Here is a 111,433-nt window from a genome sequence, read left to right as displayed (position 1 = left end):
CCCTCACGCCAGCATCACAGCCGCAACCCCGCCGCCTTCCTTGTTCACGGCACGGCAGACGGCCATTCAGAACCATGTAAGCGACAAGGCCGATCATCAGCCCCCAGAACGCACCGCCGATGCCGAGCAGTTTGATGTTGGCAGCGGACGCCAGGAAGGTGATGAGTGCAGCTTCACGCGATGTCGGATCGGCCATCGCTCCGGCGAGACTGCTGCCAATGGTGCCGAGCAGCGCCAGACCGGCAAGCGTCGTGATGAAGGTTGCCGGGAAGGCCATGAAGACGGCGGCGAGCGTGACGCCGAACACCCCGACCAGCACATAGAAGCAGCCCGCCGCGATGCCGGCGATCCAGCGCTTGCGCGGGTCTTCATGGGCTTCCCTGCCAGTGGCGATTGCCGCCGTGATGGCCGCGATGTTGAAGGCATGGGAGCCGAACGGGGTCATGATGAGAGAACCGAGGCCCGTCACGGTGACGATGGGATTAGCACTCGTCTTGAAACCATCATTCCGCAGCACCAGCATTCCCGGCATGTATTGGCCGGTCAGCGTGATGAGAAATAGGGGCAGCGCGACGGATAGAAGTGCATTCAGCGAAAACTCCGGCATGGTGAAGACGGGCGCGGCAAACTCCGGTTTCAACCCCGACAGATCGACCCGGCCCTGTGTCAGCAGGAAGACCAGTCCGAGGGCGAGGATGCCGACCACGGCATAGCGGGCGGAGAAGCGCTTCAACACGACATAGGCGACGATCAGGAGGCCGACCAGCGGCGGATCGACGCTTGCGCCACCGAATGCGCCCATGCCGAATTGCAACAGAATGCCCGCAAGCAGACCAGAGGCGATGCCCGGCGGAATCAGCCAGATCACCTTCTCGAAATAGCCCGACAGTCCAAGCGCGACGAAGGCCACCGCCGAGATCATGTAAGCGCCGACCGCCTCTGAATAGGGCGTCGTTGCCAATGCCGTGACGAGGAACGCCGCCGCTGGCGTGGACCAGGCGGTGATGATTGGTTCGCGAAACCTCCAGCTCAGGAACAGTCCGGTCAACCCGACGCCAATCGAAACCGACCACACCCAGGAGGCCGTCAATTCCGGGCTAAGCCCCGCGACCTTTGCGGCCTGAAAGACCAGAATGAAGGTGCCGCCATAATTGACGATAACGGAGATCAATCCCGCCACGATGGGATAGGTCAGATCGTTGAGACGAATGGGTGATGAGCTGGAAGGCATGGTCGTGACGAAACTCCTGAAGGCTTTGGGATCGCGGAGGCGACGAATTGCCTTGACAAGTAGCCGATCAATGGCCTGATTTGCCCATCCATTTTCCCAGAGAGATTCGGACCATTTGTTCAAGCACTCCCAACTCGAATCCGTGAAGGCATGGCTTGCCCATCCCGCCCATGCGGCGATGCCGCTTCATGCGCGGATTCAGCGGGCGATCCGGCAACTGATCGTCGATGGCGCACTGGGGCCGGGCAAGCCGCTGCCGGCGTCGCGTGCGCTCGCAAAATCGTTGGGGGTGTCACGCGACACGATTGAAACGGCTTACGCGCAGCTTCATGCTGAGGGGTTCATCGACCGCCGTGTCGGCAGCGGCAGTTTCGTAGCCGAGATCACAGAGTTCACGCCCGGCCGCCGTCTTTCCCAGCGTGACGCGCTCGCGCGCAACCAGGCCCCGAACCTCAGCAAGCGCGGCAACGGCATGTTCCGCAGCGGCGGGGTGCGCGAGATGTTGATCCCGCGCCCCTTTGCGCATGGCGTGCCGGAAACCCGGACATTTCCGCTTCCGCTCTGGGAGAGGCTGGAACGGCAGGTGCGCAAGGAGGTCGGCGCGCAGGCCCTCCATCACGGCGATCCGCAGGGAACCGAGCCGCTGCGCCGCACCATCGCCGACTATGTGAACCTTGAGCGCGGTGCGCGCGCCACCGCCGACCGCGTATTGGTGCTGACCAGTTCGCAACAGGCCATGTCGCTCTGCGCCAATATGCTGCTCGATCCCGGTGATCGGAGCTTCATCGAAGACCCGGCCTATTACGGCGCGCGCAAAGCCTTCGATGCGGCAGGATTGGAGTGTGTTCCGATCCACGTTGACCGGCAGGGCATCGTGGTCGAGCAGATCAGGGCCGAACCACGAAAGGCAAAGGCCGTCTTCCTCACGCCTTCGCATCAGTTCCCAACCGGCGCGACGCTGGCGCTTGATCGTCGGCTCGCCCTGATCGAATGGGCCGCCCGGCACCAGGCATGGATTATCGAAGACGATTACGACAGCGAGTTTCATTATGCGGGCAAGCCGACGGCTTGCGTGCAGGGTCTCGATCCGCATGATCGCACCATCTATATCGGCACCTTCACCAAGTCGCTCTTTCCAGGCTTGCGGATCGGCTATGTCGTGCTGCCGCCGCAACTGGTGAAGCCGATGACGGTGGCGCGCACGCTTCTGGACGGTCACACGGCTCCCATGGCGCAACTGACGTTGGCCCGCTTTATGGAAGGCGGGCATTTCGGCGCATATGTCCGCACCATGCGCGGCATCTATGCCGAGCGGCTCGACGTGCTCGTTGGACTGGTCAACAAACACCTGTCGGATTTTGTCGAACCGCGCGTTCCCATCGGCGGGCTACAAATGCCCTGCTTGCTGACAGGCGATCTATCCGAGCGCGCAGCCATCGACGCGGCGCGACGTGTCGGGATCGAACTTCTCGGGCTGTCGGCGCTGCACGCATCCGGCGAAGCCAGGGCCGGTTTCCTGATGGGCTTTGCCGCCTATACGCCGGCCGAGATCGAGGTTGCGGTCAAGAAGCTGGCAAACGCGCTCCGGGTGATATCGAAATCATAGATCGGCCGTTTCCGTCTCAAATCGAATGGTCTGATCAACTCGCGGCAAGCGGAGGGGAACAGCAGACCACGCCCATGATAGGTGCTGGTGAAACACCGCCGCGCGAGGCAGCCCGGCGGCGAACCAGTCATCAGCACCTTGAAGGAGATCAGCAATGCAAACATCGGCCGCGCCGCACGCAGTCCAGAATGTCAAAAAAGCAGGTGTGAGCGCAGCCGGGTTGTCTGTCGCCGATAATGCCGTTGCCACCGCAATCGCCAGCGAAACGATCCGGCAGCGCGAATCCATCGAACTGATCGCCTCGGAGAATTTCGTGAGCCAGGCCGTGCTCGATGCGCAAGGATCGGTGCTCACCAACAAATATGCCGAAGGCTATCCGCATCGCCGCTATTATGGCGGCTGCGCGAATGTCGATGTCGTCGAGGATCTGGCGATTGAGCGGCTGAACAGGCTGTTCGGCAGCACCTACGCCAATGTGCAGCCGCATTCGGGCAGCCAGGCCAACCAGTCGGTTTTCCTCGCGCTGCTCAACCCTGGCGATACGATCCTCGGACTCGACCTCAAGGCGGGCGGGCATCTCACTCATGGAGCTGCGGTCAACATGTCGGGCCGTTGGTTCAACGTCGTCAGCTATGGCGTGGACCCGGAAACCCATCTCATCGACATGGATCAGGTGGCCGCGCTTGCCCGTCAGCACCGGCCCAGGCTGATGATTGCCGGCGGTTCGGCCTATCCGCGCGTCATGGACTTCGCGCACTTCCGACAGATCGCCGATGACGTTGGCGCGACCCTGCTGGTCGATATGGCGCACTTCGCCGGCCTCGTGGCCGGTGGCGTCTATCCGTCGCCCGTTCCCTTCGCCGATGTCATCACCTCGACCACGCACAAGACCTTGCGAGGACCACGCGGTGGGGTCGTCCTGACCAATGACGCGGAGATCGCGAAGAAGATCAATTCGGCAGTCTTTCCCGGTCTGCAAGGTGGTCCGCTCATGCACGTCATCGCCGCGAAGGCCGTGGCATTCGGCGAGGCGCTGGAACCATCGTTCCAAACTTATGCGCGGGCGGTGGTCGAGAATTGTCAGGCGTTGGCGCAGGCTCTTGCCGATGGCGGCTTGAAGATCACCCCCGGCGGCACGGATTGCCATCTGGCCGTGGTCGATCTGCGTCCCATCGGCGTAACCGGCAATATCGCCGAAAAGGCGCTGGAATCAGTCGGCATCACGCTGAACAAGAATGCTATACCGAGCGACCCGGAAAAGCCGATGGTCACATCCGGCATCCGTGTCGGCAGCGCCGCCGGGACATCGCGCGGCTTTGGTGTCGATGAATATCGCCAGATTGCCGCGTTCATGCTCGACACTCTCGAAGCTGTCCGTAGCGGAACGCTCGATGCGCGCCGGCCGGACATCAAGGGCCGGATACGCCAGCTCGTCGCGCGTTTCCCGTTGCCCTATTGATTCGGGGCGAGATCGGCATGAACACACGATCTAAGATCGAGCTTTCGCCAGAGGACATCGCTCGCTTCGGCAACGATCCCACGACGACATTCGCGGCGAACCTGAAAGCCGTGCAGGCGCGTATCGCAACTGCCTGCCATCGTAGCGGACGGCCCCCTGACGACGTGCGCCTTCTTCCTGTTACCAAGACAGTCCCGGCTCACATCTTGCGGCTCGCCCATGCTACCGGAATTTCGGACTTTGGGGAAAACAAGCTCCAGGAGGCTCGTGACAAGCAGGCAACCTTGAGCGATTTGCCAATCCGCTGGAGCATCATAGGCCATCTCCAGACCAACAAGGTGAAATATCTAGTCCGGCTGGCGACAGAGTTTCACGCGCTGGACAGCTTCCGCCTGGCAGAGGAACTGAACCGCCGGCTCGATGCCCTAGATCGCGATCTCGACGTGTTCGTGCAGGTGAACACCTCCGGCGAGGAAAGCAAATATGGCCTGCATCCCGCCGATCTCATGCCGTTCGTCGCGCGCTTATCCGAATACCCCCGGCTCAAGCCGCGTGGTCTGATGACGCTGGCGATCTTTAGCGCCGATCATGAGCGGGTGCGCACCTGCTTTCGCCTGCTCCGCGGTTTGCGGGATCGCGCCGTGACAGCCCATGCCAGCCTGACACAGCTTTCCATGGGCATGTCGGGGGATTTCGAGATGGCCATTGAAGAAGGCGCGGATGTCGTTCGGGTCGGCCAAGCGATATTCGGTCCACGTCCAACCACCAATGCCTTCTATTGGCCCGGCATAATTCCGTCCTCCACCAATCAGGATGTCGAAGACTCGTCATGACGGCGTGCGAGGATTCGAACCGTAGAACCCGTGCCTTTAACCGGACACCGTATCCAGCCAGATTGTCATGGGACCGTCATTTACGAGCTCAACACGCATATCCGCCCCGAAGATGCCATTCGCAACCGTAACGCCAAGCGCTGCGACATTGGCAGAGAAGACCTCATAAAGGCGTTTCCCCTCGTCCGGCGGCGCGGCTGTAGAAAAGCCGGGCCTGTTGCCTTTTGTCTCGGCGGCCAGCGTGAACTGGCTGACGACGAGGACGGAACCTCCGACATCGACAAGCGAACGGTTCATGCGATCGGCATCGTCCCTGAAGATGCGCAGGTTAACGATTTTGCGCGCCAGCCATTCGCTTTCTCTTTCAGTGTCGCCCTTCATCGCGCAGACGAAGACCAGCAGTCCGTTGCCAATCTTACCGGCGGCCACACCGTCAACGGTGACGCTGGCGGAGGAAACGCGCTGGACAAGTGCTCTCATGGACTCAACTCTTCCTCTGTTTACTCGCCTTATCGGCACCAATCGGTCGCGGGCAAGCTTCACCATGCTGCGGATGTGTCGCAAAGTTCTCAACGGATAAGAGCCGTATCTCGCGTCCTTGTTTTTCTAAACGCTCTCGCGGCCGGCGTTACCGTTACGCTCCCACGTCATCTCCATGAGGCGCCGTAGAAAGGCCTTCCGGTCTTCAGGGGCGAACTGCGGCAGTCCGATTGCTTCGTTGAAATAAAGCCCGTCCACGGCAAGACGGATCACCTCGGCATAAAAATAATCGAGCCCGTCTTTCTTCAAGCGGCTCGACCACTTTGTGTTTTCCACGGCGTAATCAGCGAGAAGATCGCGATCGGTCGCAATGCCGGCAATCATCGCTGCCGCGATGTCGTCGGCCCCTTCGGCGGGAAAGCTCGTGGTGATATAGGCGCGCAGATAAGAGCCTGGGCTGGGGTCAACCTCCACCATCGCCATCGTCTTTTCCTCGAAGGAATCAAGCCCCGCCGTAATCATGGCGCGGATCAGCGCATCCTTGGAGGCGAAATAGTGCAGTAGGCCGCCCTTGCTGATTCCGGCTTCCGTGGCGACATCAGCCAGTGTCATGCGAGCGACGCCGCGCTCCATGACGATGCGAGTCGCTGCGTTAACGATCGCGGTCCTGATCTCATCGCCGCTCTTGCGGGTTTTCCGCACCGGTTTTCCGTCCTTCATCGCCTGCTCGACCCCCCTCATCCGCAACCTCACGACGAGACATAGCAAAAAGTCCACATAGAAAAACCCTCTTCCGAAAAAATTTCGACCGGCTGGACGGTTTTTTATAGACCGTCCAGCCGGTCTGAAATAAGGTGCCTTCAGGAGTGAGGCATTGAAGGAGGAAATTACGTGCTCAGCGCTCGATCCATCTGCCTGGCGGCAGCCGCGGGTTTTGCATCCCTTACCGTGAGCTTGGCGACGGCCGCGCCGCTCGGCGATGCACAGGCGCCGATCCGCATCGCGCTCAACGAGTGGACCGGCCAGAACATCACGGCCCATGTCGCCGGCCAGCTCCTGGAGAAACTCGGCTACAAGGTGCAATACGTCACCGCCGGCAGCTTTCCGCAATGGATCGGCATGCAGGACGGCTCCATCGACATGACGCCGGAGCTGTGGACCAACAATCTCGGCGAGATTTATCCGAAGATGCTGGAGGCCAAACAGGTCGAACCCGTCGGCGATCTCGGCCTCAATGCCCGCGACGGCTGGGCCTATACCGACGCGACGCTTGCGATCTGCCCCAGCCTGCCGGACTGGAAGGCGCTGCTGGAACCTTCCTGCGCAGCGGCGCTGGCCACGGCCGAAACCCTGCCGAACGGCCGCCTCGTCGATTATCCCGCCGATTGGGGGACGGCTTCTGCAAATGAAATCGAGGACTTCAACCTGCCGCTGACCGCCGTTCCTGCCGGATCCGAAGGCGCGCTGGTGGCAGAACTGCAGGCCGCCGCCGCGGCCGACAAACCGTTGCTCATGCGCTTCTGGGCACCGCATTGGCTGCTCGCCAAGGTCAAGCTGAACTGGCTCGACATGCCGCCCTGCGATCCAAAGGATGGCGGTCGCTGCATCCTGCCTTCGCCGGTCATCAAGGTGGTGCGCGCCGGCTTCGGTGAAAAATGGCCGGCGGCCTATGCCTTCATGAAGCAATACCAGCTTGGCGCCGAGGACCAGCAGAAAATGATGCTGGAGATCGACCAGAACAAGAAGGAGATCGGCGCGGTCGTCAGCGCCTGGGTCGACGCCAACACCACCCGCTGGTCGCCCTGGATCGACGCGGCGCAGAAGTAGCCATCTCCGGAATATGGTCATGATCTCCTCGCCTCTCTCCCCAAGCGGCAGACCGGTAAAACTCGCCTGTCGAAACCTCTGGAAAATCTATGGTCTCCCGCCACAGGAAGCGGCCGACGTCGCCCGAACGGGCGACCCGGCCGCCCTGCAGCGCGAGCGGGATGGCCGCAAGCCGCTCGCCGCCGTTGCAGGTGCGAGCTTCGATATCCACGAGGCCGAAATCTTCGTATTGATGGGCCTGTCCGGTTCGGGCAAGTCGACGCTTTTGCGCTGCCTCACCCGGCTGATCGAACCTTCCGGCGGCAGCGTTACCCTGGACGGGGAAAACCTGCTTGCGGTCGGCCGCGGCAGGATGACTGAATTGCGCCGCAAGGCGATGGGCATGGTCTTCCAGAATTTCGGCCTGCTGCCGCATCTGAATGTTCTCGACAACGTCGCTTTTCCGTTGCGGGTGCAGGGTATCGACCGGACTGCCCGCGAGGCGCGGGCTCGCGAAATGACCGAACTCGTCGGTCTCGAGGGACGCGAAGCCCAGTTCCCGTCCCAGCTTTCCGGCGGCCAGCAGCAGCGTGTCGGCATTGCCCGCTCGCTTGCCGCCGAACCCGAAATCTGGTTTCTCGACGAGCCTTTCTCTGCCCTAGACCCGCTGATCCGCCGGCAGATGCAGGACGAGTTCATCCGCCTGCAGAAGATCCTGCGCAAGACCATCGTGTTCGTCACCCACGACGTACAGGAGGCTTTCCGGCTGGCGGACCGCATTGCCATCATGCGCGATGGCGCGATCGTCCAGATCGGCACGCCCGCCGAAATCGCGCTCGCCCCGGCAAACGGCTATATCGCCGAATTCCTGCGCGACGTACCGCTGCTCCGGGTGATCCGCGCTGTCGATGTGATGCGGCCGGTAACCGGCGACGGACAGGCAATGCCCCGTTTCACGACCGAGGATGTGCTGGAAGACATCCTGCCCACGCTTCTGGGCGGCGCGGCTGCGGTTAGCATCTGCGATGCGGACGGAAACCGCGTCGGCGAGATATCGGCAGCGGAAATGAGCGGCTTTTTCGGTAGCGACCGGGCGATACCCGCATGAAACCTGGAAATGCACTTTCCTCCGCATCCGCCCTCCTGAAGATGGCGGCCATGCCTGCACTGATGCTGGCTAGTCTTGCCGCTGCCAAGGCTGTGCCGCCTATCGCCGCCTTCCCCGCCAACTGGACGATACCCGTGCCGGCTGGCATTAACGCCGTTCTCGGCTGGCTCGTTCCCGCCATCCAGCCGGTCACGAGCCTTATCGGCAAGCTTGCGGGCGCGCTTCTTTCCACGCTGATCGGTATCCTGCAATTCCTGCCCTGGCCGGTCGTTGCTCTGGCGGTGGCGCTGATCGGCTTCAAGGCAGGCGGCATCCGCCTCGCGGCCCTCGTCCTTGCCGCGGTCGTCTATATCGTGCTGGCCGGCTTCTGGATGCAGAGCATGGCAACACTGTCGCTCGTGATACTCGCCGTGCCGCTGTCGGTTTCGCTCGGTTTCCTACTCGGGCTCGGCGCCTTCTTCCTGCCGCGGCTGCGCCAGGGGCTGGAGCTGGCCTTCGATTTCATGCAGACCTTCCCGGCCTTCGCCTATCTTCTGCCGCTGCTCCTGCTGTTCGGCTTCGGCCCGATCGCCGGGCTCGTCACCACCGCCATCTACGCGATACCGCCCATGGCGCGCTGTACTCTCAGCGGTCTCGTCGAAGTTCCGCGCGAGCGCCTCGAAGTCGCGGAAATGAGCGGCTGCTCCACCTGGCAACGGCTTGTCTGGGTGGAACTTCCCTCCGCTCGCCCCATGCTGGCGCTCGGTCTCAACCAGACGACGATGGCCGCGCTCAGCATGGTCATCACCGCCTCGATCATCGGCGGCTTCGACGATATCGGCTGGGTTGTGCTCAGCGGCTTGCGACAGGCCGATCTCGGCAAGAGCCTGCTGGCCGGTCTCGTCATCGTCCTGATCTCGGTGATCGTCGACCGCATCACCGCCGGCCTTTTCCGGTCTCCTGCAACGTCCGGCACCCGGATAGGCGGGCTCAGCTGGCCTGCCGTCCTCGCGGTCGCCGGTGCGGCGCTCGTGCTCGGCGCCGCCGCACGGCTGGCCGCGCCTCATCTGCTCCAAGGTTGGAACGAGACGCGCGGCATCGTCGATTTCGGCCTGATCAACGAGGTGCTTCTCGGCTTCGTAGCACGTTACAGCGACGTTCTGGACGCGATCAAGAACGCGGTTCTCTTCTATCTCGTTCTGCCGCTGCGCGTTGGCCTGGCCGGAGCCGTGCTGCCCATCACCTGGGGCTTTTCCATGACGCCGGCCGTCGCGGCCGCATATGCCGCGCTGGCGCTTCTCTTCGCGCTCCGGCAGATGACGAAGGGCCGGCCCTCGGCAGCTGCGGCAATCCTCTGCCTCGCCGCGCTTCTCTATACCGGGCTCGTCGCCTTTCCCTGGCCGGCTGCAGTTGCGCTGGCCGTCTGGGCGGCGTGGCGGGCTGCAGGACTGCGGCTGGCACTCTTCACCGGCCTCAGCCTCGCCTTCGTGCTGGCAACGGGTCTCTGGGTGCCCTTCGTAAAGTCGCTCTATCTGGTCGTCGTCGCCGTGGCGCTCTGTGCGCTTGCCGGCGGGCTTCTCGGAGTTTTGGCCGCACGCAGCGATCGCTTCTCGGCTCTGCTACGCCCCGTCAACGACGCCCTACAGACCATGCCGCAATTCGTCTTCCTCATTCCGGCCCTGATGTTCTTCAAGGTCGGCGAATTTGCCGGGCTGATCGCGATCGCACTTTACGCTGTCGTGCCGGCCATTCGCTATACCGAGACGGGTTTGCGCAATGTTTCGCCGACACTTCTCGAAACGGCGCGGCAACTCGGCTGCACGCCGCTCCAGAGCACATTTCTCGTACAATTGCCAACGGCTCGACCGGCTCTGCTGCTCGGCCTCAACCAAGTGATCATGGCCGCCATCACCATGCTGCCGATCGCCGCCACCGTCGGCACCGCCGAGCTTGGCCAGCAGATCTATGTCGCGCTCGGCAAGGCCGATGCGGGCCTCGGCGTCACTGCCGGCCTCGTCTTCTGCCTGCTTGCCATAAATCTCGATCGCATCCTGCGCGGCGTCGCCGGACGCCTGCGTAGCGCCCAATAACCAAAGGAAAATCCCATGTCCCTCTCCGAAGGTCATCGTCTGGCGATGCTTGAGCCTCATTCCGGCAAACGTCGCATCGTCATCGATACGGACACGTTCAACGAGATCGACGACCAGTTCGCCATTGTCCATGCACTGCTGTCGCCAGAGCGCGTCACGGTCGAGGCGATCTATGCCGCGCCCTTCGTCAATGAAACAACATGCGATCCGGCAGAAGGCATGGAACTCAGCTATCAGGAAATCCTCGCATTGCTCGAACGGCTTTCCATTCCCCATGAAGGCCTCGTGCATCGCGGCGTCACCCGCTATGTCGGCCGCGAGAAACGACCTGTCGCCGCCCCCGCCGTCGACGACCTGATCGCCCGCGCACGGCGCGCATCACCCGAGGACCCGCTGCATGTCGTCGCCATCGCCGCGATCAGCAACGTCGCCTCCGCCCTGCTCACCGCTCCCGACATCATCGACCGGATCGTCGTCATCTGGCTCGGCGGCCATGCCATCGACTGGCAGCATCAGGCCGAATTCAATCTCGAACAGGATATCGGCGGCGTGCAGGTGCTGTTCGATTCCGGTGTACCGCTGGTCCTTGTTCCTTGCGAGGGCGTGACATCGATTCTGCACAGCACCGTGCCGGAGATCGAGCGCTATGTCGAACCGCATGGCGAGATCGGTCGCTTTCTCGCCATGCGCTTCAAGGGCTACTGCGATGATCACACCGGTTGGGCCAAAGAGATCTGGGACATGGGCGCAACCGCCTGGGTGCTCGACCCTGTCTGGGCGCCAAGCGTTCTCATACCCACCCCTATCCTGACCGACGACCTGCATTACGCTGTCGATCGGTCGCGCCATCAGATACGCTATGTGTACGCGGTGAACCGAAACCCGATCCTGCGAGATTTCATTGGAAAACTCGCAACATATGGACATCGATGAATCCGTACGCGGTCGCGTCGAACCTCGTTTCGGTCGCCATCCATTGCGGCGCTGTCGGCCAGCGCCGTGGTGTCGCGGTTCTGACGATGTTAGACACGTGGATCGTCGCGTTTGCAGCGGCGGCGGTCGCTTCAACACGCGACGGTCTCGGTTCCGGCGTCATGCAGGCGGAGATCGTGAGGCTTCGGCACGAAACCCTGCCGGTCCGACTCTTCTGAGCGGGCCTTCATTCCAAGGGAGTTTCCATGACATCGAAGAACGGTCGCCTGCGCGTCGGCATCGGCGACCCAGTCGGCTCCGGCAAGACAGCAGTCTCCGAAAAGCTTATGTAGTTAACAGCCTTCACTCTGTTTCAGATAAACCATAGAACGGTCCCTCCAGTGATTGCGCTCGCAGCAGCGTGGCGAGGATATTGCTCTTGAGCAACAGATTGCTACCCGCTGTCCGTACACCTTCACTCGCCAATCTGTCCAACGCCAAGAGAACGCCTTGCGCGGCGGTGTGTAGCGCTTCCATTTGGGCCTTGTCGCAACGCAATTCCTCCAGATGGCCTGCGGTCACGCCGCCAAGTCCGGCTGGTGTCCGGGCTCCGGCGTCGGTGTATCCTTCGGGCAGATCGCCCCTGAGATTGCGGACAACGCGCCGCTCGATCGCATCGAGGATCTGATTGACCGCCTGCATCGCCCCCACCACGCGGGTCGGGTGATCCGTATCCGCGGCGGCATGGGGCAACAGCGACAGCCGTGCGCCGTGCTCCGACAAGAGGGACAGATAGGGAGCCATTGGGCCGGACAGCGCGCCGCTCGACGCGTCGCAAAAGAGATCGGCATCGATCGCGGCGTGCGAGACGCGCCCCGAGGAAAGGGCGGCGGCCAGAGCCGGGATATCGACCAACTCGCCGCGATCGTAATTGATGAGCACAGCCCCCTCGGCGAGCGCCGATAGCACCTTCGCACCGATCAGCCCGGCATTGGCATGGCCTTTCGGCCCGAGCGATCCGAGGCCGACATGGACGGAAAGGACGTCTGCATCCGCCGCGACTTCAAGGGGGCTGGCTGCATAGACAAAGCCCTCGCTCTCGATCCACACCCTATGGCGCGGGCGGGCGAAGATGCGCACAGTCATTCCGAAAGCCCGGGCGAGCTTTGCCACTTCCCGGCCGATATTGCCGTAGCCGATCACCGCGAATGTCCTGCCCTCCAGCTTGGCGGTCGGAAAGCGGACCAGATCGGTCCCGGTGTCAAAACGGCCGGCAGCCACCAGCGCGTTCATCTCGTCAACCGGCAGGTCGGGGCGCACCCTGAGGAGCGCCTTCATCACCATCTGTGCGGTGGCGCGCGCATTGATGCCGGGCGTGTTCATCAGCGGCGCAATGCCGCCCTGGCCATCACCGCCACCCCAACTGGCGGAACCCATATTGCCGGTTCCCGTGCCGATCCGGACGCCGCCGAGATCGAAGCGCATGCCTTTCGGCAGGAACGTCGCCGCGGCGATGACGGCATCGTAGAGACCGTCTCCCGCTTCGGCCAGAAGTTCGGCCTCGGTGGAGAGCATGGGCTGGTAATAGAAGTGCGCCCGTCCGGGCTCGGGGGTCGGCATGGCACGCGCCGAGCCCTCATGGAAAACGCCGCCCCGGGCCTCCACATGCGCCTTGACGGCGGAATGATCCGGAAGCCCGTCCGGACCGATGGCAAGGCCCACCAGATCGACGATCAATATCCTGGGCGTGGTCCTGTCGGTCATTTTTCCTCCTGCCGGAAAGCGGCGGGATACCCCACCGCCTCATCGGGATATTTCAGAACAGTTCGGATACGAACTTGGTGCGCTGGAAGGCTTCCAGCCCCTCGATACCGCTCTCGGAACCGAAGCCGGATTCGTTGACGCCGCCGAACGGTGTCTCGGGGGTCGAAATCATCGTGTGGTTCACGCCGACGAGACCGGCTTCCAGCGCCATTTCCGCATCGCGCGCGGTCGCCCCGTCCTTCGTGAAGACAAAGGAGGCAAGGCCGTAGGGCAGAGCGTTCGCCCGGGCGATGACCTCATCGAAGGTCGAGAACGGCACGATGGAGGCGACGGGGCCGAAGGGTTCCTCGGACATGATCCGGGCGCTTTCCGGCACGTTGGAAAGCACGGTCGGCGCATAGAAATTGCCCGGCCGGTCCAGACGCTGGCCTCCGGCGAGGAGTTCTGCCCCCTTGCCGACGGCATCGTCGACCAGCGACTGGATGGCGTCGCAGCGGCGCGGGGCGATCATCGGTCCCATCTGTGTTTCGGGATCGAGCCCGTTGCCGAGCTTCAGCGCGGCGGCCTTCGCGGCCATGCCGGCGGCAAAGGCACCGGCGATGCTCTCATGCACGAAGAAGCGGGTGGGCGAGGTGCAGACCTGCCCGGCATTGCGGAACTTGGCGGCGGCAAGCGTCGCCACCGCGTGGTCCACGTCGGCATCCGCAAAGACCAGCACCGGGGCGTGGCCACCGAGTTCCATAGTCGTGCGCTTCAGCGTGTCCGCGGCGCGCTTCTGCAGGAGCTTGCCCACGGCAGTGGAGCCGGTAAGGGACACCTTCCTAGGGATCGGCGAGGCGAGAAGATGAAGCGAGACCTCGTCCGGCACCCCGAAGACGAGGTTCAGCACGCCTTTCGGCAGGCCGGCATCCTGGAAGCAGCGGGCGAAGGCCACGGCCGTGCCGGGGGTTTCCTCGGCGGTCTTGAGGATGATCGAGCAGCCGGCCGCAAGCGCGCCGGATATCTTGCGGATCACGTTGGAGGCCGGGAAGTTCCAGGCCGCGAAAGCCGCAACCACGCCCACCGGCTCCTTGTAAACCATCTGGCGCTGGCCCGGAACGCGGCCTGGCACGATGCGCCCATAGGCGCGCTTGCCTTCCTCGGCATACCAGCGCGTTGCTTCCGCCGAGAAGGCGACCTCGCCTCTGGCCTCGGCGAGCGGCTTGCCGTTCTCCATGGTCAGGACACGGGCGATGGTCTCCAGCCGCTCGTCGATCAGGTCGGCGGCCTTCATCATGATCTTGTAGCGATTGACCGCCGGCAGCGCCTTCCAGGGGCCGAATGCGCGATCGGCAGCGGCGAGCGCTGCGTCGAGGTCGGCGGCCGAGGCATGCGGCACCGTGGCGATCTCCTCGCCGGTCGCGGGATTTACGAGCGGCTGGCCCTTGCCCTCGCTGCCCTTGCGGAAAACGCCGTCGATCAGCAGGTCGATTGTTTCTTCATACATCGGTTTCTCCTTGTCCGGCGCATGGCCGTGTTGCCGCGCGGGCCCGATCAGAACCGGGACGAGCGGAAATGCGATATGTCGATGGAGGTCGGCCGACCGGCGGCAAGCTCCGCCACCAGGCGGCCCGTCACCGATCCGCCCATCAGGCCCTGATGGCCGTGGCCGAAAGCGAGGATGACGTTGTCGTGGCGCGGGGCAACCTCGATGACCGGGATACTGTCCGGCGTGCCGGGACGGTTGCCCATCCAGCGCTCCATGCCGCCGAGGTCGGCTCCGTGGAACATGTGGCGTGCCTGGCTGAGCAGGATATCCGCCCGCCGCCAGTTCGGCGCAGCCTCCGGCCGGGCGAATTCCACCGTGCCGGAAAGGCGCAGTCCCCCCTCCATCGGCGCGGCGACGAACTTGCGCTCGGCGGCGTTGACGTTGACCTTCAGGCCCGTGTCCGCATTGGGCAGCATGATGTGATAGCCGCGCTCGCTGATCAGCGGAACGCGCACGCCGACCTGCCGGGCGAAGGGCGCGGAAAACGCACCGGCGGCGATCACCACCTTGTCGGCCGAGATCACGCCGGCCTCGGTCGAGACGCCCACCACACGCCCCTGCTCCAGCACGAGCGCTCTTACACTCCGGCGGGTGAAGACGGCGCCCTTGTCCGACGCAAGCCGCGCGATGGCGGAAACGAGCCGGCCCGGATTGGGGCACTGGCCCTGCTCCGGCAGGAAGACCCCGGCGCAATAGGCCGGCGAGATGGCCGGCTCCAGCTCCCGCATCTGGCGGGCATCGAGGATTTCGACCTTGACGCCGCGCTCGCGCCGCATGGCGATGGACAAGGCACTGCCTTCCGGGCCTTTCGGATTCTCGTAGGCGAAAAGCTGGCCGCGATGCACGATCAGGTCCTCGCAGCCCGCCTCCTTCACCAGCGGCTCATAGCAGGTGAGCGTGAGCCGGTTCAGCGCGATCATCCCGTCCGATATGCGTTTTACGCGCGAAAGGCGGGAATTGGCGAGGAAACGGAGGAGCCACGGCAAAGCGTGGGGAAGATCGAGGAGGCGCAGCCCGATCGGCCCCTCCGGATCGAGCAGCATGCCGGGCACCTGGGCGGCGATGCCGGGCATGGCATTGGGAATGCAGGAGCCCGGTGAAAGCCCTCCCGCATTGCCATAGGAGCATTGCCCCGGACTGCCGGGATCGAGCGGATCGACGACCTCGACCGCGAAGCCTTCGTCGACAAGCGCGTTGGCCGCGCAGACACCGATGATGCCCGCACCGATGACGATCACTTTTTCGCTGCGACGCGGCTGTGTCATCTTCCCGCTCCGATCCTATCCGCCTCAGGGCGCGTCCGGCGCCGGCTTGCCGGCACGGAACGACGGCAGCGCGCGCGAATAGGCGATCTGCAGCATGCGGAAGTCCGAGAGATAGGCGATGAACTTGTAGCCGAGGTCGCGCATCTTCTGCCCGTACTCGACCGAGCCGACATGGATGCCCGGAACGACGCCGGCCTTGATGCAACGGTCGGCGATCAGCGCGATCGCTTCGTTCACGTCGCCCCACTTCGGATCGAAGCCGGGCGTGTATCCCATGGACACGGCAAGATCCGACGGGCCGACGAAGATCGCATCGAGGCCCGACGTGGCAAGGATCTCGTCCAGATTGGCGACGCCGTCCTTATGCTCGATCATCGCCATGGTGATGACCGTCTTGTTGGCATTGGCGAAATAGTCCGCACCGCCGTAGAGGCCCGCGCGGATCGGGCCGACGGAACGGCCGCCCTCGGGATAGTAGCGGCAGGCCTCGACGAAGGCGCGGCATTCCGCGGCAGTGTTGACCATCGGCACGATCACGCCGAAGGCACCGGCATCCAGCACGCGGCCGATGATCGCCGGATCGTTCCACGGCACGCGCACGAAGGGCGTCTTGTCGGTGGTGGAAATCGCCTGCAGCATCGACAGCATGTCGGAATAGTCCGCGCAACCATGCTGCATATCGACCGTGACCGCATCGAAATCCTGCTGTGCCATCATCTCGGCGGAAAGGCCGGAGGGGATCGCCAGCCAGCCGGTGACGGCGCATTCGCCTTTGGACCAAAGGGTCTTGACCTTGTTCTCTCGCATTTCGGGCTCCTCTTGGTATCTGGTTCAGGAATTCAGGATCAGATCGGCGGCCTTCTCGGCCATCGCGATCGTGGTGATATTGGTGTTGGCCGCGATGACGGAGGGCATGGCGGACGCGTCGACCACGCGCAGGCCTTCGACACCGCGCACCCGGCACTCGTTATCGAGCACGGCCATCGGATCGTCGTCGCCGCCCATCCGGCAACTGCAGGAGACATGCCAGCCCGACCAGACCGCCTTCTTCGCCCAGTCGACGATCAGGTCGCGGTTCTGCATCATCTCGTGCATCCGCTCCGTGGTGCCGAACTTCTGGCGCAGGAGCGTCTCGCGGAAGAAGGGCGCATAATCGAAAAGCAGCGCCGCCGCCCCTGTCTTGACGTAGTTCGACAGCTTGCGGACGGAAAGCAAGCGTGCTTCCTCGGTATAGCCGGCGAGGAACCACGTATTCACATGCGCCTGCACGCGCGGGTCCTCCATGATGCGGTATATCCGCTCGAAACCGTCGACGAGACGCATCAGGTCGCGCTCGTCGCCACCGAGGTTGAGGTTGACCACCGGCTCGTCGCGCCAGTCGGCCGTCTTCAGGGTAACGCTTCCGCGGGAATAGGACTTGTTCACGCAGACGTTCAGCGCGCCCATCGCCTTGCCGAGCGGATGCCAGCCGGCGCGGTTGACCGGCATCAGCAGCATGTCGGACGGCGAACAGCCGTCGTAGCCGGAGGAATAGCGCACGCCGAGGAAGATATGGCGGCGCTGGCCGGGCTTGAGCCGGGCGGAACGCTTGAAATGCGCGCCCACGGAAAGATGCGGGTGATCCATTAGATTGGCGCCGACACCGGGCAGGTCCGCCACGACCGGAATGCCGAGCGCGCGAAGGTCCGCGGCCGGGCCGATGCCGGCGCGCAGTAGGATCGGCGGCGTATGCAGCGCGCCGGAGGACAGGATGACCTCACGCGCCTGCCAGAGTTCCGGCGGCCGGTCTGCCGTGCGGGCATTGACGCCGGTAACGCGCCTGCCCTCGATCTCCAGCCCCTCGACCTGCGTATTGGCGAAGATATGCAGGTTCTTGCGGGCCCGCACCTCGCGGGTGAGGTAGCCGATGGCGGTCGAGACCCGCCGGTCGTTCTCGTTGGCCAGGGGAAGCGGGAAGGAGCCGTCGTCGAAGGAGGCGTTGTAGTCCTTTCTGTAAGGAGCGTCCTGCTCGGTGACGGCGAGCACCGACTTGGTAAAGCCCGCCCAGTCCTCGGGGAAGACGCGGCGGATCGGCATCGGGCCTTCCCTGCCGTGCAGCGGGCCGTCAAAGTCGAGATCGCGCTCCAGCTTGCGGAAATAGGGCAGCATCCCCTCCCAGTTCCAGCCGGCGGCGCCCATCGCCTCCCATTCGTCGTAGTCGGCGGGAAGCCCGCGCACGGCGAACTGGCCGTTGATCGACGATCCGCCGCCCATCACCCGCGCCTGCTCCAGGCGGGTCGGGGGGATGACCTCGGAATTGGAACGGGGGTTTCGGGCAAAGACCCTGAGCTTCGTCCAGTGGAACGCCGGGTCGAAATAGGAAAGGCCCGGATAGCTGTCGGAAATCACATCCGGCACGTTGTCAGGCGGGGTGTCGGGACCTGCTTCCAGCAGCGCCACCTGTTTGGCGGGGTTCTCGGACAGGCGGCCCGCAAGCGTCGCGCCGGCCGAGCCGCCCCCCACGATGACGTAATCGTAGATCATTTGCGAAGTCCTCAGAGATAGTTGATCCACACGGCCTTCTGCCGGGTGAATTCCTCGATGCCGGCGCGGCCCATGTCCTTGCCGAAGCCCGAGCCCTTCCAGCCGCCGGCGGCATAGGTGAATTCGGGATCGCGCCCGTGCTGGTTGACCCAGACCATGCCGGCCTCGACGGAGTCGGCGACCTTCATGGCAAGCTTCAGGTCCTGCGTGTGGACGGAGGCGGCAAGGCCGTAGATCGGGTGCTGCGCCTCGGCGATGGCCTCCTCGATCTCGTCATAGGTCGTCACCGACATAACCGGGCCGAAATACTCCTCTGTGAAACCGATATTGGCGCGCGAGACATTGGCCAGCACCGTCGGGGCATAGAAGTTGCCCTGGTTGGGACCTTCGAGCCGCGCCGCGCCGGTCAGCACCTCGGCGCCCTGCTTCACGGTCTCCTGCACGAGTTGGTCGATCCGCTCGAACTGCCGGGCGGAGATCACAGGGGCGAAGGTGGTGGCCTCGTCCCATGTGGGGCCGGCCTTGATCTGCTTCGTCCTTTCGAGGACGCGGTCGACCAGTTCGTCCGCGACCAACCGGTCGACGATCAGCCGCGAGGCGAGCGTGCAGACCTGGCCGGCATTGACCATGAAGGCGTTCGCGACGCGCGTTGCCACCGCATCCATGTCACCCGGATTGCGGGTGACGATCTGCGGGCTCTTGCCGCCGAGCTCCAAAACGACGGGCTTGATGCCGGATTGCGCCGCAAGCGTCATGACCGCCGTACCGGTTTTCGTGGAGCCCGTGAAGGAAACGATGCCGATGTCCGGATGAGCGACGATGGCCGCACCCGTCGTATGCCCCCAGCCGTTCAGCACGTTGAGAAGACCGCCCGGCAGTCCGGCTTCCGCAGCGCATTCGGCGAGCGCCAGCAGGCTGTGCGGCGTCAGTTCCGACGTCTTCATCACGACCGCGTTGCCGGCCGCGAGCGCCGGCGCGAATTTCCAAGCGGCGGTGATCATCGGGAAGTTCCACGGCACGATCGCGCCGCAGATGCCGTAGGGTTCCCGGCGCGTATAGCTGAGCGTCTCCGCCTTGGTGGCGGTGACGATGCCTTCCAGCTTGTCGCAGTATTCGGCGAAGTAACGGACGACGCCGGCGGTGCGGATGGCATCGCCGGTGACCGTGCCCGCCACAAGCCGGCTCGAGCCCATGGCTTCCAGGCGGCCGAGATACTCGGCCTTTTCCTCGATCTTCCCGGCGAAGCGGAACAGGACCTTCGCCCTGTCGCGTGGGTTCATTCGCGCCCAGCCGGAGGCGGCGAGCGCGGACTTGGCAGCGGCAACGGCCATCTCGACCGCATCCTTGCCGCCATCAGTGACGGGACGCATCGGCTGCTCATCCGAGGGGCGCAGCACGGCGATCTTCTCACCGGGCAACTCGACGAAGCGTCCGCCGATATGGTGGCCAGAGGGAATGGTGACTGTGTCGGGATTGAAGCTGAGGGACATGCTTTTCTACCTTCATATCTTGCCCGCGACGGGACGCAGGAAACCGTCCGGCCCCAGCGGGCCGGCGCTCTGGATGCGGGTTCGGCAATGCGCCGTTCGTTCCGGATCAGCCGCCTTCGAGGAAGGGGCGCAGTAGGTCGGCGGTCTCGTGGAAACGGCCGACGAAGCTCTTCAGCCGGGGATGGGTCGGTCGCAGCAGAACATCCTTCGGCGGCCCGTCCTCTGCGATGGTGCCAAGGTCGAGGAAGATCACCCGGTCGGCGATCTCGAAGGCGAAGCCGAGTTCGTGGGTCACAATGACCATGGTCATGCCGGTGCGGGCAAGATCGACCATGGCCTTCATCACCTCGCCGACCAGTTCGGGATCGAGCGCGGAGGTCGGCTCGTCGAACAACATGACCTGCGGCTGCATGGCGCAGGCGCGCGCAATGGCGACACGCTGCTGCTGACCGCCAGAAAGCTGGCGCGGATGCTTGCCGACATGCTCCTGAAGGCCCATCTGCGCGAGCAGGTCGAGCGCCTCCTTGCGGGTCACCTCGACATTCGCGCCCTTCACCGTGACCGGCCCTTCCATGACGTTCTCAAGAGCCGTCATGTGCGGGAAGAGGTTGAACTGCTGGAACACCATGCCGGTCTGCGAGCGGATACGGTTCACGATCTTGGACGGCACGCCATTGCCGTCGCGGCCGGCCGGGTCTGCATTGTAGATCGCCTCGCCGCCGATCGTGATGCGGCCTGCGGACGGCATGTTGAGGAGGTTGATGCAGCGCAGCAGCGAGGTCTTGCCCGAGCCGGAAGCGCCGATCAGCACCACGACCTCGCCCTTCTCGACCGAAAGGTCGACGCCCTTCAGTACTTCGCGTTGGCCGAATTTCAGCCGCAGGCCCTCGATTTTCAGAAGCGGATCGGACTTGCTCATTTGACGCGCTCCGAGATGGTTTCCAGCTTGCGCGACAGGAATGTCAGCGGCACCAGCAGGACGAGGAACATGACGCCGACCATGGTGTAGACTTCCATCGGCCGGTAGGTGAAGGAGCTGACATAGCTTGCCTGGTAGAGCAGGTCGGGCACGGTGATCATCGACATGAGGGTTGTATTCTTGATCTGGATGATGGACTGGCCGGCGAGCGGCGGGATCATGCGGCGGAAGGCCTGCGGCAGGATCACGCGGCGCATGCGCTGGCCGTAGGTCATGCCGAGCGCGGTGGAGGCGTCGGTCTGGCCCTTGTCGATCGACTGGACGCCGGCCCGCAGGATCTCGGCATAGAAGGCGCCGGCATAGAGGCTGAGGCCCGCAAAGCCGGCCCAGAACTTGGTCACGGCAAGGCCCGCGAAAATGGGGAAGGCGTAATAGATCCACAGCAGGATCACCAGAAGCGGGATATTGCGGAAGATCTCGACATAGACGCGCCCGAGCACGGAAAGGGCGCGTGAACCGGTGAGCTGGATCAATCCGACGACCAATCCGATCACGAGACCTGCGGCGATGGAGATCGCCGAATAGAACAGCGTGACCAGCAGCCCGTTCCAGAACAACGGCCAGTTCTGCTGAATGACGGAAATATCGAACAAATGCGTGACTCCAGGCTGGTTCGACCGGCACCGCACGGGCGCGGGGTGTGAGGACCTGCCGAACAAGGCGTCGGCAGATCCCTTGGCGGATCAGAAGCTGAAGTTGCTGGGCAGGATCGACAGATCGATGCCCCGGTCTTCCCACGACTTGGCAAGACGCCCCTGCGCAAGACCCAGCGAACGCTGCTGCTGGATCCAGTTGGTCAGGAAGTTGATGAAGCCCGCATTGCCCGGCTTGCGGGCGACGGCCAGCGTTGCCGGATTGCGCAGCATGGGCTCGGGCACCGAAACCTCGCCGTTGACCTGCTTGGATATCTGGAGAACATCGAAGATCGACTGGATCATCGCGTCCGCGCGGCCGGCCTGCAGTTCCATGATGGCGAGGTTGCGATCTTCCACAACGGTAATCTTCGCCTTGGGTAGCAGCGCCTCGGCGACGATCTGCATCGTCGAGCCCTTCTGGACGACGACGGTCTTTTCAGGCGTATTCAGCTCCGCCCAGGTGGCGACCGGCTTGCCCTTCGGCGAGAAGACGCCCCATGCATCCGTGAAGATCGGCTCCCAGAGATAGTCGACCACGAGGCCGCGCTTGGGGTTCGGATTCACGCCGATGGCGACATCGATCTTGTTGGCCTGGAAGTCGGCGGCAAGGTTGCCCCAGGTGGTTTCGACCGGCGTGACCTTGACGCCGAGTTCGTTCGCGACGTCCGTCAGGAAGTCGACGTAGAAGCCGCTCCAGGTGCCGGTGGACGGGTCCTTGATGTAGCCGGGCTCCTCGCCCACCATGACCGGGATCTTCAGTTCGCCGCTGGCGCGGATCTCGTCGATCACCGCCGAGGGGTTTTCCTGGGCGGTCGCCGGGCTCCACGCGGCAACAGCTACCGCCGCCCCCAGGGCGCAGGCCCGGAGGATGTTTCCGAAAAATGACATTTCAACTCTCCCTGATTTCTTTCAACGATTGAGCGCGGAGCGTTTCACCGGCTCAGGAACCCCCCGGAAAGCGGATCACCCTTTTCGAGGTATAGTGTGCCCTGGGAGGCGACATGAGCCTCTCCCCGGACGATGACGGCATAACCCGTCGTACCGCAGGTCTCGCTCTTTTCGGCAAGTTCCGCGGCAAAGGGCACGCCGAAAATATTCTCGGCGCGATAGGTATCGGTCTCCGACAATTCGCCGCGGATCAGCAGCTGCGCCATCCGCGCGCAGGTGCCGGTGCCGCAGGGCGAACGGTCGTACTTGTTGGGCGCGAGCACCAGGAACTGGCGCGAATCCCCCTTGCCGAGATCACTATGGAACAGGACCGAAGGGGCAGGAAGGCCGCGCATCTCGGGCCGTCCGTCCGTGGCCTTCGCGATGGCTTCCTTGATCCTCCAGCCGAGCGCAAGGCCGGCCGAAGCATTTTCGGGGGTGAGCGCCAGCCCCAGCGGGTCGGCCGCCACCATCGCATACCACATGCCGGAATAGAGGATGTCGGTGCGGATCGTACCGAGCCCCGGAACCTCCACTTCCAGTCCTTCGATGCCCATATAGGCAGGCACGTTCTTCAGAGAGACCGCGCCGAGACGCCCCTCCCCGTCCCATTCCAGCCGGACATCGACCACACCGGCCGGCGTTTCCAGCGAAAACCGGTCGCCGGTGGCCGGAGAAATCGCGCCCGTAAAGGCCAACGTCTTGGCAAAGCCGATGGTGCCGTGGCCGCACATGCCGAGATAGACGTAGGACGAGATGAAGATCGCACCGAAATCCGCCACTTCGGAGGAAACCGGAATGAGCCCCACCATGGCGGCATGGCCGCGGGGCTCATGCAGGAGCGCGGGACGGAGATGATCGAAGCGGCGCTCGAAGTCCTCGCGCTTCTCCAGCACGCTGCGCCCTCGAAGCGGCGGAATCCCTCCCAAAACGGCACGGGTCGGATGCCCGGCCGTATGGGTGTCGATATAGGGAAAAGCCGCCTCGACGCCGATCATTTGCGACCTTCTCCGAACTCCGCACGGATCGCGTCTCGCGTCTCGCGCCAGATCTTCTCGATCAGATCGTGCTCCAGTGCGTAGGAACGCTCGGCATCGCCGTCCACGATCGCCTGGAAAACCCGCGCCGTGTCGTCGAAGGAGAGATCCACCACATTCCGGTCGCGCTGGTAGAGGTGATAGCGATAGCGCAATGCCTGCTTTTCCAGCCCCTTGAGCAGCCGGCGTAGCGTGGTGTTGTCAGCGATCTCGTAGATCAGCTCGGAACCGCGCACGTCATGCGTGAAGAAGAGCCGGGCATCGCCGGCCTCCCGCGCCTGTTTCATCCCGTCGAGCACCTGCCAGAGCTGTGCCTTAAGGGCGGCATTAGCAGAGCGAGCCGCCTGCTCGGCCGCAATGGCTTCCAGGGCGATGCGGCAGCGGTAGATCTCATCGAAATCCCGCAACGACATGGGCGTGACCCAGATACCCTTGCGCGCCTCGCGCAGCACGAGACCGTCACGCTCCAGCGAACGCAACGCATCCCGCACCGGAGAGCGACTGACACCATAGCGCTCCGCCACATCTTCCTCGGTTAGCCGCTCGCTCGGCGCGAGTTCTAGGAAGACAATCGCATTCTCAAGCACGGCAACGAGGTTGTCCGCGATTCCAGCCGAAAGCTTGTATGAGTGGCTCATATCCATGCACTCACCATACTGTACTCTGTATACAATGCAAGCTCCTTTTTCGTTTCGCCCTTCTTGGGGCTATCGGGTCCCAGCATTCAATGGCCGCAAAGGATTGCGGCATAATCGAACAGTGAACGCCAATAGGATGAAAACTTCTTATGCAGCGGACTAGCGATTCGAATCGAGCACCGGCTCAGCGCAATGATCGCCCGCTACTGTTGGCATGAGCCATCTCTCGAGAGATGCGAGAATTAATCACAAATCCTCGCTCTGGCAGCCATTGCAGTGATAGCGCTCATTTAAACGCATCATGGTGATGCAGCAAAAGCCGAAGACAGTTTGAAAGAGTTGTTCAGAGATGACTATGCTCACGGAACTCCTGATCAGCGGCGGGACGTACAACTACGTTTGGCCCTATGCCAACGGAAGGGAGATGGAGCAGGTGGTGGAGCCGCTCGTCACGGCCGTGCTGGACGCAGTCCTGAAGGACGACGTACTCTATGAGTACCTCGCGTTGGTCGATGCGATCCGGCTCGGGAACCAGCGGGAAGTTGGTCTCGCGGCCAACCACCTCAAGTCAAGGATCGTGAGCAAATGACGCGATCCGCGCTCAACTGCTGGAAATGATGAAAGCCGTTGCCTCGGCCCTTGGCGAAGACCTCCGCTCGCGCTTGGTCTTCCTTGGCGGAGGCACGCCCGTGCTATTCATCACTGATCCGGTCACGCTCGAGGATGTGCGTGCCACAGACGACATCGACCTGATCGTTGACCTGGCGGGCCTTCTCGCCTGGGCACAGATCCAGGAGGACTTCGACACCGGGGCTTCATGGAGGCCGCTGACGAAGCGGTGAACCGCCTTCGTCGCCTGCTGGAATTCGCCAGCTACCAATGGGCGGCGCGTGCGCGAATGGTGCCAGGAGCACCTGCGCATTATCACCGCGCTCCAGGAGGGCGACCGCTCGCAGCCGATCTGATGAAAGGCCATCTCAAAAGGGCGAAGGCCAGCGCCGAGCAGACGAAGCGCGAAGGATAGGGGAACGCCAGCCGACACCCTATCCAAGCCGCACCCCGTTTGCATCGAAGACATGTCGCGCCTCCTTTCGGAAGGAGACGTGGACTGTCGATCCGATATCGGCATTCGTTCGCTCACGCATGCTGGCGAGGATGCGTTCCCCGGCGATCTCCAGCGACAATACCGTTTCCGACCCCGTCGGCTCGACGAGAAGGACACGGGCCGGAATGCCGGCAGGGTCGATCTCCACATGCTCCGGGCGTATGCCGAAGACGATATCGCCCGAGGCTCCCAATGCGCCTGTCGCCGTCGCGAGGACGGTCCCGTCCCCGGCGACGAGCAATCCCTGCGACACCCTGCAAGGTATGAAATTCATGGCGGGCGAGCCGATGAAGCCGGCGACGAAGCGGTTGACGGGACGGTCGTAGAGGTCGAGCGGACGGCCGACCTGCTCGATCCTGCCATTGCGCAGCACGACGATCTTGTCGGCCATGGTCATGGCCTCCACCTGGTCATGCGTGACATAGATGGACGTCGTCCCGAGCCTCTGGTGCAGGTCCTTGATTTCCTGGCGCATCTGCACGCGCAGCTTGGCATCGAGGTTAGACAGCGGCTCGTCGAACAGGAAGACGGCCGGCTTGCGGACGATCGCGCGACCCATGGCCACGCGCTGGCGCTGGCCGCCGGAAAGCGCGCGCGGATAGCGCGCAAGAAGCGGCTCCAGGTTGAGAATGGCGGCGGCGGAGCGGACCGCCCTGTCGATCTCGTCCTTCGGCAATCCGCGCAGCTTCAGCGAGAAACCCATATTCTCCGCGACCGTCATATGCGGATAGAGCGCGTAGCTCTGGAAGACCATGGCAATGTCGCGGTCGCGCGGTGCGACATCGTTGACGACATTGCCGCCGATCGAGACCGAACCGCCCGTCACCGATTCCAGCCCCGCGATCATCCGAAGCAGCGTCGACTTCCCGCATCCGGACGGGCCGACAAGGGTCACGAATTCACCGTCGGCGATATCGATCGAGACACCGTGGATGGTTTCGAGGTCGCCGAACCGCTTGCGGACGTCGGAGAGGGTTACGCTGGCCATCAGGTTCCACTTTCTTTCTTGAGCGGCACGGCGTTCCCGCCCTCCGCCATATAGGCGACGATCTCTTCGACGATGCCGTCGAGCGCGCCCGTCATGTCGACCCTGATGTGCGGGAGATCCAGCGGCTCGAATTCGCCATGGATGCGCGCGGCCTTTTCCGGGGTGCGCTGCGCCCTGAGGTTCGAGGCATCGGAAAGGCCGTTCTTCAGCCGTTCGCTGATGACATCGAGCGGCGCGTCGCAATGCACCACATGGACGCGCGCATGGTGCCGCTCCGCCAGCGCGACGATGCTGCGAACCTCGTGCGCGCGTGAAAACGGCTTGCCGTCGATGATCAGGCGGGCCCCGTCGTGACGGTGCAGGATATATTGCAGGACGGAAAGCAGCGCATCCGTCCCGACCTGGTTCTGATCGGGGGAATAGTCGAGATAGACATCCGGGAAGATCGCATCCCGGATCCTGTCGCGACTGAGAATCTCCGCACCGATGCGCCGGGCCAGCGCATCGGCGAGCGTCGTCTTTCCGACGCCGGGCAGGCCCACGAGCAGGATGACTTGGGACGCAGGCGCTGCCGGCATGGCTCTTTACTCCGCGCGTCCGTTGGCGCCGAACATCCGCAGGCGGCGGTCGACGGCGATCTCGGCGAGCCTGCGCGACTCCGCCATCGGCTCGCGCGTATCGACCACCGGGTCGGCGACGCTGTAGGCCTTGATCAGCGCTTCGCGGAAGCCGCCCTTGACGGCGGCGTCGATGTTGATCTTGGCGATGCCCGCCTTGACCACGGCGGAAACCGTCTCGGCGGGAACGCTCGTTCCCCCATGCAGCACCAGCGGCATCTTCAGCGCGGCGGAAAGCTGCTCGACCAGCGGCACGTCGATCGGCGCGCCGTCGCCGAGAACGCCGGGCGTATTGCCGATGGAGACGGCGAGATAATCGACGCCGGTGTCGCGCACGAAGGCCACCGCCTCCTCGACCGTCGTCTTGCGCTCGATGACCTCGTCGCCCTCTTCCGCCAGCGTTTCGCCGATCTGCGCCTCGACGCCGACGCCGTGGCGGCGCGCCAGCGCAACGACCTTGCGCACGAGTTCGACATTCTCGTCGTAGGATGCGCTCGACGCGTCGATCATGACGGAATCGAAACCCGCCTCGATGCACATCCGCACCGTCTCGTAGTCGGCGCCATGGTCGAGATGGAGGATGAGCGGGACGGACGTGCGGCCGCGCGCGGCTTTGGCCATGCCCATGAAATAATCGAGGCCGACATGCTTGAGGCCGCCCATCGTGGTGCTGAGCATCAGCGGCGCCCTCGCCTTCTCGGCAGCGCTGGAGATCGCCTGAACGGCCTCCAGGTGATGCGCGTTGAACATGCCCACGGCCCAACCCTCGCGATAGGCCTTGTTGATCCAGTAGGTTGCGCTTTCTCTGATCATGATTGCTCCATCGATAGTAAAAGGGCGCCGCACAGGTTCGGGTCCGCCGCATAACTGCGGACCAGGCGCGGCTGGCTTGCTGCGGGATAGGTGAAGGCCGGAATGAGCGCGGCGAGCCGGTCGAGATCGAACCACGCCTGGTTGAGGGCGCCGCCGGAAAGGATGACGCATTCGGGCTCGACAAGCGTGACGGCATTGCCGATGGACAGCGCCAGGCGCTGAAGAGGCACGTCGCTCGCCGACTTGTCCGCCTGCGCGAGGCCGGAGGCCTCGGTACAAAGGCATCCCTGATGGCCGCAATAGCAGCGCGCGCCGGAGGGATCTACGATCGTATGGCCGAAGGCGTTCGCGCCGCGTCGCGCACCGCGCCACACGCGGCCATCGAGGATCAGCGCATGCCCGATGCCCGTGCCGATGCCGAGATAGAGCGCGGAGGTCGCGCCTGCCGCGGCACCGAGCCGCGTTTCATAGGCAGCGCCGCAGAAGACGTCGGTCTCCACGAGAACGGGACAGGAAAAGGCATCCGCCAGGATCCGGCGCAGCGGCACGTCCTTCCAGCCGAGGTTTTCCGAGGCGAGGAGATAACCCTCGTCATCGACCACCGCGGCGACCGAAACGCCGATCGACTGCGGCCGGCCGGTGCCCCATTCGCGGATGAGGTCGGACAGCAGGGCGACGAAGTCGGCCGGCGTCATTCCGGCCACGCGGCGCGAGCGGTGCTGGTGGCGCCATTCGCAGCCGGACTGCGCGGCCGCCACACGCACATGGGTGCCGCCGAGATCGACCGCATATCTCATTTGACACCCGATGCGACGGCGCCTTCGACGAAATATCGCTGGAGGCAGAGGAAGAAGATCGCGGTGGGCAAGGCGCCGAACACGGAAACCGCCATGACCTCGCCGTACTGCGTGTTGAAGCCGGCCTGGAACGCGGCCATGCCGAGCGGAAGCGTGCGCAGCGTATCGTCGGAGGCGACGATCAGCGGCCAGAGATAGCTGTTCCAGGTCAGGTTGAACGTCAGGATCGCGACCACGCCGGCCGTCGGCAGCACCATCGGCAGGATGATCGAGAAAAGGATGCGCGGCTCGCTCGCGCCGTCGATCCGCGCCGCCTCGATATAGGCGTCGGGGATCGACACCATCGCCTGGCGGAAGATGAAGATGCCGACCACGTTGAAGGCCGTGGGGAGGATCAGGCCGGCATAGGTATTGGTCCAGCCGAAGGCGTGCACTTCGAGGAATAGCGGAATGACGATGGCTTCGAGCGGGATCATCACGGAAACGAGCACGATCATCCAGAAGAGGGGCGCGAGGCCATGGCGGAACTTGGCGAAGCTGTAGCCCGCAAGCGCGCTCAGCAGCACCGTCAGGATCACGGAAATGCCCGAGGCGAGAAGCGAGTTGAGGAGATAGACGAAGAACGGGCGCTGCGAGAAGGCCGAGACATAGTTCCTGAACCCGGCCGATCCGATCGAGAAGAGCGCGGTGCTGAAGATTTCCCGGCTTTCCTTGAGCGAGGAGGACACCATCCACACGACGGGATAGAGCGTGAGCACGGCTCCGAGCAGGAGAATGGCGATGGCGCTGTAGCGCTGGAAGGCGGAGCTAGGCATTGCGGTCCCTCAGAAGCCAGATCTGCACGAGGCTGACGAGGAGGATGCCGCCGAAAAGCACGACCGAATAGGCGCTGGCGCGACCCATATCGAGATAGCTGAACGACGTCTTGTAGATCAAAAGGGTCATGATCTGCGTGGAATTGGCCGGCCCGCCGTCGGTGACGATCTGCTGGAAGGCGAAGGTCTTCAGTCCGTTGACCGTGGACAGCACAACCGCCAGCGCGATGGTCGGCTTCATCGCCGGAAGCGTGATGTAGCGCAGGACCTGGAAGCCGCGCGCACCGTCTATCGACGCCGCCTCGTAATAGTCGCGCGGGATCGCCAGGAAGCCGGCAAGGAAGATGATCATGTAGTAGCTCGCCGCGTGCCACCAGCTCATGATGACGAGAGCGATCGGCGCGTAATTGCTATTGTTGAGCCAGGGGATCGGGCTGCCGCCGAGGCTGGTGACCGCGTCGTTCATCGGTCCGTTGAAGTTGAAGATCAGCTTCCAGACGAGCGCGACCGAGACGATCGGCATGACCGAGGGGATGAAGAGAAGCGTGCGCCACAGCCTGCGGGACGTCCGCACCTGCGTCAGCGCCCAGGCCATCACGAACGACAACCCCAGAACCGGCACGACCGTATAGGCGACATAGGCGATGGTGATCCAGAGCGAGCTCATGAAGGCCCGGTCATGCGGCAGCGCGGCAAAGTGCTTGAAGCCGACATAGACCGGGTCCGACAGGAGATCGTAGTCATGAAGACTGATGTAGAAGGAAAAGAGGATCGGATAGAGCTGGAACAGCAGGATGTAGCCGAGGGCGGGCAGCGCGAAGACGATGCCCCAGACGGTCACGTTGCTCTGCCGGAAACGGCTCTGTCCGATCTTCATTGCTGCGGGCCTTACTTCTGCCGGACGCTGTCGATGTCCTGGGCGGCGTGGTCGAGCGCATCCTTCACCGGGACGCCCTGGGCGAACTGCTCGATGGCGGCCTTGATCGCGTTGCCTTCCTGCGTCCAGGTCTCGGAGCGCCAGACGAAGGAACCGTGCTTCTGGCCTTCGGCGAAGATCGCCGCGCCGCGGGTGTTCTTCGCCGTCTCGCTCTCGGCCCAGCCCTTGCGGCCCGTGACATAGCCCGTGGCGGCAAGGTAGCCCGCGCTGTCGGAGGTCAGGAAGTTGAGGAACTCGAAGGCTTCCTTCTTGTGCTTCGAGCCTTCCGTGACGGCCAGCGCATAGGAGTTCAGGAGCGTCTTCGGATTGGCGGCGTCGAGCTGCGGAAGCGGGGCGACGACATATTGCTCCTTGACCTCGTCGGAGAACAGCGGCGGCGCCCAGATGCCGGCGATCGCTATGGACTGGCGGCCTTCGCTGAAGTCCTGCAGCGCGTTGACCGGATTGACGGTCGCCATGGTCGGCCCGCCGATCTTCTTGTCGATCAGCGCCTGCCACGTTTCGGTGAAGGCCTTGACGCAGGCATCCGAATTGATCGTCGCCTTGCCGTTCGCATCGACGACATCGCAACCATATTGCTGGAGGATCGGCCAGTATTGCTGGGCATACCAGTAGGGATCGAGGTTCCAGACCCAGTTGAAGCCGAGGCGCGAGCCGTCTTCCTTCGTCAGCTTTGCCGAGACGTCGAGCAGGTCGTTCCAGCTTTTCGGCCAGTTCGCCTCGTCTTCCGCATCGAGGCCGATCTCCTTGAAATGCGCCTTGTTGATGAAGAGCGCCAGCGTGTTGAACTCTTCCGGAACGCCGTAGACCTTGCCGTTGATCGTCAGGCCGGAGAGGGCCTGGGGCTGATACAGCGACTCGAGCTCGGCGGCGTCCTTCACGCCGAACGCGGCATTGTCGACTTCGGCCAGAATGCCGCGGCCGGCATATTGCGGGAAGAGGTAGTCGAGAACGTTGACGATGTCCGGCGCGTTGCCGGCGGCGATCGCGGCGAGCAGCTTGACCTCATAGTCGCCATGCGGGTCGTCATGCAGCTTGATCGTGATGTCGGGATGCTGCGCGGTGAATTCGGCGGCCTTCTTCTCGATGAATTCGCGTGCCGGCGGGTAGGTGTGGTGCCAGAAGGTCAGCTCGACGGCGGCGGCCATGGACGATGCCGACAGGACGGTCGCAGCAGACAATGCGGCAATATATGCGGATTTCCTGATGAAATTCATGATTTCCTCCATTGCTGACGGCCTCACTCCCGAGCCGTCCTCCGTCTTTTGCCTACATGACAGTTTATGTTTCGCAAAATGTTTTTTTATGCAATTTATGAAGCATAATGCGTCAAAAACGAGGGTAAAATGACCTCCACAGGGGATTCTCTGCTCCACCGCGTCTCGCGCATGGAGTTTTCGGCCGCTGAAAAGCGCGTCATCGAGCTCTTGCTGAGCATTGCCGAATATGACGTGGCGGGCCTGCCCTCCTCGGCCATCGCCGAACGAACGGGGACGAGTCGCTCGACGGTCGACCGGCTCTGCAAGCGCCTGGGATATAACGGCCTCAAGGAGTTGCGCCGGGCGCTGCTTCAGGAAAGCCGCAGCATGCAGGGGCCGGTCTCGACGCATGTGGTGTCGGACGCCATCGCCCATTCCGACAGTTTTGCGGAAATCGCCTACAAGGTATTTCACAGCGCGTCGGTCCGGGCCCTGCGCTTTGCCGATCTCCTGTCCCATTCCACGGAGCTCGACCGGCTCGTCAATGCCATCCGCGACGCGCGCAGCGTGCAGGTCTTCGGCGTCGGCGCCTCGGCGGTCGTGGCGCTGGACCTGCATCAGCGCCTGATGCGTCTCGGCATACGCATCGCATTCTCCGAGGACCATCACAACCAGATCGCCGGCGCATCCCTGATGGAGCCGGGCGATCTGGCGATTGCCATTTCCTATTCCGGCCGGACGCGGCCGACGCTGCACGCTGCCCAGATCGCCAGGACGCGCGGCGCCACCCTCGCCGCCGTCCTCGGCGTCTCCACCTCCCCCCTGGAAGCCATTGCCGACATCCCGATAATCACCCCGCCGGGGATCAACCTGTTCGGCGCGGACGCCGTGATGACACGCGCGCTGGAGATCATGTTCAACGAGGTGCTGTTCCACTGCCTGGCGTTCGGCAACGAGAAGATGATGCAGAATGTGTCAAGAATCGAGGACGACCTGCGGGATGAGCGACGATAATTCTTATTGCTCCATGCACGCAACCAGGCACGAAGCGTTGATTCACGCTCTTGAATAGATTCGAACTGAAGATCGTGCGCCCAAACATCTAAAAGTGACCTGCGTCTTGCGAGGCGAGCAATCACAATCGCCCCCTCCCAACCGGAAGAATGCGGTCGAGAGGGATGCCATAGGTAGGGCTTCAGCTTCCCAAGTCGATCCGCACGAGTTCCCCACTCGTCATCGACCTGCGTGCGGCATCTGCCAGCAACACCGCGTTCCGTCCACTCCGAAAATCAGATTCAATCTTCCGGCCATTCGAAACCGCATCCACGAAATAGTTCAGTTCAGTAGCATAAGTCGGGAGGTAGCGTTCCATGAAGCTTGGGAGCAGGGTGTCGCGTGCCCCCGTATTGGCTGCTCCGAAGCGCTCAACACCTGTCTTCAGAAGGTTGCTTGAAGTGACCATTCCTTTGGAGCCAAACACTTCGACACGCTGATCATAACCGTAGACAGCCCGGCGACTACAATCGATGCGGCATATGGCGCCATTCTCAAAGCGTATCATGACGTGAGCCGTGTCGGTGTCGCCGAGTTCGCCGATGGCCGGATCGACCATGTTGCTGCCCATCGCGCAGAGCTCCAGACGCCCTATTGCACCTGTCAGCCACAAAGCCATATCGAAGTCGTGGATCATCTGGTCATGGAACTGGCCCCCGGACACAGCGATGTACGAGGCTGGCGGCGGTGACGGATCGCGGCTGATGATCGTGACGACTTCGACGGAACCAACCTCTCCGTCCAGTACGGCCTGCTTGACTGCCATGTGGGTCGCATCGAACCGTCTCTGGAAGCCGATCATAATCGGCACGTCGCAGTCCTTGATCCGATCCGCGCAATAGTCCACGCGCGCCAAGTCGAGGTCAATCGGTTTCTCGCAGAGGATCGCCTTGCCAGCCCTGGCCGATTCGACGATGAGATCGACATGCGTGTTCGTCGCGGACGCGATGATGACCGCGTCGACCGATGGATCATCGAGGGCAATACGGGGTTCGGCGATGGCCTTAGCCCCGTACCGTCCCGCAAGTTGTCGGGCGCGCTCCAGATCGACGTCACAGACATATTCCAGCACGGCCGTGTCGTGCGCCGCCAAATTCGCTATGTGCTGCGCGCCCATGCGACCAGCACCGAAAACACAAAACCTCATAGGACTTTCCTCGTAGATCTATATTGCAGCAAGACGTTGCGGGGGACCTGGCACTTTGACCTGGACCGAGAACAACCCGCCAGCAAAGGGAGCCGCGCGAAGCTCCTCGGCGGTGTGCATCACGCGAAGCGTCGTCGCAAAAAGGGTCTTCCGATCCCTCCCCCCGAACGTCACGCATGTCGGCCCCTTTGTCGGAAGCTGAACCCTTTCCTGCACGACACCTTCCTGACTGATGCGAACAAGGCATCCGCCCCAGACGCGGGCATTCCAGTAAGCGCCCTCAGAGTCGACCACCGCACCATCAGGTCGACCATCGGCAATGTCGAGTCCCGCCAGCGGACTGATTTCGCTGAGGTCTCCCCAGCCGGAAGTACCGATCTGGAACCGCCGGATCGTCCCTTCCGCGGTATCGGCGAAATACATGAGGTCGCCTGACGGCGAGAACGCGATTCCGTTGCTGATCGTGACATCGGACAGTAACTTACTGACCTTGCCTTCTTGAGAGCAGCGATAGAGAGCCGCGACGGGCTTGCGGTCTCGCTCGTCGAACGTCCCGAACACTACGCCGCCGAACGGATCAACGGCGGCATCGTTGACGCGGGTCTGGGGTAGATCCTCTTCGATGACGGAGATCGTCTCGAAGGACTTGAAACCGGCATCGCTGATGGCCACCCGCGTTGCCAGCCCAACCACGAAACCCGGCTGCTTGCGCGGCAGGATGAAACCGGCACGCTCCGGAAGCGGGAAAACGGTTACAGTCCCATCCCCGCTTAGCCGATAGATTCTGCTTTCAGCAATATCGGTCCAATAGACGCACCCGTCGCGATGATCCCAGACGCAGCCTTCGCCAAGGGTATTCTTGCAATCGACAATGCAGGATGCCTCCATCGTCATCCCCTTACCGAGGAGGACATCCCGATCGAAGCGAGATAGTCAAAGCTTTCCCGCGCATTGCTCAACGGCGATGCATCCCCCGTCGGATCGACGTCCTGCTCGACGACCGCCATTCCGCGATAATCGATCGCTGTCAGAGCATCACGAACGGCGACAAAATCGACGACCCCCTTGCCCAGTGGGCAGAAGATGCCGCGGGCAATCGCGTCGAAGAAACCAGTTCCATCGGCGATGCAGGCCGCGTGGACCTGCTTGTCGATGTTCTTGAGGTGCATGTGACCGATACGGCTGCCATATCGGCGGATGAGGCCAATCAGGTCGATACCGGCATAGGCGGAGTGACCAGTATCGACGCAAAGGCCGACAAGATCGTCGGGAAGATCGCTCATCGCACGATCGAGCTCGTCCTCATACTCGACATAGCAACCTGCATGAGCATGCAGATAGGACTTCACGCCGTAGTCGTTCCCGGCGATCTTCGCGAGCTCGACAATGCGGCCCATCATCGCCTTCCATTCATCTGCAGAAAGGCGGGGAGCATCGCCCGATCTGCCGGCATATTTTCCACGCTCGTCCGAAACGCGATCGATGATCACGAGACGGGGAGCACCGAGATCCTTCAGGATGGCGCAGGTTCGGCGCGTCTTATCGACGACACGTTCAAAGGCGCGGGGATCTGTCAGCGGATCAAAAAGGCCGCCTGCGGAAAGCACGAGATTGCGCTTTGCAAGCTCGTCCTTGAGCTGGGACGGATCGGTCGGGAAATAGCCGACCGGCCCGAGGTCGATCGCGGAAAACCCTGCCGCGGCCGCTTCGTCGAGAACCTTCGTCCAGGCGGGGTTTTCGGGGCGGTCGGCGAAATCGACGCCCCAGGAGCAGGGAGCGTTTGCAAGCCGATAGGCAACGGGCATCAGGCGATCTCCTCGGTCTTGACCCACCGGCCTTCATCGGCCGAAACCAGCACCGCCTCGACAACGCGATCGACGATGTAGCCGAATTCGAAATCCGCGACCCATCTCTTGCCCGCCGCGACGGATTCGATGAGCCGGCGAGCCTCGATGATCTTCAGGTCGTTATAGCCAAGCGGATTGCCCTGAAGGCCGAAAAAGGCGGCATAGTCGGGATGCTGCGGCGCGACCAGCACGCGCTTGTATCCGCGCTCCGCGGGATCGTCGGTCACGCGATAGAGGTTGAGTTCGTTCATCCGCTCCTGGTCGAAGAAGAGGGCGCCCTTGGTGCCCTGGATCTCGTAGGAGAGGTAGAGCTTGCGGCCGGTCCCGATACGGCTTGCCTCGAGATAGCCGGAGGCGCCGTTCTTGAAACGGCAGATGAAGTGCGCGAGGTCGTCATTCTCGACGGCGCGCTCGACACTCTTCGCATCACGCCGTTTGGCGTGCAGCACCTGACGCGCGCCGCTGACCTCGGTGACCTCCCCGACGAGATAGTGCGCGAGGCTGAGGACGTGGCTTGCCATGTCGCCCAGCGCCCCGGCCTTGCCCGCCGCTTTCGCATCGGTCCGCCAGGTGAACGGGAAGCTTTCATCGACCATATAGTCGTTGTCGAACGTGCCGCGGAAATGGAATATCTCACCGAGCTCACCATTCTCGATCAACTGGCGAGCATAGGCTTGGATGGGACTGCACAGGTAGTTGAAGCCAACGACGGTCACGACGCCGGCCTTTTGGGCGGCCTCATGCATCCGGCAGGCTTCGGCTGCCGTATTCGCCATCGGCTTTTCGCAATAGACATGCTTGCCGGCGGCGATGGCAGCAAGAGCGATCTCAGGATGAACATCGTTGGGCGTCGTGATGTCGATGACGTCGATGTCGGGATCATTCACGATGCTACGCCAGTCCCCTGTATGGCGCTCAACTCCGAAGCGCCCAGCGAATTCCTTCGCCGCCGCTTCGTTGACGTCGGCGACCGCGGCGATCTTCAGGATAGCCGGGTCGGTTCCAAATATCCGCGTGGCATTTTCGAACGCGGCGGCATGGGCGCGGCCCATCCAGCCCGCGCCGATAAGACCTACTTTAATGACGGTCACTTCTTGTCTCCGTATGACGTATCAGATTGTTCCACCAAGCTCGTCGGAAAGGGTCTGCAATTCCTTCCCGCCGGCCATCAGGTTTTGCAGCTCGTCGATCGCGATTTCGTCCTTCTTGAAGATGCCGAGCGTTTTGCCGCGATTGAGGACCGTGAAGCGGTTCCCGACCGCATAGGCATGACGAACGTTGTGCGTGATGAAGATCACGCCGAGGCCCTTGGATCGGACGGCATCGATATATTTAAGGACCATGGAGGTCTGGGCGACGCCAAGCGCCGAGGTCGGCTCATCGAGGATGAGCACCTTCGCGCCGAAATAGACCGCCCGGGCGATCGCGACGCACTGGCGCTCCCCGCCGGACAAGGTGCCGACGGCCTGATTGGGATCACGCACATCAATGCCGATCTTCATCATTTCGTCATGGGTGACCTTCTCGGCGAACCTTGCGTCGAACCAGGAGAACGACCCTATGCGCTTCATGGGCTCCCGGCCCATGAAGAAATTCCGGCTGACCGACATCAGCGGGATCATGGCGAGATCCTGATAGACCGTCGCGATGCCGGCATCCAGCGCGTCTCGCGGGCTGCCGAATTCCACAGGCTTGCCGTCGACAAGAAATTCGCCCGACGTCGGCTTGTGCACGCCGGACAGGGTCTTGATCAGGGTCGACTTGCCCGCACCATTATCGCCCAGCAAGCAGAGGACCTCTCCCGGGTGCACGCTGAGCGAAACGCCGTTCAGTGCGATCACCGGCCCGAAATGCTTCACGAGATTCTTGATCTCGATGAACGGGGTCGTGTTGTCAGAGTTTTGACTGTTCAGCATGGACGTTCTCCTCAACGCTCGCCGGTTACGCGCTTGCGGATGATGTTGTTGAAGAGGACGGCAAGGAGAAGCATGCCGCCGAGGAACACCTGATACCAGTCTTGGTCGATCTGCGTGTAGGTGAGACCGATGAGGACCATGCCGAAGATGATCGAACCGAAGAATGCGCCGATTGCCGAACCGTAGCCGCCGGTGAGGAGGCAGCCGCCGATAACCGCGGCGATGATGGCCTCGAATTCCTTCTGGAAGCCGCGTCGGGCATCCGTCGATCCGGCGTCGAGCACGGTCAGGATGGCGACCAGGGCCGCGGCACAGGCGGTCAGAATGAACAGGATCGTCTTCACGCGGGCAACCGGCACGCCGGAATTGCGAGCGGCATTGGCATCACCACCCGCAGCGAAAATCCAGTTGCCGAAGCCTGTGCGCACGAGCAGGTATGTCGCTCCAAGCGCAATGGCCAGGAACCACAGGAGTTCCACCGGTACGCCGGGGACAGCGGGGCTACCGTTGGGGAACTTCGTGATGAGATCGTTGTCGGCCAGATACTGGAAAAAGCCCTTGAACGCATCGCCCGAGAAGAAGGGAACGAGCGGGCTATCCGCGGCGGCTTCCTTGATTCCTCGCATCTGCGTCGCGCCGCCCGTCACCCATTTTAGGCCGACGAGGGAGAGACCGCGAAGGATGAACAGGAACGCTAGCGTCACGATGAACGACGGCAGGCCGGTCCGCATCACGATCTGAGCGTTGGTTATACCAAGCAACGCGGCAACAGCCAGCGTCAGCAGAATCGCAACGCTGAGCGGCAAGCCCCAGGCCACGACGGCCGCGCCGAAAACCATGCCGCTGAAGGCGATCATCGAGCCGATCGACAAGTCGAACTCGCCGCCGATCATCAACAGGGCAGCCGCCACTGCGAGAATACCGAGCTGGGCGGCCGGCGCCATGAAGTTCATCACGCCAGCCAGCGTGAACATCTGCGGGCTTGCGGTCGTGAGGAAGAACACAAGCACGAAGGCCAGGCCGGCCAAGGCACCAAGTTCCGGCTTCCGGATCAGGGATGCCATCAGCGAAACGCGGATCAATCGCTCGTCTTTAGCCCCGCCTTCGGGCGCCTTGGATACGTCTACCATGTCACTATCTCCCGATCGGGCATGGATAGCTGCACGCTATCCATGCCTCGATTTCTGCTATCGGATGGCCTTCTCGGAAAGCTCCAGGACCTGCGGCGCTTCCTTCGCGGTGATGAACTTCGGTCCGCTCTCGATCAAGTCGTTGGTCGGCATCAGACCGTTGCGGATGTAGTTCGTCAGCAGGACGGTGCTGAGATAGCCGTGGAAATAGGGCTGATGCTCCACGGCGAACTCCGCCTTGCCGTCGATGATGGCCTGGAGGAAGCCCGGCGACAGATCGAAGGAGACTACCTTCACGTCGGTCCGTCCGAGGTCCTGAACAGCGGCGACCGCAGGCTCACCGGCCTGGCCGGCGCTGAGGCCGACGACGGTATCGATCTCCGCGTCGCTCGACAGCGCCGCGGTCACCTTGGACTTCACTTCCTGGAAGTCGTTGGACGTCGGCAGGATCGTGACCGCGCCGCCGAAGCCGTCGGTCACGCCGCGGCAACGGTCATCAAGAGCGGTGTTGCCGACCTCGTGATTGATGCAGATCGCCTTCTTGGCGCCGAGTTCCTTCAGCCGCTCGCCCACGCGCTTGCCGGCCGGATATTCGTCCTGACCGATATGGATGAGCGTGCCGAATTCCTTGGCAACCGTCGCACCGGAATTGACGGAGATGACCGGGATGCCCGAGGCGACCGCGCTCTTGATCGCGTCCTTGAGGGCATCCGCATCCGGGATCGTGACGATGATGCCGTCCGGCTTCTGGTTGACGGCGGAGGTGATGAGTTCGGACATGCGGACCATATCGAACGTCTCCGGCGCGATATAGTCGAACTTCACGCCCATCTGCTTGGCCGCCGTATCGCCGCCGTTCTTCACGATGTTCCAGTAGGGATCGTTGGCGAGCCCGTGGCTGATCATGATGAGGCGCTCTTCCGCAAAGCCGCTCGTGACGGCGCCGACGAGTGTTGCGCCCGCGAGAACTGCAATTTTCAGGAAATTCTTCATTCCATTCTCCTCCTCTAAAGATGACGCTCCCGCATCATCGGTTGCTCCGCACCTATTTGCGGTCACTCACACGGGCTCCGGTCGCTTCCGCAATCAGAGCCGATTTCAGAAGATTTGCGTCGCTGTTCGGCACGACGAAATCGAAGCCCTCGCCGCTGCGCCGCGCCGCGACCGCGCTCGACGGGCAGAAGATGCCGGCATGCTTTCCGTGCGCCCTGGCAGCGGACAGGCAGCGAAGGATCGCTTCGCGCACGGCCTCATCGGTCGGGTCGCCAAGCGTACCCTTCCCCATCGCCAGGCCGAGATCGTTCGGACCGACGAAGATTCCATCAAGCCCGTCGATCGCGAGGATCTCGTCGAGCGCCTCCAGCCCCTCGCGCGTCTCGATCATGCCCAGGCGGACGATCGAGGCATCGGCATGGGCGAAATAGTCGGCGCCGCCGTAGAGTAGGCCGCGCGCGGGGCCGAAGCTGCGGTTCCCAAGCGGCGGATATCGCGTTGCGGCAACGAAGGCTTCGGCTTCCCGGGCGTTGTTGATCATTGGGCAGATGATCCCGAAAGCGCCTGCATCCAGTGCTTTCATGATGGCTGCCGGATCGCACGACGGAACACGGACGATCGGCGTCGCGGGCGTTGCCGAAATCGCCTGCAGCATTGCGATCATCGTCTGTACGTCGGTCATCCCGTGTTGCAGATCGACCAGCACGCAGTCATAGCCCGACCAGCCGGCAATCTCCGCCGTGTAGGCGTTTCCGATCGACAGCCATGCAGATACGACAGCCTCGCCTTTTGCCCAGACATCGCGGATATTGTTATTGCGCATCGGCGGCCACCTTCAGGACTGCGCGATTGACGACCAGCGCCGGATCGAGGTTGCCATCGAGACCGGCCAGCGCGTTGCGCGCGGTCATGACGCCCATGGCGACAAGGGATTCCTCCGTGAGCGCCGCCGAATGCGGGCTCAGGACAACACGTCCCTCCGAAATCAGCGGATCGCCGGACGGAAGAGGCTCGACGGCGAAGGTATCGAGTCCTGCGGAGCGGACGTGACCGCTCTTCAGCGCGTCCACGAGTGCCGCTTCGTCGACGATGCCGCCCCGGGCCGTGTTGATGACAATGGCGCCTCGCTTGAGCGTTCTCAGCGCCTCCGCGTCGATGAGGTTTCGCGTGGCCTCCGAGAGCGGAATGTGGAGGCTGACGACATCCGCCGCGGCAAGCCCCTCCTCGAGCGTATCGACGAAGGATGCGCCGGCAAACGCCGTGCGCGACGCGAAGGGGTCGCGGACCAGGATGTCCATTCCGAAGCTCGCTGCCCGTTTCGCGACCTCGCGTCCGATCCGGCCGAAACCGACCAGAAGAAGCGTGCGGCCGCGAAGCTCGACACCGAGCAGCCGGGAACGAGCTGCGAAGTCGCCATTACGAACCGCGGCATCCAACTGAACCCCTGCCCTCGCGGCTGCCAGCATGAGGAACATGGTCTGCTCGGCAACGGAGATCGCGTTCACATCGCCGACGACCGTCACCGGAATGCCACGCGACGTGCAGTAATCGATGGGGATGTTGTCGTAGCCGACGCCGTGCCGGGACACGACCTTGACCTTCGATGCCGCGGCAAGGACCTCCTCCGGTAGCGGTGCATCGCGCACCGTGATCGCATCGGCGTCGACAACATGCCTCAGCAAGTTGTCTTTCGAGAAATCCGTCACGACTTCATACGACACGTCACTGCGCTGGTCGAAAAGGGCGAGCGCTTCGGCTCGAAGCGGCTGTATCACGACGATTTTCTTCAATGTTCCCTCCCTCACCAGCGCTTTCCAACGACTGGCACTGCGACACCCAATGGCATCAGCTTCTCGCGAATCCGGGCGGCCCGATCTTTCAGACGGCCCGTTAGAGTCATGTGTGGTCGATGACGCTCGAAGGGCGCATAGCCGATCGCCCGGTGAGCCTCTTCCAGGTTCCAGCGCATGCCATCATTGCGGGAGACCACATTGATCGCGTGGAAGCCGGTAAAATCGACGGTCGCGGATTTGACGACGGCCTGAGCCCAATCATCGTTGCCGAGCCACATCTGCTGGCCCCAGAGCCCGAAGGCCATGTGCGGACCGGGTTTGTTTTCTCCGGGCTGGCAGTAGCCGATCCGCAGCGACAGAAACGCCATGCCTGTTTCCTCGCTGACCATCCGGCCATAGCGCTCGATGAAGAGCTTTGACGCGCCGTAGGGATTGACCGGCCGAGGCTGCAAGCCAGCCGTCAATTCTTCACTGCGGAAGCGATACCCGCTGAGAACCCAATTCGAGCTGGCAAAGACAAACCGTTTCACGCCTCCGCTGCGCGCCGCCCGGATGACATTCAGCGCGAGATCGACATTGAGCTGCATGACGCTATCCCAATCGCCGGCCGCACGCGGATCGGCCGCGAGGTGAAGCACGGTGTCGATCCCACCGAAATGCGTCGCCCAGCTATTGTCAAAGACCTCAAGGTTCGCGGTAATGACTCCCGGATCGTTCCCGCCGTTGCGCCCGATACGAGTGAGTTCGATGCCCTCGGTCGCGTTGAGCGCGACGGTCGCCTTGTGCCCAAGATTTCCCGTCGAGCCCGTCAACAGGATGCGCCGTGTCGCGGGACCCGGCATGTTCAGACCCCTTTGCGCTGATGCTTGCGCTGTCCTTCTTGAGCGTCGCGGGCCGCGGCAATCGAGGCACGATCCGTCACTTCGGGCATCCCGACATCCCACCACGAACCGCCATCCATCCATTCATAGGGATGCGTGCGAAGGGCGATGACATAGGTTCGGTCGCTCGCCCGGGCGCGGGTAAGCGCGGCCTCGAGCTCGGCTATCGACGTGACATTCTCGGATTCCGCCCCCATCGACCGCGCATGCATCGCGAAATCGATCCGCGGCACGTCTCCGACATGCTTCGACGAGGCGAGCAGATTGTTGAACTCGGCGCCGCCCTTGCCGGTCTGCAACCGGTTGATGACCGCAAAGCCGCCATTGTCGCAGACGATGCAGATGATCTTGTTGTCGGTCAGGACCGACGAGTAAATGTCGGAGTTGAGCATCATGTAGGAGCCGTCGCCCAGCATCGCGATGATCTCACGCGTGGGATTAGCGATCTTCTGGCCGTAGGCCCCGGCGATTTCGTAGCCCATGCACGAGAAGCCGTATTCGGATTCGAATGTCCCAATGCCGATCGACTTCCATGTGCAATAGAGTTCGCCCGGCAAGCCGCCGGCGGCGGACACGATCACGTCATCCGCCTTGGCGCTGCGCTGGACCGCACCGATCACCTGCGGATAGTTCGGGAGTTCCTGGTTCGTCGGGCCGCTTCGGCTTTCGATGACCGCATCCCAAGCCGCCTTTTCCTTCACGGTTTCTTCGCCCCAAGCCGCCGGAGCACGCCAATCGCCGAGCTTGCCAGCGATTGCAGCCAGCGACAGCTTTGCATCCCCGACGACCGGCTGCGCCATGTGCTTGTTCGCGTCGAAGCGGTTTGCGTTGAGCGAAAGGAATTTGACATCCGGATCGCGGAAGACGCTCCACGAGCCCGTGATCATGTCGGCCATGCGAGTGCCGATCGCGATCACCAGGTCGGCCTTCTCGCCGATATTGTTGCCGGCATTGCCGCCCATGACGCCGATCGAAGCGAGATTGAGACGATGCTCATGGAGCAGTGCCGACCGCCCCATGATGGTTTCCGCGACCGGAATGCCGAAGCGATCGCTGAAATCGGCAAGCTCGGATGTCGCGCCGGAATAGTGCACACCACCACCCGCGATGATCAACGGACGCCTCGCGGCGCGGATCAGTTCCACAGCCGCCTCGATCTGGTAGTCGGCCGCCGGATAGCGCGGAATGCGATGAACACGCTCGGCAAAGAAGGATTCTGGATAGTCGAAGGCTTCGCCCTGCACATCCTGGGCAAGCGAGATCGTCGCCGGACCGCAGGCAGCGGGGTCGAGCATCAAGGCGACGGCCTGCGGCAAGGAGGTAAGAATCTGCTCGGGCCGGGTGATGCGATCGAAATAGGACGAGACGGCTTTGAAGGCATCGTTCGTCGTCAGCGACATATCGTGGAAGTGTTCCACCTGCTGCAGGACCGGATCGGGCAGCCGCGAAGCGAAGTTGTCACCGCACAGGAACAGGACCGGAAGACGGTCGGACATCGCAACGCCGGCGGCCGTGACCATGTTGGAGGAGCCCGGCCCGACCGAGGCGGAGCAGACATGGATCTGCTTGCGCCGACGAGCGCGGGCATAGGCGACCGCTGCCAGAGCCATCGACTGCTCATTCTGGCCGCGATAGGTCGGCAACACGTCCTGAACCTGCTCGAGCGCGGAGCCGAGGCAGGTCACGTTGCCATGGCCGAAAATCGCGTGGACGCCCGTGAACAGCGGGAGGATTTCGCCTTCGTCCTCGATCTTCTGTGCGACCAAAAACCGGACGATTGCCTGAGCAAGCGTTAGCCGAACCGAACCCATCTATTCCTCCTTCGGGCATTCAGACCATTCGGCGTACGATCGGCGCGGGCTTCTCAGCCTGCTGCGCATTTTGGCCACCTGAACAGTTTCCTCACATTTGCCCACCCCGTCATTTCTTCCTCAGAGGTGAGCATCAGGGGTATTTCACATTCAAAACCCATTGTCAACATATCGCGCACTTGCGCGATAATCGCACATTGACAGGTTTTCAATGCCGTGAGATGACTAGTCGCCATGGACACAGACATTCAGAAACGCGACTTCGCCCAGACCCTCGCCCGGGGTCTTTCCTGTCTTGAAAAGCTGGCGGAGGCCGATGCTCCCGCGACCTGCACGGAGGTCGCCCGGGCCATGGATGTGAGCCGCGCGGCGGCACGACGGATTCTCCTGACGTTGGAAAGCCTCGGCTACGTCAAGGAGGAGCGCGGCCTTTATGCGTCGACGCCGAAAGTGCTGTCACTCGGTCGCGGGGTCCTGCGACGTACCAATATCTGGAGCGCTGCTTCGACCGTCGTCATTGCACTGGCTGACCAGCTCAACGAGCCCTGCTCGATCTCCGTCCTCGAAGGCCTCGACATTCTGTTCGTCAGTCGCGATGCGACGCGGCGCATCTATACGTCACGGCTTGGGGTCGGCGACCGCCTTCCGGCGCATTGCTCGGCGAGCGGCAAAATGCTGCTGGCCTCTCTGCCGGTGAGCGAACTGGACAACCGGCTGGCCACTGTTGTCCTGCGGAAGCAGGGACCAGCCTCGATAACCGAGGTCGAGATCCTGAAAGCGCACTTGAGTGAGGCGCGACGGTCCGATTTCGCCACCGCCATCGACGAAATGGAAAATGGTACGATCTCGATCGCGGTCCCCCTGCGAGAACGGGCGGGCCGCGTCGTAGCCGCCATGAGCGTTGCCTCGCACCGCGACCGCATGTCGCCGGAAGAGCTGGAAACCAAAATCCTTCCTTCCTTGCGCGACTGCGCGCGGAAGGTCGAAGGCATCCTGCGGGACTATCAGGAGCGGAATTGGGCAATCCTTTAGCCCAGGTCCCGTGACGTTCACACGACCGGCGAAGACTGCATCAGCCGGCCGTCCAGCCGCCATCGACCATCAAGGCGGTTCCGGTGATCATCGCCGAGGCGTCCGAGGCGAGAAAGGTTACCGGTCCCATGATGTCCTCCAGCTCGCCGATACGGCCAAGCTTGATCTTCTCCTCGATCCATCGGACCCGCTCGGGATTGGAAAATGTCTGCTCGGCCAACGGCGTCTTGATGAATGTCGGGCAGATGGTATTCACCCGGATGCCGCAACAGCCCCACTCTATCGCCATGGACTTCGTAAAGCCCTCGATAGCGTGTTTCGTGGCGCTGTAAACGGCCCGGTCGATGCCGCCGACATGGGCCATCTGGGAAGAAATGTTGATCAACGATCCCGGTCGCTCCGCCTCGATCAAACGTCTGGCAATGGCGCGCGTCAGAAAATAGGCCCCCCGAAGATTGATCGACGCGACGGCGTCGAAATCGGCGGGGGTCGTCTCCAGTGCCGGCCCATGCCGTGCAAGACCGGCGCTGTTGACGAGAATGTCGAAGACAGGAAGCGACACTAGCGTCGCCTCCATCGCTTCGACGTCACCGACATCGAGCGCGACCGCCATCCCCTCAAGGCCCAGGTCATTCATCGACGCAACCGTGAGTTCGAGCTTGTCTATCGCACGTGCTGCCAGCGTCACCCGTGCACCGACCTCCGCGAGTGCTACGGCGGCGGCCTGGCCGATGCCGGAAGATGCTCCGACAACAAGCGCGTTACGGCCATCCAGTCTGAAGGACGGCGTGCGGGGCAATTTCAGGGTCATCACATCACCTGGTTTCCCGGAGCCGACGGCTATTCGGCCGCCGCCCCATAGGCCACATTCCTTCCACCGTAGCGCCGGACACGAACATTGGCCTGCTCGGCATGCCCGACGAAACCTTCCAGGATGCAGAGACGTGAGCAATATTCCCCGATCCGGGCGGCCGCCTCATCGGTTAGGACCTTCTGGTAGGAATGCGTCTTGAGATACTTGCCGACCCATAATCCACCCGTATAACGGCCCGCCTTCTTGGTGGGGAGCGTATGGTTGGTGCCGATGACCTTGTCGCCATTCGCCACATTGGTCTTGGGACCGAGGAACAGCGCGCCGTAGGAATGCATATTGGCAAGGAACCAGTCGTCCCGGTCGGTCATGACCTGCACATGCTCGGACGCGATATCGTTGGCGACATCGAGCATCTCCTCGTAACTGTCGCAGACGATAATCTCGCCATAGTCGCTCCAGCTACGCGATGCCGTGTCGGCTGTCGGCAGGATTGCGAGAAGCCGGTCGATTTCGGAAAGCGTCGCATCCGCGAGCTTGCGCGAGTTCGTGACGAGAACGGCGGGGGAATTGTAGCCGTGCTCTGCCTGGCCGAGAAGGTCGGTCGCGCAAAGCTCCGCATCGACGGTTTCGTCGGCGATCACCATCGTCTCCGTCGGTCCGGCGAAGAGATCGATCCCCACCCGGCCGTAGAGCTGCCTCTTGGCTTCGGCGACGAACGCATTGCCAGGCCCCACGAGCATATGAACGGGCTTGATCGTTTCCGTGCCCAACGCCAAGGCGCCGATCGCCTGGACGCCGCCGAGAACATAGATTTCATGAGCGCCGCCGAGATGCATCGCGGCGATGACCGCAGGATTGGGTTCGCCCTTGAAGGCGGGCGTCGCCGCCGCAATGCGGGGCACACCCGCGACCGACGCCGTGGCGACCGACATATGGGCGGACGCCACCATGGGGAATTTCCCTCCCGGAATGTAGCAGCCGACGGACTGGACCGGGATATTGCGGTGGCCAAGGATAACGCCGGGCAACGTCTCGACCTCGATGTCGAGCATCGAGTCCCGTTGAGCCTGCGCGAAGTTGCGCACCTGCGCCTGCGCGAACTTGATATCCTCCATATCGCGCGCCGACACCTTGTTCATCAGCGCTTCGATTTCGCTAGCCGAGAGCCGGAAGGACGGGGGAGCGTAATTGTCGAATTTCACTGACAACTCGCGCACGGCGGCATCGCCGCGCGTTTCAATATCTCTCAGGATGTCGGCGACAATAGTCCTGACCTTCGTATCGTCCTCCGAACGTTCGGATTCGGATTTGCCACTCTTGAGGTAGGTAATAGCCATCGGTGATCTCCCTTTCGCGGCGGAGGATATGATGCTAATTCCCGGGCGCAAGTTTTCATCGATAGTGTGAAAAAGTTTCAATCATTCGCCATGAAGCCGACAGCAAAACAGGTTGCCCATGCCGCAGGCGTTTCCGTCGCCGCGGTTTCGCGCGCATTCACGCCGGGCGCGTCGATCCAGGCGGAAAAGCGCACGCGAATATTCGCGTGCGCAGAAGAAATCGGTTATATCAGCCCGGCACGGCGGACGGCCAAGGTCATCGCATCTCGAACGATCACTCTTGTGGCCGGTGATCTCCTAAACCCTTTTTATCCTACGGTACTGGACGCATTGGCGCAGCGACTGCAGGAAAGCGAACGGCAGTTGCTGGTGTACACCCTTCCCGCTCATACCGATGTCGACGCCGCGACTGAGCAGATCCTGGCCTCAAGGCCGTCCGGGATCATCATAACGTCCGCGCAACTTACGTCGAAGATGGCGCGCGCGTGCCGGCAGCATCAGATCAAGGTCATCCTCCTCAATCGGGTGCAACGCGATATTCGCACCAACGCGGTCGCCTGCGACAACTACCAGGGTGGGCGGGACGTTGGCAGGTTCCTGATGGTACAAGGACATCGAAAGATCGCTTTCCTCGGCGGTATCGCCAACACGTCGACCCATGCCGAGCGGGCGCGCGGCTTCCGCGACGTTCTAAGTGAAGCCGGTATCGGCATACATGCTCAAGCCTCGGGGGAATACGAGTATCGTCGTGCCTATCTCGCCGGACAGGCTCTTTTAGCGGCTACCAAGCCTCCGGAAGCGGTCTTTTGCTGCAACGACATCATGGCACTCGCCGTTATCGACGCTGCGCGCGAACGCGGAATTCGTGTTCCGGAAGATCTTGCAGTCGTCGGCTTCGACGATATTCCCATGGCATCGTGGAACGCTTACAGGCTCACCACAATTCGGCAACCCGTGGAACGTATGGTTCAAGAAGCGTTGAGCTTGATCGATGACCCAAGCATCAAGCCCACCGACGATGGCATAACGCGAATGCTCTCGGGCGAACTCATTCGACGTGGAAGCGCTTGATATCGACGATCGTTCACAAAGGCTTTTGAGCGGAAGTGAACCGCAGACCTGCTTCTTGAAGGTGGTTTTCGACTTTTCTGATTCAGAAAGGTGTGAGAGTTCCTTATCAGGAAGCCGCCTGCGCCCCTGTAATCTCGACCAGCGAACCGCACATGAAGGCCGCCTCGTCGGAGGCGAGGAAGGCGACCAGCGCGGCGACCTCCTCCGGCCTGCCGATGCGGCCGAAGGGCACCAGCCTGTTGAGGTCGGCGATGGTACGCCCCGAGCGCTTCACCCCGGCTTCCAGCATCGGCGTGTGGATCTCGCCGGGGCAGACGGCGTTGACGCGGATCTTGTCCGGCGCGTAGTCGCGGGCAAGGTTCTGCGTGAAGCTCGCCACCGCCGCCTTGGTGACATTGCAGGCGATGTGGTTCGGTGCCGGGTGAAGGCCCCATTGCGAGGCGGTGTTGACGATGGCCCCGCCGCCGGCCGCGATCATGGGCGGCAGCGCCGCCTGGCAGAGATGGAACATCGCATCGACATTGACAGCGAAGCTCAACCGCCAGTCATCCGGCATCAACGAGAGCAGGTTGCCGCGCCGGTTGATCCCAGCATTGTTGCAGAGCACGTCAATGCTTCCCTCCGTGGCGACGACATCGTCGATGATCGCCCGGCAGCCTTCGGCAGTGGATATATCACTGGCGAAGGCACGCGCTCTGCCGCCCGCGGCCGTTATCTGCGCGGCCGTAGCCTCGGCCCCTTCGCCGTTCATGTCCGTGACGACAACACGCGCGCCTTCGGCTGCAAAGCGGGCGCTGATCGCTCCTCCAATGCCACCGGCAGCCCCGGTGACGATGACAACCTTATCCTTGAAACGCATGGGATTACCTCATGTAGCTACCGCCGTTCACATCCAGCACCGCGCCGTTCAGCGACGCTTGCGAGGGACGGAAGGCAAAGGCGGTGATCTCGCCGATTTCCTGCGGGTCGGCCATCCGGGCGATGGGGATGCCAGCCAGAGCCGCCGCCTCGCCATGCTCGCCAATATAGGCCTCGGCCATTTCAGTGCGCACCCAGCCGGGCGCGAGCGCGACGGCGGTCACACCCTCGTGCCCATGGCTTCGCGCGATGGATTTGGTGAGGTTGATCAGGGCGGCTTTCGAGGCACCATAGGCCATGGCACTGGAGGTGTAACCGCGCTGACCGGCGCGGCTTGCCATATTGACCATCCGCCCTCCGCCATGGGCGCGAAAATGCTGGATGGCAAGCTTCGACAGGTCGACGGCCGACAGGAAGTTGACCCGCATCTCCCGCGCCCAGACCTGCTGCCATTCTTCCATCGGCGCATCGACCGAGACCTCAGAGCGGATGCCGGCATTGTTGACGAGGCCCGTCAGCCGGCCGGCGGCGGCAAGCGCACCGTCCCACAGGGTTTGCGGCCCGGCCGGGTCCGAAAGATCGGACGGTACGCACCAGCCCCGCCCATCGAGCGTTTTCACAAGCGCCTCGGCGGCATCGCGATTGCGGCCGTAGTGGACGACGACATTGGCGCCATCCGCCACCAACGCCCGGCAGATCGCTTGCCCGATGGCACCTGTAGCGCCCGTCACAAGAATAGATTGTCCCGACAGTTTCATAATTCCCCCACCTGCGGCCCCCAGGTGTCCGACATGGCGAAGCCCTGCGTGAACGGATCAAGCGGATCGAGCCGCAATTGCTGGCGGCCAAAGACATAGCCCCGGCCGGTGATGCGTGGCAGCACGGCGGGACGGCCTCCAACCGTCGTCTCGCCGAGGATTTCCGCCGTGAATTCTCCGCCGATGATGCTTCGGGAGACGCGGAGATCACCGGTCCTCGCCTGCCCTCGCGCATGGAGGATAGCGAGATTGGCCGAGGAGCCCGTGCCGCAGGGCGAGCGATCCACCCGCCCCGGCTTCAGCGTGGTGCAGGTAACGACCGAGCCATCGGGCTGGTAGTCGCGGAACATCACATAGGCAATCTCGTCGAGGCCAGGGATTTCCGGGTGTTCCACCGCGACCTGCCCCGCCAGCAAAGCCTTGATCTCGGTTCCGGCCTCGGCGAGTGCGCGGGCGTGCTCCGGCACGATGCGCAGCCCCACGCGGTCCACGTCGATCTGGGCGTAGAAGACGCCGCCGAAGGCGATGTCGCCGGTAATCTTGCCCCATTTCGGTGTGTCGATCATGACGTCGAGCGCATGGACGAAGGCCGGAACGTTGTCGAGGCTGACCGAGAGGCAGCGTCCGCCCTCACAGCGTGCGCGGGCGACGATCAGCCCGGCCGCCGTATCCAGCCGCACCACCGTTTCCGGCTCGACCTTGGCAACACGGCCGCTTTCCAGAAGCGTCGTCACGACACAGATGCAGTTAGAGCCCGACATCGGATGGGCGCGGTCCGGCTGGAGTACGACGAAGGCCGCATCGGCATCCGGCCGCGTCGGCGGCAGGAGGAGGTTCGTCGTGTGGACGACCTGCGCACGCGGCTCGCGCGTCAGGAACAGGCGGAGCGACGGGTCCACGTCGTTCAGATGGTTCATCTTGTCGAGGATGGTCGCGCCCGGGATTTCAGGCGCGCCACCGATGAGGACATTGCCGCTCTCGCCCTGGCAATGGACGAGGAGGATATCGAGCGCCTTGTCGAAGATCATTTCAGATACCACCCCCACGGCTCCTCGCTGACGAGGCGGGTGATCTGTTTGGTCTCCAGGTAATTGTCGAGGCCCCATCGGCCGAGTTCGCGGCCGATGCCGGACTGCTTGTAGCCGCCCCACGGCGCCTCGGTGAAGGTCGGTTGCGAGCAGTTGATCCAGACGATGCCGGCGCGGAAGGCGGCGGCGACGCGTTCGCAGCGTTCGTCGTCCGCCGACATGACGGCGGCGGCGAGACCGAAGCGGCTGTCGTTGGCGAGACGGATCGCTTCTTCCTCCGTTTCGAAGGGGCGGATGCAGACGACCGGGCCGAAGATTTCCTCCACCCAGGCGTCACTGTCTAGCGCCATGTCGGTGAGGATGGTGGGGGCGACCCAGAAGCCCCTGTCGAAACCGTCGTGTCGGCCGCCGCAGGCAATGGTTGCGCCCTGCTCGACCGCCCGATCGATATGGCGAAGCACATCCTCGTACTGACCCTTGTTGACGAGCGGACCAAGCAAAGTACCCGCGTCGAGTCCATTGCCGACCCTGATCTTCTTCGCTTCTTCGACCAACCGTTCAAGCAATCGCGGATAGAGCGGAGCCTCGACCAGAACCCGCGAGGTGGCCGAGCAAACCTGGCCCTGGTTCCAGAAGGTGCCGAACATGATCCATTCGACCGCCTTTTCGATATCGCTGTCGGCGAAGACGACGAAGGGCGACTTGCCGCCGAGTTCCAAACTGATGCGCTTGATGTCCTTCGCGCCCGTGGCCATGATGCGCGAACCGACCGGGCCGGAGCCGGTGAAGGCGACCTTGTCGACCTGCGGATGTTCGACCAGTGCCTGACCAACAACGGAACCCTTGCCGGAAAGGATATTCAGCACGCCCCTCGGAAGGCCGGCAGCCTCAGCGATCACGCCGAGTTCCAATGCGGTCAGCGAGGTGGTTTCCGCCGGCTTGAGGATCATCGTGCAACCGGCGGCAAGCGCCGGAGCGATCTTCCACGAGGCCATGAGCAGCGGATAGTTCCAGGGCACGATGGCGACGGTCACGCCGAGCGGCTCGCGCACGGCCTTCGAGACGAAGCGCGCATCCGCCAGTTTCACCTCCTCCACCTCGCCGTCCAGCTCCTCGGCGAGGTCAGCATAGAAATCGAAGCAGCCGGCAGCATCCGAAAGGTCCCATTCGGATTCGGGCAGCGGCTTGCCATTGTCGCGGGTTTCCATGCGCGCGAGGTCCGGCAGTCGGTCGCGGATACCCTCAGCCATGGCGCGGAGATATTTTGCCCGCTCCTTACCGGTAAGGCGCGGCCATGGGCCGTAATCGAAGGCCTCGCGGGCGGCCCTCACAGCCAGTTCCGCCTCCACGAGACCGGCGGCGGCGATGTGGTGGAAGACCTCCTCGGTTGCCGGATCGATCACGGGAAGCATGGTTCCGTCGGATGGAGCGACCCACTGGCCATCGATGAAGAGCTTGTTCTGCATGGTATCCTCGCTGTGCTTCAGAAGCGGTCTATACGATAAGGGCGCATGTCGATGGGCGGCACCACGCCGGTCATCAGGTCTCCCATCAGGCGTGCAGTCGTCGCGGCATAGGTGACGCCGAGATGGCCATGGCCGGTGGCGTAGAAGACGCCCGGTACCCTCGCTGAGGCCGACATGACCGGCACCGTATCCGGCAAGGCCGGGCGGTGGCCCATCCACTCGGAGAAATCCTCGCAGCGCAGGTTGGGCAGCGCCGTCTGCGTCCGCCGCACGGTAATCTTCGAACGGCGATAATCCGGCGCGGCGTCAAGGCCCGCCATCTCCACAGTTCCGCCGACGCGGATGCCGCCGGCCGTCGGCGTGACCATGAAAGCCCGCGCCGGCCAGATGATCGAATGACGCATGGAAATGCCCGGGGACATGATCTGCGTATGATAGCCGCGCTCGGTCTCGAGCGGCATCGGTTCTCCCAGCATTTTCGACAGCAAGCAGCTATAAGCGCCGGCGCAGATCACCACCTCCTCGGCTGCGACGCGGTCGCCTTCCGCAAGCCGGACGGCGGTGATGCGGCCGGACCGGTCGAAGCCCGCGACCGTCCCGCGCCGGATTTCACCGCCGAGCGCGGTGAAGCGTTGCGCAAGGCTGCTCACTAGCCGGAACGGGTCACGCAGGCTCCGGTTCTGCGGAAACAGCACGGCAATGCCGATGCTTTCAGACAGTTCCGGCTCCAGCTCTTGCGCCTGCACGCCCGTCAGTCGTTGATACGGAAAGCCGAAGCGCTCGAGGATTTCGATATGCTCGCGGTCGGCGCGGAACTCCGCCTCGTTGCTGTAGAGCGAAAGGCAGCCCTCCTCCGTCAGCTCGCCTTCCAGACCCGTTTCCCGCAACAACGGCAGCAGGTCGTCATAGACGCGCTTGCAGAGAGCGGCACCCTGCGCCTCGAGTTGGCGCAGCTTTCCGGGCCGCGACGCCGCGACAAAGCGGGCGAACCACGGCAGGAGTTTCGGCATATAGGTCGGCCGCACGCACACCGGTCCCTCAGGATCCAGCATCCAGCCGGGAATCTGTTTCCAGATCGACGGCCGTGAGGCGGGCATGAACTCGGTCACGGCAATAGAGGCCATGTTGCCATAGGATGCACCGCGCCCGACCTCGCCCTTGTCGAGGAGGATGACCTGCCGGCCGCGCTTCTGCAGTTCGTATGCGATGGCCGTGCCGATGATGCCCGCGCCGACAACGACGGTGGTCATGCTCGTCTCTCCCATTAGGTGTCAGGAAACAGCCGGGCGACCATTGCGCCCGGCCCCTGTCAGCTTACCAGTTGAGGATCGGCTGCATGGCGGCGCGGAATTCGGCCTTTTCCTCGTCCGTCAAGGGACCGAGCGGCGCGCGGCATTCGCCCATCGGCAGGCCCTGCAATTCGCAGCCATATTTGATCTTCTGGACGAATTTTCCGGATTCGAGGATATTCATCGCCCGGTAGAGGATCTTCATCATCTCGCGGGCCTTGCCAAGATCGCCGGACTTGTAGGCGCGGTCGAGATCGCAGCATGCCTTGGCCATGCAGTTCGACGGGCCACAGATCCAGCTTTCCGCGCCCCAGAACATGAAATCGAGCGCAATGTCGTCCGAACCCGAAACCAGTTGGATCCGGCCCTCGTAACGGCTGGCGATGTCGATCGCGCGCTGCAGCACGCCCGAGCTTTCCTTGATGCCGATGACACGCGGATTGTCGGCGAAGTGATCCATCAGTTCGAAGCTGATGTCCGACCCATCCTTGGCGGGATAGCTGTACAGCACGAGATCGACGTCGACCGCGGCGAGCACGGTTTCGTAGTGCTTGATGAGTTCGGCCTGAGTGGGGCGGGTGTAAAAGGGCGGTGCGAGCAGCACCGTGTCGTAGCCGATTTCCTTTGCCATCGCGGTCTGTTCGATGACCTCCCGCGTAGCGGGTGCGTTCGTGCCGGCGATCAGGGTTTCACCCGGCCTGGCGAAATCCTTGACGAACTTGAGCACGTCGCGGCGCTCCTCGGTCGACTGGCTGAAATATTCGCCCGTCGAGCCGTTCGGCACCCAGCCGGTCACCCCGGCTTCACGCAGATGAGCGAGCAGCTTTTCGAAAGCCTTGAAATCGACCCGGCCTTGCGTGTCGAAGGGGGTGACGAGGGCGGGCATGACGCCTGACAGTTTCATGGGAGTCTCCATTTCGAGGGTTCGGATGCCGGCGCTTCAGGCAGCCAGCCGCTTGAGGATGCGTTGTTCGACGACCGTGACGGCGCGCGTCAGCGGGAAGGCGATGACGAAGTAGATGAGAGCGACGACGGTCAGCACCTCGATGGGGCGGGCCGTGTTGTTGGAAATGTTCTGGCCGACGAACATCAGGTCCGCCATGCCGACCGCAGAGACCAGCGCGCTCTCCTTGAACAGGCTAACGCAGTTGGACAGAAGCGTCGGGGCGGCGCGCAGCACGGCTTGCGGCAGAACGACACTCGTCGTGCGCGTCCAGGCAGAAAGCCCCAAAGCCACGCAGGCATCCATCTGCTCGCGGCCGACCGATTTCAGTGACGCGCGGAATGTCTCGCTGCTGATCGCCCCCATATAGAGCGTCAGCGCGATCACGCCCGAGGCCATGTTGGAAAGCTCGGCGCCGAGCACCAGCGGCAGGCAGAAGAAGATCCAGAAGAGCTGCACGAGTACGGGCGTGCCGCGGAAGAACTCCACATAGACGCTCGCCAGGCTCCTGAGCACCTTGCTTTTCGAGGTGCGGGCAAGCGCCAACAGGAAACCGAGGACACAGCCGAACACAATGCAGATCAGGGTCAGCTTCAACGTCATCCAGAGGCCGAGCAGAAGCGCGTCCTGATATTTGAGCACGATGGCGAAGTTCAGGTTCATAGCCTTCTCCTCAGCTTGCCAGCGCTTCGCGGCGACGTTCGAGATAGCCGACGATCTGGGAGACCGGGAACGACACGGCGAAGTAGACGAGCGCCACGATGGTGAAGGTCTCGATGGGACGATAGGTCTGTGTAGCGAGGGTTTTGCCCTGGTACATGAGATCCTGCACGGCGACGATGGCGACCAGCGCGCTCTGCTGGAAGGTGCCGATGCCGTTGGTCAGCAGAACGGGAATGGAATTGCGCACGGCGGCCGGCAGCACGATGTAGAGAATGCGCTGGAGCGGCGTCAGGCCGAGTGCCACGCCCGCATCGAGCTGCTCGCGCGGCACCGCCTGGATCGAGGCGCGATAGGCCTCGGCGTTGAAGGCCGCGAGATTGAGGCCAAGCGCCAGGATACCCATCGTAACCGAGCCGAGAAACACATTGAACAGCATGGGCACGCAATAGAAGAACCAGACGATCTGGATGATTGCCGGCGTGCAGCGGAAGAATTCGACGAACAGCATGACCGGCAACCGCACCACCGACCAGCGGCTCATGACCAGCAGCGCCAGTGCGAAACCGAGCGTCAGGCCGATGGCATTGGCCGCGATGGTCAGCTGGATCGTGACGAGGAGACCGTCCCAGAGAGGTCCCAGATTGCGGAAAACGGATGCGAAGTCGAAACTGTAGTTCATGGCCCGCCCCTCAATGCCTGATATGGAACACCCGCTCGATGAATTCGCGCGTGCGTTCCTCCTTCGGCGTGCCGAGCACCTGTTCGGGCGGGCCGTCCTCGACGACGACGCCGCCGGCGCAGAAGATCACGCGGGAGGCGATATTTCTGGCGAACCACATGTCATGGGTCACGATGACCATCGGCATCTGCTGCTGGGCGAGCTGCATGATCACCTGCTCGACTTCGGCTACCAGTTCCGGATCGAGCGCCGAGGTGACCTCGTCGAAAAGCATCAGCTTGGGATCGAGCATGAGAGCACGAGCGATGGCGACGCGCTGCTTCTGCCCGCCGGAGAGCTGGGCCGGATAGGAATTCGCCTTCTGCGCCAGACCGAAACGCGTGAGAAGCGCCATGGCCCTCGCCTCGGCTTCCGCCTTCTTCTCGCTCCTCACCTTCATCGGCGCAAGGATCAGGTTTCCGATCACGGTCAGATGCGGGAACAGCGTATAATGCTGGAAGACCATGCCGATCGAGCGCCTGACCTTCGTGTCGATCACTGTCCTGCCATTGCCATTGGCGGAAATATAGGGCTTGCCACCGAAGGCGACGGAGCCGCCGTCGATCTGCTCCAGTCCCATCAGCACGCGCAGGAGCGTGGACTTGCCGCCGCCGGAAGGGCCGATGACGACGACGCGGTCACCCGCCTTCATCTCGATATCGAGGCCCTGCAGCACCTTAACGACACCGCCATAGCTCTTGTGCAGTCCTTCGATCTTAACCAGTGGCGCGGTGCTGTCCGACATCGTCAAAACTCTCCTCCTTGGAACAGGCAGGCGGGGCCGCGGCAAGGCGGCCCCGGATGGTTCACTGGCCGGCCGTGAGAACCTCGTCAACCGCCTTGTGGATGAGCTCCTCGACATGGCCGGTCGCGACCCGCTCCTCAAGGAAGATATTGACCACCTCGACATCGGCGGCGGAAAGCTGGTGCGGCAGGCCGAAGGAAACGCCCTGCTTGGCAAGGGCCGGCTTTGGGTTCAGCGCCACGGCCCAATCGGGGTTCGACTGGGTGAAGAGCTGGTTCGTGTCGGAAGCATCGACCAAGATATCCGCCCGGCGCGAGACGACGGCAAGGCGCGTCTCGTCATTGGTCGGAAGACGCAGGATCGTTGCGGTTTTGACGGCCGCCGAGATCGCCTTGTCCTGCGCCGTGCCCGACATGACGGCAAGCGTGACGTCAGCTTTGTCGATATCGGCCACCGATGTGGCGCCGGCCGGGATCTTCGGGTTGTCCTTGTTATAGGCGAGCGAGATTTGGTACTCCATCGCCGGGATGGAGAACTGCACCGCCATGGCGCGGGCCGGCGTGCGGTTCAGCGCCAGCGAGACGTCCCATTTGCCGGCCTGAAGGCCCGCCACGATGTTGTCCCAAGTCGTATCGACGAATTCGGGCTTCACCTGAAGCGCCTCGGCGAACTCCCGGCAAAGATCGGCGTAGAAGCCAGAATATTCGCCGCTCGCCGGATCGCGCATCACATAGGGCGGGGCGACGGCTGCGCCGCAACGCAGCGTGCCGCTCTTCTGAACACCCTGCCAGTAGCCTTCGGCCGCCTGGGCCATGGCAGGGGTCGAAAGCCCTGCCACCAGGGCGAGCGCGGCCGTCGCCCGCAGAGCGGACGTCATCACATTCGAAAGCATGTGCATTCCCCATTTTGAGCGCGTTCAACGCGCGGTTCCACCCGTCGGCTTCGGCCGTTCTTGTCGTCTTTTTCTGTCGGCTCCGTGTCGACTGGAGAAATTATGTCGTCTCAGTGTCGACAAAGTCAAGCGGAAATTTTACGATTGCTGTGCGCCTGATTTTCTGGCCCAATGGCCGCGACATGCGGAAAGGGACGTAAGTGTCTGAGGAAATTGAATCGAAACGCGTGCGCGGCATGGGCTCGAAAAGCGTGTACGACACGCTGCGCAACGAAATTCTGGCACTGACCCTGCCGCCTGGGCAGCTCCTCGACGAGACGACGCTGGCCGAACGCTTCGCCATGTCGCGCTCGCCGATCCGTGAGGCCCTGATCCGGCTGGCAGGTGAAGAGCTGGTGGTGACGCTGTCCAACCGCAGCACCATCGTTGCTCCCATCGAGGTGGCGAGCTTTCCGAAATATGTCGAGGCGCTCGACGTCGCCCAGCGCATGAACACGCGCCTCGCCGCGACACTGCGGACGGAAGCAGACCTGAAGATCATCGCCAAGCGCCAGAAGGAGTTTGAAGCGGCGGTGAAAACTGGCGTGCATCTGAAGATGTCGGAGGCCAACAAGCAGTTCCACATGGCCATCGCCTATGCCGGCAAGAACACTTATCTAGCCTCGTTCTATGAGCGGCTGCTCAACCAGGGCCAGCGCATGCTGCACCTGCATTTCGAATATCTGGAGCGCGGCGGTGACGGCTATCTGCTCACCGACGAACACGAACTGATGCTGGAAGCAATCAGGGCCAAGAACGTCGACCTGGCCGACGAACTGGCCCATGCCCATACGCGGCAGTTCCAGGACAATTTCATCGCCTTCCTGCGCGAGAACTATACGACCCACGTTTCCTTCGGTCCCCTTGCCGCCGCGGAATAGGCACGACTGCGTCCGAGAGGTCATGAACATACGTGACTGATAAGCTCTTGAAAGGAACCGAACCGACGGTTCGCGGTCTGAAGCTTAACGTCAATGCAAACTCCTACTCTTATTGAGACCGTCGACGCCGAGCGAGCGGGTTGGTGCAAGTGCGGCCGAGCCTCTCCTGCCTGGCCCGCCCAGCAGGGCTCACAGCGCTGCGCAGGACGACAGCCGGGAGTACGAGGCGCGGTTGAGAGCTTGTGTCAGCAGTTCGCCCGATCTGCGAGCGGCATCTTTCTCCGATTCTTATCTCCTCTTCCCCTCCGCTCCTCATTGAATTCCGCGAATCCTGACGCTATATTGCGTCATAATGGTTGGCAGGTCGAACGGAGGTTTTGAGATGGGTCTCGCCCAATATGCCGATGGCGGACTTTTCTCGCCACGCAAGATCGCCAGTGCCCTGCGCACCACGAGCGAAGAGATCGCTCGGACCGCAGGGCTCGGGAAGGACGCGATCCAGCGGCAGGACCGCATTCGCTCGGACAAGACGCAGCGGCGCCTTCGGGAGATGACCGAGATCGTCAACAAGGTCGAGCCTCGGTTTGGCTCCGCCCTGATGGCCTATGCCTGGTATCGCTCCGAACCGTTGCCCGGCTTCTCAGGCTTCACGGCGATGCAGCTCGTACGCGATGGCCGAGCTGACGAGGTTCTCGACTATATCGACGCCGTCGATGCCGGCGTTCACGCCTGACCGCGCCGATGAAGTTTCGAGGAACACTCTACCGGGCGCTCAACCCGATCTATGCACGCGAGCCGATGTCGGGACGCGGCGCCGAACTCTATGGAGGTCGGTTCAACCGAAAGGGGACGCCGGCACTCTATACGTCGTTGTCAATCGTCACGGCTTTGCGCGAAGCCAATCAGGCCGGCTCCCTGCAACCGACGACGCTCGTCTCCTATGATGCGGTCTTCGAACGCATATTCGATACGCGCGACGATATCGCTCTGCGCGCTGAAGGCATGGACAATGCGGATTTGGCGGATCCCACTTGGCGCGATCAGATGAAAACTACCGGAGAGGCGAAGACGCAAGCCTTCGCAGGTCGGCTTGCCGCTGCCGGCTATCATGGATTGATCGTGAGGAGCTTTGCACCCGGCGCGGCCCGAGACGATGCCAATCTAGTCCTTTGGACGTGGAGCGATGCCGCGCCTTGCCGGCTGACGCTAATCGACGACGAAGGTCGCCTGTCGCGATAGGATCGGTGTCGACCGACCACTACACATCGACATGAAGCTGGCCAGTTGGAGACCGCCGCTCATTAGATTTTTCACCCATATCGTCATTCAAGAAATCTCGTTTCTTAAGCTCTTGAATGGATACGAACGGTCATTCCTGTCGTTCAGTGGTTTGATTCACCCCGAATATCCCTTTGGACCAGTTGCTTGCCATCGGGATTGGCCGATCGCTCGAGGGCCTGAGCAACAGCCGCCTCAACTCTACGGGCGCGACCCAAACAATCAAGACGTTGACTTACGCAATATTCGGTACCTCTACGAAGAGGTCACCGATTTTCACGCTACACTGTAGATAAATTGGATGCCCTGCAACGACGTTGCAGGGCATGTCACACCTGCTTGGGAGATTGATGTGACTCTTGCGATCAAGCTTTGAGGAATCAAACTTCGACTAGAAAACGGTCGATTCCTGCGAGAGCACAGGCGTGATCCTGCGCTGGTGTACCGGAACTGACGCCAATGCCGCCCACAACCTCGCCCTCGACAATCACCGGAATGCCACCAGCAACTACCGTCAATCGACCGCCAATTGTCGAGTTGATACCATAGGCAGGCTGTCCCGGTTGACTGGCTGTACCATAGCTTTCCGTTGATCTCTTCGCCCCGGCAGCGGTGTAGGCTTTGTCTTGGGCGATGATTGTACTTGTTATCTTGCCACCGTCCATTCGCTCGAATGCTATCAGTTGCCCGGACTCGTCGGTGATCGCAATACACATGGGAACGCCGATTTCTTCAGCCTTTGCACGAGCACCGCCGATCAGGATGTGAGCGTCGGCGAGACTTAATCTGTTTATTGTCAGCATCTGAATTCCTCACGAATTGCGACCAGCAAGAGCTTTTGCGGCTCGGTATGCGAAAACGATACCTGGTCCGATCGTGATCCCGGCACCTGGATAAAGGCCACGCATGAGCGAAGTTGCGTCATTGCCGCAAGCGTACAGTCCTTGAATCTGCTTTCCGTCTTGATCGAGCACGTGCCCCCACGTGTCAGTTGATAGTCCCGTCGCGGTCCCCAGGGTAGCCGGCACGATCGGCAGAGCGATGAACGGACCGGCAGTGATCGATCCGAGGTTTGGGTTCACCGTTCCAACTGAAGGGTCGCCCAGCATGCGGTTGAAAGCAGACTCTCCGCGCTGGAAGTAAGGATCCTTGCCAGACCGCGCATGCGTATTGTGCTCTTCGACGGTCTTCTCAAGATCCTTGGCATCGATCCCTATCTTCCTAGCAAGGTCGGCGATTGTCGCACCCACCTTGATGTAGTCGACCCGCTCATATGCCCTTGTTCCCATGGTCCACGGCCACGGCAACATGTGTCCCATTCCGCGCTTTTTAAGAAACTCGGAGTCGCAGATGAAAAAAAAGCGCTTGTCCTTCGGGTATCCGTTCTTGAACATCGCAAGGCAGATATCGTGATAAGAATTGGACTCGTTAACGAAGCGCCGCGCATCGGGCCCGACGGCGATCACTCCCGGGCGGCCGCGATCCAGCCACCCATACGGTACTGTCTGCTGGCCACCTTTCTTGTCACGCAGGAGTGAAACCGGGGTCCAGAACCCTGCACTCGCCACATCATTGTCTATGGCGCCACCTGCTTGCTGGGCGAGCTTGATGCCATCCCCCGTAGAGTCCGGGTGAGCAAGCGTATCATCATGCTGGTGCGGTCCACTTAGTGATGCCCGGAGGCCTGCGTCGCGGGGAAAGCCCCCTGTCGCGAGAACCACGCCTCTATCAGCCCTGACACGCAAATCTCGACCGTTGCGGCGGATAATTGCGCCCACCACCTTTTGATCCTCGATAACAAGGCGGACAAGCGGGGCTTCGGTCCAGATCGCGACCTGACGCTTCCTAAGGCTGGCTATGAAACGCGCAATCAGGGCGTTTCCGCCACTGAACTCGGTTCCGCGACGATACGACATTCTGTCGCGAGCGTAACGTCCCACGCGCTTCAGGACATGCCGCATCGAATCGACCGACTTCAATGGATTCAAGAACTTCGTCACTTCGCCGGAGGAGATCATCATACCCCCCAAGACAACACGAATGGGATCACCGACGAGATCGAAATCCTTCCCGAGAAGACGGCCGTCGTATGGTGCAGGGCTAAGGGCTCGACCGGACTCCACACCGCCGATCTGGCTGGAATGATAGTCCGGTGCAGAGGCCAGCGTGAACTTGACGTCAGTCCCGTCAGCTATCTGGCTCAAGGCCGCCGGTCCGTCAGTCAGGTACGCCTCAACAAAATCCTCCCGGTAGTAGTTACCCAGTTCGTTCCTAAGATAGGTCCTCGCATTCTCGATGCTGTCGGCAACTTTTGCTGCGATGGCCTGCGGAGAGCAAGGCACCCAGATCATTCCGTTAGAGAGGGCCGTCGTTCCGCCCAGCTTGGGAGACTTCTCGCATATGAGGACTTTAAGTCCGGATTGCGAGGCGAACAGAGCAGCAGATAGGCCTGCTGCTCCGCTGCCAACGGCGACGACATCATAGATTTCGTCCCATTGGCTGGAATCGGCAGGCCTGGTGCCGATAGAAGCGGATGCTAGGGTCATATCAGTCTCGCTGAATAGATAATGGATCGAGGATCAGGAACGGGGGACCGGGACGGCTTTGAACGCCTTGGCAACTGCCTGCACTGCCCGCTCGATCGGTATCCTTTCGATCGAGGAAGCTCCTACGAAGCCAACACACTTCGTCTGCCGATACACTTCTACCGTGTCTTCGGGTTCCGCGACAGCGCCGCCATGGGCAAGAAGAATGATGTCGGATCGTACGGCTCTGGCGGCATCGTTGATCTTGTTGATCTTCACGACTGCTTCCTGGACCGCCTGGCCTTCCTCGTGACCGACCAAGCCCCCGCGGGTTGCCCCTACGTGAGGAACAATGCAGTCCGCTCCCGCTTCTGCCATCGCGGCCGCATCTTCAGCCGAGGCTACGTAGGCCATCGAGAAAATATTCTTCTGTCGCGCCAACCTGATCATCTCGACCTCCCGGTCGAAACCCAGACCAACGCGGCCTCTTCGATCGCGCCATTTATCACCCATCGTCGAGATGGTGGGGTAGTTGATCACACCGGAGTATCCAGCGGCCCAGAACCTGTCGAGCAGGCGATCAAGGTCAAGTCTGACAGGATCCCATGCCTCGACGCCGCCGATCACTGGGACGGTCGAGACGACGTTCCGGATCTCGTCCGCCATTTCGATGGTCCGTGCGTTCGAATCTCCAATCCGGCTCGTTGGCAGGCCCATAAGACGCGAAAGGCCGGTGCTGTAGACGACCAGCATGTCCGCTCCACCCAGCACCGCGCACTTGGCGACCAGGCCGCAACTACTTCCTGCGGCCAGAATGGCATTTCCGCTTGCGGTCTGCTCAGCCACAGCCGAAAGGATTTCCGAACGTTCAAACATTTTCATCGGCTACAACCTCGCTTTTGATTTTCTCAAGGATCCACGCGACGGCAGCATCGGCGAATTCAGGATCGTTGATGTGGAATGGGATTTTGATGCACTTGGCCGTCTCTGGAAGAGTGTCCTCGACACCCGAAAGCCAGGCCTCGTTTGCAGCAGGATCGTGAAACACCCCGTTCTCGCGATCGTAGTCGGAGACACCTTTCTCGGGCCACATCACGCACACTGGCCCTGAGGCACTCCGGAGCTTCAATCCTGTGCGCCGCCCAATCTCGCGCGTTTCCTCAGGGGTCGTGCGCATCAGGGTCGTGTAGGGGGTGTGGGAATAGAATGACCGATGCGCATACCGCTCCGGAACACTCGTCGGCACCCCGAAGTTGACCATGTCTACGGCGCCTGGAGCAATGAGCTGAGGAATTCCCATCAAGCCCGCCGCAGTCAGTCTTCTATCGCCTGCACTGGCTGTTCCGCCGAGCAGTTCGTCCGCCAGTTCTGTGGTCGTCAGATCGAGCACGGCGTCGAATTCTCCGTCTTCGATAAGAACCTCCATCTTGCGGCCCCCTGATCCATTCGCTGGAAACACGACGGCTTCGATATTGCGATCTGCGAGCAAGCGAACGCATCGGTCCACGGCTGGAGTGGTTACGCCGAAGGCGGAAATTGCGACTATCGAGCGCCGCGCGTCCTTTTGCGGCGCGTACCGCAGCGATGCGATAGCGTGAGCAGCATTTGTGAGTATCCGTGAAGTGAAGCCGTTCACGCCGAACAGATCCACCAAGGTCGGGTAAAGGAGAATGTCGCTTGTTTTGGCGAGTTCCGCGAGAAGCGCTGGCCTCGCACTCGATACAAGCAGCTTGGGGAAGCCGTAAGGCAGATCTGCAACCACCTCGCCGAAGAGGCCGCTCCCTTTACCGCCGGCAATACCGATCACAGCAGTTATGCTGCCATCAGCCTGCATCTCCCCTATCGATACGCGTGCGCGCTGCGCAATCGACTTGAGCAGGCTTGCCGGATCGTTCGATCGGTCAGGAAATGAGGAGGAAGTACCGACATCGATCCGGACAACATCCCTTCCGCATTGCCGGATGATATTGGAAACGAAATCGACTTCTGCGCTTTTCGTATCCATGGTCGCTACGATGGCGATCGCGTCCGCCTTCGACACAGATACGCTCATAAGGCCAGCGCCCGTGCGCCAATCAAAGATCGCGCTGTCCGATTTGGTGAGATTGACATGTGACCCTCCCTTGAGTCTGCTCGATTCCTGGGCAATTTTGAGTACGAATAGTCCCTCGCTGCTATTGGCAGAACCAAGCGCGACATGAGAGATGGGTAAAATTGGGTATGTGGGCGATTGTCGATAACACAGAGCTTTCCATAGGGGCCGCGCACGACTGCCCTGCGAGCCAAGGCGTTATCTTCGCCCCGGGGATTCGAGTCCTCCCAGAAGGCTCACCGCTAGTGTTGGCAACGCTACCTGTGCTCGACTGGAACGCAGAGCTGATGAATGCACTGAGGACCACAGTTAGCCCAGCAAGGCCCAACTGCTATGCCGCTGTGATGATGATCGATCCATTTCCGCTGTGGGAGGACCTCGGTGATCTGCTGATAGATCAGGGCTTTGCCGGGGTTGTGAACTTCCCTCCCGCCTCTCTTGTCGAGGTTAAGCAAGGACAGTCGTCACCCCAGGAGGGCAACACGATCGAGATCGACAGGATGAAGTGGTTTCATGAGATCGGTTTAGGGCTCGTGTACGCAGCATCGCGGACGGAGGAGATCAGCACCATCGAGTTGCGTCTATCAGGACTCCTGGATGCAATAGTCAGCGTGCCAGTCTCGTCGCTGCATCTGCCCATCAGTGAAAGCCTGCTCTTAGAATGTGACCCCGAGATCAATGCCGATCGTCGAGGAGCACCGCCGATCCTTTCGCTCAGATAGCCATCGAAGCCATTAGTCGAGAATGCGAAGCTTTCTGATTTTGTTGTAAAGTGTCTTGCGTGACAGACCCAGCGCTCGGGCTGTTTTCCCGCGGTGCAGCTTGTTCCGCCGGAGTGCATCAATGATCCACTCCCGCTCGGATAGATTTGTGGGTTCTGCGGGCGGCGGGCTCACTCCAAGCACTGCACTGATCCGATCTGCAGCGATCGCGACATCCGGAGGCAGGATGGCCAACTGTTCGACAACATGCCGCAGCTCCCTGATGTTTCCGGGCCAGGAATGACTTGCGAGTGCAAGAAATGCAGAGTTCTCGATGGCAAGAACGCCTGCAGACGCATCACCCCTCGTTTCCACTGTGAAATGATGGATCAAGGCCGGCAGGTCCTCCAGACGATCCCGAAGCGGAGGCAGTACCACTTCGAGGCCAGCAAAAGCGTCGCGCAGGCGAGAGGTCAGAAGACCTTCCGACGAACGCCTCCCGGCTGGTATCGTGCACGTGGCGATTATCTTCGCATCGGAACGGTTCGTCGTCGCGCCGTTGTGTGCGGTGTACGAACCCGACTCGATGAAATCGGCGAGTTTTTCCTGTTCCTCGACTGAGAGTTCGTTCACGTGAAGGATGACGAGCGAGGTCTCTGAAGCAGTTTCGAGCACGGAAATTCGGCGGCGGGTATCCTTGTCGGCATCCAGACCAAACAGCGCGATCGCATTCTGGCTTCCCGGAGACGGACGGCAAGGAAATACCACGGGCTTTCGATGTTTCCGGCCAGACAGGGAATGGACAAGCGATGCGACACGCCGCTTCCCGGCCCCCGCTTCTCCCGACACCAGTACGGGATTTGCTCCCGTTGCCAGGCGTTTTGCAGCGTCGAGCGACTTGTTCATCGTCGCAGACTGGGCAATCACTCCGTGCCTGTAACCATTGAGCTGGAGCCGGCGTTCGAGAAGATCGACCTTCTCGCGCAAGACGTGGATTGTCTTGAACCCCGAGGTCATTTCCAGGACCGAGGTCTCCAAAGGCACACGATCGAGAGATGAGCCCCCTATGAAGCCCTGCGTCCCAGTTTCCCTGCAGACATCCATGAGTTCCTCAGGCTTGGTGATCGGACCGCCCGCGAGCAGACAGACGACATTTCTGTCTACTCCATGAACGGTTCGGGCAATGTCTCTCGTCCTTGCCGCTAGCTCTGGCAGGCCTATCGAGGATGCAGACTGTGCCGTCTCTGCAGCGTTTAGGTTGAAGTTCATGGCAATGGCCTCAACGCCTGCTTCGACCATACGACGCGCTTCGCTCTGCGTACGCGTGTAGGCTATGGTCATCATTCCACGCTGTCTGGCTTTGACAAGGAGATCGACCTCTCTCTGATATCCAAGCTTGCTTTCCTCGAGAATCGCCCGGCGTGGGTCATCGAGGTGGATGACAGATGGGAAATTCGTCACACCAGCGAAACCCCACCGCTTCAATCGGTCGAGGAAGAGATTGATGTCCAACGTCGGATTGAATGTGCACGCGCCGAAGAACACCGGGAGCCGCGTACTGCGTAGGATCTCCGAACGACTAAACCCTTCGACAAAGGCGTTGCTGTCGCGTATCGGAAGGATCGATGCCGGAGAGGATCCACCCATTGCTCGAAAACGGCCGGCGTTCAATGCCAGAACGAAATCCGCTCCCGCCCTTTCGGCAGCGCGCGCCGTCATGCCGGAGCCAATGGCGGCCCCAAGCATGAATGATCTCGAATCGCTCAGAAACTGTCTAAGCTCGGAAATGGTGATCGATCCTCATTTTCAGCGGCAGCAGGATCGACCATTCAGCCCGAACATTCAACTCCAGCTTTTCGGTGCCTGGAAACGCGGCAGTGCCTTGCCATCACGTCCGAACACGTGACAATCCGAGGCGGCGACGGCCAGCGAGATCGGCCCTTGCCTGCCCACATGGAAATGATCGTCAGGGGAACGCGCCACGACGTTCTCTCCGAGAGCCGTCCCATAGAGATAGGTGGCGCTGCCCAGATGCTCGACAAAATCGACTTCGATGTCGACAAGCAGTTCGCCAGGATTGCCCGATGGTGCAATGAAGTCGTCAGGTCGGATCCCGAGCGTTACGGTCGCTCCCGGCCCTACCTCTTTCCCGTCGACCGGAAGCCAGCGACCGTTTGAACCCACTCCGATCTCCACCTGGCTTTCGTTCCTTGACTTGACCTTGCAAAGAAGGAAATTCATCCGGGGCGACCCGATGAAGCCAGCAACGAACTGAGTCGCTGGCTTGTGGTACAGATCATGGGGGCTTCCAACCTGTTCGATGCGACCGTCCTTCAGCACCACGATCTTGTCCGCCATCGTCATCGCTTCCACCTGGTCGTGGGTGACGTAGATCATCGTGTTTCCGAGCTGACGGTGCAGCTTTGCAATCTGCACCCGCATCTGTACACGCAACTCGGTATCCAGGTTCGACAACGGTTCGTCGAACAGGAACACTTTCGGCTCCCGAACAATTGCCCGTCCAATGGCCACGCGCTGCCTTTGTCCACCTGAAAGCTCCTTCGGCTTCCGGTCAAGCAGGTGCTCGATCTGAAGCAACTTTGCGGCGTTGCCGACCTTGACCGCGATTTCTTCCTTTCGCGCCTTTGCCATGCGCAGAGGGAACGCCAGATTGTCACGCACGCTCAAATGCGGATAGAGCGCGTAGCTCTGGAAAACCATCCCGAGGTTCCTGTCGGCCGCATCAACGCGGTTGACAACCTTGCTGTCAATTTTCAGCGTACCGCCGGAAATCTGCTCAAGACCGCCTATCATCCTGAGCAGTGTCGATTTTCCAGAGCCCGATGGCCCGACGAAAACGACGAACTCTCCGTGCTCGATCTCAAGATCTATGTCACGAAGGATTTCGAGACTTCCGTATGCCTTTCGAATACCATCAAGTTGAACGTCGGCCATGTGTTCCTCCTACAGATCCAGTGATGCGCCTCCTCAGCGCACTCCCGGTATTTCCCTGAGCGTTGCGATAGTGAAGTCGGGCGGCAGAAGCGTCGCATCCTCGACGGGCGGGACACCCGTCGTGACGAGGACCGAGCAGAGGCCAGCCTTCTTTCCAGCCTGGATGTCGGTTGGGATCTGATCCCCGATCATCAAGGTGGACGAACGATCGGTACCTATCCGCTTCAGCGCAGCTTCGATCATGTGGACTTCCGGTTTTCCGACGATGATCGGCTTGACGCGCGCGGCAGTCGCCACTGCAGTCAGGATTGCGCCGGCACCCGGCTCGAAGCCAGTAGGGGTCGGAAGAAGCAGATCGGGGTTCGTTCCGATAAGCAGCGCCCCCTTCAGGATTGCATCAACAGCGATCCTCATCTTCTCGTGTGTGATCTCCCGGTCCAGACCCATCACCACGACGGAAGGTTCATGTTCCGTGATTTCCAGATTGGCCGCGGCGATCGCCTGCTTCAAGGACGGAGCCCCGATGACAAACACGCGCGTCCCTTCGGGAAAGCGCTGCCTGATGAGCTGGGCAGCCGTGACCGCAGAGGTGACGACATTGTCGAGAGTCACATCGATTCCGAATGAGACCAGCTTGGAAACAACGTCCTCAGCCGTATGCGTCGAGTTGTTGGTCACGAAGCAGAATGGGATCCCTTCCGCTTGCCACGCCTGAAATGCCTTTACAGCATCATCAATAGGGGTCTTGCCTCGATAGACAACGCCATCGAGGTCCGACACTACGCCCCGGATCACGGGCCATGGATTGTCCAGCTTACCCATTCATCAACATCCCGCCGTTAACGTGTACGATCTGTCCAGTGATGTAGGTTGCCGCGGGCGTGGCTAGAAACACGGCCAAGCCTGCCACGTCCTCGGGCGTTCCAACACGGGCGAGAGGGATCCGCCCGGCGTGGCGTGCTTCCGTTTCCTCGCGGGGGCGTCCGTGCATTGGCGTATCGATGATTCCAGGCGCCACACCATTCACATTGATGCCAAGAGGTGCGCACTCGTATGCGAGTAGCTTTGTCAGGTCGTGAACCACAGCCTTGGAATAGCAATAGTCGGCACCGCCTGCCTGATAGTTGAACACGGCACCCTGCGAGGAAAGCGATGACCCGATGTTTACGATGCGGCCGCCGCCATCCTTCATGAACCGATTGACCACGAGCTTGGAGCAAAGCAGCACCGCACCGGAGTTGATCTCCATGGTCTTTTCAATCTTGCTAGTGTCACCGGACAGGAGCTTTTCTCCGGACTTGATGCCTGCGTTGTTCACGAGAACATCGATCCGGCCGAAGCGCTCAGCCACGGTGTCCATCACCCGGCCGATGTCTGCTTCGCTGGTCACATCCATCGACAATGCCAGTACGCGATCTCCACCCTCGATCGTGGCGAGCGTCCGTTCCAAGGCATCCTTGTTGGCATCCGTAGCAACGACGGTAGCGCCGCTTTCGAGAAATGCTCCGGTGATTGCGGCACCGATCCCGCCACCCGCACCAGTCACCAAGACCGTCTTGCCGGACATTTCAAAAAGAGAGTTTGTCATCATATCTCCAGAAGTGTTTTGTGATTGAGAAACTGATCCACCTCGACAGCCGAGGGCATGGCCTGCTGAGCCCCTCGTCGGGTCACGCAAAGCGCGGCTACCGCCATCGCCTGTCGTACGGCATCGCGGATCGAGGAGCCTGTAGCGAGCGCTGCAGCAAACCCACCGTTGAAGGCATCTCCTGCTGCAGTCGTATCGACCACGACTACGGGAAAGGCGGGAACGACGAACGTCTGGTTTCCGTCGGAGAAGAATGCTCCTCGTTCACCGAGGGTGATGAGAGCCGCCTTCGGGCCAAGCGACAGCAAGGCATCCGCAGCTTGCCGCGCCGCCTCCATCGACACGATCTCGATGCCCGTCAGTTCGAATGCCTCTGACTCGTTCGGAGTGACGAAGTCCACCTTCGACCAAGCGTCCCTCGTCAGCCCGTGACGTACAGGCGCAGGATTGAATATCAGCGTGAAGTTCCGCTCGCCCTTGAGATCGAACAGTCGCTCGAGCGCATCAGTCGGCAACCCCATCTCGGCGACGACGATCGCGTCTTCTTCGATATGATCGCAACCTGCTTCGATGATCTCCGGTGTCACCCGGGCGTTGGCGCCCGGATCGATGACGATCATGTTCCCGCCGTCGTCGCCAACCATCACCAGGGCGGAGCCAGAGACCTCACCGACCGCGATCTGCACGGCTTGGGTATCGACACCCGCAGAAACGAGTGACCGTAGAAGCTCCACTCCTGCGTCATCGTCACCGAGCCTGCTGAACAACCGCGGGGTAACACCCAACCGAGCCGCCGCAACCGCCTGGTTCGCACCCTTCCCGCCGGGGTTCCTGGAGAGAGACCCGATCAGGCTCTCCCCCGGTGTCGGAAGCCGCTCAACGTTGAAGCAGAGGTCCAGGTTGGTGGTGCCGAAGAATATGAGAGGTCTCGTGCTCATTTGACGGCTCCGAAGGTGAGACCACGTTCGAGGTGGCGCTGTCCGACGACGATCAGGATGACAGGCACGATCATGGTCACGACAAGACCCGCCGCCATGACCGGATAGAACTGCACGCCGGGATTGAGGAGCTTGAGCAGCGCCACCGTCACCGGAGCCTTCGTGGAGCTGAGCATCAGACCGAGTGCGAAGTTGTGCCACGCGAGTAGGAACACCAGGAGCGACGCGCCGATCAGCCCGGTCTTCAGGAGGGGAAGGACGATGTGCAGCACGATGCGGAAGGGCTTCGCACCATCGATTGCTGCGGCCTCCTCGATGTCCTTAGGGATGTCTTCGACATAGGAACGACTCAGCCAGACGATCATCGGAAGCGTTACGACTTGATAGACCCAGATCATCCCGATGTAGGTGTCATACAGGCCGATCGACTGGAACAGATTGAAGAGCGGAATGACGACAAGGAGAACGGGCGCAAACCGGAAACCAAGGATGAAGAACGCGACATCCTCCTTGAACGGCACGTCCCGTCGGGCGAGTACATATCCAGCAGGAACGCCGACGACGAGCGAGACAATCACCGAACCCAGCGCCACTATGATGCTGTTGATGATCGGGGTGAGAAAGTCGACCTTGATCGTCCCGTAGCTTGTGGCCCCAGCCTGCGCTACGTCGAAAAGAACGCGAAAGTTCTCCAGCGTGGGTGTGAAAATGAAGGTCGGAGGCCAGGCCATGACCTCGTTCTGATCTTTCAAAGCCATCATCACGATCCAGACCAACGGGAAGGCGAGGACCAAGGCGCAGATTGCGACCAGGAGATTCAGCACGAAAGATGTAAGCGGGGTGCGTGTGAAATCCATGAGTTCCTCCCTCAGTTCACGCGGCGGCGGACAGCCTGCCACAGCTTGACGGTCAGCATCGCTCCGATCAGCACGATCAGCCAGTTGACGACCATCATCGCCGCGCCTCGTCCGAACGTGAGATTTTGGAAGGCGGTGATGTATGCCTGAACAGAAAGTGCAGAGGTTGAGTTGCCCGGACCTCCCTGCGTGGTCCCGAAGATGATGTCGAACTGGTTGAACGACTCAATCAGGCGGAACAGGGCTGCGATCAGGATGTACGGCGCGACGAGTGGAAGCTCGATGTTCACGAAAGTCGCCCACGCCTTCGCGCCATTGATACGTGCGGCCTCTCGCAGATCGTCCGTGATCCCCTGAAGCCCGGCGAAGATAATGAGCGCGAAGAAGGGTGTGTAGGTCCACACATCTATGAGGATGACGGATATTAGCGAGGTTGCAGGGCTGGAAATCCAGGAGAATGGCCCGATCCCGACCAGGGAGAACAGGTAGTTGAGGATCCCGCTCTGCGGATTCATCATCGTCGTCCACATGAGCGCGACGCTCATTGGCGGCAGAACCAGCGGAAGGAGTATCAGAGGGCGCAGCCAGCGGGCCAACGTCACTCCGGATGCGAAGAGCTTCGCTATCATCAGCCCTAGAAGAGCCTCTATGAATACAGCTGAAACTGCGTAGACAACGGTTACTCTGACGCTGTTCCAGAATTCGCTCGTCTTCATCAGCGCAACGTAATTCGCGAACCCGACGAAGCGAACGACTGGTCGTCCAAGGCGAAGATCGGTGAGCGACTGATAGACTCCGTAGAAGAACAGAGCGAGGAAGCCTAGCAGGATAAGAATAGCGGGAGCGATTACGAGCAGGCTCACCCAGTCAACCTGACGTTCTGTGTGCTCGCCCTTGGTCGCCTCAGAAGCCTGTAGCGAAGGCGCGGCGCGCAACGCCACCACCTTTGAAACTTGGGTCGTCATGATAAACTCCAATCGTCCTGGAGACGGGGTGACGGCTCAGCCATCACCCCGGCCATTCTCAGAGGCCTGCTCGAATTTCTTCGGCCAGCGCGTGGAGAGTGGCTTCGACGTCGTCGCCGTTGACCATTTTCTGCATCGCGACGGCCCAGGCATTCATCGCTTCGCCAAATCCAACGCGGGGTGTGAAAGCAAGTGCCGCATGTTCCTGGGTGGCCTTGAAGCTTTCGACGAAGTTGTTGAATTCAGGCTGCGATGCGTAGTTCAGCCAGGTCTCGTCGCCCCATGTCGAGGCACGAGGGGGATTGACGAGCTTGCCTGCGACAGCGCCCGCCAGTGCAACCTTCTTCGAAGTCGCCCACTGGATGAAGAGCCATGCCGCCCCCTTCTTCTCCGATGCCGAGTTCATCGCCAGCGACCAGATCCAGATGTTCGAGCTGGGCCCCTTTGCATCTGGTGCGCGGAGCGGCGGTGCAAACGCGATCTTACCAGATGCCGGTTGGCCCTTCACGTCGTTCCAGAAGCCGAACATATTGGAGTCGATGGCCATTGCCGTGCGACCCGAGGAGATCCCGTCGACGACCTGGTACCAGTTATCGTTGGCGAAGGATGGCGCAGCGCACTTCTTGATCATGTCCACGTAGTCTTTGTGGAACGCGATCGATTCAGGGGAGTCGAGACCGGTATCCAACTTCCCGTCCTTCATCACCCAGTCCTGGACACCGTATGATTTCGCGATGGAAGCCACGGCGGTGTGAATGCTGGCCCAGAAGCGAACGCCACGGACCCCAAGCGGAGTGATCTGCGGGTCGGCGGCCTTCAGTTTCTCGCATGCCGCACCCATTTCCGTAGGTGTCGTCGGCACCTGAATGCCATGCTTTTCCAGGATGTCCTTGCGGTAGAATAACTGAATGTTCTCGAAGGCGTGCGGGATCGCCCATACCTCACCGTCGCCGCCCGCCGCGATCTGGCCGTCCTCCATCTCCCAGGTCAGGGCCGAACGCAGCGCCGGGAAGAAGTCGTTGTAGTCGTAAGACGCGTCGGTGAGCGCCGGATCGTTGAGATACTTACCCAAGGGCTCGAGGGCACCGCTTGGCGCGAGATCCCAAGCAGGCTGAATGCCGGTCCCCACAACGTCCCATGCGGGAGACTTCGTGGTGAGCTGGATGGTTAGCTTATTCCAGTAGGAGTCGTCCGGATAGAGTTCGGGCGTAACCTTGATTCCGGTGAGCTTTTCAAATTCCGGAAGTTCGGCACTCAGTGCATCGGCGTAAGGGTGAATGTCGTATGCCCAGGTGATCGTAGTGCCTTCGAACTGCCGCCAGTTCATGTCTGCGGCGATCGCGGAGGTCGACATTGTAACGGTTGTCGCCAGTAGCAAGACGCCGACCATGTTGTGTCTGGCAGCACGGCGCGCATGTGAGCAGAATGTGCTTATCGTGGAACGCATGTTTTCCTCCCAATGGAAAAAATCGATCATTCGAGGTCCACCACTCCATTCCCTGGTGAACCTTCGATGAAGGAATACGCGAGGGTCGGCGAAGCTAGGGGAAAAGCGGGAGGCGTTCTGGGTAAAGTTGGGTAACCCCCCAACTACCCCTTGTCCCAGCCTTGAGCCGGAACCTTGCAAGCGGATCTCTTACACGATCCTGAAAGTGCAACGCCACTCGAACTACGCAAGCGCGAAGTGCTTCTGCAGAGATGGTATAGTCCCCGGGCCAACTACTCGGGGCAGAGCAGGCAACTTTGTCTTAGGCGCAACCCTGGGCGAGGCGCTATCGGCACCAGTCCGCTGAGGACTGCTCAGCGATAAATTTTCCAGGCGTCTCGGTTGCCGTGTAGTGGGCTCTTAAAAGGAATCGAACTATCGGCCCGATCTTGAACCGAAAAATCTCATGCACAATCGTGAGATTGGATTCTATTGCAGGAAATGCCGAAAGCGGCTCAGGGAGAAGGCGAAAAGAGTCCCGCCGATCAAGAACATTGCGACAAGCTGAGGCCAGACCATGTCCAGTCCCGCGCCGCGGAACAGAACGGCCTGCGCCAGGATCACGAAATGCGTGTTGGGCGCCGCCAACATGATGAACTGGATTGGCCTGCCCCCTGAAAAGTGATCCTTCATGACGTATGGCTTATAAGCCTCAGAAGGACATTGAAATGGCAGCGAAAAGACACAAGGCAGATGAGATCGTCACGAAGCTTCGTCAGGTTGACGTGCTGAATGCACAGGGAAAGTCGATGGCGGAAGCGATCCGGTCGATAGGCGTAACGGAAGTTACATATTACCGGTGGCGGTCTGAATACGGCGGCCTGAAGGGCGACCAGGTGAAACGCCTGAAGGAACTGGAGGCAGAGAACGCACGGCTGCGGCGTGCGGTTTCCGATCTCACCCTGGACAAGATGATCCTTGCCGAGGCCGCCAAGGGAAACTTCTGAGCCCCGCCCGTCGCCGCGCTTGCGTGGATCATGTCACCGAGGAACTGGGTGTGTCCGAGAGACGGGCGTGCCAAGTCTTGGGTCAGCATCGTTCCACGCAGCGCAAGATCGCCAAGACCCCAGATGATGAAGCGGCGTTGACCGCCGACATCACGGCGCTCGCTCTCCAGTATGGCCGCTACGGCTATCGTCGCATCACGGCGATGCTGCACCAGGCTGGCTGGATCGTGAACGTCAAGCGGGTCGAGCGCATCTGGCGACGGGAGGGGCTAAAAGTGCCTCACAAGCAGCCCAAGCGCGGGCGGCTATGGCTGAACGACAGTTCGTGCGTCCGGCTGCGACCGGAATATCCTAACCATGTCTGGTCTTACGACTTCGTTGAGGATCGCACGCACAACGGCAGGAAAATCCGCATGCTCAACGTGATCGACGAGTTCACGAGAGAATGTATCGCCATCAGGGTCGAGAGAAAGCTGAAAGCCGTCGATGTCATTGACGTGCTTTCCGACCTCTTCATCCTGCGGGGTATCCCGACGCACATACGTTCCGACAACGGCCCGGAGTTCATCGCCAAGGCGCTACGGGAGTGGATCGCGGCGGTGGGCACCAAGACCGCCTACATCATGCCTGGCAGCCCGTGGGAAAATGGATACTGCGAGAGCTTCAACTCGAAACTCCGTGACGAACTGCTCAACGGCGAAATCTTCTACACGCTCAAGGAGGCGAAGATCATCATCGAAAACTGGAGACAGCATTACAACACCGTGCGACCCCACTCATCGCTAGGCTACAAGCCGCCGGCACCTGAAGCCGCCGTCTGGCCTCGCCAAAGCGGTCCAGCGTCAACGCCAGCGGTGGCCAGAAGACCGAGCATGCACTAACTTTCCAAACGGATCACCCAATGGGGGCAGGCCAAGAGCCGTGAGCTATCGTACCATTCTCCTGAACTTGGACATCGATCGACCAGTCAAGCCGATTGCACATGCTGCGGTCGAGCTGGCATCGCAAGTAGGCGCACGGGTGATTGGTCTGTGCGCTGCCCAGCCCCTCCTCTCTCCGTTCGCCATGCAAGCGACCAGCTTCGCAGCAACGAGCGCCATGCAGCAAATGTACAGGGACCTTGAAGATCGCATGGAGCAGGTTCATCAAGAGTTTCGTGCCGCGGCGGCCGGTAGGGTCGAACTCGAATGGCGTGCGGAGATTAGCGCGCCCACCGAGGCAATTGTTGAAGCTGCCCGCGCCGCCGACCTGATTTTCATGACTGCAGCAGAAGGTGCGCATTCAGGGGATTCATATAGTACCGCTGATCCAGCCGGCGTCACACTGCGCGCCGGCCGTCCTGTGCTGGTAGCGCGCCGCGCCGCAGAACCGATAGCGTCAGGCAAGATCGTGGTCTGCTGGAAGGACACACGCGAGGCGCGGCGTGCCGTGGCCGATGCCATTCCTTTGCTTTCCTTGGCCCAGGACGTGATCGTCGTTTCGGTCAGCTCCGAGCCCGACGCTTCGCTGCGAAAGAGCAATGCGGACGTCGTCTCGTACCTCGCCCGCCACAACGTGAGAGCCAGATCCCATATCTCTAAAAGCGCGGATGAGACGATCGGCCTGCTGCAATTTGTCGATCAGAGCGGTGCGGATCTCATAGTGTCGGGCGCATATGGACATAGTCGCCTCAGAGAGTTGGTATTTGGCGGGATCACCCGCTTTCTTCTCGATGAAAGCAGCCGAAGCCGGTTCATGTCGTGCTAGAAGGTATGGACGGAACCAGCCTGTTGCCGTACCGCTCCCGGCCACATGAAGAAGACCGCCGGGCTCCACGCCTCAACCCGCCGCCATGCGACCCGGTCTGGGTCAAATAGACTGGTCGCCCTCGACAACCCGACAGGCTATTCCGAAGTAACGATGCGGGCGAAATGAGCCGCATCTCCGAGCACATCCGGGGCCGGCGCGCCGTCTCGCCGTTCCGCGAGCCCGGCGGATGAGGGCGCCTCACTGCCGCAGAACAGCTCAAACAGCAATCCCATAACCGCCTCGGCACGGCCATCGGCGATGGAATAGTAGATCTGACGCGATTCCCGGCGTGTCTTGACAAGGCCGGCCTGCCGAAGCTCCGCCAATTGCTGGGACAGCGCCGGCTGCTTGATGCCGAGCGCCTCTTGAATGTCACTGACCGAGCTTTCCTCGCGTGCGATCTGACATAGCAGCATGAGACGATTGGCGTTGCTGAACTGGCGCATGAAATCTGCCGCTTCCGGCGCCTTGGCGATCATCGTTTCCAGCGAAACGCTCGCTGCCCCACTCATGCCCGCTTCTCCCGATAATACCAGGCCTCGCCCGCACGCAGAGCGCCATCGTCCTCGTTGGCAAGGGGTACCTGCTCGAGAAGAGTCTCGCCTGGTCGCCACCCTTCGGGCGTCGAGGCCTCCTCGCGCTCGGCCGTTTGCAGGGCCGCAACGAGGCGCAGAAGCTCATCGACCGAGCGCCCGACATTCATCGGATACCAGACGATCGCGCGCACGATGCCGTCCGGGTCGATGACATAGGTCGCCCTGACGGTCGCGCTGCTTTGTGCGGTCCCGTCGATCATGCCGTAGGCCTGCGCGATCACCATGGCGCTATCCTCGACGAGTGGGAACGTGACCTTCACGCCGAAGCGTCCCTCGATGTCGCGTAGCCAGGCGATGTGGGAATAAAGGCTATCCACGGAAAGGCCGAGCAGAGCGCAGTCGAGCTTCTCGAATTCCGGTGTCGCGCGCGCGAGTGCGATGAATTCGCTGGTGCAAACCGGCGTGAAATCCGCCGGGTGCGAGAAGAACACCAGCCAGCGCCCACGGAAGGCCGACAGCGTAACAGGACCTGCGGTGGACCGCGCGGCGAATCCGGGCGCAGCCTCGTCGATACGCGGTGGGCGGGCTGAGTGGGTGTTCGTTTCCGTCATGATCGCATTCCTGGGTGCAGGCCGGGCGTCCGTGATAACGGCTGTCGGTTTCGATTTCCACAAAATACATACTTGCATAATTACTGTAAATATATATCTATTAATCACCCTCTACGGAGAACCCGAGCCATGCCAAGCACCGTTTCAGATTTCCCCCTCGATCACGCCCGCGCCATGGCCGCAGCGGGCCTTGCAAATCCGACAAAACACCCTGTTGTAAAATCGTTCTTCGATAAGCAGACCTTCACGATCAGCCATGTCGTGCGCGACCCGCAGTCCAATGCCTGCGCCATCATCGACAGCGTGCTCGACTACGATCCGGCCTCGGGCCGCACCACGAGCGCTTCCGCCCAGGCGCTCATCGATTACATAAAATCCGAAAGTCTCGAAGTGCACTGGCTGCTCGAGACCCACGCCCATGCAGATCACCTTTCCGCCGCGCCGCTGCTGCAGGCCGAACTCGGCGGCCAACTTGCCATCGGGCGCGAAATCGTTCGCGTGCAGCAGGTCTTCGGAAAGATCTTCAACGCCGGCACCGAATTCCAGCGGGACGGCAGCCAGTTCGACCAGCTTTTCAACGACGGCGACCGCTTTTCGATCGGCAGTCTGGAGGCGACCGTGCTTCACGTCCCTGGCCACACCCCCGCCTGTCTGGCCTATGTCATCGGTGATGCCGTCTTCCCCGGCGACACGCTGTTCATGCCGGACTACGGTACAGCGCGCTGCGATTTCCCCGGCGGCGACGCACGCCAGCTCTACCGTTCGATCCGGCGCCTCATGAAGCTTCCAGATGAAGCACGCATGTTCCTGTGCCACGACTACAAGGCGCCCGGCCGCGATCACTACGCCTGGGAGACCACCGTCGGCGCAGAACGGACCGGCAATGTCCATGTCCACGAGGGCGTGAGCGAGGACGACTTCTACACGATGCGTACCGAGCGCGACGCGACGCTCGCCATGCCGAAGCTGATCCTACCGTCCGTGCAGGTCAATATGCGCGGCGGCCAGCTTCCGCCCGCCGAAGACAATGGCGTGCAGTATCTCAAGATCCCTCTCAACGTCCTGTGACCTCATGACCGACCTCAACATCCTCTGGCCGCTTTCCGGCGGCCTGCTGATCGGCCTTTCGGCCGGCCTCTATCTGCTGACGACCGGCCGCATCGCTGGGATTTCGGGCCTTGCGGCATCGGCCGCCGGCCTCACGGGCACCGGCATCAGCACACTGGGCCTTGGCTTCCTCGGCGGCATTCTGGCTGGCACGGCACTTGCCTCGACCTTCCTCCGGCAAGCCGAGATCGCCCTCCCCGCGTCGGCGCCGCTGCTCATTGTCGCCGGTCTTCTCGTCGGCTTCGGTACGCGCCTCGGCTCCGGCTGTACGAGCGGTCACGGCGTCTGCGGCCTCGCACGCCTGTCGAAGCGCTCGCTGGTCGCCACATCGGTCTTCATGACCGTCGCCGCCCTCACGGTTTTCGCCGTCCGCCATGTCTTGGGAGGCATCGTCTGATGTTCGCCAGAACCCTTGCTGCGATCCTGAGCGGCCTCCTCTTCGGCGCGGGGCTCGTCATGTCGGACATGATCAATCCCGCCCGCGTCCTCGCTTTCCTTGATGTCACCGGCGATTGGGACCCTTCGCTCGCCTTTGTCATGGGCGGCGCACTGATCCCTTCCTCCTTCGCCTACCTGATCCGGAAGCGGCGAAATGCGCCGGCATTCGACGATCGGTTCTACGTTCCAGAACATGGCCGCGTGGATCGGGCGCTGATCGGCGGCGCGGTGATGTTCGGACTTGGCTGGGGACTGGTCGGCCTTTGCCCCGGCCCCGCCATTGCGGCCCTGACGACGGGGCGCTGGGAGGCTGCCCTGTTCGTCGCAGCCATGCTTGCCGGCATGATCCTCTATCGCTTGACGCTCGGCCGCCCCGCAGCGGTGATCCGATAATCCGCAAAGAAGGTCATCGCCTTGCACACTTTTCGACCACACCGAACCAAGGCCGCCTGAACGCGCGGCGAAAGGTGCGGCATGCTTCTGGAACCCATTCAATACGGCCTCGGCGGGCTGTCTGGCGGACTTGTCGGCTTTACCCTCGGCCTGTTCGGCGGCGGCGGCTCCATTCTCGCCGTGCCCCTTATGGTCTATATGGTCGGCGTTCCCAACCCGCATCTCGCCATCGGCACCAGCGCCTTCGCAGTCGCGGTCAACGCGTTTGCCAACCTTCTCGGGCATGCCCGCTTCGGCAACGTCAAATGGCGCTGCGCGGGTCTCTACAGCCTCGCTGGGATCGCGGGCGCGCTTGTCGGCTCCTCCATCGGCAAGATGATCGATGGGCAGCACCTGCTGATCCTTTTCGCCCTACTGATGCTCGTCGTCGGTGCGCTGATGTTCAAAAGGCGCGGCGCGGAGGGTGACCCAAATGCGCAGTGCTCCCGCGAGAACGCCCCGAAGGTGATCGCTTTCGGCGGACTGACCGGCGCCTTTTCCGGCTTCTTCGGTATCGGCGGCGGCTTCCTCATCGTGCCTGGCCTTATCACCGCGACCGGCATGCCCATCCTCTCCGCCGTCGGCTCCTCGCTCCTCGCTGTCACCGCCTTCGGCCTGACGACTTCCCTCAACTATGCCTATTCAGGCCTGGTTGACTGGGGACTCGCCATCGTCTTTATCGGTGGCGGCGTTGTCGGCGGCTTGCTGGGCGCCTTCGCCGCGCGAAAACTCGCCGCTAGAAAGGGCGCACTCAACACCGTCTTCGCCCTGCTCATCTTCGTCGTCGCAGGATACATGCTCTCGAAAGCCTTCGAGCAACTGGCCATCTGACCGGCGCCGCTTTTCCGCACGTGCGACCAGAAGAGTTTTGACAGGCAATGGCGCAGGACAAAATCCGTCGACGACACGCACTTGAATCAAGGTCCGCGGGCTATGGTCGACAATGGACAGAGCACACGACACCCGGCCTGAAGACACTCAGGGGACCTGGGCCACATTGTCGTCCCTATCCGCTCACCCCATTTTAATATCGGAAAAGCTTCCAGCATTTACTGGAAGCGCAGGAACCACACTTGGTTGACAATTTTAACGCATCCGTTATTCTGGATGTATGGATAATATTGCAGCAATAGCGGCGCTCGGCGCCTTGGCACAGACCACACGACTGGAGACCTTCCGCCTCCTCGTTCGGCGCGAGCCTGATGGCATACCGGCCGGCGAGTTGGCCCGCCTCATCGACGTGCCGCAAAACACCATGTCGGCGCATCTCGCGACGCTTTCGCGGGCAGGCTTGGTTACGAGCGAGCGGCAGAGCCGGTCGATCATCTACCGGGCAGACCTCAATGGCTTGCGCGAGTTGACGCTGTTCCTGCTCAAAGACTGCTGCGGTGGATCGACGGAGCTTTGCGCTCCGCTCATCGCCGAGTTGACACCCTGCTGCACCACAGAGGCGAAGCTGTCATGAGCGCGATCACGTTGGAGCGAATTGAGGGCAACGACGCTGGCCTCAAGGCAGCCTTGACGGAAGCGCATCTGCCAACGGATGACATCGAGGATCAGGGGCGTACCTTCTACAGGGCGCAGTCATCGGATGGCCGGGCTATCGGTTTCCTCGGTGTCGAGCGCTGCGGTGATGACTTTTTCCTCCGTTCGGTTGTCGTGCTTCCCGATTATCGGGGGCAAGGACTGGGCAGCGTTTTGGTCGAGCGGGCGATGGCGGGTCTCGACCATGCCGGCGACGTCTTCCTTGCCACGACGAGTGCAGCACCGTTCTTCACGCGCATCGGATTTTCTGAAATCCAGCGGGACAGCGTTCCCGCAGCCGTGCTGGCGACCCGCCAGCTTTCCTCCATTTGCCCATCGTCAGCGACCATCATGAGGCTTACCCGGCCGCTGACCTAACCACGGACCACGACCATGACCGATAAGACCTACAACGTGCTGTTCCTCTGCACGGGCAATTCCGCTCGTTCTATTCTCGCCGAATCCATTCTCAACAAGGAGGGCGGCGGACGATTTAAAGCCTTCTCCGCCGGCAGCCAGCCGAAGGGCGAAGTCAATCCGCATGCCCTGAAGGAGCTGGAAGCGTTGGGCTATTTATCGACGGGTTTCTCGTCGAAGAGCTGGGACGTATTCGCAGAACCCGGCGCGCCGCAGATGGATTTCATCTTCACCGTCTGCGACAGCGCCGCCGGCGAAGCTTGCCCAGTCTGGATCGGCCATCCGATGACCGCCCATTGGGGCGTCGAGGACCCTGCTGCCGCTGTAGGCTCGGAAGTCGAGATCCAGCGTGCCTTCGCTCAGGCAGCCCGTTTCCTCAAGAATCGGATCGCGGCGTTCGTCAGTCTGCCGCTAACGTCCATCGATCACATGGCGCTCGAAACGAAGCTTCGCCAGATCGGTGCGATGGAAGGTTCGACATCGCCGCAGGGAAAGTCCGCCTGATGTCCACGTTCGAGCGCTATCTGACTATCTGGGTGTTCCTGTGCATTATCGCCGGTGTTGCCCTCGGCCATGTCATGCCCGGTCTCTTTCAGATCATCGGCGCGGCCGAGGTCGCCAAGGTGAACATCCCCGTGGCGATCCTGATCTGGCTGATGATCATTCCGATGCTGCTCAAGATCGATTTCCGGTCTCTGGCGCAGGTCGGCACCTATTGGCGCGGCATCGGCGTGACCTTGTTCATCAACTGGGCTGTCAAGCCGTTCTCTATGGCCGTCCTCGGTTGGCTGTTCATCGGCTGGTTGTTCCGCCCCTACCTGCCTGCAGACCAGATCGACTCCTACATCGCCGGCCTGATCATTCTCGCCGCGGCTCCCTGCACGGCTATGGTGTTCGTCTGGAGCAACCTGACACGCGGGGAGCCATTGTTCACGCTGTCACAGGTCGCGTTGAATGATGCCATTATGGTCGTCGCCTTTGCTCCGATCATTGGCCTGCTGCTCGGCCTATCCGCCATCACCGTGCCATGGGATACGCTCGTTCTCTCCGTCGCTCTCTATATCGTCGTGCCCGTCATTATCGCACAGGTCATCCGCCGCCGGCTGACCGCTGAAGGAACGACGCGGGCACTGGATGGCGTGCTGGCAAGGTTGCAGCCTATTTCACTAGTGGCGCTGCTCGCGACGCTGGTTCTGCTCTTCGCTTTTCAGGGAGAACAGATCATCGCGCAGCCCGCCGTCATCGGTCTGCTCGCCGTGCCGATCCTGATCCAAGTCTATCTGAACTCCGGGCTCGCTTATCTGCTCAATCGGATGGCCGGCGAGCGGCACTGCGTTGCCGGCCCGTCAGCCCTGATCGGCGCTAGCAATTTCTTCGAACTTGCGGTCGCCGCCGCCATCAGCCTGTTCGGCTTCCAGTCCGGCGCGGCGCTCGCCACCGTGGTGGGGGTTCTCATCGAAGTGCCGGTCATGCTGTCGGTCGTCTGGATCGTGAACCGCTCGAAGAATTGGTACGAGGCCGCCCCTGCCGTTTCCCGAACTGCCGTCACCGAAAGGCACTGACCATGGACGTTACCATCTACCATAACCCCGCCTGCGGAACGTCCCGCAACACGCTGGGACTGATCCGTGCTGCCAGGATGGATCCCGTCGTCATCGAGTATCTACAGCATCCGCCGACCCGTGAGCAGCTTGAGACGATGATCGCAGATGCCGGCCTGACTGTCCGAGAAGCCATTCGCGAGAAAGGCACGCCCTATGCCGAGCTCGGCCTCGACAACCCGAACCTAACCGATAACCAGTTGCTCGACGCGATGGTCGCGACACCGATCCTGATCAATCGCCCCTTCGTCGTGACACCGCTCGGCACCCGGCTCGCGCGTCCGTCCGAGGTCGCCCTCGACATCCTGCCAGATACCTTCAAGGGGCCGTTCTTCAAGGAGGACGGTGAACCGGTTCTCGATCAGGAAGGAAAGCGCATTGCCTGATACATTCCCAGCATTGCAAGGCGATCACCTGCGCCCGACCGATCTCGGCGCCCTGCGTCCCACAGTCTCGATGCACAGGCCGCGCATCCTGATCCTCTATGGTTCACTGCGCGAGGTATCCTATAGTCGCCTGCTCGCATTCGAGGCCCACCGGCTGCTAGAAAGGCTCGGATGTGAGGTTCGCATGTTTGATCCAAGGGGTCTGCCGCTGCCTGACGAAGCGCCGGTGAGCCATCCGAAGGTGCAAGAATTGCGCGATCTTTCGCAATGGTCGGAGGGGCAGGTCTGGGTGAGCCCCGAACGCCACGGCGCGATGACCGGCATCATGAAATCTCAGATCGACTGGATTCCGCTTTCTGTCGGATCGGTCCGACCGACGCAGGGCAAAACGCTTGCCGTTATGGAGGTCTCGGGCGGCAGCCAGTCCTTCAATGCCGTGAACCAGATGCGCATTCTCGGCCGCTGGATGCGGATGATCACCATCCCGAACCAATCCTCGGTCGCCAAAGCCTATCAGGAGTTCGACGCCGATGGCAGGATGAAGCCCTCGTCCTATTACGACCGGGTGGTGGATGTGTGCGAGGAGCTGGTGAAGTTCACCCTTCTTACGCGCGATGCTTCCGCCTATCTCACTGACCGCTACAGCGAGCGGAAAGAGCAGGCGGCCGAGCTTGATAGGCGCGTATCGCTACATTCAATTTAAGGGGGTCGAGGCAGCGACGAGCGTCCGCTTGGTCGCCGTCGCGACCGCAACAAAGGCTACTATGCCGACAGAGCCGAGGGCTGCGCTCAGGATAAGCGATGCGACTATACCGAATTGCTCCATCGTCGCGGCGAAGGCGAAGGGGGCCGCAGCGCCGGCAGCCAGCCTTGCCGCCGCCATCTTGCCAGTGAGCGCGCCATATCCATCCGAGCCGAACAGGTAGAGCGGCAAGCTGCCCTGTGCGATGCTGTTGATGCCCGATCCGAGGCCGAGGCAGATCGAGAAGGCGACCGCGCCGGGAAGCCAGTTGCCGGACAGCGCCAGAATGACGACGCTCAGCACCATGAAGACCGCGGAGAGAACCGCAAGGCCCGGCGGGGAAAGCCGCGTGCCGAAGATCATGTTGACAAGGCGACTGAGAACCTGTGCCGGGCCGAACAGCGAGCCGATGACGACGGCGGCGCTTCCGAAGCCGAGCGTTCCGAGCATCGGCACCATATGCGCCAGCATCGCGCCAAGGGTGAAGCTGAGCAGCGCGAATGCAGCCGATACGACGATCACCGCACTGCGCCGACGCTCGCGCGGAACAGCCCCGACGACAGGCTCGCGCATCGGCCTTAGTCCGCCGGCCGCAGCCACCTTTCCCTTCCGCATGATCCAGACGTGGAACGGCATGCAAACAACAAGATTGAGCCCGGCATAGACGAGATAGATTTCCCGCCACGAGAGATAGCCGAGCAGCGCCGTGGCAATCGGCCAGAAGATCGTCGAGGCGAAACCGGCGATCAGAGTGAGATAGGTAATGCTCCGCGATGCGGACCGGGGATCGGCCTCGACCAGTGCCGCGAAAGCGGCTTGGTACTGGACCATGCCGGACGATATCTCCAACAGGACGATGGCCAGTGCAAAGATCGCCACCGATGGCGACCAAGCGCAGAGGATCAAGGTCAAGGCGGACAGCACCGAGCCAATCGCCATGACGGTCGATGCGCCGACGCCATCCATCTGCCGACCTATGTAGGGTGCCGAGAGACCGCCGACGAAGAGTGACGCGGAGAAGATAGCAAACACCTGTGCGACGGTGATGCCGAGATCCGCCGCCATGCCGGGCGCCAGAATGCTGAAGCTATAGTAGAGGGTGCCGTAGCCGATGATCTGGGTCAGGCCGAGCGCGGCGACGATGCCAACGGGAACGTTTGCATTACGCAACGATGTCGCCCTCGCTCCGGGCAACATCCGTCTTGCAGCAACCATCGGGCCGCTGCACACCCTCGCGGATCATGGGATGGCCGGCGCAGCAGTCCTCCATCAGGAATTTCACGAGGTCGGCCAGCGCATCGTAGCTGGCACTATAGACGATCGAACGGGATTCCCGTCGCTGCGTGATAAGGCCCGATCGCTCAAGCTCTTTAAGATGGAAAGACACATTCGAGGGCGAGACGCCCATGCGCTCGGCAATGAAGCCGGCAGCCAGCCCATCCGGTCCGGCGACGACCAGCGTGCGAACGATGGCGAGACGTGTTTCCTGCGATAGAGCCGCAAACGACGTGAGGGCTTGACGCTCGTCCATATTTCAACAATCCTTGAATTATTGAACAATAGGAGTAGCGCACATGACCACAATCGACAAGGCCTTTTCCTCCGATATCACGCTGGGCCAGCTTCTCGATGGGCTGGCGGCCGTGCCGGAAGCGCCGCTGGTGTTTCTGTACGAAGGGCAGCCAGTGAAGGCAGGCTACCAAGTCACCGAGGTCAAGGCGGGCGCGTTCTCGGCACTCGACTGTGGCGCCAACCCGGAAGCTTGGTCGGAGATGTTCATCCAGCTCTAGGATATCGATGAGGACGGCCGGAGCCATATGCCGGCGGGCAAGTTCTCCGCCATCATCCGCAAGGTTTCTGATCACGTCCGCCTCGATCCGGCGGCCAAGCTCACCTTCGAGGTCAGCGATGGAAACCGGCCGATGGCGCAATATTGCGCATCGTTACCGCGGCTAGCCGACGGCACATTCGAGGTCACGCTGACGGCGCGGCCATCAAGCTGCAAGCCTCGCGATCGGTGGTTGGAAGAGAAAAGTGATGCCACCAGCTCTTGCTGTGGTCCGGCAACGAACAGCTTACGGTGTTGTGCCTGAAGACCAGGAAAGCTCTTGAGGAGATCCGAACCAGCGGCCACTTCGTTCAATGGCATATCCTCAATCACGCAAGAGCACTCTTTCCGCAGAACGTTTCCTCTCCGAGCCCGCTATCTTTACGACGGTCATTCCGGCTTGAATCACTCGCTGATGCCATCGCGCGAATATGATGCCTTCCATTTCTGTGACAACATCCTGCCAACATTGGCCCGGGTCAGGTTCGAACGGATCGTAGAGCCTTGCAACCACGTCGCCGACGTCGACTTTTGCTCCGAGTGGCTTCAGGGGAATGGCCACACCCGTGATCGCGCTTATTGCCGCCTCGACCGCATCCAACGTAGTGACGAAGGCGGTTGCATCCGCGGAAGCTTGGGTGGCGCCCATTGATGCGCCCGACTGAAGGAGGAAATCGCACAACGCCCGACTGTCCGTAGCCGCAAGTTCCGGTGTGACATCGGAAAGTCCGCGTAGCTCTAGCGTGCAGGCGGCCGTTCGGAATCCGGACCGGCCAGCGCCTTCGCCGAGATGTGCGTTGATGGTGTCCCACGCCTCACCATGCACTTCGTCGAACGGACGGTCCGCCGACTTGTTCGCGAGAATGACGACGGGAACATCTAATCTCTGCGCGAGTGGCCGGAATAGCGGCCAGGAAATCTCGGACGTATAGAGATGAAGCAGGGCTTCCATGTCGGCGTGGACATCGACAATCATGTCGGATCCCCAGGCCAATGTCATCAAGCCCGCTTGCAGGCGTTCGACGGGCGTGCCGACACGCGCGAGACTGCCCGCACTGCTTTGCCCCAAGAGGATTGCAATGCGGCACGACAATGATCTCGCCGCAAACCTCACCGGCAGCGTCTGCCGTCTCGAGCAGGCCGACCAGGTCGACGAGTGCCATTGTCGCCGAGACTTCACCGGCATGAAGGGCACCCTGCAGATAGACTTTCGGCCGGGCGCCGGGGGTGCCGAAACGATGAACGACGATCTCCTCTCCCGCCACGTGAAACCGTTCAGCGGTCATGCGACATCACGCCAAGCATGCTGATCGAGATCCGCGCGCCCGAAACCGCCAAACCTTCGACAGGCAGGCCGGTCGACGCCGGACCTGGTTTCGCGTAGTAGCCGTTGCGGACCGACATGTTGTCATGAAGTTCGTCGGCCGAGCTGCCGGCAACGTAATAGGTGGTCGCCTTCCGTACGTCCCGGAAACTCACCCCAGCCGCGGCAAACAACGCCTCGACCGCTTTCATGATGGTTGCTGTCTGCTCGACAAGGCCGCGATTGGGCGAGGCGTCGAGCGCCGTCAGATGGAAATGCCCACCCGCCGCACGCAACGACATCGACAAATGATCCGTGTCGGGGACATTCACCTGTGGCCAACCGCCTGCGACCGCAGCCTTGGCAAATGTTAGTTCCGCCACGATCTCTGCCTCGGCATCGGAGACCCGCACAGCATTTTGTGCCACGCGATCGTCATCCCCAGATAAGACCCTGTCGGGGAGTTCGCAGCCGACCGGAAGAAACCACTGCTCCGCAAGCAGGTTTTCACATGAAAGATCTGCGCGGACGAGTAGCCGTTTCAACCGGGAACCGATGTCCTTGAAAGCAGATCGCGGAGACGAAACAGTCGCCCAGACGAACGGACCTGCATCCGATACCTCCAGCGTCAACCCAGTTTCTCCATCGACAAAGGAGGTGCCTTCCGCCTTCTCATCCGAGGCAAACACGTCGACCTCGATCAGCATCCCATCGTAGTAGAAATGCGGGATGGCCACCGGCACGACCTGAACAGATTGGCCGAATTCACGGCGGAACAAGTCCTTCAGGCGCGCAGCATCGCCCGGCGCGGTCTTTACATAGTAGACGACGAGGCGGCCGATGCCGGAGGTTTGGCCATGCATCTCACCCAGGAAGCGGCGGATAAAGCCTGTCACAGCATCCGCCTGACGCAGGAGATCGCCGGGATGCAGGACGTTCCCCAGGCTGTCTAGCGGGCATTGACCGCATGACCAGAGAGTCGCTCCCTCCCTGACGAACAAGGAGTACGGGTGGTCAATCCGCATTTTCCAGACGGCGTCGAACGGCAGGTAAGCTGTAGCGGTTGAGTTCATGATGGCAACTTTTCAATGGCTGGAGCCGCGGGCGTTGAGGCGGCGCGCCATCACGCTGAGCGGGAAGATGAGAAGAAAGAAGAGGATCGCGACGCCCGTCAGCGGCTCGAGATAGCGGAACGACGCCGAGCCGCTGAGATAGGCGACATAGGCAACCTCCCCCACCCCGATGCCGGCGAGCAGCGTCGTCGCCTTGAGAAGATCGGTGAAGTAGTTGACCACGGCCGGCAGCATCTTGCGCATGGCCTGGGGCGCGATGACGCGGAACCAGATCACCGGTCGCGGGATGGCGAGCGACCGGGCGGCCTCCCATTGCCCCCGGTCGACGGCGAGGATGCCGCCGCGCACGATCTCCGCCATATAGCCGCCACCGATCAGGCCAAGCGCCAGCACCCCGCAGGTCAGACCGGAAAGGTTGGCGCCCAGCAGGATGGGCAGGCAGTAGTAGGCCCAGAAGATCGCGATCATCTCCGGCGTGGCCCGGGCGACGTGCAGAAACCCCAACGCGCCCTTCGACATTGAGCGCCGCGGGGACAGGGTCGCGGCTCCCAGCAGCGTACCCAGGCCCGTCGCAAGCAAAAAGGCAGCGATGGTGACGAGCACCGTCGTGACAAGGCCCTGGAGAAGGGCCGGGAAAGCCGAAACGACGATTTGATAGTCGAACATTACCGGTGCCTCCAACGATTGAGCCGCACTTCCAGCCTGTGGAGACCACCCGCTAACGCGAGCCCGGAGCCGATGTAGATCAGGGCGGCGAGGGAGTAGAAAAGAATAGGATCGGCCGTGTAGTCGCTGATGCGCGACGTTGTGCGCATCAATTCTGGCACGGCCAGGATCGAGAGGATCGCCGTCGCCTTGAGGAGGCTGACCAGCGTGTTGCCGATCGCCGGCATAGTCATGGCGAGCGCCTGCGGGATGATGACCAGCCGCCACCGCTGGCGTGGATTGAGGCCGAGCGCCAGCGCCGCCTCATGCTGCCCCCTCGCCACGGAATTGAAACCGGCGCGGTAGACTTCTGCCATATAGGCAGTCATCACGATCACCAGCGCAATTGCTCCGGTCTGCTGTGCCGTGGTGTTGAACCCCGTTAGTGCGGGCAGGGCAAAATGGAGCCAGAACAACTGCACCAGCAGCGGTGTATTGCGGAAGAACTCCACAAAGGCGACGCTCGGAAGGCGGATGATGGCGGAGGAACTGCCCAGGGCCAAGGCCACAGGCATCCCCAAAACCATCGATCCGATGGCTCCGAGTACAAAGTAGAACAACGTCAGGACAAATCCCTGCGTCAGCGCGGGAATGTACGGAGCGAGCAAATCGAACATCGCGTGCGAGACCACTTACTCGATGCCGTACCACTTCAGTTTCGTCTGTGAGATGAAACCGGTCGTGTTGGTGTATGCGATCCAGGTGTTGAGGAAAGCGTGGAAGTGATAGTCGCCCGGCCGTACCGCATAGGAATAGCCCGTCGCCTCGATGGGCGCATCCGCTCCCAGCACCTTGACCTTGGCGTTCGGGTTGGCCTTCATGAACAAGGCATTCTGCAAGAGGTCACTGAGATGGGCGCTGGCACGACCGGCGGCGACTTCAAGCTGCCCAGCGACAGCGTTGTCCGAGACGATCACCTTTTTTTGCGCTTCGGGCAGAAGACGATCGCTCTGCGCAACCGCGGCCATGCCTGCGATACTGACAGCTGAGTATTTCGGATCGTTCAACTGCTTCCAGTCGGTCACGTCCACATCGGCGCCGACCAGCCAGGTATTGCCGGTGGTCATGTAGCTGTCGGTGAAATCGACCGTGACGGCACGCGCCGGAGTCCGGAACATATCCACCATGGCGATGTCGAACTGCTTCTGGACCAGCGAGGGGATGATCGTCGACCAGGTCGTATCGACAATCTCGAGCTTCACCTCGAGAACCTCGGCGAGGTTTTTCGCCATATCGACGTTGAATCCTTCCCACTCACCGGTGACCGGGTTCTTCTGCTGTGCAGGCACGGAGTCCGCCATGCCGACCTTCAGCACACCTGCCTCCTTGATCTGCGCGACCGTATCGACCGCCTCCTGCGCCTTCGCAGCGGGCGCCAACAGCGTGGTGAGCGTCAGCAGCGTGGAAGCCACCATGATCTTCAGTCTGTTCATGTCCGTCCCCTTTTTTCTCGTGCGGCGTATTCAGCGCGCCGAACAAGAGCTTGCGGTCAAATGCCGATTGGGAGAACGACGAAAAATCTGATAGTCCTTATACGATGAGGTTATAAGAGGCAGCGTCGAAAGACACGAGATTTCCGCGCCATTTGGGATTTGCATGAGCGATCTGAGGAAGACCGTCGGGACACTTGATAACCTTGTGGCATTCGAAGCGGCTGCCCGGCACGGCAATTTCAGCCGCGCGGCGCGCGAATTGCTCGTCGCCCAGCCTGCGGTCAGCCGGCGCATCCAGCAACTCGAACAGGCGCTGGGAACCGACTTGTTCGAACGGCAGGGAACGCGAATCCGGCTCACCGCCGCCGGGCAGCAATTCCAGAACGCAGTCGCGACCGCGTTTCGCAGTATCGAACATGCGGCAAAGGCGCTGCCGCGGGAGGACGACGGCGTCGTCTCGCTCCGCGTCAACGTCGCGGCCGCCTCGCTTTGGCTGATGCCGGCGTTAGGCGCCTTCTATGCACGTTTTCCCGATATTCGCCTGCATCTCGTTTGCATTGATGAACTGCCAGAATTCAGCAACAACGATTTCGATCTCGAAATTCGCTTTGGAACCGGCTCGTGGCCGAATGTCGAGAGCTATCCACTTTTGGAAGAACGGGTTTATCCCGTCGCGTCGAGAGACTTCGTCGCCGCCCACGCTATTCAGGGACCCAATTGCCTCAGCCGTGTGCCCTTACTGCAGCTCGAAAACTATACCAGCCCCCTGATGGACTGGAATACGTGGCTGGAAGCGGGAGGGAGCCCGATCATCCGGAGGCTAACTACCTATGCCATGGTGCTGGAAGCCGCACGTTTCGGGCACGGCGTCGCACTGGGCTGGCACCCCTATGTCCACCAGGCTGTGGAGAAGGGCGACCTGGTAAAACTCCCGATCGACGAGAGGACGAGCAGCTACCGTGAGTTTCTCGTGGCAAAATCCGCCCCGCGGCGACGCTTCTCCGTTGAGCAGACGAAAGACTGGATCATCGAACTTGCTCGGTTGAGCGGGCAGGATACGCGGTAGACCTGCATGCGGGAGCACGATGCTCTCTCAGCATTCACCGAGGCGCCCAGATTTTCACGATTGAGTTCTTCAACCAATGCCCGATCGATACGCTGGCGACTGCCTTTGTAGGCGCCAGCGGATTTGGTTCGCTCGATTCCCTCCCTCTGCCCTCCTTTATGAAGCGGCGCTCCATTTGGGCGACCATGCCAAGGACCGTCAGAAGATGTGCCCCACCTCCCCTCGGGTGGACACATGAGGATCGAGCGCCGTCACGAATGCGCCTCGCTCCTGACACCCATGCACGATGTTCAGGACATTACGTGCGCACCACCTTCGCCTATGCCTTTCAGGGCATGCTGGGCCAGGACGCACTCTGGTGGAGCTTCCGCGCCGGGTCGAGTACGTCGCTGTTCCTGGCCATGGCTTATTATCGGTTGGGCTATCGCATTCCGGCGGATCGTATCTCCCCGGCGAGATTGGCGCGCTCTCGCTGCATGCCAAAGCCGGTGTCGGGCGCCAGGCTGGCGGCCGGCCTATCGGTCATGCGCAGGCTACGCCAGTGGACAGTCGCGAGTAGATTTTGGTGAGCGATTTCCCCGCGTTACCCAGATTGGCTTACACATTCTATAAGGGATTCAAATTTCGCATATTGCTCATGGAAGACGACCCCGTCCTGCGTTGCTCTGGCACCCAGCCCAACGTCCGACACAGATTCTCGCCGGCCCCTATGGCGTCGCGCTGAGTCAAAAACAGGCCCTCCAGATAGGGCGACGCCCTCCCTGAATTCCACAAGAACGCTTTTCTTTAGAACATCGTAGATAATGTACATGGCGTTCTCATATTTCATCGCAGTCACCTCTTCCAACCGGCTACCCCCACCAAGTGGCGATCCGGTCGAAAGCGTCGTTAACCCGAACTGTAGAGGTTAGCGGCATGAAGCCGATCGGTTTTCCAATGGTTCCGGTCCCCGACGCGGGCTAGTCATTTGGGAATGTCTTCTAGCGATGACGTGTTCCAAGCTCACGAGCTATCGGCAGTGAGAAACATGCATGACGAGATCACCTCCGCCGTTGGTTCAGTCGCGATCCATCTGCACGGACGCATTCGCAAGATATATGCTGGAGACTCACATCGCCGGCGAGGTCGACAAGCACCGATCAGAGTTCGAGAGCTACGCGGAGCGATATTTCTCGCGAGATTCATGAAACCGGGCCGGCGGCCGATGCAACGCTCGATGGAGCCTCGGGTACCGCGTTTTTTGAAGCGCGAAACCCGCGCCCGAGCAAATTGGAGCGCAACATTGTCGAGACGAGCGGCATCACTCGAAGGGTCAGTGCTCCGGACGGCCTGAAGAACGGACGAGGCAGGGATGTAGGAGCCACTACCATGACTTTAATTTACCATGTGTTAACTTATCGGTTTACGTCAATCTGCACTGAAGGTACAATTTATACCTGTAAAAAGGGGAGCTTCATGTATGGCAGTCGTCTCCATAGCATTTGTCGATGATCACCCGGTGCTGCTAGGCGGCTTGGCACATATCTTTTCCGATATGCCGGGCTTCAAGGTGATTGGCACGGGGCGTTGTGCATCCGATGTCGTCGAAGTCTCGGCAACAATGCATCCCGATATACTGCTGCTCGACCTGAACATGCCGGGGGACGTCTTTGCGGCGATCCATCACAGCCGCGAAGTCGCGCCTCAAACCAAGGTCATCGTCTTCACCGCCTCCGCCGGCATCGATCATGCGGTGAAGGCCTTCGAGGCCGGGGCCATCGGCTATGTGCTGAAGGGCAGCACGGACGAAGAATTGATGCAGGCGATCGAAACAGTGCTCGCTGGCGAGACGTTCATCACGCCGAGCTTTGCCAGTAAGGTGATTTCGGCGCTTCGCGCGTCGGCGATGCCCCGGCCGCCGTCGCAGGCAGTCAGGTTGAGCGTGCGCGAAGATCAGATCGTCCGGCTCCTCCTGCTCGGCAGAACAAACAAGGAGATTGCCCACCGTCTCCAAATAAGCGAAAAAACGGTGAAACATTACATGACGCTCCTGATGCAGAAGTTGCATGCCCGCAACCGGGTAGAGGTCGTGCTCGCAGCGCAAGAACTTGGCGGTTTCGCCGCCGAAAAGGCGAGCAGTCAGAAGGGCAACGGTTTCCTCAATTGAAGGTATTCCGAGGCCGTTCACAGCACGGGAACGTTCCTAAAGCCAGCTTTGATCAGAGCCAGCTTGCTGATGGGCAATTCGACATCGACCACCGTACCGCCGGCGTCCGATCGAATGACGAGCGTGCCGCTGAAGGTTTCGACGCGGCTCTGGATGCCGCGGAGGCCAAGCCTGGACCCGTCGCCGGCAGGTGGCCTGCACTCCGATGCAAGACCACCGCTATCCGATATCTGCAATCCGATATTTGCGCCTCTCAGTTCAGCGCGAACGCGCTGCCCGGCGCCGCCAGCATGCTTGAACGCGTTACTCAACGATTCCTGGACGATGCGATAGATGCAGATCTTCAAGGCGCCTGTGACATGCTCCGGGAGATCGCCGAACACGACGTCGACCCGGGTGCCAGTCAAATTCTCATGGCGCTCGGCGGCGAGCCTGATGGCCTCTCCTACCCCAAGATCACCGATCTCCGGCAACACCAGCCCCGCCGACAGAACGCGCAGTTCATGGATGACACCGGCCGTCAGTTCCTCGATGACTGCGGCATTGGCGGCATTTTCCCTTGCCGATCCGTCTTTGCGGAGCCTACCGAGCCGAAGCATCAACAGGCTCAGAATCTGTATCGGACCATCGTGGAGGTCGAGGCCTATGCGCCCGATCAGCTCTTCATTGGCCGCATTGGCGTCCAGTCTGGCACGCTCGGCCTGCAAGCGAAGATCCTCGTTCGTTGCCGCCAGCTGTTGCGAATCCCGGAAGCGTGCCTGGAGCTCTGCCCGCTGGGACGATATCAGCCGACTCCCACGGCGCACGATGAGATAGAGCACCGCGAGCATGACCAGGGTGGTGAAGCACACGACAATCCACGTCCGCATCACACTGAGCTCGAGCTGCGCGGCGAGAATCTCGGCATTCTCGTAGATCTCGCCGACGGCGATTACCTCTCCGGTCGTATTGCGATGCAAGGGTGCATAGACTTCGATCGTGGGCAGACCGAGCTGTCGCTCGTGAGCGCTTTCGCCACTCGTCATGTCATCGAACTCGGCGATGATTTCACCGCTTGCTGCCTTGGTGACGTCCGTCGAGGTGTATTTCTGACCGATTAGGTCCTTCGGCTTGTTGACGTAGATCACCGTACCGTCGAGCTGCCAGATTTTGACGGAAATGATGCTTCTTCGGATGGGCTGATCATCGAAAAGCAGGGCATCAAGCGCCTTGTGGCTCCCGGCCGGCAACCGGCCGTCCGGGCCGATATCCTGAATCAGTGGTTCGACAAAGGCATCGAGAAAGGCGGCCCCGGCCGAACCGGATACCGCGAGGATGCTTCGCGTGACCTGCCGGTTGATCCAGGTCCCGAGCACGGCCATCGACAGGCACAAAACCACGGCCGCCGCCGCCAGAAACTGGCCCGACAGGCTCAAGCCCGAAAACCAGCCGTTCCCTCTCTCGTGCTCCTCCATGACAGATGGCATCCGTTCCCGTTTCCCCTCGGCAGGATACACGCGAAGCGGCAAACGCCAATAGCCTTACCACCAGCGATCGGATGGGTCAGCGCTCCCGGAACGCCTTGCTGAACTGATCGACAATCGGCTTGACGAGATAGGACAGAGCGGTTCGTTCGCTGGTCGTGACATAGACTTCCACCGGCATGCCGGGAATGAGCCGGCTCTGGCCAATCTTGGCCAGTTCTCCTTCTTTGATCTCAACATCACCCTTGTAGTAGAGTTGTCCGCTGGCGGCATCGCGCGTGGTAGCGGGCGAGACGTGGGATACCAAGCCGAAAAGCTCTGGGGTCGTGCGCTGGTTCAGCGCAGTAAGGCGCAGCCGTGCCGAACTGCCGGGCTCGACCTGATCGATGGCCGTTGGTTGCAACATGACCTCGACCTTCAGCCGCGCATTCGTGGGAACGATGGTCACCAGAACTTCGGCGGGCGTGATGACGCCGCCGATCGTGTGGATGTTGAGCTCGTTGACCGTGCCGGAAAGCGGCGCGCGTATTTCGGTGCGCGAAAGGCGGTCGGAGATCGCCATTTGCCTGTCCTGGAGCTCGGACAGCTTGGTCTCGACAGCCGTCAGCTCGCGCTGCGCTTCCGTCCGGGCGGTCTCGTCGATGGCGATGATCTGCAGACGTATCTCGTTCACCTTGCTGCGCGCACGGGCAATGGCAGCGTCGATCTCACCCTGCTCGCCCTGGAGCCGAGCGAAATCCCGGTTCGCCGAATAAAGCGGCGCGCGCTCGATCAGTTGCTGGCGGGCAAGCTTTTCGAGCTTTGCTCGCTGCTCCTCCACCAGGGCGATCTCATCGGACTTGGAGCTGCGCTGGGCTTCCAGCCCGACGATCTCCTTCGCGACTTGGACAGTGCCCAACTCGAGCTGCTGCTTGCGGCTTTCCCGGTTGAGGCGATTGCCCTCGAACAGCCGCCTCTCGCCGGAGACAAGCAGGCGTCTTTCCGCATGGCCGAGATCGAGACCGCCGGGAAACTCGATTTCCGCCAGGAGATCGCGCTCTGCCAGAAGGCGGGTCCTGCGGACGGTCAGCTCGAGCAATTGCGCCCTGACGATGGACAGTTCGGCCCGGGTCTGTGCGTCATCGAGGCGAAGCAGGACCTGCCCCTCCTTCACGAGATCGCCCTCGCGCACGGCGATCTCGCTGACGATGCCGCCGTCGCGATGCTGGATGGCCTTGATCTGCTGGTCCACGGCGATCTGGCCCTGCGCGATGACCGCGCCGGACAGTTGCATCGTCGCAGCCCAGCCTCCCGCACCGGCAACCAGCAGGAAGCCGAGGGTGGTGCCGGCCAGAATCCGGGGACCGATGCGAAAGGGATTGCTGGTTTCCTTGCTCATTGAAGCCTCCCGTCAAACATGCTCGATGACGACGAGCATGCGAGCCCCGTCGATCGTCACGGTCGTTTCCCAAATGCCGTCCCGATTGAAGTCCGCCTCGATGATCGTCCGGCTCAGTTCGTCGATCCGGTCGTGGCGATAGCGGATGGCGACATCATCTTCTTCGAAGTCATTGCCGTAGATCGCCTCGAACTGGTCCTCATGCCTGTCGAGGACGCGTTCGAAGATGTCATATTTCGACATGTGGATCCTGTCACCGACGGAGAAATCGAGAATGATGTGATTTGTCGCGACAGGGGGTTCGCCGCCCGCCGCCGACGCGGCCGGAGGCAGGAAGCGGAAGACGTCGTCTCCCTCACCGCCCGCCAGGATATTCGCGTGCTGCGTGCTCGCGGTGATGTGGTCGTCCCCGCGTCCGCCGACGGCGGCCTCAAAGGAAGCGATCGTATCGTCCCCGATTTCGCCGCCGGATGCCCGGCCGCCGTCGAGATCGATGGTCACTCCGGAAACCGTGCGGGAATAGTCGATCGTATCGTGCCCTTCGCCGCCGTCATGGATATCGTCGTCCCCGTCGAGGGCCGCCACGATGCGATCGTCGCCGGCACCGCCGAAATTGCCGTCACGGCCGCGACCGTCGATCAGGAGATCGTCGCCATCGCCGCCGTCGAGACGATCGTCGCCGTCCCCGCCGTCCAGGATGTCGGCGCCGGCGCCGCCGAACAGCATGTCGTCTCCCCCATCCCCGAAGAGGGTGTCGTCACCTGCATCGCCGTAAAGCCGGTCGTCGCCGTCCCCGCCGGAAATGGTGTCGTTGCCGGCACCGCCGAAGACGATGTCGTTGCCATGCCCGGCGAAGACGATATCATCGCCGTCGCCCGCCACGATATGATCGTCGCCCGCCCCGCCCGCGATGACATCGTCGCCGCCCCGGGCATCGATATTGTCGTGCCCATCGCCGCCGGCGATGTCGTCGCCGCAGGAACTGCCGAGGATGATGTCATCACCCCCCGATCCTTCGATGCGGTTTCGCCCGACGTTGAAATAGGCGACCTGCTCGACGAAGAAATCGCCATCCGTGATTTCATAGGTGAGCGTCACGCGCCCTTCGAGTTTCGGCCCGGCCTGAAACAGCCAATGCCCGTTTGCCGCCACCAACGTCCCCTGCGACACTGTCAGGTTCCGTATGGAAAGCGGATCGCCATCCGGATCGTGGGCGTTGCGCAGCAAGTCGGAAAGGGCGATGGCCAGCAAGGCGCATCCCGTGACATCCAGCAGATAGACGGGCCCCGTGACACGCGGCGCCCGGTTGACCCGCTCCGTCTCCCCGTTCTCGCCGGGATCGTCAGTTCCGGGCTCTTCCTGGCCGGCTCCTTCCGGGTTCGGTTCGGGAATGCCCGGCTGGCCTCCTCCTCCCGCAGGCTCGCCCCCCGTGGCGGGCCCCTGGAAAAGCGAGCCGGGGAATGCGTTGTCATTGGCCGCAAGAGAACCGAAGCCAAATGTCTTTGCGCCGACCCATCCCCTAAATTCCATGTCGAACGTGACGCCCTCCGGCCGGGCGAGCCCCTGCAGGAAGCGCTCGTCGTTCGGCAGGTCGCTTTCCTGCGGATAGTGGTCCGGGGACGAAAGCTCGTGATCGACCGGCAGGACCAGATCCTGCAGTGTATCCGAAGACGGCGCTTCGCCTTCCTTTTCCGCCCGTTCGCGATCCTCTCTTCCCTCCTCTGCCGGCCGGGCGCTGCTCTCGAAGAAGGAGCGGAGATAGAGGACCAGGCCCGCCACTATCAGGCCGAGCGTGAAGGGTGTCCTGGATTTCCTATCCGCTCCCTTCAAGACATAGCGCTCGGAAGGATCGGGTTCGACGGAGGTCTGTTTCGTTGCCTTTACATCGATGATCATGTCGAAACCCGCGCAGCAAGGCCGGCGCGCTCCATTCTCGTGTGGCTGGCGGATGCGGCGGCCGGTGCGGGCGGGGTCGCCTGGATGACGGCGCCGAGCACGTCCTCCTTCGGCCCGAAGGCCGTCATCTTGCCGTTCTGCACCACCGCCACCATATCGACCGCGGCTAGCGCGCTCGGGCGATGCGCGATGACGACGACGATGCCGCCACGCCCCTTCACGCCTTCGATGGCGGCGGTCAGGGCCGCCTCGCCCTCGCTGTCGAGGTTGGAATTGGGCTCGTCGAGCACGACGAGGAACGGATCGCCGTAAAGGGCGCGCGCGAGGCCGATGCGCTGGCGCTGGCCGCCGGAGAGCGACACGCCGAGCGGACCCAGTTCCGTCTTGTAGCCTTCGGGCAGGCGCACGATCATGGGATGGACGCCCGCCGCCGCGGCCGCCTTGACGATGGCCCGGGCCTCCGCATCGCCGTCGAGGCGCGATATGTTCTCCTCGATGGTGGCGTCGAGCAGCGAGACCTCCTGCGGCAGGTAGCCGATATAGGAACCCAGCCGGGTGTCTTCCCATTGGGTCAGTTCCGCGTCGTCCAGCCGCACGCTGCCGCGCAGCGTGGGCCATATCCCGCTCAAGGCGCGCGCCAGGGTGGTCTTGCCGCCGCCGCTGGAGCCGATGACGCCGAGGGCCTGCCCGGCCCGGAGCTCGAAACTGACGTCGCTCAGCAGCACCCGGCCCGATCCGGGCGCGGCGACCGTGAGACCTTCGACTTTCAGCGAGCGCTCCGGCGCCGGCAGGTCCATCGGCTCGCTCGCGGACTGCAGCGCCACGACCGTTTCCCTCAGCCGCTGGAAAGCCGCCCTCGCGGCGACGACGCTCTTCCAGTTGCCGATCGCAAGATCGATCGGCGCCAGCGCCCTTGCCGAGGCGACGGAGGCGGCGATGATGGCTCCGGCGGACAGCTGGCCCTGGATGGTCAGGTAAGCGCCCAGCCCCAGCACCGCCGATTGCAGGATCATCCGCACGACGCGCGAAATGGCGCCGAACGTGCCGGTGATGTCATTGGCGCGCGTCTGAAGATGAAGATGATCTTCATTGGCCCGGTTGAACCGTTCGACGGCCCGGCGGGCAAAGCCCATCGCCTTCAGAATATCGGCGTTGCGGGCATTGGAATCGGCGATGGCGTTGCGTGTCACGACGGCAGTGTGGGTGGCGCTCGCCAGTCTCCGCGTCATCAGTTCCGTGACGATGGTCAGGAGCGTCAGCAGCACCGCCCCGCCGAGGGCAAGCGCGCCGAGAAGCGGGTGAAGGATATAGACGAAGGCCAGGAAAAGCGGCATCCACGGCAGATCGAACAGGGCGACCGGCCCCTGGCTTCCGAGAAAGCCGCGAACCGTATCGACGTCGCGCCCGCGCTCGAGCGATTCCGCCGTCGAGAAGCCGAAGCGCGGCATGTCGACGGCGACCCGATGCGCCAGCGGCGCGATCTTCCGGTCGAGACGGGCACCCATCCGCACGAGGATCTGCGAACGCAGGATGTCGAACAGGCCCTGAAAGAAATAGAGACCGACCGCCAGGATCGAGATGGCGAGCAGCGTCGGGATGCTCGCGCTCGTCAGCGCGCGGTCGTAGATCTGGAGCATGTAGAAGGCGCCCGTCAGCGCCAGGATGTTGATGACACCGGACATGGCGAAGAGGAAGAGGCCCACGGCGCGAAAGCCGCCGGTCAGTTTCTCGGCATTCTTCCGCCTGGTTGCGGACATCGGCTCTTTGGAACGCATGACTATCACCCGCTGAACTGGATTTCGCTTGCCGGAGGCGCCCCGGGCGCCTCCGGCCCCAAGCATGCTAGAGATCGAAATCGCCGGCCGTCAGGTTGTGCGAGCCCTTGACCGAGAACTTGAAGTCCGCCGCGTTGCCGCCGGACGTATTGCCCTCGATCACGGTGTAGTCGATGCCGTCCCGGTTCTCGTGGGTGACGAGCAGTTCGCCGCTCGCGCCGGAGAATGCGCCGGAGACCAGCGTGAAGGACTGGTTGCCGGATGCCGTCCAATTGGCGTCCATTGCGCTGAGGTCCAGCCTGTCGCCGGGCTGGAAGCCCATGATCGTGTCGCCATCCGCATCGGCCGCCGACAGGAAGCGGAAGATGTCGTTGCCAGCCCCGCCGTCGATCACGTTCACGGCAGCGCTTGCCGTTATGACATCGTTGCCCGATCCGGTGATGATGTTCTCGATGCCTCGGATCGTGTCGGAGCCGGACTGGGCGCTGACCACGCTGCCACGGCCATTGAAGCCGGTGCCGAGATCGGCCGTGATGTTCGCATTGATGGCGGACATGTCGAGCGTATCGTTGCCGTCGCCGCCATTCATATGGTCGCCGTAGTAGACGTCGTCGCCATCGCCGACCGACGCCACGAAGATATCGTTGCCGTCGCCGCCGAAGACCGTGTCGTTACCGAGGCCCCCGTCGAGCAGGTCGTCGCCGCTTTCGCCGAAGAGACGGTCGTTGCCGGCATCCCCGTAGATCATGTCGCTGCCGCCGCCACCGAGTACGTCGTCGGCGCCGTCGCCGGCAAAGATCATCTCCCGGCCGTTACCACCGACGATGGCCTCGCCGTTCGCCGTGCCGAACAGGACTGCAGACCCATTGTCCCCACCCCCCGTCTCGCCGGCCGGGTCGTCATCGCCGCCGCCGGAAACGGTGTCGTCGGCGCCATCGTCCTCGTCGTCATCATTTTCATTGCCGCCCACCGGCGGAACGACGTTGCCCGGCCCGACCTCTTCGCCGCCGGAGGTGAACTGCGGCAGGCCGCCGCCGCTGAAGAAGGTCAGCGAATATCCATCGCCCACGAGCGTGGTGGAGCCGTTGACGTTCCGGACCATGTCGTAATCGTCCAGGGTCGTGTCGTCGGGCAGTTGCACGACGTCCTGCGGCCGCAGCGTGCCGATGATCGTGTCGTTGCCGCCCTTGGTCTTGAAGACGACACGATGAGCCGACGCGAGCCGCGATATGTCGACCGTATCGTCACCGTCCGAGCCGACGATGGTGATCGTATTCAGCCGCAGGCTGGTCTCCTCGCCCTGCTCGGCGAAATCGCCGATCAGTTCGAAGCGGTCGCCGCCAGCGGTGCCCGAGCCGCCGGCCGGGTGGCCGTTGATGACGATCTCCTCGATCTCGGACAGTTCCGCGATGACCTGCGGGACGCCTTCGACGCCATTCACGACGACCGTGCGGGTCACCACGATCTCGGTGCCGCCGCCGCGCAGCACGAGACCCGGAATGACCGTCTCGGCGTCCTCGGCGGGATAGAAGCGGAAGATTTCGTAGGCGTCGTCGCCGGTGATGACGAAGGTATCACCGGCAATGCCTTCCGAACCGCCGTCGACCACGTCCCAGCCGCCATCCGGCGCCTGCCAGTGGATGATGTCGTCGCCGCTGTCGCCGAAGAGGAAGTCGTCCCCCGTCCCGCCATCGATGACATCGTCGCCCGCGCCGCCGTTGATCGTGTCGCCGCCACCGCCCCCGAGAATGATGTCGGCGCCTGCGGTGCCCTCAAGGGCATCGCCGCTGGCGGTTCCGGCAATGGTCGTTTCGCCGGCAAGGATGAAGTCCGCGCGGTTCACCATATTATTGCCGATTCCCGGAACGCCGTTGAGCGTGATCGAGCCGCCGCCGGCGATATCGATGCGGGTCCTGCTGCCGTCGGACGTGATGGAGACGCGCGCGTCGAAGTCCGCGTCGGTGATGCCGAGGCCGCTCAGGTCGACCTTGTCCTGGCCGCCGCCGGTGGGATTGGCATCGAAGCTCGTGACGACGTCGTCGCCGAAATCCAGCCCGTCGTAGACCAGCCTGCTGAAGCCGGCGCCGAGATTGATCGTATCGTTACCGGCACCGCCATTGACCGCATCGTTGCCGCTGCCGGCATTGATGACGTCGTCGCCGGCGCCGCCATGGAGGAAGTCGTCCCCGTCGCCGCCGAACAGCCGGTCGTTGCCGGCCTCGCCGTACAGGCTGTCATTGCCGGCGCCGCCGGTGATGACGTTGTCGAGTTTGTTGCCGGCCCCCGTGAAGGCACCGCCGCCCGTATAGGTCAGGTTCTCGACATTCGCGTCCAGCATGTAGCTTGCGACCGTCGTCTGGACGGTGTCCGTTCCGCCGTTCTCCAGCTCGACCACCGTATCACCGATGTCATCGACGATGTAGGTATCGCCCCCCGAGCCGCCGACCAGAAGATCAGCGCCGGCGCCGCCGTTGAGCGTATCGGCACCGTTGTTGCCGAACAGCATGTCGTCGCCGGTATTGCCCAGCAGCGTCGTCGACTGGGAACCGCCGAGATCGACCAGGATGGTATCGACATCCGGCGCGGCCTCCAGCGTGGTGCCCGTCCCGGTGTGCAGCGTGTAGCTGCCGCGCATGACCTCATCGCCCTCGTCATCGGCGACGTAAAGCTCATAGCCCTGATAGCTGCCGCCGTCGAAAGTGATCGTCTCGACGGCATTGCCGGGATCGTTGAACTGGCCCGCCACGCGGATCGTCTGGCCGTTGAGCACGATGACGAGATCGCCATTGGCAGCCCGGCTGAAGTTGAAAGCGGAAAGCGCCTCGCCATTCGTCGCCACGCTGATCCGGTCGTTGCCGGAAGTCTCCTCGATGCGGTCCGTGCCGTCGGCAAGGCCCATGACATAGATGTCGTCGCCGGCACCGCCGCGCAAGGTGTCGTTGCCGGCGCCGCCGATCAGCACGTCATTGCCGGAAAGGCCGTTGAGCGTATCGTTGCCCTCGAAACCCATGAGGACATCGTGGATCAGGCCCGTGCCCGCAACGTTACCGTTCAGCGTTTCGCCGGCGGCGGTGCCGGAAATCACGTTCATCGTCAGGTCGGTGAATTCAAGCCGCTCGATATTGCGCACCGTGTCACGGCCGTCGAGAACGGGCCGCTCGGTCACGCCCTCGATGTTTTCGGCAAGCGGATCGGTTTCGTCCGTGGCCGGCGGCGCGTGGTCGACATAGAGGCTGCCGTCCGTGTTCACGCCGAAGGCGTAATGCTCGCGAATGCCCGTATAGACGGCCGTGTCGATATCGCCTGCGGCATTGCCGTCGACGATCTCGCGCACGATCGACAATTGGCCCGGATTCAAGACGCCGGCCAGCATCAGCATGTCCAGAGAGCGCGCGCCGAACTGCGCGGTTGCGCCCGCCCGCAGCACCCCGTTCACCATGTCGGTCTGGAGATAGACCTTCTTCGTCATCCCGTCGGCCGTGTAGACCTGACCGTCCGCGACGATGCGGATGCGCACGTTGAGCCATTTGTCGCCGTCGATGACGTCGTCGCCGGCAAGACCCTTGATGCGGTCGCTACCGCCACCGCCGAGCAGGATATCGGAGGCATCTGCCGTTTCGAGGACGATCGTCTCCGCAACGCCGTCGTTTCCGATCTCGACATGGCGCTTGCGATGGGCGACCAGCATATCCAGCCCGTCGACAAGAGCGACGTTCCGCTCCAAAAGGGCATTCGAATAGGAGTAGAGGGGCGCATCCGGACCGGGAATCGCCGCCGTGCCGGTCGCCTCCACCCTTGTATTGACCGGCACCACGCGGCCCGTCAGCACGTCGTCGAATTTCCAGCCGGAAAGCCCCTCCACCAGATCGAAGCGGTCCCGCAGGATGAAGGCTTCCTGGTTCGCGAAGACGGGAATACCGAGATCGGAATTCGCCGCCATCGGATCGTCCTTGTGGATCGCCCAGTCGAAGCCCGACATGCCGTTGCTGCGCTGGATGCCGACGCCCTGGAACATGATGTCGTCGCCGGCCTCGGCGTCATAGTCCGTATCCCCGCTCTGGCCGTTCAGCACGTCGTTGCCGACGATGGTAGAGTTGAACATCAACTCGGAATTTTCACCGGCCAGCGTATCGAAGCGGCCGCCGCCCTCCAGCCAGTCGTCGCCGGCCTCGCCGAGCAGGAAATCCATTCCGTCGCCGCCGAGGATGAAGTCGTCGCCGACGCCGCCCATGACGGTCTTGCCGTCGGGGCCGGCGATCAGGAAGTCGTTGCCCTCGTTGCCGAAGATCAGCGAAAGCCCGCTACCACCATGGATGACGTCATTGCCTTCCTCGCCATGCAGGAAGTCCATCGCGCCGATGTCGGTTCCCGCATTGGTGATGATGTCGTCGCCCGAGCCGCCGTGGATATGATCCACGCCGTAGCCGCCTTCGAGACGGTCGTTGCCGGCCCCGCCCCAGATCGTGTCGTCACCCTCGCCGGTGATGATGTGATCGTCATTGTCGGTGCCCTGGACAACGACGTGCTCGCCGCCATTGTAACGCAGATATTCGGCAATGCCGTCGCCATCCGCATCACGACGCTCGACCAGAGGAGACAGGGCCTCCAGATAGGGATTGTCCTGGACGGGGTCGCCCTGGCCCGTCATGGCCAGTTGCCTTGCCGCGTCGAGATAGAGAACGCGGTCCGGGCGCGAGAAGAAGTCGCCGGGGATCGCGGTGCCCGTTTCGGCGAGATCGGTCGTGCGCAGGGCCATCTTGGAGAGCGAATTGCCTTCCAGTTCGGAGAGCAGGTTGAGGCCCTGGACGCGCGACAGGTAGTAGAAGCGGTCGCCGTCCTGCAGGTTCTCCATCTGCAGTTCGAAGATGAAGGAGAAGGTGGAGCCGAGCATGCCGCCGAAATCCATCTTCTTTTCGGCAAGCCCGCCCACCCACAGGTCGACATTGGCAAGACCGCCGAGCCCGTCGGCATAGCCGCCCGTACCGGAAAGAAAGGCCGCGCGGTCAGCCGGCGGCAGGATGGTCCGGTTCGCGCCGAGGCTTTCGTCCCAGAACGTCTCAGCCGTGCCGAACACGATCGCCATCGCCGCCGCGCGCTTGCCGTCCATCGTCGTCTCGCCCGCAATCGTCGCATGCGTGCCGTAGGCTGCGATGAAATTGACGATGGAAGCCGGGTTCTTGAGGTTGAGCGCGAAGTCGGTCCAGTTCGCATAGGGGGCCAGCTGGCTGTCGCCCTGGGCCATGGCCTGGAACTGGGCCCGCGCCTCGTTGAGAGTCGGCATGCCGGTATCGCGGCCGCGCGCGATGTTGATCGTCGCCAGGTCGAGCGGGATGCCGAGCAACTGGTTGCGCAGGGTATTCGTGACGAACTCGTCAATCTCATTGCCGACCTGGGCGCTCATGCCGCGAATGACCGCACCGGCCGCCTGTGCATGGGTCAGGCTCCCGCCCTCGTCATAAGCGACGGGATTGAGGAACGCATCGAACAGCGACATGGGGTTCGTCGACCCGTCGGCGGCGATACGGTCGACGGTCTCGTTGAGCATCGAGTGGCCGAAGCGATAGACCACGTTGGCGAACTCGGAGAAGATCGCGGGATTGATGTCGGCATCCGGCTCGAACAGGAAGGCATCGACATCCGGCTGCATCTTGCGGGCGAATTCCTCGAAGACGAGGTGCTGGTATTCCATTTCGGTGACGAAGCGCGCCGCCTGGAAGAGGCGCTCGCCATCCCAGACGAGATCTTCGAGATTGGCGGGAACGGCGGCGACGTCCACCAGCAGCCATTCGTTGAGGAAGGCCATATCGCCATTTGCCGCGGCCTCGAGCGCGACCTGCTTTGTCTCCTCGACCATGCGGTTGTGTTCGCCGTGGAAGATATGGTGGATGGTCGTCAGGCCGATATTCTCGTTTCCGCGCCCGTCGCCGGTGATGAAATGCGCATCCAGGAGCTCGTCGTCATATTCGAGATTATGCCCCATGCTGCTCGCGACGGCATTGCCCGCCACGCCGTCGGCATCCTCGGCAAGCTCGCCGCCAGCCGTGAAGACCGGCACGGCGTTGTGGGCGATGTCGTCGAGGAACGCATGGCCGGTGCGGAAGGCGCCGAGGGCGGTCGGATCGACGGGATTGTCCGGATCGCCCTCGACAAGGACATCGTCACCCGTCCCGAAAATGCCGTCCGCGCCGAGCCCGACGACCAGTTGGGGATAGCCGTTGGCGCCGGGGATGAAGTTGCCGTATTCATCGGTCGCGATCAGGGGAATATTGCCGATATCCGCATCGGTAAGCCTGATACCGAGCATGTCCTCGGCATGCGCCTTCACATCCGCCCACGTCGCCAGGCCGTGCCCGTTTCCCTCGAGCAGGCGACCGGACGCAACGGGGGTACCGTCCGGCCCCTCCTCATATTCGCGCATGAAGACCTGCTTGGAGGCGTGAGAGCCATAGGTCTGGTTCTGATCCACCCATGGCGTTGTGGTGTTGCGCGCACCCTCGCCGGTGGTCGCACGGGTCAAGACCATGAAGTTGGTATGCGGAGTGGCAGGGTTGTAGAGCGGATCGTCCGGCGAGAGCGGAATGTAGACCACACCGTTGCCGCCCTTAGCCACGAGATCGAGGCCATGGTCGAAAAACTGTCCGAACAGGGTGAAGAGGGCGCTGAAGGGCGCGGAATCGCCGATATCCGGCGACACATTGGGCAGGAAGACCGTCGGGCCGTCCATTTCGATGCCGTTCTGCGCGAGAAGCGCGTCGAGTTGGCCCTTGGCCAGCCCATAGGCCTGGGAATTTACCGGCAGTTCCTTCACGATGGCGTGGGCGGCGCGAATGGCCTGCAGAGCGTCGACCTGCGCCTGTCCCACGACGCCGGCATATTCGAGCGCGGCGACGATGGCCGCCGGGTTGTCGAGCGTCTGGTCGACGACGAGATTGGAGATCAGGCGGGGCGCCGCATCGACCACATCGCCGGGCTGGCCGTAGTCGTTGTTGGATGCGTAGGGGAACGTGCCCGTCCCCTGGCCGAACGCAGGATCGGTCAGGGACAGGAACTGCTGGTCCGCCGAGCCCCAGTGCTCCCGGCCGGGCAGGAGGTTATTGTAGCTGCCGTCGACGGTCCGCAAGCCATAGGGAAGCAGGTGAATCTGCGCGGCGGCGGGAGAATTAGGGTCAACGCCGCCGGCCTCCGCGACGAGCGTGTAGAGATCCTCGCCGGCGGCATGCCTTTCGGCGATCTTGATCTGCTTCAAGATGAACTGCAGGTCGTGCTTGACGATATTGACCATGACCATTCTCCCCTTGGTAGCGTCCCCTGACGCTTCTTGTCGGCCACGCGCGCCGCCTTCTGCGGGCGCGATGCGCATTTCGGGAGAATGATGCGCCTGATCTCGGCTCTCGCGCCATGACGGATGGTCTGACGAGTTGCTTCCCCGAAAGGGCAACCGGACCAGATCGCAAGGCGGGGACCTTACTCGACTTTGGTCCGAGCGGATGATTGGACCATCGGCGCTAGCCGACAAGGCGGATCCGTGATCGTTTGGCGAGAGGGCCACAGGAGCATTTTCAAAGCCGATGGTCGATGCAGCAGCCACATCGCCACGCTTTCATCGGGCACACGGCTTCCGGAGCCTGAGCCAGCCGATACAGTTTGCGCTGTCGGGTGGCCTCATCATGCTGGCGGCGATGTTCCTTGCCGGCGTCGTCATCTCCGGCATCGTCACCCGCGCGGCGGTGGAAAGCACCGCGGCAAGCTCCGCTCTCTTCCTGGACAGCCTCCTCTCCCCCCTGGTCCAGCAACTGGCGCGTCGGGAAGTACTCGGCCCGCAGGCCATCGCGCGCCTGGACGAGGCGCTGAAGGAAGGCGCCTTCGCCGACCGCTTCGCCCATGTCGACATCTGGAGGAGTGACGGGCTCGCCGCCTATTCGACCACATCCGATCTGATCGGCGGGCGATTTCCGCCACCGGAAGGCGCCGCTATGGCGTTCGATGGCGAGGTTTCGGCACGATACACCGATCTTGCCGCCGGCGAACATGTCGCGCGGGCGTGGACGACGAAATATCTGGAAATCTACGTTCCCCTGCGCGAGCACGGGTCCGGCCGCATCATTGCCGTCGTTGAAATCCATGAACTGACACAACCGCTCGAAGCCAAGCTGCTGAAGCTGCGGGTGCAGACATGGCTCGTCGTCAGCGGGGCGGCCCTGTCGATCGCACTCGCCTTGACCGGTGTCGTCTACAGCAACAGCAGATTGATTGGACGGCAGCAGGTCGCCCTGGAGAGCCGCCTTGCCGAGATCGAGCGCGTCTCCCACCAGAACAGCGAGTTGCGCATGAAGGTCCAGCGGGCCTCGGGCCGGCTGGTGGAGATGAACGAAAGCTACCTGCGCAACGTGGGCGCCGAGCTGCACGACGGCCCGGTTCAACTCATCGGTCTTTCCGCACTCAAGATCGAGCAGGTCCGGCGCGCGGCGGACAAAGACGGGCGGGCGGCGATACTGACGGCGATCGAGGGCCTTCTGGGCGATGCATTGCATGACATGCGCGCGATCGCGCGGGGATTGGTGTTGCCGGAGATCCAGGCGCTGTCCCTGCGTGAGATCGTCGAAAGCGTGGTGCGCGTGCATGAACGAAGAACCGGCACCGCCGTCTCCCTGATCTGCGACGGCACGCCGCCGTCCCGCTCCTCGCAGGCAATGCGCCTGTGCGCCTACCGCTTCGTGCAGGAGGGCCTCAACAACGCCTATCGCCATGCTGGCGGGCATGGGCAAACCGTCGAATGCCGGCACGAAGGCGACGTTTTCGTCTTGCGCGTCAGCGACGACGGCGCGGGGACGGCCGGACGCCCGGAAACGTCCGAGGGCAGCCTCGGATTGTTCGGGCTGCGGGAGCGCGTGGAGAGCCTCGGAGGCACGTTCTCCGTGCGCCATGGCCGACAAGGCACAGTCATCGAAATGGCCACAGTCCTGAACGGAGGAGATGAAGTATGAATGCGCCGATCAGAATTATCGTGGTTGACGATCATCCGTTGTTCAGAGCAGGCGTCACGCAATCGCTCGCGCTCGACCCCACAATCACAGTCATCGCGGAAGGAAATTCCGGCAGCCAGGCGCTCGAACTGGTCGAGCGCCATGAGCCGGATGTCATCCTGCTCGACATATCCATGCCGGGCAACGGCATCGATGCCGCCGCGGCGATCACCGCAACGCAAAGGCCGCCGCGCGTCCTGATGCTCACCGGCTCCGACGACGGCCATGACGTGATGCGGGCAATAGAGGCCGGTGCATCTGGCTACGTTCTGAAGGGTATTAGCGCAAACGATCTGATAGCCGCCGTGAAGAGCGTCGCGGCCGGCGAAACCTTCGTAACACCGAGCCTCAGCCTCGGTCTTCTCACCCGGTTGAGCGGCAAAGCGGAAACGGCGCCCCTCGCCCGCCTTACCTTGCGAGAGCTACGCGTCCTTGAGCTTTTGGCGCAAGGGCTCAGCAATCGAGGGATCGGCGGAAACCTTGGAGTCCATGAAAAAACCGTGAAATTCCACGTGACAAATATTCTAAGGAAGCTGAAGGTCCGCAACCGCGTTGAAGCGGCTCTGGCCCTGAAGGAAAGGTAATAGTCCGTGCTATTTCCTCTCGCTTGGCCTGCCCCGTGAAGGCCGAAACGGCCTACTGCCCCGGGCCGCATCTTCGCGGTGCGCCGAGCGTCTGGATCGAAGGCCTGACGCGCGAGCACGCGTATGCTTGTCCAACAGAACTCGCCTCACGAAAGGCGGCCACGGCTAAACCCGCTATTCGAGCGGCGTCGCCGGGTCGGCACTATTCTTGGTGCGTCCTGGCACCATGCACGAGAACAAACGTCTGTGACGGACCGATTGCGGAGCGCTTCATTGGACGAAACCGGAACAGAGAGGGATCAGCCAGCCTGCCCCGGTTTGTCAGGGTTTCCGCGAAGCATTCTCCGCTCGACACGGGGGATGCTTCGGAAGGGAGCCACGATTGATTGCGCGTGGCTTGGTGACCCTGTTTCCAGCAGGAATGTCCGCTTCATCCTCGGTATGGATGGTGGCCATGGCCGTTTTCAAGTCTTCCAGTGCCAGCTTGAATTGTTCGAGATCGGTCTTCTCAGACTTGAGCCCGAAGGCTGACGGACAAGCCATTTGCTCGTCCGTCAGCCAAAAAAACTACTCATCAGTCAGGCTCCTTCACGCCAGCCTGAATCATAGCCCTCACGACAAATCAATCGGCCCGGCGCTCGCCGCCGGCTGCACGGTTATCCTGAAACCGGCCTCCGAGACGCCGCTGACCGCCTATGCGATGGCCCGTCTCGGTGAGGAAGCGGGCGTGCCGCCAGGCGTCGTCAATGTCCTGACCACGACGAACCCGAGTGGCGTGACCAATGCCATGCTTGCCGACCCGCGCGTGCGCAAGCTCTCCTTCACCGGCTCGACCGGCGTCGGCCGCACCCTTCTCGCCGAGGCCGCCAAGTCGGTCGTCAGCTGCCCGATGGAACTCGGCGGCAATGCGCCCTTCCTCGTCTTCGACGACGCGGATCTCGAAGCCGCGCTCGACGGCGCCATGGTCGCCAAGATGCGCAATGCCGGCGAAGCCTGCACGGCCGCCAACCGCTTCTACGTCCAGTCAGGCATTCACGACGCCTTCGTCGCGGGGCTGACCGCGCGCATGGCCGCGATGAAGGTCGGCCCCGGCTACGATCCCGACACGCAATGCGGTCCGATGATCACGACGAATGCGGTGCGCAAGATCGACAGGCTCGTCTCGGAAGCGGTGGCCGCT

105 protein-coding genes and 6 pseudogenes (2 of these 111 only partly in view) are annotated in these 111,433 nt (G+C 62.0%); 38 read left to right on the top strand and 73 right to left on the bottom strand.

The genetic code is table 11. The features are described 5' to 3' along the window. A protein-coding gene (locus ShzoTeo12_RS20555; protein ID WP_318914335.1) for a benzoate/H(+) symporter BenE family transporter crosses the window boundary here: on the bottom strand, window positions 1-1,231 show its 5' portion. It extends 14 nt beyond the left edge of the window; only the first 1,231 of its 1,245 coding nucleotides appear in the window; it begins with the start codon at window positions 1,229-1,231; its stop codon lies beyond the left edge, outside the window. Window positions 1,232-1,346: 115 nt separating this feature from the next. Between ShzoTeo12_RS20555 and ShzoTeo12_RS20550 the strand changes: the two genes are divergently transcribed. The 3 genes from ShzoTeo12_RS20550 (at window position 1,347) to ShzoTeo12_RS20540 (ending at window position 5,129) form a co-directional block, all read left to right on the top strand. Then, the gene (locus ShzoTeo12_RS20550; protein ID WP_119254763.1) at window positions 1,347-2,837 is read left to right on the top strand and encodes a PLP-dependent aminotransferase family protein; all 1,491 of its coding nucleotides are present in this window, start codon (window positions 1,347-1,349) and stop codon (window positions 2,835-2,837) included. Between the two features lie 154 nt (window positions 2,838-2,991). Further along, complete coding sequence (gene glyA / locus ShzoTeo12_RS20545) at window positions 2,992-4,296, top strand: serine hydroxymethyltransferase (protein WP_318913928.1); 1,305 nt, start codon at window positions 2,992-2,994, stop codon at window positions 4,294-4,296. A gap of 17 nt (window positions 4,297-4,313) precedes the next feature. After that, on the top strand, window positions 4,314-5,129 hold the full coding sequence (locus tag ShzoTeo12_RS20540) for a YggS family pyridoxal phosphate-dependent enzyme (protein WP_119254761.1): 816 nt from the start codon (window positions 4,314-4,316) through the stop codon (window positions 5,127-5,129). Window positions 5,130-5,165: 36 nt separating this feature from the next. On the opposite strand, the gene dtd is transcribed toward ShzoTeo12_RS20540, so the two are convergent. Beyond that, a complete protein-coding gene (gene dtd / locus ShzoTeo12_RS20535) occupies window positions 5,166-5,609 on the bottom strand; it encodes a D-aminoacyl-tRNA deacylase (RefSeq protein ID WP_119254760.1) in 444 nt (147 codons plus the stop codon). A 126-nt stretch (window positions 5,610-5,735) separates the two neighbouring features. Then, window positions 5,736-6,329 (bottom strand): TetR/AcrR family transcriptional regulator, encoded by a 594-nt coding sequence (locus tag ShzoTeo12_RS20530; RefSeq protein ID WP_162911196.1) that lies wholly within the window; start codon window positions 6,327-6,329, stop codon window positions 5,736-5,738. A gap of 228 nt (window positions 6,330-6,557) precedes the next feature. On the opposite strand from ShzoTeo12_RS20530, the gene ShzoTeo12_RS20525 reads away from it, so the two are divergent. From ShzoTeo12_RS20525 to ShzoTeo12_RS20500, 6 genes and pseudogenes are all read left to right on the top strand, one after another. After that, entirely contained in the window at window positions 6,558-7,436 is an 879-nt protein-coding gene (locus tag ShzoTeo12_RS20525; protein WP_245424707.1) for an ABC transporter substrate-binding protein, read from the top strand. Between the two features lie 19 nt (window positions 7,437-7,455). Next, complete coding sequence (locus ShzoTeo12_RS20520; protein ID WP_119254966.1) at window positions 7,456-8,523, top strand: quaternary amine ABC transporter ATP-binding protein; 1,068 nt, start codon at window positions 7,456-7,458, stop codon at window positions 8,521-8,523. Beyond that, the gene (locus ShzoTeo12_RS20515) at window positions 8,520-10,592 is read left to right on the top strand and encodes an ABC transporter permease (RefSeq protein ID WP_119254758.1); all 2,073 of its coding nucleotides are present in this window, start codon (window positions 8,520-8,522) and stop codon (window positions 10,590-10,592) included. The genes ShzoTeo12_RS20520 and ShzoTeo12_RS20515 overlap by 4 nt, the downstream gene beginning before the upstream one ends. Before the next feature lie 15 nt (window positions 10,593-10,607). After that, on the top strand, window positions 10,608-11,525 hold the full coding sequence (locus ShzoTeo12_RS20510; protein WP_119254757.1) for a nucleoside hydrolase: 918 nt from the start codon (window positions 10,608-10,610) through the stop codon (window positions 11,523-11,525). After that, the gene (locus ShzoTeo12_RS20505; protein WP_119254756.1) at window positions 11,522-11,743 is read left to right on the top strand and encodes a hypothetical protein; all 222 of its coding nucleotides are present in this window, start codon (window positions 11,522-11,524) and stop codon (window positions 11,741-11,743) included. Before ShzoTeo12_RS20510 ends, ShzoTeo12_RS20505 begins: the two co-directional genes overlap by 4 nt. A gap of 27 nt (window positions 11,744-11,770) precedes the next feature. Then, a pseudogene (locus ShzoTeo12_RS20500) lies at window positions 11,771-11,851 on the top strand (urease accessory protein UreG); the annotation flags it as partial. A gap of 16 nt (window positions 11,852-11,867) precedes the next feature. Here the strand turns inward: ShzoTeo12_RS20500 and ShzoTeo12_RS20495 are convergent. The 11 genes from ShzoTeo12_RS20495 to ShzoTeo12_RS20445 form a co-directional block, all read right to left on the bottom strand. Continuing rightward, entirely contained in the window at window positions 11,868-13,268 is a 1,401-nt protein-coding gene (locus ShzoTeo12_RS20495; RefSeq protein ID WP_413251184.1) for an NAD(P)-dependent oxidoreductase, read from the bottom strand. 52 nt (window positions 13,269-13,320) lie between these two features. Continuing rightward, complete coding sequence (locus ShzoTeo12_RS20490; protein WP_119254754.1) at window positions 13,321-14,754, bottom strand: NAD-dependent succinate-semialdehyde dehydrogenase; 1,434 nt, start codon at window positions 14,752-14,754, stop codon at window positions 13,321-13,323. A 47-nt stretch (window positions 14,755-14,801) separates the two neighbouring features. Continuing rightward, window positions 14,802-16,061: an NAD(P)/FAD-dependent oxidoreductase gene (locus ShzoTeo12_RS20485; RefSeq protein ID WP_119254753.1), complete on the bottom strand. Its 1,260-nt coding sequence runs from the start codon at window positions 16,059-16,061 to the stop codon at window positions 14,802-14,804. A 24-nt stretch (window positions 16,062-16,085) separates the two neighbouring features. Continuing rightward, window positions 16,086-16,868, bottom strand: coding sequence for an HpcH/HpaI aldolase family protein (locus ShzoTeo12_RS20480; protein ID WP_119254752.1), 783 nt, complete (start codon window positions 16,866-16,868; stop codon window positions 16,086-16,088). A 24-nt stretch (window positions 16,869-16,892) separates the two neighbouring features. Further along, window positions 16,893-18,584 carry a GMC family oxidoreductase gene (locus ShzoTeo12_RS20475; RefSeq protein ID WP_318913924.1) on the bottom strand — a complete coding sequence of 564 codons (1,692 nt, stop codon included), beginning with the start codon at window positions 18,582-18,584 and terminating at the stop codon, window positions 16,893-16,895. A gap of 11 nt (window positions 18,585-18,595) precedes the next feature. Then, window positions 18,596-20,074, bottom strand: a complete 1,479-nt coding sequence (locus ShzoTeo12_RS20470; protein ID WP_119254750.1) for an aldehyde dehydrogenase family protein — start codon at window positions 20,072-20,074, stop codon at window positions 18,596-18,598. Between the two features lie 106 nt (window positions 20,075-20,180). Continuing rightward, window positions 20,181-20,993 carry an amino acid ABC transporter ATP-binding protein gene (locus tag ShzoTeo12_RS20465; RefSeq protein WP_119254749.1) on the bottom strand — a complete coding sequence of 271 codons (813 nt, stop codon included), beginning with the start codon at window positions 20,991-20,993 and terminating at the stop codon, window positions 20,181-20,183. Continuing rightward, a complete protein-coding gene (locus ShzoTeo12_RS20460; RefSeq protein ID WP_119254748.1) occupies window positions 20,990-21,646 on the bottom strand; it encodes an amino acid ABC transporter permease in 657 nt (218 codons plus the stop codon). Before ShzoTeo12_RS20460 ends, ShzoTeo12_RS20465 begins: the two co-directional genes overlap by 4 nt. A gap of 90 nt (window positions 21,647-21,736) precedes the next feature. Beyond that, window positions 21,737-22,576 (bottom strand): transporter substrate-binding domain-containing protein, encoded by an 840-nt coding sequence (locus ShzoTeo12_RS20455; RefSeq protein WP_119254747.1) that lies wholly within the window; start codon window positions 22,574-22,576, stop codon window positions 21,737-21,739. Between the two features lie 44 nt (window positions 22,577-22,620). Continuing rightward, a complete protein-coding gene (locus ShzoTeo12_RS20450; RefSeq protein WP_119254746.1) occupies window positions 22,621-23,613 on the bottom strand; it encodes a proline racemase family protein in 993 nt (330 codons plus the stop codon). Next, window positions 23,610-24,296: a GntR family transcriptional regulator gene (locus tag ShzoTeo12_RS20445; RefSeq protein ID WP_119254745.1), complete on the bottom strand. Its 687-nt coding sequence runs from the start codon at window positions 24,294-24,296 to the stop codon at window positions 23,610-23,612. The genes ShzoTeo12_RS20450 and ShzoTeo12_RS20445 overlap by 4 nt, the downstream gene beginning before the upstream one ends. Before the next feature lie 349 nt (window positions 24,297-24,645). Here ShzoTeo12_RS20445 and ShzoTeo12_RS20440 point away from each other — a divergent pair, with 349 nt between their 5' ends. Further along, a complete protein-coding gene (locus tag ShzoTeo12_RS20440; RefSeq protein ID WP_245424706.1) occupies window positions 24,646-24,879 on the top strand; it encodes a hypothetical protein in 234 nt (77 codons plus the stop codon). A gap of 25 nt (window positions 24,880-24,904) precedes the next feature. Continuing rightward, window positions 24,905-25,132 carry a hypothetical protein gene (locus ShzoTeo12_RS20435; protein ID WP_318913919.1) on the top strand — a complete coding sequence of 76 codons (228 nt, stop codon included), beginning with the start codon at window positions 24,905-24,907 and terminating at the stop codon, window positions 25,130-25,132. A gap of 201 nt (window positions 25,133-25,333) precedes the next feature. On the opposite strand, the gene ShzoTeo12_RS20430 is transcribed toward ShzoTeo12_RS20435, so the two are convergent. The 7 genes from ShzoTeo12_RS20430 to ShzoTeo12_RS20400 are packed head-to-tail and all read right to left on the bottom strand — an operon-like array spanning window position 25,334 to window position 31,579. Beyond that, window positions 25,334-26,383 carry an ABC transporter ATP-binding protein gene (locus ShzoTeo12_RS20430; RefSeq protein ID WP_119254744.1) on the bottom strand — a complete coding sequence of 350 codons (1,050 nt, stop codon included), beginning with the start codon at window positions 26,381-26,383 and terminating at the stop codon, window positions 25,334-25,336. Beyond that, a complete protein-coding gene (locus tag ShzoTeo12_RS20425; protein ID WP_119254743.1) occupies window positions 26,383-26,961 on the bottom strand; it encodes an AAA family ATPase in 579 nt (192 codons plus the stop codon). The genes ShzoTeo12_RS20430 and ShzoTeo12_RS20425 overlap by 1 nt, the downstream gene beginning before the upstream one ends. Before the next feature lie 6 nt (window positions 26,962-26,967). Continuing rightward, entirely contained in the window at window positions 26,968-27,813 is an 846-nt protein-coding gene (locus tag ShzoTeo12_RS20420) for a class II fructose-bisphosphate aldolase (RefSeq protein WP_162911195.1), read from the bottom strand. Next, on the bottom strand, window positions 27,810-28,610 hold the full coding sequence (locus tag ShzoTeo12_RS20415) for an ROK family protein (protein WP_119254741.1): 801 nt from the start codon (window positions 28,608-28,610) through the stop codon (window positions 27,810-27,812). The genes ShzoTeo12_RS20420 and ShzoTeo12_RS20415 overlap by 4 nt, the downstream gene beginning before the upstream one ends. Next, on the bottom strand, window positions 28,607-29,425 hold the full coding sequence (locus tag ShzoTeo12_RS20410) for a carbohydrate ABC transporter permease (protein WP_119254740.1): 819 nt from the start codon (window positions 29,423-29,425) through the stop codon (window positions 28,607-28,609). Before ShzoTeo12_RS20410 ends, ShzoTeo12_RS20415 begins: the two co-directional genes overlap by 4 nt. Continuing rightward, a complete protein-coding gene (locus tag ShzoTeo12_RS20405) occupies window positions 29,418-30,302 on the bottom strand; it encodes a carbohydrate ABC transporter permease (RefSeq protein ID WP_119254739.1) in 885 nt (294 codons plus the stop codon). The genes ShzoTeo12_RS20410 and ShzoTeo12_RS20405 overlap by 8 nt, the downstream gene beginning before the upstream one ends. Window positions 30,303-30,313: 11 nt before the next feature. Next, window positions 30,314-31,579, bottom strand: a complete 1,266-nt coding sequence (locus ShzoTeo12_RS20400) for an ABC transporter substrate-binding protein (protein ID WP_162911194.1) — start codon at window positions 31,577-31,579, stop codon at window positions 30,314-30,316. Between the two features lie 129 nt (window positions 31,580-31,708). Here ShzoTeo12_RS20400 and ShzoTeo12_RS20395 point away from each other — a divergent pair, with 129 nt between their 5' ends. After that, window positions 31,709-32,575: a MurR/RpiR family transcriptional regulator gene (locus tag ShzoTeo12_RS20395; RefSeq protein WP_119254737.1), complete on the top strand. Its 867-nt coding sequence runs from the start codon at window positions 31,709-31,711 to the stop codon at window positions 32,573-32,575. Between the two features lie 181 nt (window positions 32,576-32,756). Here the strand turns inward: ShzoTeo12_RS20395 and iolG are convergent, their stop codons facing one another. Genes iolG through iolD form a run of 11 tightly spaced genes read right to left on the bottom strand, consistent with a single transcriptional unit; the run spans window position 32,757 to window position 44,132 of the window. After that, window positions 32,757-33,731, bottom strand: a complete 975-nt coding sequence (gene iolG / locus ShzoTeo12_RS20390) for an inositol 2-dehydrogenase (protein WP_205536138.1) — start codon at window positions 33,729-33,731, stop codon at window positions 32,757-32,759. A gap of 48 nt (window positions 33,732-33,779) precedes the next feature. Beyond that, a complete protein-coding gene (locus ShzoTeo12_RS20385) occupies window positions 33,780-34,649 on the bottom strand; it encodes an SMP-30/gluconolactonase/LRE family protein (protein WP_318913914.1) in 870 nt (289 codons plus the stop codon). Window positions 34,650-34,651: 2 nt separating this feature from the next. Further along, complete coding sequence (locus ShzoTeo12_RS20380; RefSeq protein WP_119254734.1) at window positions 34,652-35,566, bottom strand: TIM barrel protein; 915 nt, start codon at window positions 35,564-35,566, stop codon at window positions 34,652-34,654. Continuing rightward, entirely contained in the window at window positions 35,566-36,699 is a 1,134-nt protein-coding gene (locus ShzoTeo12_RS20375) for a Gfo/Idh/MocA family protein (protein ID WP_162911193.1), read from the bottom strand. The genes ShzoTeo12_RS20380 and ShzoTeo12_RS20375 overlap by 1 nt, the downstream gene beginning before the upstream one ends. Before the next feature lie 21 nt (window positions 36,700-36,720). Next, window positions 36,721-37,524 carry an ATP-binding cassette domain-containing protein gene (locus ShzoTeo12_RS20370; RefSeq protein ID WP_318913911.1) on the bottom strand — a complete coding sequence of 268 codons (804 nt, stop codon included), beginning with the start codon at window positions 37,522-37,524 and terminating at the stop codon, window positions 36,721-36,723. An 11-nt stretch (window positions 37,525-37,535) separates the two neighbouring features. Continuing rightward, complete coding sequence (locus ShzoTeo12_RS20365) at window positions 37,536-38,654, bottom strand: ABC transporter permease (protein ID WP_119254731.1); 1,119 nt, start codon at window positions 38,652-38,654, stop codon at window positions 37,536-37,538. A 57-nt stretch (window positions 38,655-38,711) separates the two neighbouring features. Then, the gene (locus tag ShzoTeo12_RS20360) at window positions 38,712-39,647 is read right to left on the bottom strand and encodes a sugar ABC transporter substrate-binding protein (protein WP_119254730.1); all 936 of its coding nucleotides are present in this window, start codon (window positions 39,645-39,647) and stop codon (window positions 38,712-38,714) included. A gap of 52 nt (window positions 39,648-39,699) precedes the next feature. Continuing rightward, window positions 39,700-40,470, bottom strand: coding sequence for an HpcH/HpaI aldolase family protein (locus tag ShzoTeo12_RS20355; protein WP_119254729.1), 771 nt, complete (start codon window positions 40,468-40,470; stop codon window positions 39,700-39,702). Further along, complete coding sequence (locus ShzoTeo12_RS20350) at window positions 40,460-41,437, bottom strand: hydroxyacid dehydrogenase (RefSeq protein WP_162911192.1); 978 nt, start codon at window positions 41,435-41,437, stop codon at window positions 40,460-40,462. The genes ShzoTeo12_RS20355 and ShzoTeo12_RS20350 overlap by 11 nt, the downstream gene beginning before the upstream one ends. A gap of 11 nt (window positions 41,438-41,448) precedes the next feature. Beyond that, entirely contained in the window at window positions 41,449-42,282 is an 834-nt protein-coding gene (locus ShzoTeo12_RS20345) for an NAD-dependent epimerase/dehydratase family protein (RefSeq protein ID WP_162911191.1), read from the bottom strand. Between the two features lie 2 nt (window positions 42,283-42,284). After that, window positions 42,285-44,132: a 3D-(3,5/4)-trihydroxycyclohexane-1,2-dione acylhydrolase (decyclizing) gene (gene iolD, locus ShzoTeo12_RS20340; protein ID WP_119254726.1), complete on the bottom strand. Its 1,848-nt coding sequence runs from the start codon at window positions 44,130-44,132 to the stop codon at window positions 42,285-42,287. A gap of 234 nt (window positions 44,133-44,366) precedes the next feature. On the opposite strand from iolD, the gene ShzoTeo12_RS20335 reads away from it, so the two are divergent. Beyond that, window positions 44,367-45,164, top strand: coding sequence for an IclR family transcriptional regulator C-terminal domain-containing protein (locus ShzoTeo12_RS20335; protein WP_119254725.1), 798 nt, complete (start codon window positions 44,367-44,369; stop codon window positions 45,162-45,164). A 40-nt stretch (window positions 45,165-45,204) separates the two neighbouring features. Here the strand turns inward: ShzoTeo12_RS20335 and ShzoTeo12_RS20330 are convergent, their stop codons facing one another. Both ShzoTeo12_RS20330 and hisD read right to left on the bottom strand, forming a co-directional pair. Further along, window positions 45,205-45,969, bottom strand: a complete 765-nt coding sequence (locus ShzoTeo12_RS20330; protein WP_205536151.1) for an SDR family NAD(P)-dependent oxidoreductase — start codon at window positions 45,967-45,969, stop codon at window positions 45,205-45,207. A 35-nt stretch (window positions 45,970-46,004) separates the two neighbouring features. Then, entirely contained in the window at window positions 46,005-47,315 is a 1,311-nt protein-coding gene (gene hisD / locus ShzoTeo12_RS20325; protein ID WP_119254723.1) for a histidinol dehydrogenase, read from the bottom strand. 90 nt (window positions 47,316-47,405) lie between these two features. Between hisD and ShzoTeo12_RS20320 the strand changes: the two genes are divergently transcribed. After that, window positions 47,406-48,386: a substrate-binding domain-containing protein gene (locus ShzoTeo12_RS20320; protein WP_119254722.1), complete on the top strand. Its 981-nt coding sequence runs from the start codon at window positions 47,406-47,408 to the stop codon at window positions 48,384-48,386. Between the two features lie 106 nt (window positions 48,387-48,492). Here the strand turns inward: ShzoTeo12_RS20320 and ShzoTeo12_RS20315 are convergent, their stop codons facing one another. The 10 genes and pseudogenes from ShzoTeo12_RS20315 to ShzoTeo12_RS20270 form a co-directional block, all read right to left on the bottom strand. Further along, window positions 48,493-49,245, bottom strand: a complete 753-nt coding sequence (locus tag ShzoTeo12_RS20315; protein ID WP_318913903.1) for an SDR family NAD(P)-dependent oxidoreductase — start codon at window positions 49,243-49,245, stop codon at window positions 48,493-48,495. A 4-nt stretch (window positions 49,246-49,249) separates the two neighbouring features. Next, window positions 49,250-50,002, bottom strand: coding sequence for an SDR family NAD(P)-dependent oxidoreductase (locus ShzoTeo12_RS20310; protein ID WP_119254720.1), 753 nt, complete (start codon window positions 50,000-50,002; stop codon window positions 49,250-49,252). Then, entirely contained in the window at window positions 49,999-51,030 is a 1,032-nt protein-coding gene (locus ShzoTeo12_RS20305; protein ID WP_119254719.1) for a proline racemase family protein, read from the bottom strand. Before ShzoTeo12_RS20305 ends, ShzoTeo12_RS20310 begins: the two co-directional genes overlap by 4 nt. After that, a complete protein-coding gene (locus ShzoTeo12_RS20300) occupies window positions 51,027-52,496 on the bottom strand; it encodes an aldehyde dehydrogenase family protein (protein WP_318913901.1) in 1,470 nt (489 codons plus the stop codon). The genes ShzoTeo12_RS20305 and ShzoTeo12_RS20300 overlap by 4 nt, the downstream gene beginning before the upstream one ends. Window positions 52,497-52,513: 17 nt before the next feature. After that, the gene (locus ShzoTeo12_RS20295; protein ID WP_119254717.1) at window positions 52,514-53,746 is read right to left on the bottom strand and encodes an NAD(P)/FAD-dependent oxidoreductase; all 1,233 of its coding nucleotides are present in this window, start codon (window positions 53,744-53,746) and stop codon (window positions 52,514-52,516) included. A gap of 64 nt (window positions 53,747-53,810) precedes the next feature. Further along, the gene (dapA, locus tag ShzoTeo12_RS20290) at window positions 53,811-54,689 is read right to left on the bottom strand and encodes a 4-hydroxy-tetrahydrodipicolinate synthase (protein ID WP_318913899.1); all 879 of its coding nucleotides are present in this window, start codon (window positions 54,687-54,689) and stop codon (window positions 53,811-53,813) included. A 36-nt stretch (window positions 54,690-54,725) separates the two neighbouring features. Beyond that, window positions 54,726-55,391, bottom strand: a complete 666-nt coding sequence (locus tag ShzoTeo12_RS20285; protein WP_119254715.1) for an amino acid ABC transporter permease — start codon at window positions 55,389-55,391, stop codon at window positions 54,726-54,728. A 10-nt stretch (window positions 55,392-55,401) separates the two neighbouring features. After that, complete coding sequence (locus tag ShzoTeo12_RS20280) at window positions 55,402-56,070, bottom strand: amino acid ABC transporter permease (RefSeq protein ID WP_119254714.1); 669 nt, start codon at window positions 56,068-56,070, stop codon at window positions 55,402-55,404. Window positions 56,071-56,080: 10 nt separating this feature from the next. After that, window positions 56,081-56,746 (bottom strand): annotated as a pseudogene (locus ShzoTeo12_RS20275) (amino acid ABC transporter ATP-binding protein); the annotation flags it as partial. Between the two features lie 169 nt (window positions 56,747-56,915). After that, complete coding sequence (locus ShzoTeo12_RS20270; protein ID WP_119254965.1) at window positions 56,916-57,746, bottom strand: substrate-binding periplasmic protein; 831 nt, start codon at window positions 57,744-57,746, stop codon at window positions 56,916-56,918. 200 nt (window positions 57,747-57,946) lie between these two features. On the opposite strand from ShzoTeo12_RS20270, the gene ShzoTeo12_RS20265 reads away from it, so the two are divergent. The 3 genes from ShzoTeo12_RS20265 (at window position 57,947) to ShzoTeo12_RS20255 (ending at window position 59,905) form a co-directional block, all read left to right on the top strand. Next, complete coding sequence (locus tag ShzoTeo12_RS20265; RefSeq protein ID WP_119254712.1) at window positions 57,947-58,666, top strand: GntR family transcriptional regulator; 720 nt, start codon at window positions 57,947-57,949, stop codon at window positions 58,664-58,666. Window positions 58,667-59,048: 382 nt separating this feature from the next. Then, window positions 59,049-59,399, top strand: a complete 351-nt coding sequence (locus ShzoTeo12_RS20260; protein WP_119254711.1) for an antitoxin Xre/MbcA/ParS toxin-binding domain-containing protein — start codon at window positions 59,049-59,051, stop codon at window positions 59,397-59,399. An 8-nt stretch (window positions 59,400-59,407) separates the two neighbouring features. Beyond that, window positions 59,408-59,905: an RES family NAD+ phosphorylase gene (locus ShzoTeo12_RS20255; protein WP_119254710.1), complete on the top strand. Its 498-nt coding sequence runs from the start codon at window positions 59,408-59,410 to the stop codon at window positions 59,903-59,905. 419 nt (window positions 59,906-60,324) lie between these two features. On the opposite strand, the gene ShzoTeo12_RS20250 is transcribed toward ShzoTeo12_RS20255, so the two are convergent. From ShzoTeo12_RS20250 to ShzoTeo12_RS20235, 4 genes are read right to left on the bottom strand one after another with little or no spacing between them, the layout of a single operon-like run. Beyond that, window positions 60,325-60,747, bottom strand: coding sequence for a GlcG/HbpS family heme-binding protein (locus ShzoTeo12_RS20250; protein ID WP_119254709.1), 423 nt, complete (start codon window positions 60,745-60,747; stop codon window positions 60,325-60,327). A 9-nt stretch (window positions 60,748-60,756) separates the two neighbouring features. Then, window positions 60,757-62,490 (bottom strand): FAD-dependent oxidoreductase, encoded by a 1,734-nt coding sequence (locus ShzoTeo12_RS20245; protein ID WP_119254708.1) that lies wholly within the window; start codon window positions 62,488-62,490, stop codon window positions 60,757-60,759. A gap of 33 nt (window positions 62,491-62,523) precedes the next feature. Next, window positions 62,524-63,351 (bottom strand): phosphoenolpyruvate hydrolase family protein, encoded by an 828-nt coding sequence (locus ShzoTeo12_RS20240; RefSeq protein WP_119254707.1) that lies wholly within the window; start codon window positions 63,349-63,351, stop codon window positions 62,524-62,526. Beyond that, entirely contained in the window at window positions 63,338-64,522 is a 1,185-nt protein-coding gene (locus ShzoTeo12_RS20235) for a Tm-1-like ATP-binding domain-containing protein (RefSeq protein ID WP_119254706.1), read from the bottom strand. The genes ShzoTeo12_RS20240 and ShzoTeo12_RS20235 overlap by 14 nt, the downstream gene beginning before the upstream one ends. 326 nt (window positions 64,523-64,848) lie before the next feature. Between ShzoTeo12_RS20235 and ShzoTeo12_RS20230 the strand changes: the two genes are divergently transcribed. Then, on the top strand, window positions 64,849-65,283 hold the full coding sequence (locus tag ShzoTeo12_RS20230; protein WP_162911188.1) for a hypothetical protein: 435 nt from the start codon (window positions 64,849-64,851) through the stop codon (window positions 65,281-65,283). A gap of 12 nt (window positions 65,284-65,295) precedes the next feature. Here the strand turns inward: ShzoTeo12_RS20230 and ShzoTeo12_RS20225 are convergent, their stop codons facing one another. The 9 genes from ShzoTeo12_RS20225 to ShzoTeo12_RS20185 form a co-directional block, all read right to left on the bottom strand. Further along, the gene (locus ShzoTeo12_RS20225) at window positions 65,296-67,050 is read right to left on the bottom strand and encodes a phosphoenolpyruvate hydrolase family protein (RefSeq protein WP_318914333.1); all 1,755 of its coding nucleotides are present in this window, start codon (window positions 67,048-67,050) and stop codon (window positions 65,296-65,298) included. A 54-nt stretch (window positions 67,051-67,104) separates the two neighbouring features. Further along, a complete protein-coding gene (locus ShzoTeo12_RS20220) occupies window positions 67,105-68,217 on the bottom strand; it encodes an ABC transporter ATP-binding protein (RefSeq protein ID WP_119254703.1) in 1,113 nt (370 codons plus the stop codon). A 33-nt stretch (window positions 68,218-68,250) separates the two neighbouring features. Next, window positions 68,251-69,039, bottom strand: a complete 789-nt coding sequence (locus tag ShzoTeo12_RS20215) for an HAD-IIA family hydrolase (RefSeq protein ID WP_119254702.1) — start codon at window positions 69,037-69,039, stop codon at window positions 68,251-68,253. Beyond that, window positions 69,032-69,808, bottom strand: coding sequence for an SDR family oxidoreductase (locus ShzoTeo12_RS20210; protein WP_318913888.1), 777 nt, complete (start codon window positions 69,806-69,808; stop codon window positions 69,032-69,034). The genes ShzoTeo12_RS20215 and ShzoTeo12_RS20210 overlap by 8 nt, the downstream gene beginning before the upstream one ends. After that, the gene (locus ShzoTeo12_RS20205) at window positions 69,805-70,743 is read right to left on the bottom strand and encodes a ribokinase (protein ID WP_119254701.1); all 939 of its coding nucleotides are present in this window, start codon (window positions 70,741-70,743) and stop codon (window positions 69,805-69,807) included. The genes ShzoTeo12_RS20210 and ShzoTeo12_RS20205 overlap by 4 nt, the downstream gene beginning before the upstream one ends. Beyond that, window positions 70,740-71,600, bottom strand: a complete 861-nt coding sequence (locus ShzoTeo12_RS20200) for a carbohydrate ABC transporter permease (protein ID WP_119254700.1) — start codon at window positions 71,598-71,600, stop codon at window positions 70,740-70,742. Before ShzoTeo12_RS20200 ends, ShzoTeo12_RS20205 begins: the two co-directional genes overlap by 4 nt. 11 nt (window positions 71,601-71,611) lie before the next feature. Beyond that, window positions 71,612-72,565: a carbohydrate ABC transporter permease gene (locus ShzoTeo12_RS20195; protein WP_119254699.1), complete on the bottom strand. Its 954-nt coding sequence runs from the start codon at window positions 72,563-72,565 to the stop codon at window positions 71,612-71,614. A 58-nt stretch (window positions 72,566-72,623) separates the two neighbouring features. Then, window positions 72,624-74,042: a sugar ABC transporter substrate-binding protein gene (locus ShzoTeo12_RS20190; RefSeq protein ID WP_318913884.1), complete on the bottom strand. Its 1,419-nt coding sequence runs from the start codon at window positions 74,040-74,042 to the stop codon at window positions 72,624-72,626. A gap of 438 nt (window positions 74,043-74,480) precedes the next feature. Continuing rightward, a complete protein-coding gene (locus tag ShzoTeo12_RS20185; protein ID WP_318914387.1) occupies window positions 74,481-74,684 on the bottom strand; it encodes a hypothetical protein in 204 nt (67 codons plus the stop codon). Between the two features lie 35 nt (window positions 74,685-74,719). Here ShzoTeo12_RS20185 and ShzoTeo12_RS20180 point away from each other — a divergent pair. Next, a protein-coding gene (locus ShzoTeo12_RS20180; RefSeq protein ID WP_318912063.1) for an IS3 family transposase occupies window positions 74,720-75,879 on the top strand; the annotation gives its coding sequence in 2 pieces (ribosomal slippage) (window positions 74,720-74,984 and window positions 74,984-75,879; 1,161 coding nt in all). 40 nt (window positions 75,880-75,919) lie between these two features. Next, window positions 75,920-76,744, top strand: a complete 825-nt coding sequence (locus ShzoTeo12_RS20175) for a universal stress protein (RefSeq protein ID WP_119254959.1) — start codon at window positions 75,920-75,922, stop codon at window positions 76,742-76,744. A gap of 137 nt (window positions 76,745-76,881) precedes the next feature. Here the strand turns inward: ShzoTeo12_RS20175 and ShzoTeo12_RS20170 are convergent, their stop codons facing one another. Next, entirely contained in the window at window positions 76,882-77,265 is a 384-nt protein-coding gene (locus tag ShzoTeo12_RS20170; protein WP_318913882.1) for a metalloregulator ArsR/SmtB family transcription factor, read from the bottom strand. A 29-nt stretch (window positions 77,266-77,294) separates the two neighbouring features. Further along, window positions 77,295-77,933, bottom strand: coding sequence for a peroxiredoxin (locus ShzoTeo12_RS20165; RefSeq protein ID WP_119254668.1), 639 nt, complete (start codon window positions 77,931-77,933; stop codon window positions 77,295-77,297). A 129-nt stretch (window positions 77,934-78,062) separates the two neighbouring features. On the opposite strand from ShzoTeo12_RS20165, the gene ShzoTeo12_RS20160 reads away from it, so the two are divergent. From ShzoTeo12_RS20160 to arsH, 10 genes are all read left to right on the top strand, one after another. Continuing rightward, window positions 78,063-79,001 carry an MBL fold metallo-hydrolase gene (locus ShzoTeo12_RS20160; RefSeq protein ID WP_119254667.1) on the top strand — a complete coding sequence of 313 codons (939 nt, stop codon included), beginning with the start codon at window positions 78,063-78,065 and terminating at the stop codon, window positions 78,999-79,001. Between the two features lie 4 nt (window positions 79,002-79,005). After that, window positions 79,006-79,437: a YeeE/YedE family protein gene (locus tag ShzoTeo12_RS20155; protein WP_119254666.1), complete on the top strand. Its 432-nt coding sequence runs from the start codon at window positions 79,006-79,008 to the stop codon at window positions 79,435-79,437. Continuing rightward, entirely contained in the window at window positions 79,437-79,871 is a 435-nt protein-coding gene (locus tag ShzoTeo12_RS20150) for a DUF6691 family protein (RefSeq protein ID WP_119254665.1), read from the top strand. The genes ShzoTeo12_RS20155 and ShzoTeo12_RS20150 overlap by 1 nt, the downstream gene beginning before the upstream one ends. Window positions 79,872-79,952: 81 nt before the next feature. Beyond that, the gene (locus tag ShzoTeo12_RS20145; RefSeq protein WP_119254664.1) at window positions 79,953-80,741 is read left to right on the top strand and encodes a sulfite exporter TauE/SafE family protein; all 789 of its coding nucleotides are present in this window, start codon (window positions 79,953-79,955) and stop codon (window positions 80,739-80,741) included. 280 nt (window positions 80,742-81,021) lie between these two features. After that, window positions 81,022-81,375, top strand: coding sequence for an ArsR/SmtB family transcription factor (locus ShzoTeo12_RS20140; RefSeq protein ID WP_119254663.1), 354 nt, complete (start codon window positions 81,022-81,024; stop codon window positions 81,373-81,375). After that, complete coding sequence (arsN2, locus tag ShzoTeo12_RS20135) at window positions 81,372-81,812, top strand: arsenic resistance N-acetyltransferase ArsN2 (RefSeq protein WP_318913879.1); 441 nt, start codon at window positions 81,372-81,374, stop codon at window positions 81,810-81,812. The genes ShzoTeo12_RS20140 and arsN2 overlap by 4 nt, the downstream gene beginning before the upstream one ends. Before the next feature lie 15 nt (window positions 81,813-81,827). Next, entirely contained in the window at window positions 81,828-82,355 is a 528-nt protein-coding gene (locus tag ShzoTeo12_RS20130) for an arsenate reductase ArsC (protein WP_119254661.1), read from the top strand. Further along, entirely contained in the window at window positions 82,355-83,413 is a 1,059-nt protein-coding gene (gene arsB, locus ShzoTeo12_RS20125; protein WP_318913877.1) for an ACR3 family arsenite efflux transporter, read from the top strand. The genes ShzoTeo12_RS20130 and arsB overlap by 1 nt, the downstream gene beginning before the upstream one ends. A gap of 2 nt (window positions 83,414-83,415) precedes the next feature. Then, on the top strand, window positions 83,416-83,838 hold the full coding sequence (gene arsC, locus ShzoTeo12_RS20120; protein ID WP_119254659.1) for an arsenate reductase (glutaredoxin): 423 nt from the start codon (window positions 83,416-83,418) through the stop codon (window positions 83,836-83,838). After that, a complete protein-coding gene (arsH, locus tag ShzoTeo12_RS20115; RefSeq protein WP_162911228.1) occupies window positions 83,813-84,541 on the top strand; it encodes an arsenical resistance protein ArsH in 729 nt (242 codons plus the stop codon). The genes arsC and arsH overlap by 26 nt, the downstream gene beginning before the upstream one ends. Here the strand turns inward: arsH and arsK are convergent. Then, a complete protein-coding gene (gene arsK, locus ShzoTeo12_RS20110) occupies window positions 84,533-85,795 on the bottom strand; it encodes an arsenite efflux MFS transporter ArsK (RefSeq protein ID WP_413251183.1) in 1,263 nt (420 codons plus the stop codon). The genes arsH and arsK overlap by 9 nt on opposite strands. Continuing rightward, window positions 85,743-86,111, bottom strand: a complete 369-nt coding sequence (locus tag ShzoTeo12_RS20105; protein WP_119254656.1) for an ArsR/SmtB family transcription factor — start codon at window positions 86,109-86,111, stop codon at window positions 85,743-85,745. Before ShzoTeo12_RS20105 ends, arsK begins: the two co-directional genes overlap by 53 nt. Before the next feature lie 43 nt (window positions 86,112-86,154). Between ShzoTeo12_RS20105 and ShzoTeo12_RS20100 the strand changes: the two are divergent. Then, a pseudogene (locus tag ShzoTeo12_RS20100) lies at window positions 86,155-86,673 on the top strand (DUF6428 family protein). A gap of 60 nt (window positions 86,674-86,733) precedes the next feature. Here ShzoTeo12_RS20100 and ShzoTeo12_RS20095 read toward each other — a convergent pair. Then, complete coding sequence (locus tag ShzoTeo12_RS20095; protein ID WP_281048085.1) at window positions 86,734-87,384, bottom strand: succinylglutamate desuccinylase/aspartoacylase family protein; 651 nt, start codon at window positions 87,382-87,384, stop codon at window positions 86,734-86,736. Between ShzoTeo12_RS20095 and ShzoTeo12_RS20090 the strand changes: the two genes are divergently transcribed. Beyond that, window positions 87,383-87,718, top strand: coding sequence for a hypothetical protein (locus tag ShzoTeo12_RS20090; RefSeq protein WP_205536156.1), 336 nt, complete (start codon window positions 87,383-87,385; stop codon window positions 87,716-87,718). The genes ShzoTeo12_RS20095 and ShzoTeo12_RS20090 overlap by 2 nt on opposite strands. On the opposite strand, the gene ShzoTeo12_RS20085 is transcribed toward ShzoTeo12_RS20090, so the two are convergent. From ShzoTeo12_RS20085 to ShzoTeo12_RS20070, 4 genes are read right to left on the bottom strand one after another with little or no spacing between them, the layout of a single operon-like run. Then, on the bottom strand, window positions 87,684-88,784 hold the full coding sequence (locus ShzoTeo12_RS20085; RefSeq protein WP_119254653.1) for a hypothetical protein: 1,101 nt from the start codon (window positions 88,782-88,784) through the stop codon (window positions 87,684-87,686). The two genes, ShzoTeo12_RS20090 and ShzoTeo12_RS20085, sit on opposite strands and share 35 nt — an antisense overlap. A gap of 12 nt (window positions 88,785-88,796) precedes the next feature. Next, a complete protein-coding gene (locus ShzoTeo12_RS20080) occupies window positions 88,797-89,450 on the bottom strand; it encodes an amino acid ABC transporter permease (RefSeq protein WP_119254652.1) in 654 nt (217 codons plus the stop codon). Then, window positions 89,450-90,106, bottom strand: coding sequence for an amino acid ABC transporter permease (locus tag ShzoTeo12_RS20075; protein ID WP_162911186.1), 657 nt, complete (start codon window positions 90,104-90,106; stop codon window positions 89,450-89,452). The genes ShzoTeo12_RS20080 and ShzoTeo12_RS20075 overlap by 1 nt, the downstream gene beginning before the upstream one ends. Window positions 90,107-90,121: 15 nt before the next feature. After that, window positions 90,122-90,922: a substrate-binding periplasmic protein gene (locus ShzoTeo12_RS20070; protein WP_119254650.1), complete on the bottom strand. Its 801-nt coding sequence runs from the start codon at window positions 90,920-90,922 to the stop codon at window positions 90,122-90,124. A 163-nt stretch (window positions 90,923-91,085) separates the two neighbouring features. Between ShzoTeo12_RS20070 and ShzoTeo12_RS20065 the strand changes: the two genes are divergently transcribed. Further along, window positions 91,086-91,988 (top strand): LysR substrate-binding domain-containing protein, encoded by a 903-nt coding sequence (locus tag ShzoTeo12_RS20065; protein WP_119254649.1) that lies wholly within the window; start codon window positions 91,086-91,088, stop codon window positions 91,986-91,988. Here the strand turns inward: ShzoTeo12_RS20065 and ShzoTeo12_RS20060 are convergent. Continuing rightward, a pseudogene (locus tag ShzoTeo12_RS20060) lies at window positions 91,877-92,291 on the bottom strand (recombinase family protein); the annotation flags it as partial. The gene ShzoTeo12_RS20065 and the pseudogene ShzoTeo12_RS20060 sit on opposite strands and share 112 nt — an antisense overlap. Between ShzoTeo12_RS20060 and ShzoTeo12_RS20055 the strand changes: the two are divergent. Beyond that, window positions 92,291-92,557, top strand: coding sequence for a hypothetical protein (locus ShzoTeo12_RS20055; RefSeq protein WP_119254648.1), 267 nt, complete (start codon window positions 92,291-92,293; stop codon window positions 92,555-92,557). The pseudogene ShzoTeo12_RS20060 and the gene ShzoTeo12_RS20055 sit on opposite strands and share 1 nt — an antisense overlap. An 890-nt stretch (window positions 92,558-93,447) precedes the next feature. Next, a complete protein-coding gene (locus ShzoTeo12_RS20050) occupies window positions 93,448-94,134 on the top strand; it encodes a response regulator (protein ID WP_119254647.1) in 687 nt (228 codons plus the stop codon). 17 nt (window positions 94,135-94,151) lie between these two features. Here ShzoTeo12_RS20050 and ShzoTeo12_RS20045 read toward each other — a convergent pair whose 3' ends face one another. The 5 genes from ShzoTeo12_RS20045 to ShzoTeo12_RS20025 all read right to left on the bottom strand — a co-directional run bounded on the left by ShzoTeo12_RS20045 (window position 94,152) and on the right by ShzoTeo12_RS20025 (window position 107,928). After that, window positions 94,152-95,588, bottom strand: a complete 1,437-nt coding sequence (locus ShzoTeo12_RS20045; protein WP_318913871.1) for a sensor histidine kinase — start codon at window positions 95,586-95,588, stop codon at window positions 94,152-94,154. Window positions 95,589-95,676: 88 nt separating this feature from the next. Further along, window positions 95,677-96,975: an HlyD family type I secretion periplasmic adaptor subunit gene (locus tag ShzoTeo12_RS20040; RefSeq protein ID WP_119254645.1), complete on the bottom strand. Its 1,299-nt coding sequence runs from the start codon at window positions 96,973-96,975 to the stop codon at window positions 95,677-95,679. Between the two features lie 12 nt (window positions 96,976-96,987). Beyond that, window positions 96,988-98,871 carry a calcium-binding protein gene (locus tag ShzoTeo12_RS20035; RefSeq protein WP_119254644.1) on the bottom strand — a complete coding sequence of 628 codons (1,884 nt, stop codon included), beginning with the start codon at window positions 98,869-98,871 and terminating at the stop codon, window positions 96,988-96,990. Continuing rightward, window positions 98,868-100,646, bottom strand: coding sequence for a type I secretion system permease/ATPase (locus tag ShzoTeo12_RS20030; protein WP_119254643.1), 1,779 nt, complete (start codon window positions 100,644-100,646; stop codon window positions 98,868-98,870). The genes ShzoTeo12_RS20035 and ShzoTeo12_RS20030 overlap by 4 nt, the downstream gene beginning before the upstream one ends. 67 nt (window positions 100,647-100,713) lie before the next feature. Beyond that, the gene (locus ShzoTeo12_RS20025) at window positions 100,714-107,928 is read right to left on the bottom strand and encodes a peroxidase family protein (protein WP_318913868.1); all 7,215 of its coding nucleotides are present in this window, start codon (window positions 107,926-107,928) and stop codon (window positions 100,714-100,716) included. A gap of 286 nt (window positions 107,929-108,214) precedes the next feature. Here ShzoTeo12_RS20025 and ShzoTeo12_RS20020 point away from each other — a divergent pair, with 286 nt between their 5' ends. Together ShzoTeo12_RS20020 and ShzoTeo12_RS20015 are read left to right on the top strand one after the other, a co-directional pair. Beyond that, window positions 108,215-109,630 carry a sensor histidine kinase gene (locus ShzoTeo12_RS20020; protein ID WP_318913866.1) on the top strand — a complete coding sequence of 472 codons (1,416 nt, stop codon included), beginning with the start codon at window positions 108,215-108,217 and terminating at the stop codon, window positions 109,628-109,630. After that, the gene (locus ShzoTeo12_RS20015) at window positions 109,627-110,253 is read left to right on the top strand and encodes a response regulator (protein ID WP_162911184.1); all 627 of its coding nucleotides are present in this window, start codon (window positions 109,627-109,629) and stop codon (window positions 110,251-110,253) included. Before ShzoTeo12_RS20020 ends, ShzoTeo12_RS20015 begins: the two co-directional genes overlap by 4 nt. 354 nt (window positions 110,254-110,607) lie before the next feature. On the opposite strand, the pseudogene ShzoTeo12_RS20010 reads toward ShzoTeo12_RS20015, so the two are convergent. Next, a pseudogene (locus tag ShzoTeo12_RS20010) lies at window positions 110,608-110,784 on the bottom strand (IS66 family transposase); the annotation flags it as partial. Window positions 110,785-110,872: 88 nt separating this feature from the next. Between ShzoTeo12_RS20010 and ShzoTeo12_RS20005 the strand changes: the two are divergent. After that, a pseudogene (locus ShzoTeo12_RS20005) lies at window positions 110,873-111,433 on the top strand (aldehyde dehydrogenase family protein) (its annotated part continues 150 nt past the right edge of the window); the annotation flags it as partial.

Source organism: Shinella zoogloeoides, assembly GCF_033705735.1.
GTDB lineage: Bacteria > Pseudomonadota > Alphaproteobacteria > Rhizobiales > Rhizobiaceae > Shinella > Shinella zoogloeoides_A.
This window is presented reverse-complemented; position numbering and strand designations above follow the sequence as displayed.

What these genes read in the sequence shown, in the direction of transcription:
- glyA (WP_318913928.1), top strand. Translation starts at nt 2,992, where the DNA reads ATGCAAACATCGGCCGCGCCGCACGCAGTCCAGAATGTCAAAAAAGCA.
- ShzoTeo12_RS20540 (WP_119254761.1), top strand. Translation starts at nt 4,314, where the DNA reads ATGAACACACGATCTAAGATCGAGCTTTCGCCAGAGGACATCGCTCGC.
- dtd (WP_119254760.1), bottom strand. Translation starts at nt 5,609, where the DNA reads ATGAGAGCACTTGTCCAGCGCGTTTCCTCCGCCAGCGTCACCGTTGAC.
- ShzoTeo12_RS20530 (WP_162911196.1), bottom strand. Translation starts at nt 6,329, where the DNA reads ATGAAGGACGGAAAACCGGTGCGGAAAACCCGCAAGAGCGGCGATGAG.
- ShzoTeo12_RS20520 (WP_119254966.1), top strand. Translation starts at nt 7,456, where the DNA reads ATGATCTCCTCGCCTCTCTCCCCAAGCGGCAGACCGGTAAAACTCGCC.
- ShzoTeo12_RS20515 (WP_119254758.1), top strand. Translation starts at nt 8,520, where the DNA reads ATGAAACCTGGAAATGCACTTTCCTCCGCATCCGCCCTCCTGAAGATG.
- ShzoTeo12_RS20510 (WP_119254757.1), top strand. Translation starts at nt 10,608, where the DNA reads ATGTCCCTCTCCGAAGGTCATCGTCTGGCGATGCTTGAGCCTCATTCC.
- ShzoTeo12_RS20505 (WP_119254756.1), top strand. Translation starts at nt 11,522, where the DNA reads ATGAATCCGTACGCGGTCGCGTCGAACCTCGTTTCGGTCGCCATCCAT.
- ShzoTeo12_RS20495 (WP_413251184.1), bottom strand. Translation starts at nt 13,268, where the DNA reads ATGACCGACAGGACCACGCCCAGGATATTGATCGTCGATCTGGTGGGC.
- ShzoTeo12_RS20490 (WP_119254754.1), bottom strand. Translation starts at nt 14,754, where the DNA reads ATGTATGAAGAAACAATCGACCTGCTGATCGACGGCGTTTTCCGCAAG.
- ShzoTeo12_RS20485 (WP_119254753.1), bottom strand. Translation starts at nt 16,061, where the DNA reads ATGACACAGCCGCGTCGCAGCGAAAAAGTGATCGTCATCGGTGCGGGC.
- ShzoTeo12_RS20480 (WP_119254752.1), bottom strand. Translation starts at nt 16,868, where the DNA reads ATGCGAGAGAACAAGGTCAAGACCCTTTGGTCCAAAGGCGAATGCGCC.
- ShzoTeo12_RS20475 (WP_318913924.1), bottom strand. Translation starts at nt 18,584, where the DNA reads ATGATCTACGATTACGTCATCGTGGGGGGCGGCTCGGCCGGCGCGACG.
- ShzoTeo12_RS20470 (WP_119254750.1), bottom strand. Translation starts at nt 20,074, where the DNA reads ATGTCCCTCAGCTTCAATCCCGACACAGTCACCATTCCCTCTGGCCAC.
- ShzoTeo12_RS20465 (WP_119254749.1), bottom strand. Translation starts at nt 20,993, where the DNA reads ATGAGCAAGTCCGATCCGCTTCTGAAAATCGAGGGCCTGCGGCTGAAA.
- ShzoTeo12_RS20455 (WP_119254747.1), bottom strand. Translation starts at nt 22,576, where the DNA reads ATGTCATTTTTCGGAAACATCCTCCGGGCCTGCGCCCTGGGGGCGGCG.
- ShzoTeo12_RS20450 (WP_119254746.1), bottom strand. Translation starts at nt 23,613, where the DNA reads ATGATCGGCGTCGAGGCGGCTTTTCCCTATATCGACACCCATACGGCC.
- ShzoTeo12_RS20445 (WP_119254745.1), bottom strand. Translation starts at nt 24,296, where the DNA reads ATGGATATGAGCCACTCATACAAGCTTTCGGCTGGAATCGCGGACAAC.
- ShzoTeo12_RS20440 (WP_245424706.1), top strand. Translation starts at nt 24,646, where the DNA reads ATGCTCACGGAACTCCTGATCAGCGGCGGGACGTACAACTACGTTTGG.
- ShzoTeo12_RS20435 (WP_318913919.1), top strand. Translation starts at nt 24,905, where the DNA reads ATGATGAAAGCCGTTGCCTCGGCCCTTGGCGAAGACCTCCGCTCGCGC.
- ShzoTeo12_RS20430 (WP_119254744.1), bottom strand. Translation starts at nt 26,383, where the DNA reads ATGGCCAGCGTAACCCTCTCCGACGTCCGCAAGCGGTTCGGCGACCTC.
- ShzoTeo12_RS20425 (WP_119254743.1), bottom strand. Translation starts at nt 26,961, where the DNA reads ATGCCGGCAGCGCCTGCGTCCCAAGTCATCCTGCTCGTGGGCCTGCCC.
- ShzoTeo12_RS20420 (WP_162911195.1), bottom strand. Translation starts at nt 27,813, where the DNA reads ATGATCAGAGAAAGCGCAACCTACTGGATCAACAAGGCCTATCGCGAG.
- ShzoTeo12_RS20415 (WP_119254741.1), bottom strand. Translation starts at nt 28,610, where the DNA reads ATGAGATATGCGGTCGATCTCGGCGGCACCCATGTGCGTGTGGCGGCC.
- ShzoTeo12_RS20410 (WP_119254740.1), bottom strand. Translation starts at nt 29,425, where the DNA reads ATGCCTAGCTCCGCCTTCCAGCGCTACAGCGCCATCGCCATTCTCCTG.
- ShzoTeo12_RS20405 (WP_119254739.1), bottom strand. Translation starts at nt 30,302, where the DNA reads ATGAAGATCGGACAGAGCCGTTTCCGGCAGAGCAACGTGACCGTCTGG.
- ShzoTeo12_RS20400 (WP_162911194.1), bottom strand. Translation starts at nt 31,579, where the DNA reads ATGAATTTCATCAGGAAATCCGCATATATTGCCGCATTGTCTGCTGCG.
- ShzoTeo12_RS20395 (WP_119254737.1), top strand. Translation starts at nt 31,709, where the DNA reads ATGACCTCCACAGGGGATTCTCTGCTCCACCGCGTCTCGCGCATGGAG.
- iolG (WP_205536138.1), bottom strand. Translation starts at nt 33,731, where the DNA reads ATGGGCGCGCAGCACATAGCGAATTTGGCGGCGCACGACACGGCCGTG.
- ShzoTeo12_RS20385 (WP_318913914.1), bottom strand. Translation starts at nt 34,649, where the DNA reads ATGGAGGCATCCTGCATTGTCGATTGCAAGAATACCCTTGGCGAAGGC.
- ShzoTeo12_RS20380 (WP_119254734.1), bottom strand. Translation starts at nt 35,566, where the DNA reads ATGCCCGTTGCCTATCGGCTTGCAAACGCTCCCTGCTCCTGGGGCGTC.
- ShzoTeo12_RS20370 (WP_318913911.1), bottom strand. Translation starts at nt 37,524, where the DNA reads ATGCTGAACAGTCAAAACTCTGACAACACGACCCCGTTCATCGAGATC.
- ShzoTeo12_RS20365 (WP_119254731.1), bottom strand. Translation starts at nt 38,654, where the DNA reads ATGGTAGACGTATCCAAGGCGCCCGAAGGCGGGGCTAAAGACGAGCGA.
- ShzoTeo12_RS20360 (WP_119254730.1), bottom strand. Translation starts at nt 39,647, where the DNA reads ATGAAGAATTTCCTGAAAATTGCAGTTCTCGCGGGCGCAACACTCGTC.
- ShzoTeo12_RS20355 (WP_119254729.1), bottom strand. Translation starts at nt 40,470, where the DNA reads ATGCGCAATAACAATATCCGCGATGTCTGGGCAAAAGGCGAGGCTGTC.
- ShzoTeo12_RS20345 (WP_162911191.1), bottom strand. Translation starts at nt 42,282, where the DNA reads ATGCCGGGTCCCGCGACACGGCGCATCCTGTTGACGGGCTCGACGGGA.
- iolD (WP_119254726.1), bottom strand. Translation starts at nt 44,132, where the DNA reads ATGGGTTCGGTTCGGCTAACGCTTGCTCAGGCAATCGTCCGGTTTTTG.
- ShzoTeo12_RS20335 (WP_119254725.1), top strand. Translation starts at nt 44,367, where the DNA reads ATGGACACAGACATTCAGAAACGCGACTTCGCCCAGACCCTCGCCCGG.
- hisD (WP_119254723.1), bottom strand. Translation starts at nt 47,315, where the DNA reads ATGGCTATTACCTACCTCAAGAGTGGCAAATCCGAATCCGAACGTTCG.
- ShzoTeo12_RS20320 (WP_119254722.1), top strand. Translation starts at nt 47,406, where the DNA reads ATGAAGCCGACAGCAAAACAGGTTGCCCATGCCGCAGGCGTTTCCGTC.
- ShzoTeo12_RS20315 (WP_318913903.1), bottom strand. Translation starts at nt 49,245, where the DNA reads ATGCGTTTCAAGGATAAGGTTGTCATCGTCACCGGGGCTGCCGGTGGC.
- ShzoTeo12_RS20310 (WP_119254720.1), bottom strand. Translation starts at nt 50,002, where the DNA reads ATGAAACTGTCGGGACAATCTATTCTTGTGACGGGCGCTACAGGTGCC.
- ShzoTeo12_RS20305 (WP_119254719.1), bottom strand. Translation starts at nt 51,030, where the DNA reads ATGATCTTCGACAAGGCGCTCGATATCCTCCTCGTCCATTGCCAGGGC.
- ShzoTeo12_RS20300 (WP_318913901.1), bottom strand. Translation starts at nt 52,496, where the DNA reads ATGCAGAACAAGCTCTTCATCGATGGCCAGTGGGTCGCTCCATCCGAC.
- ShzoTeo12_RS20295 (WP_119254717.1), bottom strand. Translation starts at nt 53,746, where the DNA reads ATGACCACCGTCGTTGTCGGCGCGGGCATCATCGGCACGGCCATCGCA.
- dapA (WP_318913899.1), bottom strand. Translation starts at nt 54,689, where the DNA reads ATGAAACTGTCAGGCGTCATGCCCGCCCTCGTCACCCCCTTCGACACG.
- ShzoTeo12_RS20285 (WP_119254715.1), bottom strand. Translation starts at nt 55,391, where the DNA reads ATGAACCTGAACTTCGCCATCGTGCTCAAATATCAGGACGCGCTTCTG.
- ShzoTeo12_RS20280 (WP_119254714.1), bottom strand. Translation starts at nt 56,070, where the DNA reads ATGAACTACAGTTTCGACTTCGCATCCGTTTTCCGCAATCTGGGACCT.
- ShzoTeo12_RS20270 (WP_119254965.1), bottom strand. Translation starts at nt 57,746, where the DNA reads ATGCTTTCGAATGTGATGACGTCCGCTCTGCGGGCGACGGCCGCGCTC.
- ShzoTeo12_RS20260 (WP_119254711.1), top strand. Translation starts at nt 59,049, where the DNA reads ATGGGTCTCGCCCAATATGCCGATGGCGGACTTTTCTCGCCACGCAAG.
- ShzoTeo12_RS20255 (WP_119254710.1), top strand. Translation starts at nt 59,408, where the DNA reads ATGAAGTTTCGAGGAACACTCTACCGGGCGCTCAACCCGATCTATGCA.
- ShzoTeo12_RS20250 (WP_119254709.1), bottom strand. Translation starts at nt 60,747, where the DNA reads ATGCTGACAATAAACAGATTAAGTCTCGCCGACGCTCACATCCTGATC.
- ShzoTeo12_RS20245 (WP_119254708.1), bottom strand. Translation starts at nt 62,490, where the DNA reads ATGACCCTAGCATCCGCTTCTATCGGCACCAGGCCTGCCGATTCCAGC.
- ShzoTeo12_RS20240 (WP_119254707.1), bottom strand. Translation starts at nt 63,351, where the DNA reads ATGAAAATGTTTGAACGTTCGGAAATCCTTTCGGCTGTGGCTGAGCAG.
- ShzoTeo12_RS20235 (WP_119254706.1), bottom strand. Translation starts at nt 64,522, where the DNA reads ATGAGCGTATCTGTGTCGAAGGCGGACGCGATCGCCATCGTAGCGACC.
- ShzoTeo12_RS20230 (WP_162911188.1), top strand. Translation starts at nt 64,849, where the DNA reads ATGAATGCACTGAGGACCACAGTTAGCCCAGCAAGGCCCAACTGCTAT.
- ShzoTeo12_RS20220 (WP_119254703.1), bottom strand. Translation starts at nt 68,217, where the DNA reads ATGGCCGACGTTCAACTTGATGGTATTCGAAAGGCATACGGAAGTCTC.
- ShzoTeo12_RS20215 (WP_119254702.1), bottom strand. Translation starts at nt 69,039, where the DNA reads ATGGGTAAGCTGGACAATCCATGGCCCGTGATCCGGGGCGTAGTGTCG.
- ShzoTeo12_RS20210 (WP_318913888.1), bottom strand. Translation starts at nt 69,808, where the DNA reads ATGATGACAAACTCTCTTTTTGAAATGTCCGGCAAGACGGTCTTGGTG.
- ShzoTeo12_RS20205 (WP_119254701.1), bottom strand. Translation starts at nt 70,743, where the DNA reads ATGAGCACGAGACCTCTCATATTCTTCGGCACCACCAACCTGGACCTC.
- ShzoTeo12_RS20200 (WP_119254700.1), bottom strand. Translation starts at nt 71,600, where the DNA reads ATGGATTTCACACGCACCCCGCTTACATCTTTCGTGCTGAATCTCCTG.
- ShzoTeo12_RS20195 (WP_119254699.1), bottom strand. Translation starts at nt 72,565, where the DNA reads ATGACGACCCAAGTTTCAAAGGTGGTGGCGTTGCGCGCCGCGCCTTCG.
- ShzoTeo12_RS20190 (WP_318913884.1), bottom strand. Translation starts at nt 74,042, where the DNA reads ATGATCGATTTTTTCCATTGGGAGGAAAACATGCGTTCCACGATAAGC.
- ShzoTeo12_RS20185 (WP_318914387.1), bottom strand. Translation starts at nt 74,684, where the DNA reads ATGAAGGATCACTTTTCAGGGGGCAGGCCAATCCAGTTCATCATGTTG.
- ShzoTeo12_RS20170 (WP_318913882.1), bottom strand. Translation starts at nt 77,265, where the DNA reads ATGATCGCCAAGGCGCCGGAAGCGGCAGATTTCATGCGCCAGTTCAGC.
- ShzoTeo12_RS20165 (WP_119254668.1), bottom strand. Translation starts at nt 77,933, where the DNA reads ATGACGGAAACGAACACCCACTCAGCCCGCCCACCGCGTATCGACGAG.
- ShzoTeo12_RS20160 (WP_119254667.1), top strand. Translation starts at nt 78,063, where the DNA reads ATGCCAAGCACCGTTTCAGATTTCCCCCTCGATCACGCCCGCGCCATG.
- ShzoTeo12_RS20155 (WP_119254666.1), top strand. Translation starts at nt 79,006, where the DNA reads ATGACCGACCTCAACATCCTCTGGCCGCTTTCCGGCGGCCTGCTGATC.
- ShzoTeo12_RS20150 (WP_119254665.1), top strand. Translation starts at nt 79,437, where the DNA reads ATGTTCGCCAGAACCCTTGCTGCGATCCTGAGCGGCCTCCTCTTCGGC.
- ShzoTeo12_RS20145 (WP_119254664.1), top strand. Translation starts at nt 79,953, where the DNA reads ATGCTTCTGGAACCCATTCAATACGGCCTCGGCGGGCTGTCTGGCGGA.
- ShzoTeo12_RS20140 (WP_119254663.1), top strand. Translation starts at nt 81,022, where the DNA reads ATGGATAATATTGCAGCAATAGCGGCGCTCGGCGCCTTGGCACAGACC.
- arsN2 (WP_318913879.1), top strand. Translation starts at nt 81,372, where the DNA reads ATGAGCGCGATCACGTTGGAGCGAATTGAGGGCAACGACGCTGGCCTC.
- ShzoTeo12_RS20130 (WP_119254661.1), top strand. Translation starts at nt 81,828, where the DNA reads ATGACCGATAAGACCTACAACGTGCTGTTCCTCTGCACGGGCAATTCC.
- arsB (WP_318913877.1), top strand. Translation starts at nt 82,355, where the DNA reads ATGTCCACGTTCGAGCGCTATCTGACTATCTGGGTGTTCCTGTGCATT.
- arsC (WP_119254659.1), top strand. Translation starts at nt 83,416, where the DNA reads ATGGACGTTACCATCTACCATAACCCCGCCTGCGGAACGTCCCGCAAC.
- arsK (WP_413251183.1), bottom strand. Translation starts at nt 85,795, where the DNA reads ATGGTTGCTGCAAGACGGATGTTGCCCGGAGCGAGGGCGACATCGTTG.
- ShzoTeo12_RS20105 (WP_119254656.1), bottom strand. Translation starts at nt 86,111, where the DNA reads ATGGACGAGCGTCAAGCCCTCACGTCGTTTGCGGCTCTATCGCAGGAA.
- ShzoTeo12_RS20090 (WP_205536156.1), top strand. Translation starts at nt 87,383, where the DNA reads ATGTCGGATCCCCAGGCCAATGTCATCAAGCCCGCTTGCAGGCGTTCG.
- ShzoTeo12_RS20095 (WP_281048085.1), bottom strand. Translation starts at nt 87,384, where the DNA reads ATGATTGTCGATGTCCACGCCGACATGGAAGCCCTGCTTCATCTCTAT.
- ShzoTeo12_RS20085 (WP_119254653.1), bottom strand. Translation starts at nt 88,784, where the DNA reads ATGAACTCAACCGCTACAGCTTACCTGCCGTTCGACGCCGTCTGGAAA.
- ShzoTeo12_RS20080 (WP_119254652.1), bottom strand. Translation starts at nt 89,450, where the DNA reads ATGTTCGACTATCAAATCGTCGTTTCGGCTTTCCCGGCCCTTCTCCAG.
- ShzoTeo12_RS20075 (WP_162911186.1), bottom strand. Translation starts at nt 90,106, where the DNA reads ATGTTCGATTTGCTCGCTCCGTACATTCCCGCGCTGACGCAGGGATTT.
- ShzoTeo12_RS20070 (WP_119254650.1), bottom strand. Translation starts at nt 90,922, where the DNA reads ATGAACAGACTGAAGATCATGGTGGCTTCCACGCTGCTGACGCTCACC.
- ShzoTeo12_RS20065 (WP_119254649.1), top strand. Translation starts at nt 91,086, where the DNA reads ATGAGCGATCTGAGGAAGACCGTCGGGACACTTGATAACCTTGTGGCA.
- ShzoTeo12_RS20050 (WP_119254647.1), top strand. Translation starts at nt 93,448, where the DNA reads ATGGCAGTCGTCTCCATAGCATTTGTCGATGATCACCCGGTGCTGCTA.
- ShzoTeo12_RS20045 (WP_318913871.1), bottom strand. Translation starts at nt 95,588, where the DNA reads ATGGAGGAGCACGAGAGAGGGAACGGCTGGTTTTCGGGCTTGAGCCTG.
- ShzoTeo12_RS20040 (WP_119254645.1), bottom strand. Translation starts at nt 96,975, where the DNA reads ATGAGCAAGGAAACCAGCAATCCCTTTCGCATCGGTCCCCGGATTCTG.
- ShzoTeo12_RS20035 (WP_119254644.1), bottom strand. Translation starts at nt 98,871, where the DNA reads ATGATCATCGATGTAAAGGCAACGAAACAGACCTCCGTCGAACCCGAT.
- ShzoTeo12_RS20030 (WP_119254643.1), bottom strand. Translation starts at nt 100,646, where the DNA reads ATGCGTTCCAAAGAGCCGATGTCCGCAACCAGGCGGAAGAATGCCGAG.
- ShzoTeo12_RS20025 (WP_318913868.1), bottom strand. Translation starts at nt 107,928, where the DNA reads ATGGTCAATATCGTCAAGCACGACCTGCAGTTCATCTTGAAGCAGATC.
- ShzoTeo12_RS20020 (WP_318913866.1), top strand. Translation starts at nt 108,215, where the DNA reads ATGGTCGATGCAGCAGCCACATCGCCACGCTTTCATCGGGCACACGGC.
- ShzoTeo12_RS20015 (WP_162911184.1), top strand. Translation starts at nt 109,627, where the DNA reads ATGAATGCGCCGATCAGAATTATCGTGGTTGACGATCATCCGTTGTTC.